Below are 115343 nucleotides of genomic sequence, written 5' to 3'. Positions count from 1 at the left end.
AGTTAATGATGGTGCCAACAATGACATCAAAGATGTACCTGATGATGATGAGGGGCCAGCCAATGGCACTGTTGATAAACTAAACAATGGTAAAGATGATGATGTTAATGGTGTTAAAAGCGAATTGGAAGGACCAGAGGATGGTTGTGAAGGATTTAAAAAACCAGAAGTCGAAGAAGTGACCAATGGCGTTATTGAAGACAATAACGGCTCAACTGACAATGAAGCACTCAAATTAAAAGGCGCCAATGAAGATAATAATGGCGCAAATAGTGGTGCCAAAGAAGCATTAGAAGACATCACAGATGGTACTATCATTGATAGATAAGCAGAAGGTGCCAACGAAACTGTGGCAGGACCCAAACTTAGAGGCCCTGTTAGAGAAAGAGGAACTGAATTCGAAACAGGTGATGCCACAAAATCAGCTGGATTATAAGTAAAATTGGTTTCTCTCTTATTCACATCATCAATCTGATTTGAATATTCAATTTTAGGATCATATCTAGTGTCACTACCTATGCCCAAAGCCAAATCTGCTGCGGCTAATAATAAATTTAAGTACAGAGGATAATAAGTTTGTTGACAAGTCTCTTCATCCTCCACGCATGCTAATTCTTCACTCACCTCCAGTTCAGGTTCAACAGCCTGTGGCACAAATACCGGGTTCTCTTCTATTACCGGTTCACTAGCATGGGCAACCCGATATTGCACTCCATCCGCATTCGTCAAGGAAACAGCACCAAATAATGAGACCAACGATAAAACTAGTTGCTTCTGTCTAATTTTCATATGTTTTCACCCTCTTCTTTAGAATTATATTGAAATCATAAAATTAACTATGTCTTAACTACTTACGTCTTAACTATTGTGATCAATTCTACTATGCGAAATAACGTCCTCAAAGGATACACCCCCAAATATCACCTTAATTATTTTAGTAAATAATCTATAAGAAAGTACCTTTTGTTTCAAGAATCTAGCAATAATCGTTTCCCAATCATTAACCCATATAATAAAAATAACAAGATAATATGTATTAATTAAACAACATTAATAAATTTATTGTAAGAAAAATACTTGGCCTCGACACAATAAAAAAACAGCCCCTTACGGAGCTGTTGATATTCGAGTCTATCAAATTGGTTTAGAATTTACTCCTAATACCTAAAGTACCATTTAGTTGTGTAAACTTACTATTACCATAGTTATAATTCACATTACCATATACCGATACTTCATCATTGATCTTGTACTCAACGCTTGGTGTAATCGATAACCAACCTTTCCTTTCTTTTGCAATACCTTTACCTGAACGATGGAAGTTTTTAGCAAAGTTCTTTAAACGCCCCTCTGCTTCAAACTCTTCATAGTCAAAGTTCTTCGTATATGCTATGTCTAGGTTAGTATTTAACTTCGGCGAACGACTACTAAATTGAACACCTAACGTACCTAATTTATTTGTGCGTTTTTGTTCATTAAATTCCATCGCCGTAGAACTATTACCCTCTTCTTCATATCCCTTAACCTTGAATTTAGTCACACTACCTTCAATGTAAGGGGTGGCATACCAAGTCGTAGAACATTCATCGCAACCTAATTCCGATATTTGCACGTCATATCCCACGGAAGCACCAAACCCTGATACCTTACCCTTCGTTGCGCCTTTCTCCGTTCTAATGTGTTTTAGAAACTGCATCGAACGTTTGATATCAGACATTTGCTCCCAACCCGTATAAACTTGCCCATTTGCCCACAAACCACTCGCATCTTTATATTGCATAAATGCCGTCAATGCTTGTGCACTGTCTTTATACTTCAATTGATTACTTGGATGTTTATCTCCATACATCAACGATAATGAGGCTCCTACATCTAAACCTTCAGAGGCTCTGTACGCAAACCCTGCTCCTATACCTTGGGTCGATAAATTCCTTGAACTTAATGATCGACTGTTCTTATCTATCCCCGTTAATATACTTGCAAACGTTCTAAACTCACCTACTTCTCTTGTATCAAACCTCATATACTTCATCTCATTCTTCATGAAGTTATTACGTACACTCTCGTTTACCTCCGAAACTCTAGATAAACCAGATACATAACCCGGTGCATTGAAGATACTCAACAAGTATTCCGCTATGATTTGATTCATTTGTGGGCTTGGGTGATGCCAGTCAGTATACATATACACTTGTCCATCATCTCCATGATAATAATCATCCCCCGCATCACATATCGTAGACTCTTTACCTAAGCTACATTGTGCTACTAGAATGTTAGTAAAACCATAGGTATATGGATCGTTTTGTACTTCTTCATATAAGCGGTAAATATCAGCATAAACTATATTACCATTCACATCCATTAAACGTTCTTGTAAATCTCTATTCCAACGAAGCACCAAGTTACGTTGTAATTGTGATGGAATCACTATCACCCAACGCCATAACTCTTTCGGAATCAATGGCATAAAGTGGTTATACATCCTTGCATAGTTATCTATAACATATTCATCTGCATTACCAACCGGTGTACCCACCAAATTGTTATTGTTTCGTAAATAACTATCCATTGCACCCAATACCCAATTACCCGGATTTAAGAACTCCAATGGTGTACCATCCATGAACATACCCAACGAACCTACGGTAGCACCAACTATTGCTGCTCCGGAGAATGGTGATAAACCCGGATCCGGTAACCCTAACATAAAGATATTTTTTGCACCTTTATCTGCCAGTAACTGAGCATAACCTCCTAAAACTTTTGGCTTGTTATCTAAATAACCACCTGCCGAAGTTAAGATTTTATCCCAGTTCCATGGCATTGCCGCTTGCATAATATCTCCGGTCATATCATTACCACCTCCCCACAATACAAACACGTCTTTAGAGTTGGCAATTTGTTTATTATCTTGTAGGTAGTATTCTATTTGCTGTGACATCTTAGAACGCATAACCGCTATCGGATCTCCTAATAACTGTAATACACTCGAAGCCCATTTAACCAATGCCCCTGAAACCGCATAATTAGTACCATTTTGACTTCTTGGTGCATTAAACTTTCCAGTCAAGTAAATCCCTAAATAACTATTATAGAAACTAAATGGATTACCATCTGCCATATAAATACCACCACGTCCTGCCGAACCGGTATCTGACAATGAATCACCAAACGTCACTACATTCCTAAATTCAAAGTCTTTCTTAGTCTCAGTAAAGTCATAACCCGGTATGTAGTAACTCGCTCTATTCGCTTTCTTATTACCAACCCCAGAGAACTTAGATGACATTGCAGGGCCTGCTACTATCGCCGATGGTGCACTTGGTAACGCCGAAGACAAATTAGACCAAGAAGATGGATTACTAATACTTGATGGAATCGAAGTACTAAGTGGATTAGATGACAATGACACCGGATTACTAATCGAACTTGATAATGGATTGCTTGAAATACTCAATGGTCCACTTGATGGCCACAGCAATGGATTACTTGAGGAACTGATCGGATTGCTAATTGATGCAGATAATGGGTTACTCAATGGTGCAGATAACGGATTACTCAATGGCAAACTAATTGGATTACTTAACGATGACAGTAATGGGTTAGATAATGGTGCACTACTCGGATTACTGCTTGGATTACTACTTGAAGCCAAAGGATTACTACTTGGTAATTGGCTTGAAGGATTAGTTAATGATGAAATCAATGGATTACTAAACGGCGCTAAACTTGGATTACTAATCGGTGCACTACTTGGATTGCTAAATGGCGCCAAACTTGGATTACTAATCGGTGCACTACTTGGATTACTAGACGGTGCACTGATCGGATTAATGCTTGGATTACTAATCGGTGCACTACTTGGATTACTACTAGGTAATGACCATGTAGATGGTGCGCCACTACTCGGATTACTAATCGGTGCAAGTGAAGGATTACTCAATGGTGCACTCAATGGGTTACTCAATGGCATACTACTTGGATTACTCAATGGTGCCATTGATGGATTAGACAATGGTGCACTACTTGGGTTCAAGCTCGGGTTACTAATTGACGCCGTGCTTGGATTGGTACTCGGTGTCATTAAAGATGGATTCACTGACCCCGATGTCAACGGATTGAATGACGGCGCTAAACTTGGATTACTAGATGGCGCACTACTTGGATTACTCAATGGTGCACTGCTTGGATTACTCAACCATGAAAGTGCAGGATTACTAAACGGTGCACTACTTGGATTCAAGCTTGGATTACTAATTGACGCCGTACTTGGATTACTACTTGGATTCATACTAGATGGATTAGTAGATAATGAGCTTGGCGGTGATACACTAGGTGCGACACTTGGGTTACTAAACCATGATAATAACGGATTAGATATTGGTGCCAAACTTGGATTACTAAATGGTGCCAAACTTGGATTACTAAATGGCGCACTACTTGGATTACTTGAAGGATTAGAGCTAGGTGCAAATGAAGGATTAGAACTTGATGGCGCACCTGATAATGATCCCAAACTAGTAGATGAGATTCCTGACAAATAACTCGGCACACCCAAGCTAATAGGTGCCAATATACTATTAATTGATGCCGAAATTGGATTAGATGAAAACAGTGAACTTATTCCTACTGAAGAAGATGGAATATATGATGGTGAGCTCACAATACTTGATAATGAAGAAGGGATAGTCGAGATCGCTATATTCAATGATGGCAGTAGCAAAGAAAATGTTCCCAATAAAGAAGTCAATGAGCTAGCTAACGCAGGCGTTAAAACTGAAGAAGTACTCGATAAAATAAAAGGCATTGCCAACGAACTTGGAATTGAAGATGCTCCAAATAATAGAGAACTTACTACCCCACTGGATAGTGAGTAAACTAATCCAACTGAAGATAAAGATCCTAATGAAATAGATGATACTACACTAGAACTCATCAACGATAACAATGATGTTATTGAAGGAACTGATGATAACAAACTTACAGGTGCCGATGAAAGCAATAGACTACCAGTGATAAACGATGGGACAAGCAACAATGTTGATGGAATACTTGTATTTAATGAAGCAATAGACGACAACACACCCATTAAACCACTCGATGGGAGTGAAGCTAATGAAGATGAAGGTATCATACCCAATAACACAGATGTTCCAGGCAACAAAGATACAAACCCCAATGATGAGAAGAAAGTTACAATAGCCCCAAGACCAAATGTTGCGGCACTGGCTAAAGTAATACTTGCCGAAGTACCCGGTAATGAAGCCCCTATAACAGACCAAAATGATGGCACAAAAACAGAAAGTGGGCCAAGTGCACCTGAACTAAGGTGACCAAACAACGACCAAGAGGTCCAGAGAGAACCAGAAGACGAACCAACTGATGTAGGAATACCAGATGAAGATAAATTCATACCCATCCATGAAACAGTAAACAAGCCAGTCAATGAAGAAAGCGCTGCCGTACTAGCCACTGCAGAAGGCAAGAAACTAACTGAAGTATTCAAGAATGGAATACTTGAACTTGGTAAACTAGACATTGAGCCAGGCAAAGCTACTGACGAAACAACCGCCATCATGAAACCCGTAAACATCGATGATAGTGAAGGTGGAAATGAACTTACCAGACCTAAACCAGAAGAAATTGGTGCAGAAGCGGCAAATGAAAAAATAGCTGGTACTGTCCCTAAAATACCAGAAGGTATAAATGAGAAGTTATAAAGCAAGATCACACTTAATGCAGATGGAATACCAGTAAATGAGCTAGCAACAGCCCAAGTACTGTCAGTAGCCCACAAACCAACGGATCCTAATGCCAAAGAAAGATATCCAGATGATGCTGGTACAGCACTTGATATCGATAAAGGTATACTAGAAGATACAATAAATGGTAATGAGCTTACCCCGGAAGAAGCCAATGGTAATGATGAAATAACGGTTGAAGCACTAGAAATCAAGCTAGTTCCTAAACCAGAAGTCAAAGAACCATAAATCATAGATGGTGCTGATACTGCAGAAATTTGACTAATGGCAGAAAGCAAAGATACCTCAGATGCGAAAGTACTAGAAGAAATCGGTAGTGAGCTCAACCCCAATAAACTATCAAGAGAAACTACCGATGAAACTGGCAAAGAGGTACTAAGGGCAGTCGATGGCACTAATATCACTGAAGCTATTGACCCTGAAACACTTGCAGGCACTAAACCTGACACAGTTGACGATCCTGACAATGATGATGCTGTAAAATTTGAACTAGATGATATCAATGGAACAAAAGATGATGGTACTGGTGATATCATCTCTGTTACACCAACACTCAAACTACTAGGTACTGCCCACAGAGTACCAAAAGAAGAGCTAACCAAAGATCCTGCTAATCCTACTCCAGATGAAGGACCAACAGCTAAGGATCCAGAACCAGCACTTAGAGCTCCAAGTAAATGAAGTGCTAAAGATGAGATCGGCAAACTAGAAACTGCAATACTTGCCCATACACCTGAAATTAAACTCGATGAGCCTATTGATGAACTTACGGAAATATTAGGTAAGCTAACTAATACTAAACTTGCCGATGGAATAATCGATGATGGGAATGTGGTGGACAATGAACTACCTAAAAATGACATTGGTATAGAAGTTATATTATTACTTGATGACAATGGGATTCCCAAAGGTGCCAGTGATAACAAAACAGCTGATGAAAGATAAGGTGCTACTATTGAACTAGATGCATAAAACGTACTAGGTACTGATGAAAATGAAGCAATACTTGGTATTGAAGTCGATGATATTAAAGATGGGACATTTGACAAAAACATTGTGCTATACAATGGCATTGTCCAAGAAACATAGGATGACCAAATAAACGATGGCGCAATAGTAAATCCCCATAAGAAAGGCCCTAAAACAGGAATGGGCAATGAACTAATAGAAACCGGTACTAATGAAGAAAATACTGGACCACCAAAAATAGCAGCAGATAGCGTAAAGAAACTACCCGATGATAAAAGAGGAGGAGAAACAGCAGAGGAAGAAGGGCCTACCAAAGATAATCCTGGAGATATTACAGAAGAAGGAATACTGCCTGCTAAAAGAGGTACTGAGGCAAAAGCACTCATTAACCCAAAAATAGAAGACAAAGGCCCTATAAATCCAGGAATAAACGCAAAAGAAGCTTCTGGTATAAATGATAGTGATAAACCTGGCCCCATCCAAGCTGATTGTGTTGACCAACCCAGCCATAACATGAAGTATGAACCAAAAAAACTAAGTGCTGGTATTGAAGATGATGACAATGTGGAATAACTAATAACCGTAGAACCAGTTACTTGGCTGGATAAGAAGAATGGGATCACACCATATGAACCACTAAAAATACTCACATAAGTACCCACCAATGAAGTAATACTCAATGGCAAGCCCATAAAACTTAAAAATGAAGGTAAAAATGATACCATAGAAGGTGTTGATAACAGCGATCCCGAACTAGACGAAAATCCAAATAATGTTGTTGATGACAAACTAGCTGGTAACGTCAAGATAACAGAACTTGTCAGAGAAATGCTTTGAGCTGAACCTGCCAATGCTAATCCACCAACAGGGACACTCAAAGCACTCGAAATTGTTCCAGAAGAATATACTGATGATCCAGTAAAAGATGAGGATAATCCCAATGAAGGGCCACCGCTAGAAGCCAATCCTGAAAAAAGAGAAGCTGAAATCATGGGCAAAGATGAAGTAGCAATACTTGAACTTCCAAGAGAGCTATAAGCAGGAAAAGCTGAAAGTGACCCTGATAAAGATGGTAATAAACTTCCTAGTGAAATACTCAATGGCCCCAAACTCGACGCTGGAAATGAACTACCTATTTGACTAGATGGCAATAGTGACGATTGGGATAAAGCTAATGATTTTAAAAGCACTCCAGAAATATAAAAAGGAATACTCGAAGATACAGTTGGTGAAGACAATACTGTCAATGGCAAAGATGATAAACCAGAAGGAAGTGCTGATGAAAGGTATAAAGGAGCTAAAGACAAGGATAAACTACTAGAAAGCAAAGAACCAACCGGTGCAGATAGTGACAATACTAATGGAGAACCTGAAGATACGGTGAAAGGATATGAAGCAGAAGAACTGCTTGCTATGGAAAAATACAAAGGTCCTGATGTTAACGATTTCGATGGATCCATTGATAAGCTAAATGGTGGAATCAATGATGATGGTGCCGACAATACTGCAGAAGGCAATGAGATCAATTCCAATAATGAAGTACCTGAACTTGTTAAAGAAGAACCTAAACTTTGCAAAGACAATAAACTAGGAGCCACTGATGAAGAGTCAGATGGTAATGATGAGGAATAAACAGGTACCAAAGATAATGAACTAGGAATTGAAGTAATTGATTTAGAAGGATCCATTGATAAACTGAATGGTGGAATCGATGACAATGGTGCTAATGATAAATCCACAGGTGCTGAGACAAGACTCAATCCAGAGGTTGTTAAAGCTTGTAAACTCGATCCCAGTGAAAAAGATGGTACCGCCAAAGGAATAGCAGATGAAGACAAGAATGGCAATGATGAGCTTAATAAAGGTAACCCAACAGACGATGATATCGGTGACAAAGAAGATGGGCCTAAACTCGATAAGGAGGATGATGGTAAAATCGATGGTGCTGAAATCGAATACCATAATGGAATTGATGAACTTGCCAATGGCATCCCAGAACTGCTTAAAGGCAAAATCGATGGTAATATTAATGATGAATTCAATGGGGAAGAAGCTGTTAATGAAATATAAAATGGCAAAATCAAAGAGGGGCCAGTACTTGATAAACTACTTGATAATGGCATCAATGGAACTGATGAAGATGTCAATATGAATTTACCCAAAGAACCCAACGATGATAAAGGTAATGCTAAAGACGAACCTAGAGGCGTCAAAAAGGGTGCTGACGAAGATGCTAGACTATTCAAGGGACCTGATAATGGTTGAGAGGAGTTTGACTGACCTGATGTTAATAAAGACAAAGGAATTGTCAATGATGATAATAAAGGTTCAACAGATAACGAAGAACTTAATTCAAAGGGAGCCAATGAAGATAAGACTGGTGATGCCAATGGCACTAGTGATGCATTTGTTGAAGATGCCAAAGGGCCACTAATTGGCAATAACGAACTTGCTGTCGATAAAGTAAACGGTAATTGACTCAATACACTTGGTGTAGTACTCATTGACTGTAACGATAAAGATGCTGATAGCGGTGATGCCGCAGAATCAGCTGGATTATAAGTAAAATTGGTTTCACTCTTATTCACATCATCAATCTGATTTGAATATTCAATTTTAGGATCATATCTAGTGTCACTACCTATGCCCAAAGCCAAATCTGCTGCGGCTAATAATAAATTTAAGTACAGAGGATAATAAGTTTGTTGACAAGTCTCTTCATCCTCCACGCATGCTAATTCTTCACTCACCTCCAGTTCAGGTTCAACAGCCTGTGGCACAAATACCGGGTTCTCTTCTATTACCGGTTCACTAGCATGGGCAACCCGATATTGCACTCCATCCGCATTCGTCAAGGAAACAGCACCAAATAATGAGACCAACGATAAAACTAGTTGCTTCTGTCTAATTTTCATATGTTTTCACCCTCTTCTTTAGAATTATATTGAAATCATAAAATTAACTATATCTTAACTATTACAATCATTTCTTATGAAATAATGTCCTCAATAGAGGGCACTGTAAATAGAAGGTACTATAAATATCAACTTGATTCTGTTAGTAAATACTCTAACTAAAAGTACCATTTGTTTAAAGAAGCTAGTAACAATCGTTTCCCAATCATTAACCCATATAATAAAAATAACAAGATAATATGTATTAATTAAACAACATTAATAAATTTATTGTAAGAAAAATACTTGGCCTCGACACAATAAAAAAACAGCCCCTTACGGAGCTGTTGATATTCGAGTCTATCAAATTGGTTTAGAATTTACTCCTAATACCTAAAGTACCATTTAATTGCATCAACTTACTATTGACATAATCATAATTCACATTACCATATACCGATACTTCATCATTGATCTTGTACTCAACGCTTGGTGTAATCGATAACCAACCTTTCCTTTCTTTTGCAATACCTTTACCTGAACGATGGAAGTTTTTAGCAAAGTTCTTTAAACGCCCCTCTGCTTCAAACTCTTCATAGTCGAAGTTCTTCGTGTATGCTATGTCTAGGTTAGTATTTAACTTCGGCGAACGACTACTAAATTGAACACCTAACGTACCTAATTTATTTGTGCGTTTTTGTTCATTAAATTCCATCGCCGTAGAACTATTACCCTCTTCTTCATATCCCTTAACCTTGAATTTAGTCACACTACCTTCAATGTAAGGGGTGGCATACCAAGTCGTAGAACATTCATCGCAACCTAATTCCGATATTTGCACGTCATATCCCACGGAAGCACCAAACCCTGATACCTTACCCTTCGTTGCGCCTTTCTCCGTTCTAATGTGTTTTAGAAACTGCATCGAACGTTTGATATCAGACATTTGCTCCCAACCCGTATAAACTTGCCCATTTGCCCACAAACCACTCGCATCTTTATATTGCATAAATGCCGTCAATGCTTGTGCACTGTCTTTATACTTCAATTGATTACTTGGATGTTTATCTCCATACATCAACGATAATGAGGCTCCTACATCTAAACCTTCAGAGGCTCTGTACACAAACCCTGCTCCTATACCTTGGGTCGATAAATTCCTTGAACTTAATGATCGACTGTTCTTATCTATCCCCGTTAATATACTTGCAAACGTTCTAAACTCACCTACTTCTCTTGTATCAAACCTCATATACTTCATCTCATTCTTCATGAAGTTATTACGTACACTCTCGTTTACCTCCGAAACTCTAGATAAACCAGATACATAACCCGGTGCATTGAAGATACTCAACAAGTATTCCGCTATGATTTGATTCATTTGTGGGCTTGGGTGATGCCAGTCAGTATACATATACACTTGTCCATCATCTCCATGATAATAATCATCCCCCGCATCACATGATCTAGACTCTTTACCTAAGCCACATTGTGCTACTAGAATGTTAGTAAAACCATAGGTATATGGATCGTTTTGTACTTCTTCATATAAGCGGTAAATATCAGCATAAACTATATTACCATTCACATCCATTAAACGTTCTTGTAAATCTCTATTCCAACGAAGCACCAAGTTACGTTGTAATTGTAATGGAATCACTATCACCCAACGCCATAACTCTTTCGGAATCAATGGCATAAAGTGGTTATACATCCTTGCATAGTTATCTATAAAGTATTCATCTGCATTACCAACCGGTGTACCCACCAAATTGTTATTGTTTCGTAAATAACTATCCATTGCACCCAATAGCCATTCACCCGGTTTTAGGATCCTGTTTAAAAATTTAAAATAATATGGCATACGACTCGTCAACATACCCATTAAAGCCCCTACGCCAGATTCAACCATCCCCGCTCCGGAAAATGGTGATAAACCCAGATCTGGTAAACCTAACACAAAGATATTTTCTGCCCCCTTATCCGCCAGTAACTGAGCATAATCTCCTAAAACTTTTGGCTTGTCATCTAAATAACTACCTGATGAAGTTAAGATTTTATCCCAATTCCATGGCATTGCTGCTTGTATAACATCGCCGGTCATATCATTGCCACCTCCCCACAATACAAACACATCTTTAGGGTCAGCAACTTGCCCATTATCATCTAAATAGTATTCTATTTGCTGTGACATCTTAGAGCGCATAATCGATATAGGATCTAACAATAACTGTAATAGGTTAGAATTCCATTTAACCAATGCGCCTGAAATTGCATAATTAGTACCATTTTGATCTCTTGCTGTATTAAGTTTACCAGTCAAGTACATTGATAAAAAACTATTGTAAAAAAATGATGGATTACCTGTTGCCATATAAACAGAACTACCGGAGAAAGATCCTGTGTATGATAATGAATCACCAAAAGTAACCACATTCCTAAATTCAAAATCTTTATTTTGAGAATTCATATCATAACCAGAAAAATCATAACCTAATCTAACACCTTTCTTGTGTTTTAAATTTCCTGGCATAAATGCTGAAGACAATTTGATTGATTGAGACAAAGCAGTATTCTGAACATTATTTTTTAAGACATATTGCTTAATATCTGGATAGGATAGCTTAGGTTGAAATTTAACATCGTGACTGAACACCAATGATAGCTCAGTTAATGCAAATAATCCGTTTAAAAAAATGACATAATTAGTCATTTCATCACCGCTGCCCTGACACGTAGCACATGTTATCTGACTGGATAAATCTTGATTATTTTTTAATTCTTCAGAATAACTTACTGTACTACTAAAACTAGATAACAAAGTTAATATTAGTAACTTCCTGTCTATCATTTTGACCATACTCTATCCTCCAAAAAAAATTGACAATAATTGTTCCCATTCCTACATTATATTTCTCATATAATCTAAATGAATCACTAATTTTAGCATATACTCTAAAGTTTTTTAGTATGCACTCTAAAATAACTCCCCCTAATTTTTCTATTCATTTCTACTTAAAGAAATTTTCAAAGAATATAAGAAAATATGTTCTGTCATAACGATTGATATATATATAATTTAATTCGAAAATTAAATAAAAAAATTTATTAGCAATTAATCACTTGAAAAAAAAGAATTAACCCTCATCATTCTAAAAAATTAAAATCATAAGAGAGGATAATTATGAAACAAACTTTAAATTTTCAGACTGAAGTTAAAGAATTATTACAATTAATGATTCACTCCTTGTACTCCAATAAAGAAATATTTCTGAGGGAGCTCATCTCCAATGGTGCGGATGCTATTGATAAACTCCGTTTTGAACAGTTAAATAATTCAGATTTATCAAAAAATAATAGTGATTTCAAAATTACAATCACAACTGATCCGGATAAAAAAACTATTATTATCTCAGATAATGGTATTGGCATGACAGAACAAGAAATCATCGATAATATAGGTACAATTGCTAAATCTGGCACAAAAGCATTTTTAGGAAAATTAACAGGTGACCAAAAAAAAGATGCTAATTTAATTGGCCAATTTGGTGTTGGTTTCTATTCAGCTTTTATTGTTGCTGATGAAGTTGTGGTAGAAAGTCGTTCTGCGTATGTGGATCAATCTAAAGGCGTACGTTGGTCCAGTAAGGGAAACGGGGAATTTACTGTTGAACCAATTGAAAAAGAACAAATAGGTACTGACATCACCTTACATTTAAAAAAAGAGGATTTAGATTTGCTGTCAGACTGGACATTACGTCGTATAGTTAATACTTATAGTGATCATATTTCTGTTCCTATCCATATGAAAAAAGCACCAGAATATAACAAAGAAGGTGATGTCATTCCTAGTAATGAGTTAGAAATTGTCAATCAAGCCAAAGCATTATGGACTCGTCCAAAATCAGAAATTACAGAAGAACAATATCAAGATTTTTATCATCATGTGGCACATGATTTTAGTAATGCACTAGCGTGGATCCACTTTAAAGTAGAAGGTCATCAGGACTATACTGGATTACTGTATATCCCTTCTCAAGCGCCATTTAACTTATATGATAGAGAAACTAGCTATGGCATTAAGCTTTATGTTAAGCGTGTTTTTATCATGGATGATGCTAAAAAATTAATTCCAAGTTATTTAAGATTTGTACGAGGTGTAATAGACAGTAATGACTTACCATTAAATGTTTCTCGTGAAATTCTACAGCAAAATAAAGATATTGATACCATTCGTTCTGGTAGTGTAAAAAAAATACTGGATTTAATTAGCTCATTATCAAAAAATGAACCAGAAAAATTCAAAATATTTTGGAATCAATTTGGCGCTGTGTTTAAAGAAGGAATCGGGGAAGACTTTAACAACAAGGAAAGGATTGCTAGTTTAAGTCGTTTTTCAAGTAGCTTAAATAATTCTCCAGAGCAAAATGTATCTTTAGATGAATACATTGCTCGCATGCAACCAGGACAAGATAAAATATATTATATTACTGCTGATTCCTATCAAGCCGCTAAAAATAGCCCCCATTTGGAGATATTTTTAAAGAAAAATATTGAAGTATTACTGCTTACAGATCAGGTTGATGAATGGTTTGTTAATTTATTAAAAGAATATAAAAATAAACCATTAAATAGCATTGTGAAAGGAGAGTTAAACTTAGAGTCACTTGGTGAGCAAACCATAGAGGGTTCTGTCAAAGACGATGAACTCACTAATACAGTGTTAGAAATTTTAAAAACAGCTTTAAAAGATAAGGTTAGTGATGTTCGAACCACTATTCGTTTAACTGAAAGCCCTGCTTGTTTAGTAGTAGAAGAAAATGAAATGAGTCAATATTTGGTCAGAATGTTAGAATCCGCTGGTGCTCAGTCAACTGGTATAGCTCAAGGTAAACTTCCTATATTAGAAGTCAATTCTGAACACGCTTTGTTCAAAATGTTATCAAAAGAGAAAAATACAGAAAAAGCAGTACATCTCGCTGAGATTATTTTTGATCAAGCTTTACTATCTGAGGGTGGGAAACTTAATAATCCATCTGAGTTTATTAAAAGAATGAATCAATTAATCATTGAACAATAGATTCTCATAAACAAAAAAACCTCAATCATATGATTGAGGTTTTTTTATTGACTAAAAAAGCTTATTTACTAGAAGATAAACTACCTTTCTGATAACCATATGCTGTCAAAATACTACCTACCACTGTTGTCACTACCCCCACCGGTATTGTTACCAACAGCAATGGTAAAGTTACAACTGGTGCTGCAGAACTTGGTATACCAGCCCCCAAAGAGGTCACACCTGCTGAAATCGAAGATCCACCTGAAACTGTTTCAGGATTCAAAACTACTTTTGCTTGTGTTGATACTGAAAAAAATAATAATCCACTTGCTAATAACAATGTACTTAACTTTCTCATTCTCATACCTCCATTTAAATTATTAAATCATCCAAAAGAAAAATTAATATATTTTCTTATAAATCAAAAAGTTGAAACTTCAGAAAGGTAATTTAAGCAACCTATCCGAGAACCAAAGATACCATATTAACTTGCGAAGTAAAACAAAAACTATCTTAAAGTCTAGAATCTATATTCAAAATAACACTTTGAAAATACAAAAATTACACCCTAACACTAGTACTTACTAGATTTTAGTTTAATATTCAGAATACAACAGTCATAAGTTTTGGAGACAAAAATCAAAAATATTAAAATATTTTAAATGATAAGATAAAACTATGTTCATAATTGACTTTATGGTTTATACTCTGAGGGTAAGTAACTAATCTTATTTGTGAAGGTAACTCATTTAATAGGTTATTATAAAAATTCAAAATTTAAACTCCCATTACAATAATCGTCTGAATAATTTACCAGTTTCATTAACTAGCATCGCCTTCAACCATATAAATAAACCATTGAACCTCTAAATCAAATAATAACCAACACTCACAAATGTTTCTCCAACAAAAATTGTTTCAATAAAGGAATAGTCACTTTTCTTTTATTTTTGACAGCATAATTATCAACTTCTTGCAAGGTATTTAATAAAAAATCTAATGTTCTAGGAGAATGAGAAATTAAATAATTTAAAACTTCATCAGATATGTTGGTCTGCCTTATTTGAATAAACTTTCTCATTGTTTCTAATTTTTCTTGCTCGGATAAAGGAAATATTTCATAAATTAAACACAATCCTAGTCTGGTTCTCAAATCATGACGCAATTGAGTCAATCTCTGTGGTGGCCCATCTGCACTCACTAGTAAATGACACCCCGAATTAACCAACTCATCAAACAGATGAAGTAGTTTGATCTGTAAATTTTCATCAGACTTATGAATATCATCAATGGCAATATATTGATAAGCATTATTAAGAATTTCATCAAAATTCTGTTGTTGCAACTTCGAAATCATGATGGCTGGTCGCCCCTGAACTAGTCTTTGTTTGACCCATGACTTAAGTAAGTGGCTTTTCCCAATTCCTTCTGCCCCCCACACCAACATAAGCTGAGGCTCATCTGATTTTAATATTGACAATAATTCTTGATTTTGACTGCCTAAAAAAGAATCAAAACCAGGATAACCCTGATCTTCAAAATTAATCACTATTTGCTTCATCTATATTTATATTCCTTACTCTTCTTCTAAGTAAAAATCACTCTTATAGTATTGATCAGAAATAGTATGCATGATTACAACACAAACAGCAGAGATAGGTAGTGCAAGTAACATGCCAGTAAAACCAAATAAGCTACCGAATGCCAACAAAACAAAAATGACTAGAACCGGTGAAAGACCAATTCGATCACCAATTAGTTTAGGCGTAATAACCAATGACTCCACAGTTTGACCAATGCCAAACACAATCCAAACACCAACCAAGTGCCAAATATCTCCATATTGCAAAATCACTGCCAAGGTAGCTAATATAGAACCCACAGTAAAGCCAAAATACGGGATAAAAACTAAAAAACCTGTCATAAAACCTATTGCAAATCCATTTTTTAACCCCACTAAAGTTAGACCTATTCCATAAACTAACCCCATTACTACCATGACCAAGAATTGTGCACGAACAAATTCTGATAGAGCTTTATCTAACTTCCTCATAAATTCAGTAACAACCCTATGATATCTTATTGGGATTAAGCGTCCCAACCTCCCCATCAACTGAGGCCAAATATACAAGAAATAAAATAAGGTCATAGGTAACATAAGCAAATTATAAAGCAATAAAATAATACCACTACCAGTTTGCTTAGCATAAACAGAAATTTTTAAAATAAGTGATTTAAATGTTTGACTATTTTGTTGCCAAATCGATCCCAAGTTCTCAGTACTGAAAAATTCTCTAAAATTAATCTGATTTCCAATAATATCTAACTTATCCCGAAGACTTACAGGTAAATTAATTTTATCTCCATTAGCTTGTATCCAATTTAAGACCACAGGCATCTTATCAATTAATTCATGTAATTGTTGCAATAATACTGGAATAACAAATGCAATAAAAACTAAAATCAAAACTACAGTGCCCATCACTATTATTAAGGAGGCAACCATTCTGGGTATCTTGTGCGATAATCTTGTGGCCAATGGATTGAGGAAATAGGCTAAAATTATACCTACTATAAAAGGGGTCAGAATGTTAGACAGCATATAACACAAGTAAATAATCACCCCAGAAATAAACAGTATTATCAACCATGGTATATACAATTTTTTTTCAGTCTGATACATATCAAATACCTTTACTCCTTCAAATTTTTAGCCATATCCAATACAATTTTCTTAAAAGGTTTTGCTGTTTGAGGATGCTTAATACCAAAAGCCAAATTGGCTTCTAAATAACCTACTTTACTACCACAATCATACCTTTTCCCTACAAAAGGCCAAGCTACTACAGTTTCATACTGTAATAGCCTTGCAATAGCATCTGTTAACTGAATTTCACCACCAGCACCCCGTGGAATCGTTGCTAAAAATTCAAATATCTTTGATGTTAAGATATAGCGACCTACCACTGCTAAATTGGAGGGTGCTACATCTGGATGAGGTTTTTCAATAATACTGTCCACTTTTAAATAATGTTCTTCTTGACTTACTTCTACAATACCATAAGAACCAGTTTCACTGGGATCTACTTCTTCTACCCCCAAAATACAATTTCCGAAACGATTATAAACTTCAATCATTTGAGTTAATGTCCCCGGTTGAGCATCAATTAAATCATCTGCCAAAATAACTGCAAAAGATTCATCGCCTATAAATGGCAATGATTTTAAAATAGCATGCCCTAGCCCCAAAGCTTCTGCCTGACGAATATACAGACAACTCACGTTACTAGGTAAGATATCTTGTACACATTCTAATAACTGATTCTTGTTTTTGAAAGCTAATTCACTTTCTAATTCATAAGCTTTGTCAAAATGGTCTTCAATACTGCGTTTACTTCTTCCCGTAATAAAAACAATTTCTGTACAACCTGCTTCAATAGCTTCTTCAACCGCATATTGAATTAATGGCTTATCTACAACTGGTAACATTTCTTTGGGCATTGCCTTTGTAGCAGGAAGAAATCTTGTCCCCATACCAGCCACAGGTAAAACAACTTTTTTAATTGGTTTCATTCATGTTCCTCAACTAATAATTGATTAAGTTTAATATTAAATTCTTCTTCCGACCAAATATCAATTCCCATGTCTTGTGCTTTTTGAAGTTTACGTCCCACTTTATTACCTACCACAAGTACATCTGTATTTTTGGAAATAAAATTGGTGACCTCTGCTCCATATTTTCTCACCTTGTCGGTTGCTTCATCCCTTGTCAAAGAATTCAAAGTACCTGTAAATACAAAAGTCTTTCCTGTAAAGTAAGGATGCGTCACTTTATCATCATCAATCAAGTCAATTAAAGTACTCTTTTCCAATTTTCTATAAAAATTAATAAGCAAATCTAGTTTTGATTTATTATTGCCTTGAGCTAAAAAATCTGTCCAATAAGCAAATTTGTTTAAATCCAATAAACCTTCTAAGGAATCAATATCTAATAATATTCTTTCAATCTCAGTATGCGATAATCCTGCCGCAAAATTTTTCAACCAGTTTTGGGGTTTAAATATCTCTAATATATCCTTATTTAGACCAACTTCTTTAACCAAAATATTCTCTTTTAATAAAAGTTGAACTTGTTGCAAGTTATAATCACTATTGAAATAATTAATGATCGAATCAGCAACAACTGATCCTATTTCTGGGATACAAAGTAAAAACTCACGTGGTGCTTGTACAATATTATCTAAAGAACCTAAATAATCAGATAATAGTTGAGCTGTTTTTTCACCAACATGCCTAATGCCTAAAGAAAAAATAAATCGGTTTAAAATAGTTTGTTTACTATTTTCTATTGAAATTAAAATATTTTCGGCCCATTTAGTGCTTGTTTTTCCTTCTGGGTAAGACCTCAAATAGACTAATAACTCTTCATATAATTGAATAAAATGATACCAGACATTTTTCTCATCAAAATTGTCCAACTCTTGTACATTAATTATTTTCAAACTATGTAAAAATTGTTCATAAAGCGCTAATATATCAGCCCTATTTTGATGAATTTCAAATAATGTTGAATATACTCTGATGGATTGTTTTATTTCATACCAATTTGTTTCTAAAGAATTATCTAATAAAAATGATTCGACTAATTTATCCAATTTAAATTGAATTAAATCAAATAAGTCTATTTGGTACAAATCAGAAAAATTTAGCAAAAAATTTTTATTTACTAACCCTTCAATGATTCTATTACCCAAATGAGAAATATTCATCGCTCTTTTAGAGGAAAAATGAATCAATGCTTGTACTTTTTGGGCAGGACAAATCAAATGACCCGAACATCTGGCCACTGCCTCAGTTGGCTCTTTAATAATCAGGCTACCACATTCAGGACAATATTTAGGAAATTCAAATCTAGAGTACTTTGGTTCAAGTACACTTTTCTGGTTAATTTGCATTGGCCGTTTTTCGAGTATCGAACGCGTAATCTTAGGAATCACGTCACCCGCACGAGAAATAACTACTGTATCACCCACCCTAATATCTCTCCTACAAATTTCACCTTCATTATGTAAAGTTACATTGGTTATAGTCACTCCGCCTAAAAAAACAGGATCTAATCTCGCTACTGGTGTAATAGCACCAGTTCTGCCTACTTGTACATCAATTGCTTTAACAACTGTTAGAGCCTCCTCTGCAGGAAATTTATGTGCAATAGCAAAACGAGGAGCTCTAGCAATAAACCCTAATTTTTTTTGTTGTTCAAAAGCATTGATTTTCAATACAACACCATCTACTTCAAAAGGAAGTTCTGAACGTCGACGATAAATATACTCATAATGTTGGATAGCCTGTTCTATACCATAACAAATCTTAAATAATTTGTTGTCTGGAACAGGTATACCCAAAGAATGTAACCATTGTATTTCCTCAAAATGAGAACTGTATGACACCACACCATCCACTCTGGCAATACTGTAAGCAAAAAAGTGTAGATGACGTTTAGCTGTTACAGAAGGATCCAGTTGCCTCAATGAACCTGCTGCTGCATTCCTTGGGTTTGCAAAACATTTCTTTCCTTGTTTTTTTTGTAATTCATTAAGTATTCTAAAATCCTGTTTAAACATCAAAACCTCCCCCCTGATCTCCAAAAGAGATGGTATCATAGTTCCCTTTAATTCTAATGGGATGCTTTGTATGGTTTTAATATTGTGAGTGACATCCTCCCCCAGAGTGCCATCTCCTCTCGTTGCTGCTAAGAATAGCTTTCCTTCTATATATAAAATAGTAACCGCCAAACCATCAAATTTAGGCTCACTAACATATTCAATCACTTTAGATGACAATTCCTTTTGTACTCTTTTATCAAAAGTTTTGATTTGATCATAAGAAAAATTGCCACCTTCCTCATCCACAATGGGGAACACATTATTTAACGAGAGCATGGGAGTAGTATGAGTAACTTTTTTAAATGAATCTAAAGGTTTTCCTCCTATGCGTTGAGTTGGGCTATCCAAACGTTTCAAACTGGGATATTTTTCTTCCAAATTTAAGAGTTGATTTAACAAACGATCATACTCTGCATCTGGAACCGATGGATCATCCTCCACATAATATTCCTCTGCATAACGAGAAAGCGTGAGAACCAAATCATCCATCTCACGCTTTATATCTTTTTCTTCTGATATTGTCATAATATTTATATACAAAAATTCCTAAATACACTTATGAAAATAAGCGTTTGGCCAATTCTTCTCCCGGAATAATGCCAACTGACTCCATTTCTTTTTGCCGTTCTAAAACATAATCTCCAATATTTTTTAGCCATTCTGTTGATAGCTCTCCTAGTTGATCATCTACCAAATCAAGCCCTAGTTCATTAGCCAATTTAACAGCCAATCCCATAAATTTATCAAAATTTTTATGGCCTGGAGGGACATGAGTAATGTCAAATAAAACACTAAACCCCTTAAAAGAATTGCCCGCTAATATACTAGGTGTAAAGGGCTTCTCTTCCATATTAACAATTTTGAATAACTCTTCTTCATAACTGGGATAATAAAAAGCACCATCATGAGATAAGTTAAAACCATTGCGCTCCAAAGCTGCTCTTAAATCAACACCATCAATACTATCTCTTGAAACTAAATGCAATCCAATAATCTGATCAACTCGAGCACATAATTCATCCATAGGTCTGGCAATATCATAAAAAGCATCAATATCAGTCAAATGATATCCAGCCTCTAAACTTTTTGCAAAATCCTGTACATTTTTTCCAAATAGATTTAGATCGTTTTTACTTGCTAGCCCCGAGCGACTAATTGCTTGAAGCCCAATAATATAAGCTTTATACTTGACACCCGGTATTGGTTCAGCTAACTGAAACTGATCATCCATATTACAAGCTACTATTTTAAAACGATGCTTACTACTCAAACGAGGTAATACATGTAATTCCTTAGGTTCATCCAAGGTAATGTAAGCCATGTAGTCAAAACATTTACTAAACCAAGGTAAATCTAAATCTTCCAGCTCACGTATCGATATCAATGATCGTATTTTTTTATTTTTCTTAGGGAAAATTTTCTCAATTTTACTCACAATACTTTCTTTGGAGTAGAAAGTGTCTTTAGTATGACAAGATCTCTTTGTATCAATGTCTTCAGGTGTTTCATTCAGAGCCAAACTATCTTGGACTGGAGCTTTAACTTTTACTTCTTTACTATCAAATCCTGGACTCACAGACATTTCTAAAGACAAATCTGAATCTTCCATTTGAATATTATCTATCTGTTTTGTTTTTTTGATTTCATTAATATTCAATCCTATATCGCTTACGTCCTCCCCATCGTAATCGTCCTCTTTAAATATTCCATCTTTAGGGAAACTATCTAAAGTCTCCGGCTCTCCAGAGCCAATCCGACCTGACCTGGCCATAGAAAACTTGTACGAATCCCCCTCACCATCACGCACCTGGGTAACAGGATCATCTAGTAAAGCATCTCTATTGGAATGCCCAAATTGTTTGAAGACTTCCTTGCGGTATTGATTCTCTTGGTACATACCATATAAAACTACCAATATCACAACCACAACACAAAAAACCAATATTCCTAAAAAAATTGTTTCAGCTTGCATACACTCTTCTCTATAAAATATATAAAAACAGAATTAATGATCATTGATAGCTTCGTTAATAATCATTTATAACTATAAATTATAACTAAATTCTCAAGAAAATACAGGATGGTCATCCCTCCATTATAATTTTACATTTTAAAGTTATATGGCGCACCCGACAGGGATCGAACCTGTGACCTCCGGCTTCGGAAACCGACACTCTTCCAACTGAGCTACGAGTGCAAATTAATTATTAGGGGCACATTCTAACATAATTAATACAATACGATATATCATATCACCACTTTTTGCTATGATTAAACATAGTTTAAAAACTAACTATATTATTTGCATTGACTTAATATATAATCGACAACTGTGAAATTTATATGTACTGAAATATTCATTTTTTGCTAAATAATTTAAACGATATTGTGTTTCTTTTATGCATAACCATCAATATACTACTAATGACAATGAAGAACTTTATCTTGGACTGATGTCTGGTACTAGTTTAGATGGCATAGATGCTGTTTGTGCCAGTTATCAAAATGGAAAATTTAAAAGTGTTCTAGGACATCACTGTTTAACGTATAGTCTTCCATTAAAAAAACAGTTATTTAAATTACAAAATATTCAAAATAATGAACTACATAATAGCTGTATACTTGGGATAGAGATAACTAAATTATATGTAAAAGTAGTTAAACAACTTTTAGATAAGTTAAAACTGAAACCTCAAAAAATTACTGCCATAGGTTGTCACGGTCAGACGATTCGGCACTACCCTGAATTCTCATATTCCATACAATTAGCTAATTACGCTCTATTGGCCGAAGAAACAAAAATTAACGTGGTAGGAGATTTTAGAACTAGTGACTTAGTTGCAGGCGGTCAAGGGGCTCCTCTGGTTCCTCTTTTTCATCAAGAATTATTCTCTGACAAGGAACATACTAGAATCATCTTAAATATCGGAGGTATCTCAAATATTACAATTTTAAAACCTCATTCCCCAGCTACAGGCTTTGATACAGGGCCTGGCAACATGTTATTAGATGAATGGTGTAGAGTTCATTTTAAAAAAGAATTTGATACAGATGGGAAATATTCAAAAAAAGGAACAGTCATTCTTGATTTACTCCTGCGCTTCTTAGAAACTGATTTTTTTAAAAAAAAACCACCTAAAAGTACAGGACGAGATTTATTTTCAAAACAATGGCTTGATAGCTTTCTATCTTTTTCTGAAAATTCTTTTGATGTTGCTAGAACACTAGTAGAATTAACTGCAGTCACCATTGTCAATGAAATAAAAAAATACACTGACAATGCCAAAGAGATTTTTGTTTGCGGTGGTGGTATCTATAATAATACACTAATGAATAGACTAAAAGATCTTGCTGACCCTGCCTATGTACTAAGTATCGAACAACTAGGAATTCATCCTATGCATGTTGAAGCAACTGCCTTTAGTTGGCTAGCGATGAAAAGAATACATAAAGAGTACGGTAATTTACCATCTAGCACAGGTGCCAAAGGGAACAGAATTTTAGGTGCTCTTTGGCAGCCATTTAAATAACTGTGAAGAATAATTATGAATTTGAATATCGATCCTCATTCCAAAGAAAACTATAAAAACATCAATGAATTATCATCTATATTCTCAGAATATGACTCTTCTGAATTTGATAATACTAACAAAAGTAACAAGTCCAACACTAAAGTTCCACATTTTTCACAAAACCATCCTTTTCAAATAATTATTGTGGATTTAATCGTGTTGGCAATGGCTTTTATATTGATATTTTTTATTATTTCCTTATTGTCGTTTTCTATGTATGACCCCGCATGGTCTAGAACAACGGTAGAATCTACCGAAATACATAATGTTATGGGAAAAATAGGAGCATACAGTGCTGATGTCCTCTATTATTTTTTTGGTTTGTCTGCATGGTGGATTAACTTCTTTCTAATTTTTACTATTTTTAATCTCGCTTTTTTATATCACTCTTCTAATGCCAAAAATACTTCTTTCTCATTCTCATATAGTCTTATTGGTTTAATTATTTTACTACTGACGGGGTCTATGCTTGAAAAAATATATCTTACAGATATCATCCAAGAATCTTTACCTCTAGGAGCTGGCGGTCTTATCGGAAACACATTAACACCAATTTTTAGTCAGTTTTTAGGCAATGTATTGTCAGGTATATTATTACTTACCCTTTGCATAGGTGGTTTTGTACTAACAATACAAACTTCTTGGCTTTATTTATTCCACAGTATTAGAACTAGTCTCTTAAATATTGCAATGAGCCTATTAAATATTTTTACTCAAAAAAATGAAGATCCCAAAGATGAAAAAGAAAAAACTTTATTAAAAGCTCAGTTTATTACCCAAAAGCCTATAGAAAAACCTAACTTTGCTGTTAGTAGTAGAGAAATAAAATTAAAACAACAAAGTACTCAAGATACAACTAAAGAAAAAATTAGAATCAAAGGATCTTTATCTCCTATAGAGCCTATACAAAAAGAGGAACGACCAATACTCTATCTACTAAAAAAATCGTTCAAAAAACTTGATTTCAACCAAAAGGAAGTTAAACAAATGGCAGTTAAACAATCCGAGGTCATTACTCGAACTTTTAACAAAAATAATATAGCTAACAAACTTATAAAAGTGGACATTGGACCAGTATTTTTTAACTACCACATTAAATTAAATTTACCTATTAATTCACAGGAGGTACAACAATCTTATACTGATTTGAAAAAATCTCTTGATAATAAAAATGTTTTTCTCAAACAAATCAGTCCCACCCGGGCTGACTATGAACTTCTGATTGCTAAGAAAAGAAATGAAACAGTATCATTAATGGAGATTTTTAGTCAGAAAGAATTTTCTAACTCTAATGAAAATTTAGTTATCGCTTTAGGCAAAGACATACATAATAAACCTGTATTAACTTCATTAGAAAATATGCCTAATTTTCTAATAGCAAGTAATGATCATTCAAATAATCTATTAGGAATGCAGGCTGCTATAGCCTCTTTAATCGCTAGAAACACATCACAGAATATGAGAATGATTTTTATGGGAAAAAATGAAACAGATTTTGGTTCATATATCAACCTACCTCATTTAATCGCTCCTGTAATAAAAAAACCTACCTGCGTTTTAAACACCATTAACTGGTGTTTAAATCAAGCACAAAAAAGATTAAAAATTTTACATGACACTCAATCCAAGGACATTAATGAATTAAATAAAAAAATCTATGCCGCCTCTGAAAAAAATATCTTCATTGCAGATCCTTTTAGTGAAGATTTGGATAACCCTTCTCCTTTAAAGCCTTTATCATTTTTGGTCATTTTTATTAGCGAACTTAATTGGTTAAACCCAATGCTCCAACAAATTGATAAGGAATTATTAAGAAAATTAATACAATATTGTAAGGAAATAGGGATTCATCTGGTATCCACCCAGTCCACTCCCTCTATTCAATCTATCACGCCTACTCTCAAATATGCCTTTCCTACTAGGCTTGCATTTAAAGTTAACACTCACATACAAAGTTTATTGATCCTCAATCAAACCGGGGCAGAGCAACTACTTAGTACTGGTGACTGCTTATTACTACTGCCAGATCACTTACAAACTATTCACTTGCAAATTGGTACTTTGAGTAGAAAAGAGTGCTCACAACTCATGAGTAATTTCGATTTAGAACCAATATTTGATGAAGATATTTCTAATTACCAAGCTAAGAAACATAATGAGCCACAAAATCATGATTTATATGATATGGCGGTACAACATATTCTAAATTCACAGAAAACATCTATTTCTTTTTTACAAAGAAAAATGAAAATTGGTTATAACCTAGCCAATCAATTATTGGAGCAAATGCAAGATAATGGTATTTTGTCAAAAGCAGAATTAGGTGGCCGACGAAAGATTTTGATTGATAATAAACAAATATATACTAAGGATAAAAAGTGACGATAGCTGACCTTCACGCAGATAATAAATCATCTAAAAGATATGGTGTTCTAATCATTAACATTGGGGGGCCACAAACCCTATCACATCAGTCTATAAAACACTACCTGAAGCTATTTCTATCTGATAAAAGAGTTTTGGAAATTAACCCAATTTTATGGAAAATCATTTTACATCTGTTTATTCTGCCCATTCGCCCCAGAAAATCTCTCTCCAAATATAAGCTAATATGGAGCAGCGGTAAATATTCTCCTTTAATACAAAACTCTATCAACCTAGTTGACAAACTGCAAAAATCTTTTAACCAAGAAGTCGATAACATCACAATTCGTATGGCAATGAATTACAGTGATCCCTTCGTTGATAATATTATTGCAGATTTTCAACAAGACAGTATATCCAACTTAATAGTCCTACCATTATTCCCTCAATACTCTGCAGCAACCGTTGGCGCTTCATTAGATCAAGTATGGCGCACATTATTGAATCTAAGATTTCAACCTGAAATTTCAAGTATTAATTACTTTTATCAAGACCCTATGTACGTTGAGGCACTAACTCAACATATTGAAGATTACTGGCGAAAAAATGGCCGCTCTCGGTTATTGTTAGTATCTTACCATGGCATTCCTATCAAATGTGTAGAAAAAGGCGATCCATACTACCAACATTGTCTAGAAACCACGCGAATTATTCAACAAAAACTTAAGCTTGAAGATAATGAAATCCTCATGAGTTTCCAGAGTCGTTTTGGAAAATTCAGGTGGCTACAACCTAATACTCAAAAGCTATTGAAAAAATTACCTAAAAATGGTATTTCATCTATCGATGTAATCTCTCCTAGCTTTATTGTAGATTGCTTAGAAACATTAGAAGAACTAGATATTTCTGGGCGTAAACAATTCATTCAGGCAGGTGGGAAGGTTTTCAATTATATTCCCTGCCTAAATGATAACAAGGTATTTGTAGAGGCTCTAAAAAATATTATTCGAGCTAAATTATAAACTTAATCACTTTATCCAGTATTCATCACAACCATAAATTGACAAATCATGATGACTAACAATCAATATTATTTTGTCTTGTGCGTAAGTAACTAAACGTCGGTAAAGTAATTCGATATTATTCTTATCTAAACCTGCAAACGGTTCATCCAGTAAAAGTAAAGACCGATTAGACAATAGTAAACGAGCTAAAGCAATCCTCCTTGCTTGCCCTCCTGAAACTTCTGCTCCGTACTCACCTAAAACCGTCTCTAAACCTTCTCTTGATTGAGCCCAGTCATCCAAACAAACAAATTTTAACACCTGCCACAATTCATCATCACTAGCATCTTGTTTTCCAATTCTCAAATTATCTGCCAGACTAAAATCAAATATGTCAATGTGCTGTTGTAAGTACCCTAAAGTATTTTTTAAGCACCAAGTATCTATCACTTGTTCATTGAGCAAAATATCTCCCTCTACCTGAGTAATTTCTCGTGCAATCAAATCTAAAAGTGTTGTTTTCCCCACTCCTGAAGAGCCACGAATTCCCAGCACATCACCTTTAGCTAATTTAAAAGAAATACATCTAGGACCATTTAAGGCGTTGGGTATTGTACCAGACACATTAATTAACTCTAAACTTTCAATCTGCTCAGGCTCAATCATACTAAATTCTAATTTTTCATTATTATTTTCAATAAGTTCATTGATTCTATCTCTAGAAAAAATACTTAATCCTAATGACATAAAACTACCTGCTAAAGGAGACAAACATTCAACCAAAGCCATAATCCCTAAAATAATACCCAACAGCCAAGGGACTGTTAACATGTGATTGTTGACCAAAACAGTTCCTTTCCAAATACCCGCCATAAGAGCAACTGCTAACGCCATATCCTGCAACATCTTAATGAAGCTAGTAAAATTTTGCTGATGTAATTTTTTTTGCAACCTATCATTATGTAATTGATTTAATTTCCCCTGCTCAAATGACCAAGTTTTCCAAATCAGTAATGGTGTTAACAAAGATAAAGACTGAATGAACTGTTCCTTACAGTATTCGGATAAAGCTACTTCTTCTTTTGCCAGATAAATCCCTTTGAAAAAACTTGAAATAGGAATAACCAACCAAGAAACACACACAGCAGGTAGGATATACACCAATAAAATTGGTGCTATCTGATATATCGCATAGGAAAATACCAATACTATCAGTGTGCTAGAAACCCAAGGGAGAAAAAATCGCAAAGGAAATAAATTTAATCGATCAATGTCTATCACCAATCGATGTGCCATAACAATCGAATTAACACTACTATTATGTAATTTAGATCGATACTTAGAAAGATATTCAAAAGTATTCACTCTTAAATCTTTCAACAAATGTAAAATGGCATTATGTGAAACTAAATCACCTATATATCGAGTCACTGTTCTAGTTAAAGAAAAAACTCGAATTAATCCTGACATGGTAATATAGTTAATTTCAATACCTAATAATCCTGCTATCGCAGCTGCTGTTATAAACCAGCCTGAAGTAGACAATAACCCAATCGAAGAAAATAACATAGAGGTACTTAAAACTATCACTAATAACCAATAAAATTTTCGACTTCCCAATAAATTACTTAATCTTATTTTTGGTATTTTTCTCGTGGTCATCACTCTATCCAAATAGTTCTATCTAACCAATTTAAAAACTCTTCCTGATGACTAATTAACAATACAGTTTTATCTTGAGTAACTTCTTCTAAGAGATTTAATATCATTTTAGAAGTGTCTGGATCTAAATGTTCAGTGGGCTCATCAATTAACCATAACCAGGCATCTTTTAATAAAAGCTGAGCAATACTCAAACGCCCTAACTGCCCCCCTGATAAACCCAATCCCCTCTCACCCAGTAAGGTATCTAACTGTTTAGGTAATTGCAAAACAAAATCCTTCAACCCAACTTTTTCTAAAACTGCCAATAGTTCCTCATCACTTGCATTAGGAGAAGCTAATCTTAAATTAGAAGATATAGTCCCGCTAACAATCCTAGGAGATTGAGATAAATAACTAATCTGTTCATGCCAATCATCTCTACTAATCTCACTAAGTTCCTGTTCATTAATTTTCAATTTTCCTTGATAAGGGATAAAAGCTAAAATAGCTTCAAATAATGAAGTTTTACCAACGCCGCTATCTCCTTTAATCAAAATTCTCTCTTTATTCCTGACATTGAAAGAAATAGTTTTCAGTCTTAATTTCCCAAGATCGTCTTCAATATATAAATCATTAGCAGTCAACATAGGTCCTTCAGATAAGAAAATCTTATTTTTTCCCGGATGAATCCATGCATCATATTTTAAAATTGGAATCAATTCAGCCATCGCACCTTCTGCGTTTGCTTTAGCGTGATAATCACGTCCTAAAATTCGTAATGGAGCATAAAATTCAGGTGCCAAAAGTAAGATAAATAGTGCAGGCTGATAAGGAACCATAATGATATTAGTATAACCTGGGATATTTGCCATTAATCCTAACCCTAAATAAAGCGCAATGCCGGCAATAGAAATGGATGAAAAAAATTCAAGTGTTCCAATAGATAAAAAAGCTAATTTTAAAACACTCATTGTTCCTTTACGGTATTCATCAGAAGTATCATGAATAATTTTTGCAGCATCTCGCACTGCATTAAAATGAGTAATGGTTTTCATGCCTCGAATTAAATCTAAAAAATAACCACTTAATCGATTTAAAGCATCAAATTGAGCTCGACTTCTATCTGCTGCTGAAGCCCCTACTAATATCATAAAAATAATAATTAAAGGTACGGTAATAATAAAAATAATAGTAGCGACCCTACTATAAAAAATAACTACACTAAGAATAATGATAGGTGTAATAACCACTAATAAAACTTGTACATAATATCGACTAATGAAATCATCTAATGCATCAATCTGATCCATTAGTTTAGAACTTAATACCCCTTCAGAACCAAAAACTCTCGATTCAGGACCCAAGTGACTAATAATGGTAATTAACTGATTTTGTATTTTTTGTCTGGCTAAAAAACTTGCTTTTTGGGAAAATCTCTCACGTATATATTGTAGTAACGGCCTAAGAATAAGGCAAAAAGAAATAATTGATAAGTGATACAAAAAAAATTTTTGGTCAAAATCAATTTTTTCTAAATAGACCATGACCAAACTAGAAAACAAATTGGCAAGAAACCAACTTTGTACAATAAACAGTATCAAAGACAAAATCGCAAAAAATAAAGCTACATTTAAAAGACCCTTCACATCTACCAGTATCTGATTAAGATACTGGCGAATAACTTTCTTTTGTGATGCTATACTTTTTACTTGAAATCTTCCCTTCTGTGGTTCCATTACATCTCGTATTTTTCAGTAGCCCAAACAACAATCGCTGTTACAACCACCACTCCCACAACCCAACATATATATAACATACAATATTCCTTATACTATTAACAAACTAATACAACTTATTAGAATTTTTACGAATATACTCAGATGTCACTCTACCACGCATCACATAATAACCCCAAATATTGTATGCCAACACTACAGGTGTCATCACCAATGCAACCAAAGTCATAATACCCAGAGTCCCATAACTAGAAGTGGTATCCCAAATAGTTAAACTATGATTCATTGTTGTTGAAGATGGGATCACAAATGGGAACATAGACACACCAGCTGTAAAAACAACACCCAATATAGCTATAGAGGTACTTACAAAGGTAAAAATACACTTATGTTTTGTACTACCTAAAGCAGCACCCAAAAAACCCAATATACCTAATAAAGGAAATACATACAGCCATGGCATTTGAGCATAATTCCTAAACCAAAATGCACTACCAGATTCCACAATTTTATTGACAGCAGGTGTACTTAATCCATTATCAGCAATAGTAGAAGTTACTTGATAACCATCAATAAAAAAGTATAACAACACACCAGCTACCACAAACAAAAAGCATGCTAATAGTGCTGAAATACATGTTGCCTTTTCACTTCTAGCTCTTATCTGATCAGATGTTTTCAACTGTAAAAAAGCACCACCATGAGCTACTAACATAAAGACTGAGAGTAATCCTGCAATGAGCCCATACCAGTTTAATAAACTAATCAAACCAATAAAACCACTGAAGATACCACCGAGTTCATTTCCGTTAAATCCTCCATGATAAAAAGGCATATTAATGTTGTTAGCCAATTGTGAGTTGGCAGATGTTGCGTTGGGGATAAAATCAAACGGTACCCCCTGTAGTAGATTACCAAATGCGACTCCTATAACCAATGCTGGAACTAAAGAACCTATTACTAAGCCCCAATCCCACAAATTTCTCCATACAGGTGAATCGATCTTAGAACGATATTCAAATCCCATCGGCCTAAAGAACAGAGCCATCAATACCAGCATTAAAGCTAAATAAAATCCACTAAATGCAGTGGCGTAAGCAATTGGCCAAGCAGCAAACATAGCACCACCAGAGGTAACCAACCAAACTTGGTTACCATCCCAATGAGGCGCCACTGAATTGATCATAATACGCCGTTCTTCATCAGTTTTACCAATCACTTTTAGCAGGATACCAACACCAATATCAAAACCATCTGTAATCGCCCACAAAAGCATTAATACACCGATAAGTAACCACCAAATAAACCTCAACTGATCATAGCTAAAAATTCCAGTTAAAAAATCCATTATTTTACACCTCCCTAGAACGAGAATTCTCTAAAGAATAACGACCTGTCTTTAAAGATGAAGGCCCTAATCTGGCATATTTGAACATTAAATACAATTCGGCGATTAAAAATCCAGTGTACAGAGCAATAATTGTAACTAAAGTAAACCATACTTCCGTAACAGTAATACCAGAAACAGCCAAGAAAGTAGGTAAAACACCATCAATTGCCCACGGTTGACGTCCATGTTCAGCTAAGAACCAGCCACATTCAATTGCAACTAAAGGCAAAAGAATAGACCACAATGATAATTTTGAAAGTAATGTACTGCGGCCAACATTTCCTTTTACAACACTTAAAACTGCCCAGGAAAATAATAAAATAAACCACAAGCCTAACCCAACCATTATTCTAAATGTCCAGAATAAAAAAGGCATTCCACTAGGTATCGTTAGTTCAGCAGCCTGTTGTATTTCTTCCTCAGTTGCACTGGCTATACTTCGATCTTTAGGAATCACTGCTTTAACAAGCTGTCCATAACCCCAATCCTGTTTGTATTTGTCAAAATTGATACGGGCTGTTTGCAATGCATTGGCTCGATCTTCAGGATGGGAGAATACCTGCTTACCACTAATAACTTGTAACGCTTCATCCGCAATAATCCCATTTTTTACTCTAACAACATTTTGTTCAACAATTTGCTTAGCACCTAATACTCTTTCCCCTTTAGTTTGTTCCATCTTCGGTTTATAGTAATTGATTAAACTTGTTCCACAAGGAATAGATACCCAACTGTCCTTTTCAGTAAAGTCAGTTGAAGACTTGTAACTAGGCCAAGCAAAAAGTTTAAAATCAACACATCCATCCACGCCATCATAATGAGCTTCCATAGCTGCCATCTTTGCTGGTTGATATTCATTAACATGGCTACCTGACTCATGCCCAAAAAATACAACTGCAAAAGAAGCAAAAAAACCAAAAATAGCTGCAACTGTGAATGACTTCCTAGCAAATTGAATATCTCGACCTCTGAGTAAGTACCAAGAAGAAATACCTAATACAAACATAGCACCAAATACATAACCACCACAAACCGTATGTAAGAATTTGGCCTGAGCCACTGGGTTTAATACTACATCAAAAAAATTAAGTACTTCATGACGTACTGTTTCTGGGTTGAGTGCAGAGCCAACTGGATATTGCATCCAACCATTAGCAACTAAAATCCACATTGCTGATAGATTAGTACCAAGTGCAGTCAACCAAGTAACAGCCAAGTGTTTTTTTCTACTCATTCTATCCCAGCCAAAAAGCATTAATCCAAAGAGCGTAGATTCCAAGAAAAAGGCAACTAACCCCTCGATAGCCAAAGGAGCCCCAAAAATATCACCCACAAAATGTGAATAATAAGACCAGTTAGTACCGAATTGAAACTCCATGGTCAAACCTGTCGCCACACCTATAGCAAAGTTAATACTAAACAATTTACCCCAAAAACGAGCCATATCTTTATAAATTTCTTTCTCAGTTTTGACATAAATTGTTTCCATAATGGCTACTATCACTATAAGCCCCAGAGTCAATGGAACAAAGAAAAAGTGATATAACGCCGTCAATGCGAACTGCCACCGAGACGGGTCAAGAACAGCATTTTCCACCATCAGAATCCTCCTTAATTATTTGCCAGCGATCAATAAAATATTTTCTTCGCACTTATAAATTTATTAATCAAATTAAAACGAATAGCAAAAACAACCACCTACCCACATGCGGCTATTTTTCACATACCACAACGTATCCGTATTATACATTATTTTTACTAAAATATAACTGCACTCCAAATTAAATAGTCTTTGAAAATATAATTTAAAATCCACAAACCCAACTCTTAAAGATAATATCTATTTATTTAAGTTTATTTTCCACTTACTTAAACAATTTCAAAATACTTAATTTGCTAATTATGCTACATGATAAAAAAGAATTTTAGAATGATGAATGCAATCCAAATTTTTAAGGCCAAGCAACGAAACAGACCCCCCCCATTATTTTTTCTATCGATAATTATTGTTGTATTTTTATCAACATTCAATTAATACCCTCTCTCATCTAAAGAATCGGGTTCTAACAACCAAACTGTAAAAATAATCATGCTCGCCGTAAACCACCACTATTCATGGTGGGGGGATATAAGGCGTAACCACGAAATGGTTATTTCGTCTTTTAGTGTCTATGCTATCTTATCGACTATTCATAGTTCATTAGTATAATCAAGACATGCAAATCAAAAAAGCTTTTAATAGAGGCAGGACATGCCCAGTTAGTCTGTGAAGTGAATGATGTAGTAAGGTTATCAGCAACAGGAACCCACCGAAGTGAGTTAGCAACACTGCTAGACACCGTAGGAATCCCTGCCCTTTAGACCGGGGGGAGGATGTCAAAGAAAAATACTTAAAGAAAAGTTTTAATCTTCAAAAGTAAGACAAGTAAAAATTAATATTTATTACTAAACTTAACTCATGTACTCACATGAGAATTGGCTTCATAATACGTATCATTCTAATTTCAAACAATCATCCACCAACAATTTCCATTCTCATAATTTTTCACATATCAATAATGAACGAAATCTAAGATAACTATCAATATCAGCCGGCATATAAGAAATAAACTTAATCAGGGTAATTAAACAGCATAAACAATTTACAAAGACAGAAGAACCACTTGAACTTGAAATAAATTGTCATTACTTACAATTCATTAAGCATGACTGAAACTTAAATTATTAAAATGGATATTTTTTATAAACAAATTATAAAGTTAAAATGGATAAACCGAACGATCAATATTAGACTTAACTAGAGGAAATGGCGGAAGCGGTGAGATTCGAACTCACGAAGGGCTATCAACCCTCGACGGTTTTCAAGACCGTTGCATTCAACCACTCTGCCACGCTTCCGTATTTCAATTGCGAGATTATAACCACTATACACAAACATTTCAAGTGGTAAAATTTATTATGTCACATGAAATATAATCACCCTCTTCATACTATATGAGAATCTACATTATCAATACCGGAAATAATATTATTAAAAAAATAATATTGTTATAAATCAATATATTAAAATTTTTTATCTATAAACGCTTGCAGAATAATCAATTATTTGGTCTAATATACCTCCTTCAGAGGGTGATTAGCTCAGTTGGTAGAGCGTCTGCCTTACAAGCAGAATGTCAGCGGTTCGAATCCGTTATCACCCACCAAAACGCGGTGGTAGCTCAGTTGGTTAGAGTACCGGCCTGTCACGCCGGGGGTCGCGGGTTCGAGCCCCGTCCGCCGCGCCAAATTAGAAAATTTTCAGGTTCATATGTGATTCGTATATCGTATATACAGTCAATTTCGTACATGTAGTAGAAAAACTTCTCTTAGTATTTTTTTTTGGAATTCTCCCTGGTGATTTCCTGTAAAAAACTTAAACGAGAGGCATCTAATTGACCTTGTTCTACCGCCTCTTTAAGTGCGCATCCTGGCTCTTCCTGATGTGTACAGTTATGGAACTTACATGCACCCATGTAAATTTCAAAATCTGGGAAATATCCAATCAAATCAGCTGTGGGTATATAACTTAAACCAAATTTTTGCAATCCAGGTGAATCAATAATAAAACTATTATCATTAATCGTATACATCACTGTGTGAGTAGTCGTGTGTCGTCCTGTATTCAAATTATCTGAAATGGAATTAACCTTAGCTTTATTTTGACCTAGTAATCTATTGATGATAGTAGATTTACCCACTCCAGATTGACCTACCAGTAAACTGGTTTTTCCCTGTAAATAGGGCACTAATTTAGTAATTTTATTCAGAGCAGATAATTCAATTACTTCGTATCCCATTTTTTGGTAATAATCAAGATGATCTCTGACCTTTTCACTACCTACTATATCTACCTTATTTAAAACAATAACAAAATCAATATCCGATGCCCTTGCTGCCAACATAGTTCTTTGCATTAAATTCCGATTTACTGTTGGTTCTACAGCCATAATAAATAAAACTTGATCAACATTAGCCGCTAATATCTTAGATTTGTATAAATCTGCTCGGTATAAAACATTCTCACGTGGTAAACAAGATTCGATAACAGATTGTTTCTCATTTAAAATTGTCACCATTACCCAATCACCACACGCATAATCTACTTTTTTAGCCCGCGTCTTGGTCTGATAAACTCTACCAGACTCATCTTCAATCAAATAAGCCTTACCAAAATCAGCAATAACTCTGGCTCTACCTATCATTTTCTTTCTTAGTTGATTCTAATGCTACAATTCTATCTTCTGCATTAGGGTGACTATCATAGAAAAATGAATAGAACTTATCTGTCACCAAACTAGATGCGTTACTACTATATAATTTTACTAAAGCAGAAATTAAATCATCTGCAGATGTGACTTCAGTCGCAAACCTATCAGCTTCGTATTCATTTTTCCTAGAAGCAACACTCGATAATGGAGATAATATAAAAGTAAACACAGGCAATACTAAAAAGAATAATAGTAAGCCCATGCCATTACTAATATGTTCAAATTCTACCCCCAGTCCTAAATAAAATTTAGGGCTATTAATCAATAAACCTAAGACATACAATACTACCAAGGCCAGTAAAAAAAGACCAGCCATCTGCTTAAGTACGTGCTTTAATTTAAAATGCCCCAATTCATGGGCTAGAATAGCTTCTACCTCTTCTGGATTCATGTCTTTTAATAACGTATCAAAAAAAACAATTCTTTTATTTTTACCAAATCCAGAGAAATATGCATTGGCATGTCCTGAACGCTTAGAACCATCCATAACAAATATTCCATCACTCTGAAAGCCGGTTCTACGTAATAACCCCTCTATTCTTGATTTTAAAACCTCATCTTCCAATGGTTTGAATGTATTAAAAATCGGTGCTATCCATTTAGGATATATCCACAACAAAAACAAGGAGAGTCCTATCCATACCAGCCAAGTATAAAACCACCACATCGAACCTATCCAACGTAAAAGATATAGAACTACAAAAGTTATAGGGATTAAAAAGATCGCTCCTAAAATTAATCCTTTTACTTGATCCCTCAAAAATAACTTGGGTGCCATATTATTAAATCCAAACTGTGTCTCAATTCCAAAAATACTGTAAACAGTCAATGGCAACGTAAGTAGATAGTTAAAGAAGGAAAATAATAAAATAAGTAATATATCCCTTAAAATTCCAGGTTGTTGAACCACAGTAGACGCAAGATAAGCTACTAAATTCAAGCCACCAAAAATAGTAAAAACAAGCATAAGTACCATTTCTACAAAAATGGTATATTTCTGTAAATTGAGTTTAACTAGAGAATAATCTATTGATTTCTGATGAGCCTCTATTTTTATTTTTTGTCGAAAATAGTTAGGCACTTCATTTCGATTTTTTTTCAACACACCCGATTGGCGCCCTACCAAATAAAATTGTAAAACGGCAACCACTACGACCAAACAAACAAAAGAGATCATTATCTGATCTATGGTTATATGATCTATGGTTATAGATATCATATTGCAACTTTCATAAATATTTATTTAGAATCTTTTCGTAAACAATCGGGGCAAACACCATAAATATACAAAGCATGGTCTAAGATCTTATACCCATGTTTAGAAGCAATTTTCTCTTGTAACTCTTCCATTTCAGTATCAAAAAACTCACTGACCTTACCACAGCGTATACAAATTATGTGGTCATGATGATCACCTGTATTTAATTCATACACCGCTTTACCTGTATCAAAATGATGACGAGTCAAGATACCTGCCTCTTCAAATTGAGTTAAAACACGGTAAACAGTCGCAACACCTATATCCATATTTTTTTCTAAAACAATGCGATAGATATCATCTGCACTCATATGCATGTCTGGATGAGTTTCAAATAAATTCAAAATTTTAAGCCTAGGCCCTGTCACTTTCAAACCACTACTTTTTAATTGGGTGGTATAACTCATAACGATCATCCTTGCGCTATAATCAAACAATTAAATACTACTATTATCGTTAATTATAGCTTCTTAATATCAATAAATAAACCAAATTTAAGTATCTTAATCATAAAAATGCTATTATAATACGGACGTATTTTGCAGAACTATTTTTTAATTAGTATTAAGTTTTAGTATTTAAGTTTAAGGATAAGGGATATCAACGTGAACTCAACAATGAAATTTACTACTTTATCGCTATTGGTATGTAGCCTGTGTGCTTGCTCTACTGTTTTTAAAAAAGAGGATAGTATTCCTGGCTATAAAATTACAGTCATCCAAGGTAATGAATTGACTCAAAACCAATTTAGTCAACTTCATATCGGCATGACTAAGGAAGATGTGAAGCAGTTATTAGGGAATCCTCAACTAAAAAATCCTTTTCGAGATGACTCATGGCATTATATTTATACTGTGTTAAAAGCTGATAAGTTTTTTAAGAAAAGCGATTTAGTTCTTCAATTTTCTGGGGATGTTCTAACTAACATATCTGGTAATCCAGAAGAATTTAACTATCTTGATATCTGACCTAAAGGTAAATTTTAGTAAGCTTAATCACAAAATGGATACAAAAATTATTATCTCTGGAAGCAATGGAAGAATGGGGCGTGCCCTTATCCAATCGGTCTGTGCCAATCCAAATACCCGATTGGTAGGTGCTACCAGTCATTCTTCAAGTCCCATTATAGGGCAAGATGCAGGGAATGTGATTGGTATTTCTACTGATATTATGGTATCTAATTCTCTAAATACTGTCCTAAAAAATACTGATGCAGATGTGCTGATCGATTTTACACGACCGGAAGCTACCCTATCTTATCTTCCTCTATGTATCGAAAATAAAATAGCAATGGTGATCGGTACCACCGGATTTTCTACTACTGAGAAAGAGGAAATTAATAAAAGTAGTCAATCTATTCCTATTGTGTTTTCTCCTAACTTTAGTATAGGTGTTAACCTCGTCTTTGCTTTAGTTGGATTGGCTACTCGTACACTTCAATCCAGTTATGATATTGAAATTATTGAAGCTCATCACCGCCATAAAGTAGATGCACCTTCGGGTACTGCCTTAAGAATTGGTGAGGTTATTGCTGAAAATAAAAACGTTAAATTAGAGGATGTCGCTGTATATAGTAGAAAGGGATATACAGGAGAAAGAGATCCTAATGCTATCGGTTTCTCAACTATCAGGGGAGGAGATATTATAGGGGATCATACTACTTTATTTGCTACCGAGGGTGAACGTGTCGAAATCACTCATAAAGCCTCCAGTCGCCTTACTTTTGCCAATGGAGCAGTACACGCTGCTTGCTGGCTAAAAGATAAACCCAAAGGCCTATATAGCATGCAAGATGTATTGAATATTAGCCATTTAGCTCAATAATCAGTCAATACAATTGTATCATATTGACTTTACTTTTTGATAAATATGATATCCCAAATACCATGACCTAATCGTAGCCCTCTTAGCTCAAATTTAGTCACAGGACGATAGTTTGGTCTAGGAGCAAAAGTTTCAAATTTATTGATTAAACTTTTTTCTCGAGACAAAACATCTAGTATTTGGTATGCATAATCTTCCCAATCAGTTGCTAAATGAATATAGCCTCCAGATTTTAGTTTAGGTAGTAATTTCTGAATAAAAGGAGATTGAATTAAACGTCTTTTATGATGTCTTTTTTTATGCCAAGGATCTGGAAAATAAATATGGATACCTGAGAACACTTCGTCTTCCAGCATGAGCTCTACGACCTCTACCACATCATGTCTAATAATTCTGATATTTGTCAATTTTTCTTTCTCAATCAAATGTAATAAGTTACCCACTCCTGGACTGTAAATTTCTACACACAGGTAATCAATATCAGGTGTATTCTTTGCCATTTCAAATGTCGTCTGCCCCATACCAAACCCTATTTCTAATATTTTGGGCTGATGTCTAGAAAAAATACTGTCTAAATCAATTTTCTTATTTTGATATGCTATCCCCCAGATTGGCATTAAACACTCCAATGCTGACTCTTGCAGACAAGTTATATGACCTTGCCTTACAACATAGCTTCGAATACCTCTGATTTGACTTAGTTTCTGATTACTTTTATCATCCATGCAAAATTTCTTTTTTATTAATATCAAAAAAAGCACGTATTTTAACATGAAACAAAATAGTTCATACAATTTGATAGCAGGTGTCGATGAAGCAGGACGAGGCCCTTTAGCCGGTGGTGTGTATGCTGCAGCTGTAATTTTACCAAAACAATATTACTTACCTAATCTGAGAGATTCAAAAAAACTTACAAGCTTACAACGAGAGAAATTAAATCAAGCAATACAAAATCAAGCCATCAGTTTTGCCATTGCTAATGCTAGCGTTGACGAAATAGAATCTTTAAATATTTTACAAGCAACCCTTTTAGCAATGAGCCGAGCAATTTCTCAGCTCCAACCCTGTGCCCATCAAGTGCAAATCGATGGGAATCATATCCCTAAAAATTTAACCATACCTGCCCAATGCATTATTAAAGGTGATAACAAAATTGCCCAAATAAGTGCCGCATCCATTCTTGCCAAAGTTGCCCGAGATCACGAAATGATGATCTTAGATAAACAATACCCAGAGTACGGTTTTGCCAAACACAAAGGATATGGAACAAAAGATCACCTAAACGCCCTGAAAAAGTATGGTTATATTGAATCACATAGAAAAAATTTTGCACCCATCAAATATATGTTAAAAGGCTAGCTTTGAAAAACTTTTGATTTTTCAATAGCTTCTCTTTGTAGCTCAAATAACATATGAATCCCAGGTTTAGCATAACTCATTAGCTCTAGTAATTGATCACTATCAAATCCCGCTCGCTCGGCTGTACCTTGAATTTCAATAATCTTTCCCGAATGATTCATCACAATATTAATATCACTATCACAATGAGAGTCTTCTGTGTAATCTAGGTCTAGTAAAGATACCCCTTCAACCACACCAACCGAAATAGCTGCTATTGGTTCTAATAGTGGATTTTTTGATAAAATATTCCTTTTTAACAATTTTAAAATTGCCAAGTGCAAAGCAACATAAGCTCCGGTAATGCTTGCTGTACGTGTTCCTCCATCTGCCTGAATAACATCACAATCAATCGTTATTTGTCTTTCTCCTAGCAATTCTAGTTCAATAGCTTGTCGTAATGATCGACTTATTAATCGTTGAATTTCTTGGGTGCGACCACTTTGTTTGCCAACTGAAGCTTCGCGCCTCATACGAGTTTCAGTAGATCTAGGCAACATTCCATATTCAGCTGTTACCCAGCCTGTATTTTTCCATTTTAAAAATGGAGGGACTTTCTCTTCATAAGTTGCATTACAAATTACCTTAGTTTGTCCCATTTCGATCAATACCGAACCTTCTGGATATATCAAGTAGTCTGGTGTAATTTTAGCAGAACGGATAGCATTAACTAATCTATCTTTCCTATATAACATATTTTGCCCTTTGTGTTTAACTGAGTAGATTATATCGAAAATTATATTACTTCGCTGATTAACTTTCCTTTCAAAGGTAAATAAGGTATATTAAATACTCCATAAGTTAACTACTAATTTTTCTATGTATAGTATGACTGGCTATGCCAACACCAACGCAAATTATAATAATATAGATGTGAATATTGAACTTAAATCAGTCAATCACCGTTACCTTAATATTTCTCTGAAATTACCAGAAGAAGTAAGATTGTTAGAACAAAAAATCAATGCATTACTGTCAAAACATATTTCACGTGGTAAAGTAGAATGTCGTATTAACATACATCTTAATATGGATAATACCAATATTAGCTTAAATGATAAGTTAACTGATCAACTAATAAAATTAAATAAAAAACTAGTTCGCAAAGCTAGTATTGAGTCATTGACGGTCGCTGATATATTGAAATTTCCTGGTGTACTTTCTAGACAAGAACTTAATTTAAACAATATTGAACAAAAACTTTTAGAACAAGTTGAAGCTACTTGTATTGAATTTAATCAATCCAGAAAACGTGAAGGTAAAAATTTAAAAGAGTACTTACTCATTAGAATCACTAAAATTGAAGAAATTGTTCAGAACATTCTATTGACCTACCCTAAAAGAATTCAGGAATATAGTGCTCGCTTAACCGAAAAATTAAATGAAGTTCTAGGAACTTCAATACAATCCGAACGCCTTAATCAGGAAATTGCACTGTACATACAAAAAATTGATATTGATGAAGAGCTATCTAGACTTCAATCTCACATCAATGAAACTAAACGTTTACTTTTAGAAAATGATAACACCACTCTAGGTAAGAGACTTGACTTTATGATGCAAGAATTTAATCGTGAAAGTAATACACTTGCCAGCAAATCAAATCAAGCAGAATTGACACAATCTGCAATTGAGCTAAAGGTATTAATTGAACAAATGCGGGAACAGATTCAAAATATTGAATAAAATAATCGTTTATTCTACTCTAAATAACTTTTAGAGTGAGTTCTCAAAGTCAACGACTATACACTAATTGAGATATGTCCCAATATACGGCTTACCCATCTCATTCAATATAATTTCCATTTATGGTAACTTCGGAGTTGAGACTCGTGCTTGTTCTTAGTCGCGATAAGAGATGGTTAAATTTTAAACATACCAGAATCATGCCTTGACTCTCTCTTAAGCGTGCCTAAAAGAGAAGGTATCAATTTGTCCGATATAATGAATAAAAAAAGAGATTAATTGCGTTCAATATTAAGTGTTTGGTGGCTCAAGATAGTTATAGTTAATGAATCATTTATAACACTACATCCTTTGGCTTCTGGATTAGGGCTCTTTGCCTCAACACTCAGTGATTAACCAATGCTTTCCAATACCCTCCACTATACGGATAAGTTTTTGCAACCAAACCCTATTTTGCTCGTTGTGGTATTGACCACATAAGACTAATTCCTATCTGCGTGCTACAAACTTATAAGCCACATCCCACCCTCTGATTTAATAAACCCAAATTATTCTTCTAACACATCAACTCCTTTAGGTGGCCTAAAACGGTATACTTCCTTGCCAGAAGGGGTATTGGTCATATTTTTAAAATCAATAATAGATTGATTCCCAAAACTATCTTTAAGATCCATTTGTACTAATTTATTATCTTTAAAACCAATTCTAATATATTGGTAACCGGTATCTTCTTTTTTAGGTTTTGCTAATACATATTCAACACCATCTTTAGTCAAGTCATTTTTTAAAGTATAAGTCTTATCTAATGTACTCCTATCGGCTAAAATAGCGGCAGGAGACTCACCTAAAGCCATATTTTGCCTCTTCTTAACCACTTGTTTCAAATCAATATCATATATCCATATGTACTGGCCATCACCCACAATAATTTGTTGATATGGTTTTGTGTACTCCCACCTAAAATATTGAGGTCTGGTAACAGAAAAATACCCAGAAGTTTTCTTCGAGCTCTTGTGATTTTTAACCACTTGAGTGAAATCCCCTTTTAACTCATCAACATTATCATTAAAATTTTTTAGTTGCGACAAGCCATCTGCTGAAATGACGGTAACAGAGGTCATTAAACTAATTGTAATACAATAAGATAATAAATTTTTCAACACTATCTCCTAGCCCCTATAAATTTTTCTAGAAAGGCTTGGACAAACAAATAATAGGATAATTCCATTCACGACCAAAACTTTTTCTACTTATCTTAGGCCCTAATACACCCTGTTGACGCTTAAATTCACTATTTCTAATTAATCTCATAGTCTTATAAACTGTTTCTTCATCATAACCCTGATGGATAATTTCTTGTGCACTTTTATTTTGTAAAACTAACTGAAGAATTCCATCTAGTATTTCATATTCAGGTAATGAATCTTGGTCTGACTGATTATTTTTCAATTCAGCACTTGGCGTTCTATCAATAATTCCCTGTGGAATAATTTCATCCTGAAAAAATTGATTAATCCAACGAGCCATTTGATATACTTCTGTTTTATACAAATCCTTAATAGGTGCGAAACCACCATTACTATCGCCATATAAAGTACAATATCCTACCGCTTCTTCTGATTTATTACAGGTACACAATAAAATAGCACCTGTTTTATTAGATAATGCCATTAATAGCGTACCTCTAATTCTTGCCTGTAAATTTTCTTCTGTTATATCTTCTGGTATTCCTTTAAATCTATCTGCTAAAACAGCTAAATTCTGATTAAAAATACTAGTAATCGATCTTATCGAATAAGATACTTGTAATTTTTTAACCATTTGTAATGCTAAGTCATTGCTCATATCTGACGTATATTGGCTAGGCATCAAAAATACTTCACAATTATTCGCCCCTACTGCCTGACAAGAAAGTGCCAAGACTAAGGCCGAATCAATTCCTCCAGACAACCCTAAACATATCTTTCTAAAATGGTTTTTCCGAAAATACTCTCGCATACTAAAAATAATAGCATGATATAATAGCTCTATACGTTCCTTATATAAATCCGCTTGATCTCCTATTAAACCTCTATTAGCATCCCATGTTAATAAATAATCCTTGTCTATAAAGTAATCTGCTTGGAACTGACACTCACCTCTTCTATCCAAAGCAAAAGATCCCCCTTCATATATGTATTGATCAGTAGCACCTAAAGAATTCATTACAAGCACTGGTTTTTTAGTAATATCAAGAATTTTTTTTGCTATATCTACTCTTTCGCTTTGGATCGAATCATAAAAAGCTTCAGTAGATTGAAATATAATAATATCTGTATTATCCAAACAAGAAAAATGGTTATTTTTCTGATTAGAATATAACAATGAAAAATTCAACCCATTTAAATTAAATTGATATGATACACCATCATCTTGACCATACTCTAAAGATACTCCTTCCATTGTCATGTGATGCTGATAAATAAATTGTCCATTATAAATAACAGCCTGACAAACACAAACATTACCTTGATAACGTTTTGGATAACTTAGTAAAACGGCTACTTCTCTAATTGTAAAAAGTTTTTCTATCGCCTTATCTATTTCTTCAAATAAAAAATCATGTTCTAACAGATCCAATAAAGGCATACCTGTTAGCGCAAAATAAGGGGTCATTAATAAAAAAACACCTTTACTTTTTGCCGCCTGGCAAGACTCTAAGATTAACTCTAAATTTCTCTCTATATCAGCACAAACAACTGATTTTTGCATCAAAACTATTTTCATTTTACATCACGTCCTAAAAGTTAAAAAGGAACATCAGAATCTATCTCACCTATATCTATATTCTTTTCTTCAAGTAATTGTTTTGTCGGTGCACTAGGTGATACACTAGGTGATATTGGTGTATTGAGCAAAGGTTCAGATGGTGGTGGTGTTATGTTCCCTAATGGAGGAGGTGAATCAAAAGAGGTCGTAGAATTACTGCCCTTAGATCCCAACATAACCATTTGATCACAAATAATATCGTGGCATATTCTTTCTATATTATCTCTACCCATATATTTTCTTGAAGATATTTTACCTTCCAAATATACCTGTTGGCCTTTTTTTAAGTAAGTTGCAGCAATCTCCGCTAATTTTCCAAACATCGTAATATTATGCCATTCAGTTCTTTCCTGTTTCTGACCTGATTTATCCTTCCAATTCTCATTGGTTGCTAACGAAAAATTTACTATCACGTCACCTGAAAGCATAAATCTTTTTTCTGGGTCCTTACCTAAGCGACCTATTAATAATACTTTATTTAAAGACATTTATTCCCCCAAAAATAATTGATTTTAATTTTAATTTTAATCACACAGGCCCATTATATACCCAATTTTGTTGCATTGCTCCTAGTACTGCATTAGGATAGCTGGCCTTCCCTAAACTCCCATTATATCGACCAAGTGCCCGAAATAAATTTCCATTTTCTCTATCCAAATAATACCGTAGTATTGTGCAACCATAACGTAAATTAGTTCTGATATCAAATAAATTATGCTCAGGCTTCCCGATAGCACTAACCCAAAAAGGCATAACTTGCATTAGTCCTCTAGCACCTACTGGGGAAATAGCATAACGCCTAAATCTACTTTCTATTTGTATTAACCCCAAGATTAATTGGGAATCTAAACCTGCTCTACTTGCCTCATATTGCAAATTAATAAGAATTTTATGCCTTTGATATTCATAATCAACATATTGACTCAATCGTTTATTCATATCATTTAACCATAACTGCCCCGCCATATCACTTGAGAAAATTAATCGTGCAGGATTAACGTTATTTAAAGAACGACCCATATTCGAAGCAACACTATCAGCTAAGTACTCTTCCTTTTGTGCTCCTGATAACACAACTTTGGGAAATAAAAATATTGTCCCCCCAAAGACTATACTTTTAAAAAAATTCCTCCTTGATGAATCAATATATTGCTTCTTCATTATTTACCAATCGCCATGCAACCTCTTTACCCGCTAAAAATGGTATGAGCTTTTCTCCATTAACTTCGTAGAATTCTGGTACTTGGTATGGCTCCTTTATCAAAGTTACCTTTTCACTGTTAATAGGTAACCCATAAAAAATAGGGCCATTAATAGAGACAAAGTTTTCTAACTGATCTAATGCATCAACTTTCTCAAAAATTTCAGTATATAATTCTAGTGCAATAGGTGCATTAAAAATACCTGCACAACCACAAGATGATTCCTTTTGATCTTGCCTATGGGGTGCACTATCTGTACCTGCAAAAAATTTATGACCATGCTTCCCTGTTACACCTCGTAACAAAGCTTTTCGATGTGATTCCCGTTTAAGAATTGGTAAACAATAGTAATGAGGTTTAACGCCCCCAACCAACATATCATTTCTACTAAATAGTAAATGGTGTGGTGTGACAGTCGCTGCCAAATAATTATCACTTGCCTCAATAAAAGAGACGGCTTCCGCAGTAGTGATATGCTCAAAAACAATCTTCAATTCAGGTAATTTTTTTCTAATAGGAATTAATACTCTATCAATAAAAACCTTTTCTCTATCAAAAATATCAATCTCTTTATCTGTCACTTCACCATGAACTAACAGTAAAATACCTAATTTTTGCATTTCTTCTAACACAGCTAATAATTTGAAAATATCTGTTACGCCAGACTCAGAATTCGTTGTTGCTCCTTGAGGATATAATTTAAAAGCAACAATACCTGCACGATGTGCTTGTCGCACTATGTCAACATTGGTTCTGTCAGTCAAATATAAAGTCATTAATGCCTCAAATGAATCTTTTTTAGGTACAGATGACATAATTCTTTCTTTGTAAGCTAAAGCTTGCTGGGCATCAACAACAGGAGGAATTAAATTCGGCATTATCACCGCTCTAGCCATTTTTTGGCTGGAAAATGGTATGACTGCCCTCATCATATCACCATCTCTAATATGTAAATGCCAATCATCAGGTCTCACAATAGAAATTCTGTTAATATGCATTAATCTTTTTACCTGTGTTTAATAATAATCTGATAATACCCTAATTCCTTCATACTACATTCTAATAGTTGATGTCCTGTTTGAAAGCAAAATTGTTTAAAATCAGTTGGAGCACTTTCATCAGTTGTTAACACAGATAAAACATCTCCTGATTCCAATCCTGCCAATGCCTTTTTGGCTTTCAAAATTGGTATTGGACACCTTAAACCTTTGACATCTAGAGTTTCCATACTACTATTTCCATCCTTTAATTCTACAGATTAAATCATAAGCCCCAATTACTTCCTGACTTTTTTCCTTGGCTTTATTCACTATTGCCAAAGGAACATCTTTAGAAACAAATTTATCAGGATGATACTCATTAATAAGCATACGATAAGCCTTTTTAACTGTCACATAATCATCATATTCTTTAACACCTAAAACATCAAATTTATTTCGTATGTCATTATCCATGTTAGCTTGATAGTGATAATAATACGATTTATCTTGTTGATACTGATGATTATATGACTTTTCTTTATCATCTTGACACTCAGAACCTCTACCCATACTTTGATGATTAAAACGTTGTTTAAATTGATAACAATCCTCTGCACTCTTAATTTTTTTATTGAATGAATAAGCACTCATTCCAATTTGCTTAGCAATTATGGTCAAAACTTCTAATTCTTTATCCAATAATTGGCCGTCTTTCACAACTGCTGTCAGTTGATAATCAAAAAGATAAGATTTTGCTCGTGGATTATCTTTAAAAAAACTACAAAATTCTACTATCACTTGACTTAAATCATATGTGTTTAATTTCCCTTTATTAAAACTATTAATCAGCAATATTTTCATGGTGTTATCTGATCCCACCTTGAATTCAGTCATCAAGTTTTCTGCATATTGGATATCTTCCTTAGTCACTATCCCCTTTGCTTTAGTGACACATCCTAAGACATAAAAAACAACCATAATGTGGTATTCTAAAAGTGTCAATTCTCCAGGAAAGAATCGAGAACGAATATAGCTCACACTTAAGTTACGCTTTGCTTCCACATTAATAAAGTAAGCAACCAAAACCATCCACAAAGAAAAGCTATATCCTCCCGTCACAACACATAACGCAAGATAAACCAAAACAGTTTTTAAAAATATAAACATATCACCATATCAATGAGTAAAATGACGATGATTGATCAAATGTATGTTCTAACAATTGCCATTAATAATACTATTTTACACCAAAATTATCTCTTAATTTAAGAACATTACTTAAATCGTCACTAACAAAAAATACACCACAAAATTTCTCATAGCTACTAATGTTAATTAATTTTAATTTATACCCGAAATTATTTATCGCCCCTAACTTTACAGATTAAATTATAAGCACTAATAATTTCCTGACTTTTTTGATTTGCCTGTTCTTTTACTGCCTCAGGTACATCCTGTGATACATATTTATCTGGATGATATTGCTTAATCAATTTACGATATGCTCTTTTAACTTTATCGAAATCATCCGTTTCTTTCACACCCAGAATGTCATATGCATCTTGTAATTGAGACTGGCTAGATTGTCTATGATGATCCCTATATCCCTGACCTTGTCCGTATGATCCATAACCACCACTAGAAGCTCGATGACCACTATAATCTGAGGATCTATAACCAGAGGAACTATTCCATCCATGGGATGTATAACCGCTCTGTCCAGAATTTGCTTGTTGATAAAAAGAATAAAAAGATTTGGTTCGATAACTTGCTTTTGCACTTCTAATCTTCTGTTCAAAAGTAGAATTCGCCATACCCATGTGAGCTGCTATTGTTTGTAAAATAGACAACTCCTCAATTTGTAATTTTTCATCTTGCATTGCAGCATTCAGTTGGTATTCGAAAAAATAAGCCAGGCTTTGCCCCCTATTCCTAAAAATCTGGCAAAATTCTGCGATCACTCCGTTAATATTATACGTCCCATCTCGACCTTGATTGAAAACTTTCATTAAAATTTGACGTATTGAAGCGTCTACTTGACATTGCATCATCAAATCCTCAGCATATTTAATATCATTCTGAGTAACTCTTCCTTTAGCCTTAGACATAGCACCTAAAACATAAAAGGTGACCATTAAATAATATTGAACACCACTCAAGTCTCCGAAAAAGAATTCTGATCTTATTCTCACTGGCCGATTAGCTTTTTGAATACGGAAAAAATTTACCAGAATAAAAAATATTGTCAAAATGAAGGTAAATTTAACATTGTAACTGAAGAAAAAAATAATGAAGAATATAGGCATTGATTGCACTATCAGTTGCCATAAGATAGACGCTGACTGTCTCATATATACCCTAACACTCTGAACCCCATAATAAATTTTGTCTTTGTATGCATTCCATTTTTGGTAAATAGATTGATTCTTCTGTTCAAAATCTTCATACATTTTCTTACTCATATGTAAAGTCCTGTTTCATTTTTTTCTTTTTTTGTAGTAAATCTTTCTCTAGGGCTGTGAAATTCCCGTACCATTCCATTTTCCCCAAGTCCCTGGATTTGATCATAATTTTATACTATAAATTATTTGTTACCCACATTAACCTTTTTTCATTAATACATTTTTATATTTGTTTTATACTGTAGACTATACCCATTTTAGTTAAATTAAACTTCTTAAATTTATTTACCTGTCAAATCACAAATTATGTCTGAAAAGCTCTCTATCCATAAATCTAACCAACTTGATTCCTTAATTTCTTTACTCGGAAAATTTTATCTTCTAGATAAGAATCCTTTCCAAACAGAACCTATCGTTGTCTACACACAAGGAATGGAGCAGTATATTAAAAAAAAATTAAGTAAAGATTTAGGTGTTGTTGTTCATCTTTCTTTTGAAAAACCGGGTGCATTCTTTTGGGATATTGCTCAAAGATGCCTACCAGAACTAAAACAAAAGCCCAATTTTTTTCAACCTGAAATTATACTTTGGAAAATTTTATCACTATTTGAATCTCCTACTTTTGAAAATGATTATCCCAATATCTACCATCATACTCATGATTATATTAGTAAACATCATATTGCTTCTTTTGACTTGGCAAAAGAGTTAGCTCAATTGTTTAACCATTATATGATCTATAGACCTAAATGGATTGAATCTTGGTCTAATAATCAATTGATGGAAGGTATTACAGGTAAAGAGCAATCATGGCAGAAAGACTTATGGTTATATTTAGCACAGGAATTAGATAATTATCATCTCGTCACTGTGTGGTCTCACTTAAAAAATATTTTAAAAGCACCGGAGTTACAAAAAGGTATTCAACTTCCTAAAAGGGTTAACCTATTTAGTATTACCTCATTAGCAACATTATACCTTGAACTAATCGATCTATTGTCTAACCACATTCCGGTGCATCTTTTTATTTTAAGTCCTTGCCAAGAAAACTGGACTGACTCCCAGTTAATACACCCCTTATTGGATTCTTTAGGCCATCAAGGTAGAGATTTTTTCCGAATTTTACTTAACTATCCAGCAGTTTTAGAACAGGAATTATATAGTTTAAGATCAAATGAGCAACCTGCCAGTCTACTACAAAAAATTCAGAATGATATTCTATGTTTAAACCATCCTAGTGACCTTTCTGATTTATTCAATAGTTATGAAAAACTCAGTCATGATGATTCCTTAACCATTCAGGCTGCACATAGCCCAGTTAGAGAATTACAAATTCTAAAAAACTACCTAATTCATTATTTAAAAACCCATCCCGAAATAAAACTAGAAGATATTGCTATTCTAAGTCCTAATATCGAACAGTATCTGCCCTATATCAATGGAATCTTCGGATCCTATACACAAGATGAAATACCTCTTACCTATTCTGTCTCTGATGTAAAAGTTAAAAGTGATCAGCCTTACTACACAGCAATTGAAGCAATACTAAAATTCATAGATAGTCGTTTTGAAGTCAATTGTGTTCTAGAGTTATTAAAAAATATACACATTAGGGATCATTTCTCTATTTCTAATTATGAACTTAAGATAATTCACTTTATTCTAGATAAATTAAACATAAGCTGGGGTTTGAACCAAGAACATCGCCAAACTTATAAAGCAAATAACCACCAGTTCACTTGGGATAAAGGAATTAAGAATCTACAAATTATTATCAATGAAAATTATCCCAAGTCTTCATTATTTAATTTTGAAAATCTCTGTTTAGAATTTAATCCCAATCAGGAAGAAATTGCCAATACAAAGTCCAAATTTAAATCAGTAATTAAAGAAAAATTACTTCCTTTCATCAATGTCCTAGAAAATATTTATCAGAAAACACATCATAAGATGCTATCTATGAGTCAATGGATTGAAGAAATAAAAAATATCAGTCTATCACTGATTAAGATCACTCTAGAAAATAAAACCGCTCAAGAAACTTTTTTTAATCAACTAGTCCAACTAAATAAATCTATTGAACTAGCCAAATTTAACAATGATATTAATTACAATACCTTTAGATATATCCTTCAATCATCTATCAATACTATCTCAAATGCAGGATTTTTGAACAAAGGAATTACCTTTGCCAGTTTAATGCCAATGCGTACTATTCCTTTTAAATTTGTGGCATTAATTGGTATGAATGATCAATCTTTTCCTAGAAGGAATATTCATTCATCTTTTGATTTAATTCAGAAAAATAGAGAACCAGGGGATTTATCCCGTCGTGAAGATGATAGATATTTATTCTTAGAGACTCTGATCAGTACCCAACAAGCACTTTATATATCATATATAGGTCGTAGCATAGACAGAAATGAAATATTAAATCCCTCTCCATTGATAAATGAGATCATCAACCTAGTAGAAGATATGACACATATTGACAATAAAATACTTCAAGAAAAGTGGATTACTCAACATCCCTTACAAAACTTTTCCAAGAAATACTTTGAAGCACCAACTACTTTGATTAATTATCAAACAAGCTATTTAAATGCTTATCAAGCAAAAAATAGAGTTATAAAAGATTTTTTAGCTGGTTATCTTATCAAAGAAAAAACAAATCCTTTCTTAGCTTTAACTGAATTCTTAGCATTCTGGAAAAACCCTACTCGTTACTGGTTAAAAAATGAATTATCTATCTATCCACCTTATACTAAACCAGAATCTTCTTTTAATGAACCTTTTTCTTTGTTAAAAACACCTTATGAAAATCGCTATAAAATTAAAAGTACTCAACTAAATGACAAAGGACAATTCATTATTCGATCTTTATTCAATGCAATAGTAAACCAACAAAACATACCTAAACTAAAACAAGAGTTTTATGAGTTTGATTATTTTCCATCTGGGCAATTAGCCAATACCTGGTTTTCTAGTATCGAATCTCAATTAAACGACTTGTTACGTAGTATTCTTCCAAATAAAAATCAACCCATTCACGAGCTACTAAAATTACCACACACACGATTTAATATTGAATTAAATATCGATGGTATTCACCTATCCGGCTCACTAGAGAGCCTTTTTGGTCAAAATTTAGTTGTATTCAATTATGGAAAAATATTCAATAATCAACTTCTAATACAAGCTTATCTTAAACACCTCATTTATGCAGCCAAGGGGAATCTCACTGATAGTTACTTACTAGGATTATATGAATTCATTCATTTTAAACCTATGGACAAAGATAGAGCTACAACGTATTTAAAATCGTGGATTAAATATATGCAAATGGGTATTAAAACACCATTACCTTTTTTCTACAAAACATCTTTTACAATTGGAGAAAAATTAAGTACTAAAAATAAACCTATGTTGGAAAATTACCTGACCACAATACAAAATGAATTCGAACAATCGAATGAATTAAGTTATTTCGAAAATCAATTACTCTTCAAAAATCAAGATTTAATTACAAATCATGAATTATTTTTACCTCTAATTAAAGAACTACTAATCCCTATGTTTGAACAGTTTAAAAAATTTGAGATTTAATTATGAGCACAACACTTTTGACCTTCGACCCCCTGACTATATCACTTAACGGCGTTAGTTCCATAGAAGCATCTGCAGGTACTGGGAAAACCTATGGTATTGCTTCAATTTATGCAAGATTAATCGTATTAGAAAATAAACATGTTGACCAAATACTAGTTGTTACTTTCACAAATGCTGCTGTCGCGGAACTCAAACAACGCTTAAGAGATCGATTAATTCAAATTAAACACTCACTATTAGGAAATAATATAAATATAGAACCATTTATAAAACAGTTAATACATGAACTTGAACAACAAAATAGGGATATTCCCAACATTATTCGACATCTAACTGAACAAATAAACCACTTTGATGAAGCAACTATCTACACTATTCATAGTTTTTGCTTAACTGTACTAAAAGATGAGGCTTTTTTAAGTGGTAGCCCATTTAACCTAAGTTTAGTTAGTAATCACGACGAAGTAGTTCGTACTTTCACAGAAGATTTTTTTAGAGAAAATATAACCCCCTGTAATGAAAATAGTTGGTTTTTCTTTATTAACAACATTACACCTGAATCCCTATATATGGAAAATCGTCAATGGTTACAACGTCCCCTTATTCAAAAAAATTTTCTGAATAATTTACAAAAAAAACAATTCCAAAACAATTTATTAAATATACGACAATTATCAAAAAACCTTCACTCTCAACTCAATGAAGATGATATTCAGGCTTTTTTGACCATACTACGAGAAAAAAATGATTTAAGTGGTACTTATTTTAAACTCGGAACCTATGAGACCTTATTTGATATGTTCCGACAATCTCCTCAAAAAATTTTTTCTACTTTATCTAACAATAAATATTTGGATGCTTGTTTGCGCTTTAAACTTAATAACCAAAATTTTCTAAAAAAAACAGCCAACAAACAAAAAATACAAACACTCTTTAGATCATTCCATTGCATTATTTCTCTTGCTGAACAATATAAAAACTATCAAGACAAGAAAGATGAAATGATTGCACAGTGGTATTTGGAGTATATTGATTACATAGATAAACGTCTAGAAGACTATAAAAAACTAACCATTGAACGTAGTTTTAACGATCTATTAATTGACGTCTTATCCATTGTCAATAGCGATACTTCCCATACGAAACAACTAATTGATAACTTAAATCATCAATATCATTATGTATTAATCGATGAATTTCAAGATACGGATCCTGTTCAATATACTATATTTCAAAAGTTATTTATTAATAATGCTACTCCAATCTTTTTTATAGGTGATCCCAAACAATCTATTTATCAATTTCGTGGTGCCGATGTTACTGCCTACCTAAATGCTAAAAAAGATGCCACTCATTTTTATACCATGAATACAAATTATCGCAGTGTGTCTCCTCTTGTAACCTTTATTAATAAATTATTCAATAGCAATAGTAATCCTTTTAAAAATGAAAATATATCCTATAACAACATAACAGCGTATAGAAAAGATCATAAAATAATACAAAAAAATAATACCTTAGCTACATTAACTATTATTAGACTAAATGAAGAATATCAGAATAAAAATAAATTAAGTCAATTAGCCGCCGACGCTAGTGCTAATTATATTGCCCTGTTACTAAATGAATCACAGCAAAATCTCATTCAATATGACAATCGAGTGTTAGAAGCCAAAGACATTGCTATACTGGTTAACACACATATACAAGCTCAGTTAGTATCTAATGCGTTATTAAATAAAAACATTCGCTCTGTCAAATATGAAAAAGAATCTATTTATGATACAGAAGAGGCGCTGATTTTATTAAGTTTATTAAAATTTTCTCGTAACCTTTCTTACCAAGCTCAATCTTTACAAGAAATTGAAATGAATTATCAAGAATTAAATTACCTACTTAGTAGTCAATTTTGGAATGCTGATGCTAAAGAAATTAATGAAATTCAAAATTCTCAAAAGAAATTAGAATACTATCTGCAACAGTTAAAACATTTCTTTATCGTATGGGATGGAAAAGGAATTTATTCTGCATTTCAATTTTTATTTCAATCTATTGGTGTTGAAACTCGACTCATTCAACAAGAGCAAGAAAGATCACTAACTAATTTTAACCAACTTATTGAAATACTATCAGAAAAAGAAATTTCATTTCAAAATCCCAATACCCTCATTAAATGGTTCGAAGACCAGATCCAAAAAAATAATGTACCTTCAGATGAAAACACCTTACGCCTAGAAAGTGATGAGAATTTGGTTAGAATTATCACTATACATGCCTCTAAAGGCTTACAATATCCCATCGTATTTTGTCCTTTTCTCTGGGACTATGCTGAGAAAAAAAATCAAAAACCATTACTAGAACTGGATACCTCATCTGAACATTCAAGCCCACAGTTAACTTATATTAAAAATATAAACAAAGCACCCCAACATGCTGCTCAGGAGGCGATACGCAGACTATATGTTGCCATTACTCGTGCAGAAGAAAAATTAGTTCTATTTACCAACGATGTAGAGCAAGATAAGCTTAATGCTGATAACCCACTTCAATATCTGATTTCTCCTTACTTAAAAGAATCTGAAACCCTCTGGGATGCTTGGCAAAACTGGTATCGAACCAATCGGGACTTAGAAAATATCATTGATTTTCAAGAGAATTTACCTAATCCAACCTTTTTTCAAAATGTACAACTAAACAAGCCATCCTTTATAACAATTCATAAACCAAATTTTCAATACTCTCTATCAGAAAACACTAGTTATAGTCGCATGATTAAAAATTCTCAGTCACCTGATTTATATTCTTCACAAATAGATACACAAGTACTGAAACAAGATTTGACAAATATAAAACCTACCTTAAATATATTCACTTTCCCTAAGGGTTCTGAAACAGGAAATTTATGGCATGAAATATTGGAATTAATTAATTTTCAAGAACCATTATCTGCATATGAACCATTAATAAGAAAAAGAATTATACAATATGGTTTACATGGGTATTATAGAATTGAAGATTTGACAAAAGTTACTTTAGAAATGATTGAAAACACCTTAAAATCTAAATTAAACAAAGAAATTACACTGACTAATTTCTCACCTGACATCAGTAGCAAAGAACTAGAATTCATGTTCTACCAACCCAATGAGGTTACACTAGAAACTATTAATCAATGGTTTAAAAATAATAATTTGGAAAAATTTATTATTCCAGATACTTCTCATCCTCAGGGAAAAATTTATGAAACTTATCTCAGTGGCTTTATTGACTGGGTGGGTTTATATAATGATGAAGATGTGTACATTATTGACTATAAATCAAACTTTATGGGTAATGATTTACAAGACTATACAACGGATCGCCTACTTTCCGAAGTGTTAAAACATGCTTACCAGTTTCAAGCAACTATTTATGCATTAGCTATGCACCGCTATTTTAAATCAATCCAAAAACCTATTAAACATATTTATATTCGATATTTATTCTTAAGGGCAGTTCAAAAAAATTCAAATAAAGGTATATGGAAATGGGACATTGATTATCAAAAAATTGAAGATCTAGAAACCTCTTTAACAGTAAAAGCAACATGACTTTTTAGGCACATAATGTTATATTACTGGACTCTAGGGGATAGAATTAATTAGTTTATTCATAAGGGAATTCACCATGTTTAAAAAACCTGAAGAAATTATTATTGCTATTTTGGGTATTGTTTGGATTATTCTATGCTACTTCATTAACCGTTGGCTAGTTGTCAGTAACGATATTACAGTTCAAATAATTCTCTACAATATTGTTTGGGTGATTACAACCTTTCTGGTATGGAAGAACGAAAAAATCTACCTTACATGGCCCATTTTCTTAGGTCTTTTTGTCACTGCATGGACACCTCTTTTGACATGGTATGCTCAAAAGAGTGCAGGATATGATATCCAAACAGCTAATTTAATGTGTATTCAAATGCCTTGGTTTGCTACTTGGTATGTTAAATTTGGCCTAGTACTGGCTGTTATGTTTATTGGTTACATTATTCTATTAATTAAAAATAGAAAAAAATAATAACCCATTTTATATTTTATAAGGTTTTTATATATGTCAGATGAAAAAAATAAGGCCTTGGCTTCTGCCTTGGCGCAAATTGAAAAACAATTTGGAAAAGGCTCCATCATGAAAATGGATGGATCTCATACCGATGAAAATTTACAGGTTATTTCAACTGGTTCTCTAAGCTTAGACATTGCTCTAGGTGTTGGTGGATTACCTCGTGGTCGCATCGTAGAAATTTATGGCCCCGAGTCATCTGGTAAAACCACTCTATGTTTAGAGTCTATTGCTCAATGTCAGAAAAATGGAGGTACATGTGCATTTATTGATGCCGAAAACGCATTTGATCCTGTATATGCTGGGAAATTGGGGATCAATGTTGCTGATCTATTAATTTCACAACCTGATACTGGGGAGCAAGCACTCGAAATTTGTGATATGTTGGTTCGTTCTGGGAGTGTTGACTTAGTTGTAATCGATTCAGTAGCTGCTCTTGTACCTAAAGCTGAAATTGAAGGCGATATGGGTGATAGTCATATGGGGTTACAGGCAAGATTAATGAGTCAAGCACTGAGAAAACTAACAGGTAATATTAAAAAAACTAATACTCTCGTTATCTTTATTAATCAAATTCGAATGAAAATTGGTGTCATGTTTGGTAACCCTGAAACAACCACTGGTGGTAATGCCTTAAAATTTTACTCTTCTATACGTTTAGATATTCGTCGCATTGGCAATATCAAAAAAGGAGAAGATATATTAGGAAGCGAAACCAAAGTTAAGGTAGTCAAAAACAAAGTTGCCCCTCCATTTAAACAAGCAGAATTTGATATACTATACGGTGAAGGAATTTCTGTAGAGGGAGAATTAGTTGATATAGGTGTTAAAATGGGAATTGTTGAAAAAGCTGGTGCTTGGTATTCTTACAATGGGACTAAAATAGGCCAAGGTAAAGACAATACACGTATTTGGTTAAAAGAAAATCCAGAAATCGCCTATGAAATTGAAATGCAAATCAGGCAGCAAGCAGATGTACTCAATGGTTTTGAAGTTGTTAGTGATGAAACTAACCCTGCTATTCAAAAAGAATAACTTCGTGCATTATAGTAAAAGACTTTTTTACTTACTACAATGTATTTTTCATTTTTCTGAATGCCTATTTTTGAGGTCTACATAATGAGCCGCAGAGTGGGTAATGCTATCTAGGTCATCCTGATTTAATTTTCTAATTTGCTTGACAGGTGAACCTAAATATAAAAAGCCACTCTCTAAAATTTTACCTGGGGGCACTAGAGAACCCGCCCCTATTAAAACATTATCTTCGATCACTGCACCATCTAATACTACACTACTTATCCCAATAAGAACTTTATTCTTAACAGTACACCCGTGTAGCATGACCTGATGTCCGATAGTTACATCATCTCCTATGAATAAAGGATATCCTTTGGGATTATCTTTCGAAGGGGTAGTGACATGCAAAACACAACCATCTTGAATATTGGTGCGGTTTCCTACCACAATATCATTAACATCAGCACGGATAACAGCACCCGGCCATATCGAAGATTCATCTCCTATCCTAACTCTTCCTATCACACAACTAAATTCATCAATATAGATTTCTTTACCTAAAATCGGCTGTATCCCTTGAAATGTCCTGATTGCCATAAGCTCCCTCATTTCCATAATCATCAACTATTCATTCAGTTCTATAATTAGAGACCAGAAATATCCCTCCAAAATAGATTTTAGAATTTTAGCACAAATTATAAAATATATTTTTTAGTCAGTAGAGAGCTCTCTCCACTTACTTGTTAAATATTTAAGGCGGTAACCCACTACATCTAAGCTGAAGCTCACTCCATATATTCAGCTCAGATAGAGCGGTTTACTATCAACATTTGAAATTGTAACATCCGACCTAAACTTGTAGTTTTTGTGTGTTTGGATTTCATCTAATCTGTTACTGAAGTATTTACAATTTTTATTCCAACAAAAATTCAGACTAAAAGCAAAATTGAGTAACAAGACTTTTCATCGACTAATTAAGTATTTTTATGATAGCGTGAGGTCATAAATAAAGTAACTAGCCCACATTAAAATTCATTAGAGTAACCCATTAAGTTTCATTATTATCTTAGCTTAGACTTAATATATTGATTTTGTTAATTAATTTTTTTAACCAATCAACTATGCTGATAATAAGTTTTGTTATCGCTATTCGCAACACAACGTGAGAACGACATTATTGTAAATATATTGGCACCTCTTTTTGAATGTATTGATATCACTTCTTTACAAATAGGGAGTGTTGTTTTTGTGTCAACTATTCCAATATTTTTTTGCTAGTAACATAATTTCATTTACTAGCAAAAAAATTAATGTGAGAATACCATCTGTGCCTGTTAACAGAAAATTATTTGAAAAACAAAATGATAATGAGATAAAGGGCAAAAATAGCCAAAATATCCTTGAATGACAAGGATATTTAGAGTTCGTTTCATGGAAACAAGTTCTCCTACGGATATAATAAGCTAACTTTTCTACACAATAATCTTTATCTGTTTAGCCATAAAATTCTTATGATCTCAAACAAATAGAATAAATTACTTTTAAAGAATAGAGACAATAATAATGGATAATAAACAATCTTATAAGATATTTAATCTCCTCGTAATTACTTGGTTGTTTTGCTAATAAATAATAATAATTAGTAATAGATTTCACCCTGATATCGATATATCATCAATAATTTCTAATATTACTAATAAATTCGAAACTTTGTTTGTGCCAAAAATAAAATATGATGATAGTAAAATTAATCCTAATTTATTGACTCATCAATTAATAGAACTAGATGAGAAAATGAGGGTTACTTCTGTAGAAAATAAAAATAAGGCATTAAATAATATCAATTTCATTTTAAATAAAATAAATCAAGAATGCACGATGCATAATGATGATGACGATGAAAAAATTAATTATGTGAAATGTGCTAACCAATTGGTGATTCAATATTTTCCACACAAGAAATCTATCTCTGTAACCAATTATGCTTTTCAACAAGCTGATTGCGATTTATATGTATATATCCTAATGGATGCATTGGATATGAAAAATGGACCCCATATATTGTCTATGCACCAAGGCATGCCTTTTTATCTTTTAAAAATAAAAATAATGACTTTGTTTTTTGGGAAACAACAGAAAATATTGAAGTTAATTTCAGTAATCCATCTTATGAGTTAAGTCTAAACAACTCTGACTATACTCCGTTTAAAAGAGATATGGCAAAAGATGTTTATGAGTCAATACTATTAGGTGGCCTAATAGCTATTAAAATTAATTCAAAGAATATCAATATTCAACATAGGCTGAACGATTTAATTAAAAAATATCCCAATATTCCTTTTATAAAAAATAAATATTATTACTTTTTAAATGAAAATAAGGTTCAGTTATCATCTGATGATATTAAAAAAATTAAACATGAGCTCATCACAGACTTCCGATCTGTAATAAAAAAGAAATTGTTAATGAAACATTATATTGCTCATGAACAACTAGATGAAGCAAAAAAGCTACTACACTCTATTCCTAGAAAAGATATTAATAATGATAGTGAGCTTACAGAGATATCAAATCAAATTGATATTTTTTACACCCAAACATAATTTTCTGGATGTGACACTACCAACAGTATTCTATTCAATATTCATAATAATGACATTTGTTTTGTTGTTTATTAGAAGAAAATTATTCAAAAAATTAAGTCTATAGTTTTTGCGTAGAGGGATTTGCTAATGATGAAAATGAGTTCAAAAATCTTATAACTCACGTCGAATATGGGTTTTTCATGGTTTGGCCATAATTAGCATCTGGTGGTGGACAGGATGATTTAGTCACATAACCCAATGATTTTATCTAAAAATTTAAGATCATTCTATCTAATAAAATAGGGTTTAATTTACTATTTAGTGTTTTATTCTCAAATAACTATTTTATTTTCTAACTCATTCTTTTACCTGAGGTGTGTACACGTAATTTCTCGTGTGCCAATAGTCTGTTAAAAGCATATTTATTGTTCACGACATAATTGTATAGAACTTTCCCAGTATTCTTTCTTTTAATGCTAGATCTTGATTGTAATAAGTTTTAAATAATACACAGAATAATCAATATCTCTTATTTTATTAGGATATAAATTCACTTAATATTTGAAAAGAAAGAAATAGAGTTATTGGCAACATGAGAATAGTAAGGGCTGGTGATCAAGCGATGATTTTTCAAAATTGGAAGTATTAAGGATTGATGGTTTGGTTTACCCCTAACTTAGCATACTTTCAACTCTATGTTATAACCAAAAAAGGAGAATATTGTAGCTATGGTTATGTAAAGAGACAGTATCTAATGATCAAAAGAAAGTATTACTCAAATATTAAGCACAAATCATAGAGTGATAGCTTGTGAACCACCTAGTTATTGTGTAGAAGACTTAGGAAGTGCACTTATCTCTATAAATTCAACAATATATACAGCACAACAAGGATCCGCTAGATAACTATTCTTTCTCACTTACACCTTATAACGCTATCCTAAAGATGAGATCTTAGAGTAGATATAAAAGAAAACAATCAGTTAGAACTGAAAGCCATTGATATGTAAATGGTGCCCGGAGCCGGAATCGAACCGGCACGGCCGTTTTAAAAGCCGACGGATTTTAAGTCCGTTGTGTCTACCTATTCCACCACCCGGGCTGACACTATTTTTTATGGAGGCGGGAGCTCGGAATCTAACCGGCCTATACGGCTTTGCACACCGTCGCATAAACACTCTGCCATCCCGCCATACTGAGCAAGTATGGAGGCGAAGGTCGGAATCGAACCGGCGTCCACGGCTTTGCAGGCCGCTGCATAACCACTCTGCCACTTCGCCATATTTGCTTGAGTGCTCTTTGTTAAAGTGGAGCGGGAAACGAGTCTCGAACTCGCGACCTCAACCTTGGCAAGGTTGCGCTCTACCAACTGAGCTATTCCCGCACTGCGGTATATACTGGAGCGGGAAACGAGTCTCGAACTCGCGACCTCAACCTTGGCAAGGTTGCGCTCTACCAACTGAGCTATTCCCGCAAACCACCTCGTTTATCTTCAATCATACACCACCAAACATGAAGGATGACATTATATTATAATGAAATTTCATGTCAAGATCATTTTAAGTACGTACTTAAGTATTTTAGAAGGAATTTATTAAAACATTGTTGTTAAATTTAAAAGAGTTTAATGTTATACTCCTCGCTTATAATTATCCTAAGTTAATGAAAGGAAGCAATGGAATCTTGCCAGTTATCCAACTATGGTTCAGTATTGCCACTTATGGCTTATCGTCTGGAAAAAACCAGAGGGGGGATTATCCATTTATTTCGTTCATGTGGCTACCAACTGAGGCTCTCTACTCTTCTCATAGAATGTACCATTTTTTTATTAACCAATAATTACAAGAACTTAATAAAAAAGGCCGTTCGAGTAACCGATAAATTTCAAGGAAATAACTGAGCATGCGTTCCAACATTACCATGCAGATTACACAAACCAGCTCTCACCTATCATCCAATTGCTCTATCCGTGGTTTTTATTATGCTCATTCTACACTGCATACAACCCAATCATTACTTAACACCAGAGTCCCACTAAAAGTTTGGACTCAAATTCTTAGGCATCAAGGTAGAGATACTGATATCGAAGTATTCAAACTAATGCTAGACTGTGTACAAATTATTCCTAGCCACGGAATTATTCTTTCTTTGGATCATATTGATATTTTCAATTCATTATTAAAAGAAACTAACACTAAATATCAACTATTTTACTTAATTAAGCGACTGACAATAAAAGATAGCCAAACAACAACAAAACAGTTAACTCCTTTTCAATTACCTTTAAATGTTAGACAATCCTTTGTTGTATTTAACTCACCACTTGATGATCACCAGGAAGTTATTGAAAACACTAAAGAAGAATTCATACAAACACCTAGAATTCAAACAACTATTCTGGAGTTAGAGAAAATTAGCATTTTTGTTAAAAACTATTTAATCTATATTGACTTATCGTGGATAAGATCCGATCATTACCACACAAGATTATCGTATAGAGTTTATGTAAACGCATGCTCTAACTTCCTAGAAGAAGATCGCTGTGCCAATCTCGAACACTATTCTAAGAAAGCAAGATCTGCAACAGTACTACATCTTGATTTTAAATATTTTTTAAACACCATCCGAGATGAAAAAATTGATAATAATGATATTAAAATCCCTGTTCGTGATTATGAACCAGCAAAAGAAATGACTGAAGAATTAAAAAATAACCAAAAAACAAGTTATCATTGAAATACTAATAATGAAATTCATTAGAGAATTACATGTGATTATAAAATCGAATTTATTAATAACCAATGGGTAATTTAACCCATGTCATTGAACTCAAATAATTGTGGAAAAAAAATTATGTCGAAGAATGTAGTAGTCATTGGTACCCAATGGGGTGATGAAGGAAAAGGAAAAATAGTTGATTTACTAACACCAGATATTGTTGCTGTTGTTAGATTTCAAGGAGGTCATAATGCAGGACATACACTGATCGTAAATGGTAAGAAAACTGTTTTAAGACTAATTCCCTCTGGTATTTTACACACTCATGTTAAATGTTTGATTGGCTCTGGAGTAGTGGTTTCTCCTAAAGATTTATTTAAAGAAATTGAAGAATTAGAAATCGCAGGTGTTAATGTGCGAGAACGTCTAATGATTGCTCCTACCTGTCCACTTATCTTGCCTTATCACATTGCTCTAGATAATGCTAGAGAATCTGCTAGAGGTTCAAAAAAAATTGGCACAACAGGTCGCGGTATTGGCCCTGCATATGAGGATAAGGTTGCCAGAAGAGCATTAAGAATACTAGATTTATTTCAACCCAAATATTTCGCTGAAAAGTTAGAAAATATTCTTGAATTATACAATACACAACTAAAACACTTATACAATGTTGCAAAAATACAGTTTGAGTCTATTTATGATGAAACAATGAATTATGCTGATAAAATTAAACCCTTGATTGGCGATGTATCTAACACATTACATCAATACAACCAACAAGGTAAAAATATTTTATTTGAAGGTGCTCAAGGTTCCCTATTAGATATTGATTATGGAACTTATCCTTATGTCACCTCCTCTAACTGTTTATCCGGTGCCGCAGCCACTGGTGCTGGGGTACCTCCTCACTCCCTCCAATACGTGTTAGGAATTGTTAAAGCTTATACTACACGAGTTGGCTCTGGTCCGTTTCCTACTGAATTATATGACGAAACAGGTGCCTATTTAGCACATAAAGGAAATGAGTTTGGTTCTGTGACCGGTCGTTCGCGTCGTTGTGGCTGGTTTGATGCTACAACACTTAGACGCACAGTTCAGTTAAATGGAATCACTGGACTTTGTATTACAAAATTAGATGTCATGGATGGCTTAGAAGAAATTAAGATTGCTGTTGGTTATGAACTAGATGGACAAAAAATAGATTTATTTCCTTTTGGAGCTCATGCAGTTGAACGATGTATACCAATTTATGAGACTTGGCCTGGTTGGAAAGAAAATACCCTAGGTGTTAAAGATTATGAAAAACTTCCAAAAAATGCTAAAGCATATCTTGCAAGATTATCGGAGTTATGTGGTGTTCCTATTTCAATTATTTCAACTGGGCCTGATAGAGAAGAGACGATTATTCTAAAACACCCTCTAAAGTAAACTACAGGAGTAAACGATTATTGAATCATAAGGAGACATGTATGAAGAAGTCATTATTATTGAGTACTATTATAGTTTTGTCCACTTTTAACAGTATTGCAGAGCCTATCAATGAAGCCGAGTTTTCGGAAACACTCAAATCTCAACAACAGGCTATTGCGCAGAATTGTAAAATGGAACTTACTAAATCGAATTCCAAAGTAGATGCTGCCACTAAAAAAATTATTGATAGTTACTGTACTTGTGTGGCTGAAAATACAAGTTTGAATAAAACTTACGTTAAAAAAATGTTTAATATCGCTAAAAATGCTAGAAGTGAGCAAGAGTATATAAAAAACATAGAGGCCGTTGGGAGTGAAATTAGTCAATTCTGTGAAAAAAAAATATTAAAAACTAATTAATTATATTCCATTGCATAAAAAAACCACGACTTAATCGCGGTTTTTTGTTATGCAATCATATCGCTTTCATTTTAACATTCAATTCGATACATATCTTTTGATATCATTCCTCCAGTTTTGTACATCATATATCATCTTGATAAGGATTTATTCTAAATTATATTCTTCTCTACAACGCTCCATCCGATATTATCACACTTTTTTGCAAGATCTTAAAACGACAATCCCATCAGCTAATCAATAAGTTATATTAATCTGAATGATTAAAAGACAATAAATCCAAAAGCTGGGATGATGCCACTACCCACAAAGAATATACAATGGCTATTTTTATATTCTGTAAAAACCAATCGAAAAAACTTAAACTTCTCTTAGCAATTCGTTGATACCTACTTTAGATAAAGTCTTAGCATCTACTTTTTTAACAATCACAGCACAATATAAGCTATACATTCCATCTGTACTTGGCAAATTACCAGCAACAACAACTGAACCCGCCGGGATCCGTCCATAAGTAATTTCTTTAGTTTCACGATCATATATCTTAGTGGACTGTCCAATATATACCCCCATAGAAATTACGCTACCTTCTTCTACGATCACACCTTCCACAATTTCAGAACGAGCCCCAATAAAACAATTATCTTCAATAATAGTTGGTGATGCTTGCAATGGCTCCAATACTCCTCCAATACCTACACCTCCTGATAAATGTACATTTTTACCAATTTGAGCACAAGAACCTACCGTTGCCCATGTATCCACCATTGTACCTTCATCTACATAAGCACCAATATTTACATAAGAGGGCATCAAAACCACATTTTTACCAATGTATGAGCCTTTTCTTACAACTGCATTAGGGACTACTCTAAATCCTCCTTGGGAAAAACATTTTTTATCCCATTGTGAAAATTTGGTATCCACCTTGTCAAAATAGTGATTCACACCATCCGAACTAACTTCATTATCACGAATTCTGAATGACAATAAGACAGCTTTTTTAACCCATTCATTAACAACCCATTTCTGATCAAGTTTTTCTGCTGTTCTCAACTTACCTTTATCTAATAACTCAATCACTTCAAGAACTGCCTCCTTTAGTTCTGGTTTGACATCATCAGGAGAAATCTCCGATCTATTTTCAAATCCTAGTTCAATAATATTTTGAAGTGACATGCTTATCCTTTCCTACACTAATCTTTTTAACTGAAAATTACTCTAGAATATAACATAAAAACTAGATTCATACTTACTATATCTCACACTAATTTCTGCCTTAAAGAAAACGAGTCTTACAGCAGAACCTGATAAAACAATTATCACAAATATAACTAACTGGAAAAGATTAGTGTCTTACACTTCATCTATCTAGTTCGTGATCGACTACAAGTTTCAGAACGAGAAGTAAAATGATTAATTTTGGTCACACTTCCCCCTCATTCTTTATATTATAGATGAGATAGACTTTTATTTCTTTGTAGTCAGTGCTTCGAACTAACTACTATCCATATTCCATCTAAGTTATTGCTCTGAATACAGGCTTACAGAACGTTTTGTTAAAAAACTAAGGGGATTCATGACCGAACACAACACAATCACTAAATGTAGAATCAGACATGGTGAAAAAAAATAAAATTTTTTTAAAATACAATATAATGAATAAAGTCCTAAAACATTTAAAATATTGAACCCAATAACATTAAATACTTCTGTTTGAAACAAAGTTAACACTAACTTAATTACCTTAATATAATCTACAAATAGAGTCAGAAACACAATGAAATACAGTCAGTTGTAAAGTATTGCAACAACAAGATAAAAAATAAAAAAAACTGACTAACACAGCAACAAGCACGCAATAAAGTTCATGAAAAACAAACTTATACCATACAACTAAAGTGACTAACACAATACAATCAGTAAAGTATATTTCTATGAATGCCTATATACAAAACCAAGTTTATCTAATAACTTTCTTAATAGTTGCGTCACACACTTGAGCCTCTGAGTTGGCTTGACATTGCCCAACCGCCTCACCTAATTTCTGAGCTTGCTCTGGCGTCAACGATTTCATTACTTTAACGATCCCATCCAAATCCATCTTACCAACATCACGAATTTTCAAGTTCTTTTCCCCAGAACATGAGGTAAAAGCAACTAATAACAACCCTAACACTACTTTTTTTTTCATGAATATTCCAATCAACAATTTTATTGCAAATAAAGCTTAAAAAAATTACACACAGACATCACTTAGATATATTATTCCTATTCCTTTGTCACAACCCTAATTCTAGAATTGATTCGATAACTACCCATAATCAACTTTAAAAACTATGATAATATCAGCGACTTCTACCTACTGTAAAGTGATCCTACATCCAATAATCATATATTATTTTGTTCATCAAAGCACATCGTCATGTCATACAAACAGTTTCAGTCCCATCCAAAAGGATGTGAATAACTGGTGTATTTAATTCCACTAGCTCACTTTAGATAATTCCTGTTACTAAACCGTTACTGATAATCCCATTATTATGGTTGTTTCACAGCTGATCAAATTTGCGAATACACTATTACATAACACAATAAAGAACACCAAGATTGATAATTATCCTTATATCTCCAGCCTACACAATCTGAATACTTAAAACGAAACTAAATAAGGTTAAAATAATATATTATTCAATCTCAATTCATCCCGTCACAAGGTCAATCAAACCATCCCAAACTAGCACACAAACCACCCCCTAAGCCACCCCAGCCGAATAAATAACCCCGTACACAGCGAACCATCCCCCTTCAAACACAGTTCATTGAAAACACATGAACAACTATTTAAGGTAACACGTCATGTACAATATTAATACGTATTTATTTAATAACTTCTTTGATTTTTTTATTACAAACCTCAGCTACGGCATCAGCCTGACAATCAGCAATCGCTTGTGTCACTTTCCTAGCTTGTTCCGGCGTCAAAGACTTAGTTACTGTTTCAATTTCACCAAGCTCCATTTTACTTATATCGCCAATTTTTGTATTTTTTCCACCAGAACATGCAGCTAAAGAAATAGTCACCAAAGTTAAAAATAATACTTTTTTCATTGCCAAATCTCCCTTAGGTAATAAAATACTTATAAAATTTACACATCGCTCCCTCATTCTAGCATTTTAATATTATTATTAAAATATTGAATACAAACCTAATACATAAATTTTACTGTTTTTGTGCTATTTGTTACCACATTCTATTTTTTTCTCACACCTTTTCATGTACAAAATCAAGTATTGTCTTCACAATTTTCATTGACATTTTTTTAAATATTAATGATAATTGATATCATTAATATTTATTTAAGATAATTATGGTAATCTGTTTATGTAGCCAAATTACTGATCACCAGTTAAAAGAAAGTATCAAAAATGGGATCACTACTATAAATGGCTTGCAACAAGAGTTGAGTATAGGTCAAAACTGTGGGTGTTGCGTTGCAACTGCTAGAAAATACATCGACGAATATACAATAAAAAAATCGTAACAACCGTCAATTTGAATAATTGGCTTTCGTTTTTATTTACGTTCTGAAAACTTAGCTAACTCCTCGTTGTTCTACTGATTTTTTCCTATCTTTGTGTCTATATCCTTATTTTTTGAACACTAATCACTTGTAATTATTGTTAAATATAGTAACATGATCAATTTTCTGCGTATATAATTTCATGAACCAACACTTATTTGATCAGTTACATTTATGGCATCCATATAGTTCAATCATACATCCAATTCCTACTTATATGGTTAAAAAGGCATATGGTTGTATTATAGAACTTGAGTCTGGAAAGCAATTAATTGATGGTATGTCTTCATGGTGGTGTGCTATACATGGTTATAATCACCCCAATCTTAATCAAGCTGCTATAGAACAACTAAAAAAAATGTCCCATATTATGTTTGGTGGATTAACCCACGAGGCTGGCATTAAACTAGGAAAGTTATTACTCCAAATTACACCACCCTCTCTTGACATTATTTTTTATGCCGACTCTGGTTCAGTGGCTGTTGAAATTGCACTTAAAATGGCTATTCAATATTGGAGAGGAAAGCAAAATCTAACGAAAAATAATTTTGCCACCATTAAAAGTGGATATCATGGAGACACTTGGAATGCAATGTCCGTATGTGACCCTAACACTGGAATGCATTCACTTTTTAATGATTTCTTACCTCAACGCTATTTTCTACCTCAACCTCAATCAAAATTCAACCATACATGGGATGCTGAAGATATTAAACCTGTACAATCTTTTTTTGAAAAATACCATCATCACTTAGCTGGGTTTATCATAGAGCCCATTGTGCAAGGTGCTGGTGGAATGTATTTTTATCATCCCCAATATTTAAAAGAGTTAAGAAAACTATGTAATGAATATCATATTTTACTAATATTTGATGAAATTGCTACTGGTTTTGCAAGAACAGGTCAATTATTCGCATGGGAACATGCAAAGGTAGAACCAGACATTATGTGCATAGGCAAAGGCTTAACGGGTGGTTATATAACTCTTTCTGCCACCTTAACTACACGAGAAATTGCAGAAAATATTTGTAATAGTGAGGCTGGTGCTCTAATGCATGGCCCTACATTTATGGCTAATCCTTTAGCCTGTCACGTTGCTTATACTTCAACCCAATTACTCCTTTCACAAAATTGGCAAAACAATATTCAACGTATTGAGAAAATATTGAATAAAGAACTAGCTCCTGCTCTTAATTTACCTTTTGTTAAAGAAGTAAGAATTTTAGGTGCGATTGGTGTTATAGAATTAGAATATCCAGTTAACCTCATTCACTTACAAGAAAAAATTATTAATGCTAATATTTGGATACGACCTTTTAGGAATTTAATATATACAATGCCTCCTTACATTATCACTGATGAAGAACTAACTTTTTTAGCTAAAAATATACTTAATATTATTAAGCAAATAACCACAAAAGATTTAATTATTCAAGAGTAATAGAAAATGCAACATGGAATTTATTTTATCACTGGCATTGATACGAACATAGGAAAAACAATTGCAACTGGATTAATTGCCAAAAATCTTTTGTTTTCGGGTCAAAACGTTATTACACAAAAATTGGTACAAACGGGTAATCAAAAGTTTTCTGAAGATGTCCTAACACACCGAAAATTAATGAACATTCCACTACAGCCAGTTGATCTGTCAAAAACCACGATGCCGGAAATATATAGTTATCCTGCCTCTCCTCATTTAGCTGCAAAAATAGACAAACGCCCTATTAATTTTGAAAAATTAAACTCAGCCACTAAAAAGCTCAAACAAGAATACGATATTGTATTAATAGAAGGTGCTGGGGGAATAATGGTTCCTTTCACCGAAGATTATTTAACTTTAGATTACATCAAAAAAAATCAATATCCTATTATTTTGGTTACCAATGGAAAATTAGGTAGTCTTAATCATACTCTTCTAAACTTACATTTATTTCAAACAGAAAACATCAGTCTATATGCCATAGCCTACAACCACCACTCATCTAATACTAATAGTGTCATCGAGAATGACACCATACAATACTTGCAAAGATATTTAAGTAAGTATTTTCCCAATACCACATGGATTGATATTCCCAATTACGAAAGTATTAACATCTAGAGAAAATAAATATAATTTCTCACTAACCCTTACAAGATATTCAGTAATTGATAAATATTCTGCTCGGTTACGTTCGTATTTAGGGAAATTCTTAATCTTTCTGTTCCTTTTGGTACTGTCGGAAAGCGTATTGGCAAAACATAAAAACCAGATCTTACAAGTGTTTCAGATTTTTCTAGTACTTTATAATTATTGCCAATAATTACAGGCACAATATGAGAATCGGACACTTGTGGATAACCTTTTTTTTCTAGTCCATCTCTAAGCAATTGAGCAATATAACTTAAGTATTCTCTTTCTTTGTCTAATTTAGGTATTTTTTCAAGAATAAAATGACTCCAAGCAATATTAATAGGAGGTAAAGCCGTGGTAAAAATAAAAGATCTCATATGGTTGATTAAATAATCTTTAACAATTGACTGGCAAATTAAATAACCACCAACAGAATAAAGTGCCTTTCCAAAAGTTCCTACCAAAAAATCAATATTATCAATGCATTCATATTCTTCTGCACATCCTAAACCATTTTTTCCACGTACACCTATTGCATGCGCTTCATCAACATAAAGAATGACTTTAGGGTATCGCTTTTTAATTGCTGTTAATTCTTTTAAGTTACACTCATCACCATCCATACTGAAAATACTTTCTGTCACAACCAATACAGTTGAAAAATCACACTGATACTGTTCAATCAACTGTTCTAGTTGTACAAGATCATTGTGCTTGTACTTGATTAACTTTCCTTTTCTAGATAAACGAATACCATCAATAATACTGGCATGATTGAATTCATCAGAAAATATAATAGTATCCATATCACTGATGGCAGGAATAATACCAGTATTCATATGAAACCCACTACTAAATACTAAGGCTGAAGGTGCCCTGAATAACTCACATAGATAGGACTCCAACTCTAAAAACCATGTATTATTACCAGTTAATAACCGAGATGAACTACTAGAATATAAAGGGATTCGACAGTCTAATGTACTAATAAATTCCTCCTGCAGCTCAAAAGAATTAGCAAGCCCTAAATAATCATTCCCAGATAAATTAATCAATGAGTTATTAGTTTCATTGTCTTGACAAATATTCAATAATCGTCTTTTATTGCCAGATAACTCTAATATTTCCAATTTATCTGCTAAACCCTGGTAGAATGCCATATACCGTCCTTATAGAATAGAATTCTGTCTAATAAAATGATAAAATGCTAAGCCGTCATAACGATTAACACAAGATAATTTTAATAGCCTTAAAAAGAAAAAATACTACAGCGGAGATATTCTTCCTATTAACTAGAAATAAAAATTGATTGATTCTAAAACATCACAAAAAGATAATCATAGCCCTTGATGATTGCCATTGTCTTTATTTCACCGAAAATGAACACACAAAAAATTTATTAATAACCTAAACAGTAAGGTAGAAATTTGATATACTTGAATAAATTTGATTGCAATAAGAAATAACAAGTACTTACAAATGATAAATAGTTAAGAGTATTTTACGAATTTATAGACCACAACACTCTATCGTTAATTGATTTTGATTACCCCACTGGATATGGTTATCTTTTGTAGAAAATTCTGTAAAAACAATACAACTAGTTAAAAAATTACTAAAAATTAATACTATCAAAAACCCACTAATGAATAGTACTTTTATCTATATAATTTTCTGTAAATAATTTTGTAACCCAAGATCTTTCAAAAGATTAATTTCTGTTGTTAAATCATCAATATATTCTTCACTTTTATCTAAATGCCCAACCAGTATCTTCCTAGAAACAAAATCTTGTTCTTTTTCACATAATAATATTGTTTCTTGCAAAGTAGAACGTATTTCCTCTTCCAGTTTCAAATCACACTGTAAAATTTCTTCGACACTTTGACCTATGAATAACTTGCCTAACTTTTGTAAATTTGGTAATCCTTCTAATAAAAATATTCTTTGTATTAAATCATCAGACATTTTCATTACTGTAATAGAACGATGATACACCTTAGAACCTAATGACTCATAACCCAAATGTTTCAGCATTCTTGCATGTAAAAAGTATTGATTGATTGCAACTAAATCAACCCCAACATTGGCATTTAAAGCAGTTAATATTTCCCTTGAAATTTTCATTTAACCCCCTATTTGATATTGCTTTGTAAATAATTTTTTAAGCCCATTTCATCAATCAATCTTAATTGTTGTTCTAACCAGTAAGCATGATCTTCTTCTGTATCTAGTAATTGTTGAACTAAAATTTCTCTGGTAATAAAATCGTTCTCTTGCTCACAAAGTGTAATACCTTTTTTGAGATTCTCTCTAACCTTTAACTCAATATCCAAATCTGCTCTTAACATACTAGGTACATCATGTCCAATATGCAAAGCTTCCGGTACCACTTTAGGCGTTCCTTGCAATAAGAGAATACGGGCAATAAACTGGCGAGCATGTTCTGCTTCATCGCTCATTTCATGGTGAATTTTAGTATAAAGTTTTTCATAACCCCAGTCCCTATACATCTCAGAATGTATAAAATACTGATCTCTTGCCATTAATTCCCCTGCTAACAATTTATTTAAGCAATCTACTACTTTTTGATTTCCTTTCACTGATATCCTCCTATCAAATAATTATTCCTTGTTTCCCCATCTAGAAGACTTTTTCATCTTTTTATCCAATACTTCACTCTTAAAGTAACAATTAATTACTGTGGATAAGGATATCCCAATATATACCATTAATCAATTTATTTTTTATATTAAATACTTGATTTAATTAAATTTTATTGAATGATAACAATTATCATATTTTTTAAAATAGAAATCTAATTAAAATAAAGTATTTATCAAATAAAAAGAGACGCCTATCGGCGTCTCTTTTTATTCACCAAAATTTAATTCTATTTTTTATCATCTACTTCTTCAAAATCAGCATCGACCACATTGTCATCACCACTAGAAGAATTTGAACCAGAAGATGATTGAGAATTATTAGCACTTGCGTTACTAGCAGCAGCACTTTCCTGCTGTGCTTTAGCATACATAATTTCACCTAATTTTTGACTAACACGCGCTAATTCTTCTTTTGCACTATCAATACGTGCTTTATCTTCTGATTTGACCGCTTCTTCTGCAGCATTAATAGCTGTTTGAATTTTTTCTACTTCTGCAGTATCCACTTCACTACCATAATCAGCTAAAGATTTTTTAACTGAATAAATTAATGCCTCTGCCTGATTACGTGATTGAATAACTTCTGTTAATTTTCTGTCTTCTTCAGCATTGGCTTGTGCATCCTTAATCATACGATCAATTTCTTCATCGGATAACCCACTAGAAGCTTGAATAGTAATTTTATTTTCTTTACCTGTTCCTTTATCCTTGGCAGAAACATGCAAAATACCATTCGCATCAATATCAAAAGTTACTTCAATTTGAGGCATACCACGAGGAGCAGGTGGAATATCAGTTAAGTTAAACTGACCTAAACTCTTGTTAGCAGAAGCTCTTTCTCTTTCACCTTGTAATACGTGAATAGTAACTGCATTTTGATTATCTTCAGCTGTCGAGAAAACTTGAGAGTGCTTAGTTGGAATAGTAGTATTCTTCTCAATTAACTTAGTCATGACACCACCCAACGTTTCAATTCCCAATGACAGAGGTGTTACATCCAATAATAACACGTCTGTCCTATCACCTGACAACACTGCACCTTGAATAGCAGCACCAGCTGCCACCGCCTCATCAGGATTAACGTCTTTACGTGGCTCTTTACCAAAGAAATCTTTCACTGTTTCTTGAACTTTTGGCATACGTGTCTGACCACCAACCAAAATGACATCATCAATATCACTTAAACTCAGATTTGCATCTTTCAATGCAATTTTACATGGTTCAATTGTTCTTTGAATCAAATCATCAACCAAACTCTCAAATTTAGCACGCGTAATATTCATCTCTAAGTGTTTAGGTCCACTCGCATCGGATGTGATATAAGGCAGACTAATACTTGTTTGTTGTGCACTGGACAACTCAATCTTAGCTTTTTCTGCTGCTTCTTTTAGTCTCTGCAAAGCCATAACATCCTGCTTTAAGTCGATACCAGTATCTTTTCTATACTCAGAACTAATATAGTCTATCAAACGTTGATCAAAATCTTCACCTCCCAAGAATGTATCCCCGTTAGTAGCTAAAACCTCAAATTGTTTTTCACCATCTACATCTGCAATTTCAATAATGGAAACATCAAATGTACCACCACCTAAATCATATACAGCAATCTTAGAATCACCAGTACCACTCTTATCCATACCAAAAGCTAAAGCTGCCGCAGTTGGTTCATTAATAATACGTTTAACTTCTAATCCTGCAATTTTACCTGCATCTTTGGTTGCCTGACGTTGACTGTCATTAAAATAAGCTGGAACAGTAATAACTGCTTCAGTTACTGGATGCCCAAAATAATCCTCTGCTGATTTTTTCAATTTTCTTAAAATTTCAGCTGATACTTGAGGAGGGGACAATTCTTTACCTTGTGCTTTTACCCAAGCATCTGTATTGCTTGCCTTGATAATTTCATAAGGCACAGATTCGATATCCCTTTGTACTTCTTTATCATCAAATTTACGACCAATCAAACGTTTAACTGCATAAATTGTGTTTTTAGCATTGGTCACAGCTTGTCTTTTTGCTGGTGCTCCAACTAAAATTTCACCACCATCTACATAACCGATTATAGAAGGGGTGGTTCTCGCACCTTCAGCATTCTCAATAATTTTTGTTTGTCCATTTTCAGAAACTGCCAAACATGAGTTGGTTGTTCCCAAGTCAATACCTATTACTTTAGCCATAATTCACTCCCAAAATTTAAATTTAAAATATTTTTATTTGTACTTGTTACTAAGGTTTGGTCTAAGGTGATTTTTTTCAATAGTCAATCGAAAAATTATTCTGCAGAAGCAACAATCACCATGGCAGGTCTTAGAACTCTATCATTCATTTCATAACCTTTTTGTAAAACTTTAATAACTGTATTAGGTTCCTCTTCAGATTTCTCTGTACCCACAGCATTATGTTTATTAGGATCAAATACCTCACCCAATGAATTAATTTCTTTAATAAAAACAGATTCAAAAGCTGAATCTAACTGTTTTAAGGTTAACTCAACCCCTTTTTGAAGAGTTTCAAAATGATTGCTTTCATCCATCAAAGCCATCTCTAAATAATCTTTAATAGGTAACATCTCTTTTGCAAACCTAGTTGATGCATATTTATAAGCATCATCTAACTCATTCTTATGCCTGCGTTGCAAATTCTGAATATTTGCCAAAGATCTTATTTCCTCATCTTTTATTTGTTGTTGCAAATCTAAAATCTGTTCATTGAGTTTAATGATTTGACTATTTAATTCGTTAATCTGTTGCTGTGGCTCTTCTTCCTCATCTATAAAAGAGTGAGTCACTTGCTCTTGGTTATTTTTTAAACTTTCATTATTGCTTTCTACATCTAGCTCATTAGCCTCAAGACCTGCTCTTTCCCAATCTACATCTTGTTTATTTTCTTTACTCATAAATAATTTCCCTTAATAAAAATACAACTCTGTAACTCGATCAAGATATAAGGTCTATTTTTTTATTTTCAAGTTCTGCCCTTTCGTTTATTTATTTTTGATACAATCAATCATCACTAGAATTACTGTTAATTTCAAAAGATCATTCAAATACTATGTCATATCTAGGCACACAACAGGCACAAGCTATCGCTGATACTATTTTATCCGGCTTTAATCGCCACTATACTCTTTTTAGGTCAATAAGTGCCAAGGCTAAGGAACTTTTTGAAGCAGGAGAATGGTTAGAAATCCAAAAATTAGTTGCAAATAGAATACGCATGTATGATGATAGGGTTTTAGAGTGTGTTGCTAAATTAAAAAAAGATTTTGCAGCAAACGTTTTGAATGAAAAGATGTGGAAAGGTACTAAACTTGCCTACATAGTGCTACTAATCAATCATAAACAGCCTGAGCTGGCCGAAACTTTTTTTAACTCCGTTTCTAATAAAATACTCGGTAAAAACTATTTTAATAATAAGCTTATCTTTCTAAAACCTGCCATTTCTACTGAATACATTGAATCTGAAACAGGTACTTTTAATACTTTTTATCCTAAAAATGAATTAAGACAAATATTAGCAGATGTACTGAACTATTTTGATTGGAAAATTCCATTTGCAGATATAGAGCAGGATATTGAAAATGTACTTGGAGCCGCTAAAAATTTTCTCAAAGATAAATGGCCACTAGATGAACTAAACCTTCACTTCAAAATACTACACTCCCCTTTTTATCGTAACAAGTGTGCTTATATATTTGGTCAAATCATTAATGGACACACAAGATATCCTTTCTCAGTTGCAGTTATCCATAATTCTAAAGGTGAATTGGTAATTGACACTGTACTCTTCGAGCCCAAACAAATTGCAGGACTCTTCTCTTTTTCTCGTGCCTATTTTCTAGTGGATATGGATGTTCCTTCTGGTTATGTAAATTTCCTTAAAAGCATGTTACCTATGCGAGATAAAACCGACTTTTATACTATGCTTGGCTTACAAAAACAAAGTAAGAATATTTTTTTCAGAGATTTTGCAGAACATCTAAGATATTCATCAGATGATTTCATTTTAGCTCCTGGAATCAAAGGTTTGGTCATGATCGTATTTACATTACCTTCATTCCCTTATGTTTTCAAAATCATTAAAGATTATTTCGGTCCGAATAAAAATTTTGACCGAACGTATGTAAAAAATAAATACGAACTTGTTAAAAAACATGATCGTGTAGGACGTCTAGCAGATACTTTAGAGTATACTAATGTTGCCATTCCACTAAGTAGATGTAGTGAAGAGTTGCTGACTGAGTTAAAAGAATTAGCACCCTCCCAAATAAAAATTTGTAAAGACTTGCTGATTATTAAGCACGTCTATATAGAACGTAGATTAAAACCTTTAAATATACAAATGAAAAAAGCACCCCAAGAAGAAAAGGAAAATCTAGTTATAGAATACGGCAATACCTTAAAAGATCTGGCTACTGCCAATATTTTCCCTGGCGATATGTTATACAAAAATTTTGGCCTTACTAGTTATGGAAAACTAATATTTTATGATTATGATGAAATTGAATACATGACAAATTGTAATTTTAAAAAAATACCGCCACCCCCTAATCCCGAATATGAACTATCGGATGAAGTTTGGTATCCTGTACAACCCGGTGATGTATTTCCTGAAGAGTTTGCCCCTTTTTTATTGGGGGATCCTGAGGTAAGAAAAGTTTTTTTGAAACATCACAAAGATCTATTAACGCCAGAGTTTTGGCAAAAGAAAAAAGATAACATCTTAGCTGGTGTGGTAGAAGATTTTTTTCCCTACCCAGAAAGCTTGAGATTTAAATTAAATGCCAGACAACTAGGTTTAGAAAGTAAAAAATCAGAAAATCATGAATAATCACAATACTAATACTACTATATCTTCTCTCTCTAAAAACCCCATTGGTGTATTCGATTCCGGTATTGGTGGGCTAACTGTTATCAAAGCACTAATGGAAAGAATGCCACATGAAAGTATCATCTATTTTGGTGATACTGCACGGGTTCCTTATGGGATGAAATCGAAAAAAACTATACAATTATTCACACAACAAATAATAGACTTTCTTTTACAAAAAGATGTGAAGGCATTAGTCGTTGCATGTAATACTATTTCAGCAGTTGCACTTAATACAGTAAAGGAAATAGCGTGTGATATTCCAGTTATTGATGTCATATCTGCTGGCGCCAATGCTGCACTTAAAGTTACCAGTAACAACCAAATAGGCGTTATTGCGACTTCTACAACAGTCAACAGCAATGCCTATGCACGAGCTATTGCAAATTATAATCCTAATACAAGAGTCATTTCAAAAGCATGTTCCTTATTAGTTCCCTTAGTCGAAGAAGGATGGTTAAACAATGACATTACTCGTTTAACCATAAGAGAATACCTAAGACCTATTTTGGCTGAAAATGTTGATACCCTAATATTAGGATGTACACACTATCCCCTTTTAAAACCAATAATTCAACTCGAAGTAGGTCCTCAAATTACGCTCATTGACTCAGCAACTACTGTGGCCAAAACCATTGCTTCTGAACTAGAGCGGAAAAATTTACTAAACCATAATAATACCCTACCTAATTATCAATTTTATGTTTCTGATATTCCATTAAAATTCCAAACTATTGGAGAGCAATTCCTAGGTCGAACTTTAGAACATATAGAACGCCATATTTTAGATTAATTCTGCTTTATATTGTTTTTCTGGCCTGTTTTGTATAAGTCCTTGTCAAATTATATTTTCATTAACATCCTCCTTGTCCTAAAGGATGGTAAGAATGGGACTACAATTGTACCTATTCAATATAGGCCAAAATCTATAGCACAAGCTTTGGGTAATAAGTAATCAAGTATCATATTAGAGTCCAATGAAGTTAACGATGGGTCACTACTACCAGCTGTCAGTAATACTACCCAAACAGTAATGCCAGAGTCTACTGCAGTGAAATCTGTAAAAAAGTTATCAACAACAATTGTAAGTGATAATACTCAAGTGGTAGTATCAGAATCCGATAAAGTCAAAGATGAATATACCTCACTATTACTTTGTTTAAGTGATAATAATCAAACAGTATTATCAGGGCCAAATAAATGAAGAGTAAATAAGAATTGCCACTGGTGAATCCAAGCGATAAGAATAAACAAGTAGTATTAGAGTCCAGTACCAAGAATAATTCACCAATGCTAACTATAAACGATCTGAAAACCATAGATCCATATGGACTATTGACTAAAAAATATTTAGCAGTTAAGGGGCAATGCGAGTGAGGGGGATATTCAAAAATTGAATATTGTCTTGAATACCCGTTATTTTGAGAAATGACTGAGTAACACCCTTTTGATAAAGAGTACTTTTACCTCTTTATCAAGAGTAATTTGCACCAGTCCCCAATGACTCAATTCAAATATGTTGAAGTGCAATATTCATACTAAAATAACAAATCATAAATTTTTTGATAACGCTTTTGTGTTTGTTCAACGATTTCCTTGGGTAGTTGAGGTGTCGGTGGTTTCTTGTTCCAATCAATTGATTCTAACCAATTACGAATATATTGCTTATCGAATGACAATGGCTCTTGCCCAACTCGATAAGTATTAATATCCCAAAAACGGCTTGAGTCTGGTGTCAAAACCTCATCCATCAATGTCAACACACCATTTTCATCTATACCAAATTCAAATTTAGTGTCAGCAATGATAATACCTTTAGTCTTAGCATATTCAGAAGCTTTTTGATACAATTGCACTGACCTTGTGCTAATTTCTTTGGCTAAATCAACCCCAATCAGATTACTCATAGTCTGAAAATCAATACTTTCATCATGATCCCCTACCTCTGCTTTAGTGGAAGGAGTAAATATAACTTCAGGCAATTCTTGTGCTAACTTTAATCCCTTAGACAAATGAATACCTGAAATCATTCCTGTTTGTTGATACTCTTTCCAACCACCTCCTGCAATGTATCCTCTTACAACAGCTTCTACTTTAACAGGTGTTAATTTTTTAATCACTACTGCTCTTTTTTCAAATAATTTAGCTTGTTCTTCGGATAGGATATTGTATACACTCTCTCCGGTAAAATGATTAGGTATATCTTCCTGGAAAAAACTGAACCATGAATTAGACATTTGTGTCAATATTTCCCCTTTCCCCGGAATCATATCATCAAAAACTACATCAAATGCAGACAATCTATCTGTAGCAACCATCAATAATCTTTTTTCATCAATTTGATATAAATCTCTCACTTTCCCTGAATAAACTTTTTCTAATTCAATATTCATCTTTTCTCTTTCCACTTACTATTTTAAGATAGTTGATCTGATTTTCTCGTTAAGGCAACCAACCCAATATGTCTAGTGTCTAGTAGTTTATTTCCTACTGGATTTGTTATAAACTTTGATACCTTTTTCTTTGCAACCAAAGCATAAATACTAGATAAATTGGGCCACCATCTATTTCCTACTTTTTCTAAAAAGTCAATCCGCCCACTATTAAAACAACTTCCAAACAATGGGGTATAAAACATAAATTGCCCTTCAATAACTTGCATAGAGTTATTTTCGATTTCCTCTCTTAACTGACGTATACTCATACAATTTCTCTTGTAAAAAATCGTATCCCCTTCCCATTTTGGATTGATAAGCCATAATCTATGTGGGTTAAATGAACAAACGACAAGATTACCTCCAGGCTTCAAAATACGGCTAATGTCTCTAATTAATAAATCTTTTGCCTGAGAAAATTCTAATACATGATGACAAATTAATATATCAACACTATTTTCATCAAAAGGAAGATATGTATAAGAAGAAACAACATCACATGGCATACTTTCAGAGACATAGATACCTGTATGTAAGGAATATAAATTAATATATTGAAATATATTAACAGGCCCTAATCCCAACAAGAAATGATCATTCCCTGATAAACGATTCACAATCTTTTGTAGGAATTCACATTCTTGGGCAAATAGATCTCGCCCTATAGAATCTTTTGTCAGCCAATACTCTATCTTATTCATAACCTATGCTCACGCTTAATCATAAATTAACCGATTTACTATTCTATCTTAATTATTCTGCAGCCATTGGTTTTTTTTGCCAAAAAGGTTTATACTTTCTCACTGGTTCGACCAGAATCCTGTCTGATAAAAGAATTTTTATGGCACCCTGTCTATCTGTTCTGTAGACCGGTATATTTTTGTTTTCTAAAATTTTCATGACCCTCGGATGAGGATGATTAAAACGATTCCTATAACCGGAAGATACAATTGCAAATTTAGGTTCAACTGTATCTAATAATAATTCGCTGTTCGACGTTTCACTTCCATGATGACCTAAAACCAATACGCTAGAATATAAATTATCTCCATATTGACTGATAAGTGCTTTTTCTCCTTTATATGTTAAATCAGCAGTAATTAATATTGCTTGATTATTAGTAACAACTCTTAGCACACAACTCCTATCATTTTTTGATACTTTATCCTGTTGTGTATATGGTGTTAAAAACTCAAAATGTACTCCATCCCAATCCCATGCGTAAGATGCCTTACAAAAAGCTATTTGTGCTACACCAGAATCTCTATAATTTTCAGGTTGACCTGCAAAAATGGATTTTATCAACAAAGAGTGACTCAAATCTCGCCAAGCACCATCATGATCACTATCATGATGAGATAATATTAAAAAATCTAGTTTATTGATACTCTTAGCATACAAGTTACGCACCAAATCTTGGTACATATATCGTTCACCGGTATCGTATAGTAGTTGATGTTCACGTGTTTGTATTAGTAAAGATAACCCTTGTCCTACATCAAATACCGTAATTTCTACCTCATTGGGTAAAATTTTTCTGGGTTGAAATGTAAAAATTCCTAATAATATAATACATGCCCACAGCCTTAAATTTAACCCCCTAGGAATAATTAATAGGAATATTGCAATTGAACCTAATATTATCAAAGCAATAGGTAATTTGGGTATCGTTATCACACTCATATAAGCAGATAAAAAATGTAATAACTGCATCGTGTATTCTGATAAAGTTATTGTCATCTGTAAAAAAAATTCAAAAGGCAATAAAATACTTACTAGAGACAAAGGTGTTAATACAAATGAAAACCATGGAATAGCTACCAAATTAATTAAAAAACTGTAAATTGGCACAGTATTAAAAAATACCATGACTGGAATGATAGATGCCATAGTTGTTGCATATTCTGCTTTTAAGAAATGCCTGAGATAAGTTTGATATTTCTTAGTGTAAGAACTGTAAGAAACCAATAATAAGCTAGCTACCAATAGAAAAGATAACCAAAATCCGATTGATAGTACACTCATCGGATCGAAAAATAAAACAGCCGTTAGTGCCAACCACCAAATTTGCCAAGCAGAAAAATATCTTCGTGAAACAATACAATAGGCGATTATTCCAAGCATAGTAATACTTCTTTGAGCTGACACTGAAAAACCTGACAACAAGGCATAAAAAAATGCCCCAAAAAAACTCAATACAGTAATCCACCGTAATGGATTTGAAGGTAAAAAATGGTAATTTCTTGAAAAAATTAATAATCTGATTATCAACAATATCAATAAACTACATAAAAAAGCAACAATCCCTACATGTAAACCTGAAATGCTAATTAAATGAGAAAGTCCTAAAGATTTAAAATCATCCCAATTATCATCTGATAAATAGTTTCGATACCCTAACGATAAAGAAGCAACTAAAGCACTACCATTGGGGTATTGAGGATAATAATTTTCTATTCTCTTAAGTCCTATGAGCCTGATTCTATTAACCCCATGTTGTAGCCATGCATTATCAAAAAAAGGATCAGGTAATTTTTCTTTAACCTTTTGAATATTTGCATAACCATCTATGCCATTGGCTAATGACCATACCTCATTATTAAAACCAACTAAATTCACTCGACCAATGGAAGAATGGATTTTTGCTTCAATATGCCAACGACTGCCTAGTGGCCAATCTTGTCGTGTAAAGTCCTTAACTAGTAACTTATCATATGGTTTATCTTGATCTAAAACTTTGGCATAGAACTGACGATAATTGGTATTTTTTTCAGGAATACTGATTACTTCAATGGACAGAGGCACACCTACTAGTAAACTATCCCCATCATTTACTCTTGATTGTAGATTAACCTCAATACGAAACAAAGCATAAAAAAACCCCAGTAGTATAAATAACAACCATCTAAATGATTGATAAAAAAATGATAAAATTATCAATAAAATCAATATAAAAACTAAAAACAGTTTAAATGATATAAGATATTCAGGTATAAAAAACGCCCCTATTATACCCAGGCATAATAAAGGCAAATATTGCATAATGTTATAATGTTTTCAAAAAAATTTTTGATTGCCGTTTAGAGGAATGATACTCTAACCATCGTACTTCTGGTAGTTCCTTGGAAGAAACCTCCACAAATCCTCGTTCTTTAAACCAATCACCTGCTTGCGTGGTCAAAGCAAATAATTTAGTCTTATATTTGATTTTAGCTTCTTCTTGTACTCTGGCCAATAGTTTCTCACCATAACCTTGATCTCGGGCTGATTCGAGTACAGACAAACAAGCTAACTCTGCACTATGTCCCTCATATGATCTGAACTGTACACAGCCATAAATCACTTCATCATACTCAATCACAAAAAACTCATTAATATGTGCCTCAAAATAACTTCTGGATCTGGGTAATAAATATCCTCTCTTTACTAAAGGATTAATAATCTGTAAAAGTGTAGGAATATCTGTACTATTTGCTGACCTAATATTGGTAAAAGATGAATATGACATTGAAGTTCCTACACCATCTCTAGTAAATAATTCTGATAACAAACTGCCTTGCTCCAAACCGGAGATTAATTGAACTCTCTTTACCTGATTAGAAGATAATGCTCTATTAATAGAATGTGATATTTTAATAATATCAGTATGTTGCTTTGTCTCTTGCATTACTCTTTGTGCTTCATTTAAAGTTAAATTATTCAAAATCTCCCCTTGCACATTAACAATACCATTTGCCCTTGTAATGAAAACTAACTTTTCTGCTTGTAGAGAAATAGCTATCTCAGTTGCCATTTCACTCATTGGAATATAATAACTCATTCCGCTAACTGAGTATCCTAACGGATTGACTAAAATAATATTTCTTTGTTCCAAATGGTCTTTCATTAATCCAAGATTAATTTTTCTAACTTCTCCTAAATGTTCACTATCTTGACCACCAATAACACCTTTGGATTTAGCTGAAATATAGTTGGCACCTAGTACATTGACCTCACTTCTCGATACAGATAGATTGCCATAACCAATACTTAAATACGACTCAATATCGATCCGTACCCGACCAACTAACTCCTTAATAGTTTGCATTTGTTCTTTATTAATAGAACTACCTATATCAGGTTGATATTCTTCCTCTATCTGCTTATATACACCAAAGACAATAACCAGTCTCATTCCTAAGCTGTTTAATAAGTTAATATCCTGGAGCAGACTTATTAAATAATACTCCTCAACAACATAACTATTAATACCAATAACTACAGTTTTACCCTTCAAATTATTAATATAAGGACCGGCTTCTCTAAAAACCTTTACAAAATCCTGGCCAAAAAATTCAGATACAGTCATTGTGATCTCAGCTGTCGTATTTTGACTATGAAAATAGCATAAATTAGTCAATTTATCATTAAAAAATCAATTTACAAATGAAAGTTTTCAACAAAATTAATAGGCCGTTTTACTTCTTTACCCCCACCAAACAAATCCAGCCTTCCTTTTCTTGATACACGCCAATGTCAAACCACTCTTGATAAATTTGTATAATTTCTTCCTGTTGTGACTTTAAAATACCAGACAATACAAGCCTACCTCCTAAATGAACATAATTAGCTAACATACTCGCTAATAATCGCAAAGGATTGGCTAAAATATTGGCAACAACTACATCAAAGGTTTGTTCTTGTTTAAAATCTTTAGGTAAAAAAAAGTCTATTTTAACGCCATTCTTTTTTGCATTTTCATTACTGGCCAAAATAGCCTGTGCATCAATATCAACCCCAACCACAAGTTCTGCACCTAATTTTTTTGCAACAATAGCTAAAATACCAGAACCACACCCATAGTCTAAAACCGATTGATTTTTAGACAAATTTTTATCTAACCATGACAAACATAAATAGGTTGTAGGGTGAGATCCTGTACCAAAAGCCAAGCCAGGATCTAGATGAATCACACATTCAGCCGAATCTACCTTCTCTATCCAAGAAGGAACAATCCACAACCGCTCAGATACAGGGATAGCGTCAAATTGAGACTGGTTTAATCTTACCCAATCTTGGTCTTCTATTGTCCTTATTTGCATCATTTTTTCGGAAATACGTAGCTCCTGTAATAATTCTGTAGCCAGTATTTCTACCGATACACTATCCTCAAATAAAGATAACACTAAGCTATTATCCCAGAGTTGGATTGTCTGCCCTGGTATCATTTCTCCCGGTTCATCAAACAAGGCTTGTTCTTCATTCGTGTTAGCATAAGCATCTTCAATACCAACACTTAAAGCACCTCTTTGTAAAAGTGCATCTGCTAATTCCTCCGCCTTTTCTGAACCTAAGATTATTTTTAATTCTTGTAGAGACATTAAGATTCCTTACGTTCAGCCAACCATCTTTCCAAATAATGAATAGACTGCTGACCTTGTACAAATTTTGAGTTAGATAGTAAATCCCTATGCAAAGGTATATTAGTATTAATTCCTTCTATCATAAATTCAGATAGCGCAACATTCATACGGGCAATAGCAATAGCCCTATCATCACCTACACTACACAATTTAGCAATTAAACTATCATAATGTGAAGGAATTCTATAGCCTTGATATAAATGCGTATCTACCCTCACCCCAGGGCCACCTGGAACATTATAACTTTCTATTAAACCTGGACTTGGTCTAAAATTGTAAGGGTTCTCTGCATTAATACGACATTCTATGGCATGGCCTCGAAAAATGATATCGTCTTGCTGATAAGATAATTTTTCTCCTGCTGCAATCAAGATCTGTTCTTTAACAATATCAATCCCAGTAATTAATTCAGTTACAGGATGTTCTACTTGAACTCGAGTATTCATCTCGATAAAGAAAAACTCACCATTCTCATATAAAAATTCGAAAGTACCTAAACCTCTGTAACCTATCTTGTTACAAGCTTCTACACATGTTGCACCTATTTTATCTCTTTGTTTTTTAGTAATACCTGGTGCTGGTGCTTCCTCAATAATTTTTTGATGGCGCCTCTGCATAGAACAATCACGCTCTCCCAAATGAATAGTATTACCATACTGATCAGAGATCACTTGAATTTCTATATGTCTAGGATTTTCTAGATATCTTTCCATATAAACTTCTGGATTCCCAAAAGCAATCATCGCTTCTGTTTTGGTCATTTCAACACTCTTCAATAAATCTTCTTCCCCCCTAACAACGCGCATTCCACGTCCACCACCACCACCAGATGCTTTAATAATAACAGGATAACCAACTTCTTTACCTATTCTAATAATTTCATCAGGATCATTGGGTAACACCCCATCAGAACCTGGAACACAAGGCACACCAACATCCAACATTGCTTTTTTGGCAGAAACCTTATCTCCCATCAAGCGAATAGTATCTGCATCTGGGCCAATAAAAGTAAACCCAGATTTTTCTACCTGTTCACAAAAATCTGCATTTTCAGATAAAAATCCATATCCTGGATGAATGGCATCCGAACTAGTCACTTCTGCTGCCGCGATAATACCAGGAATGTTTAAATAACTTTTAGAGGATGGTGAAGGTCCTATACATACCGACTCATGAGCTAATTTAACGTAGATAGCATCACTATCTGCCTCAGAATGAACCATTACAGAATGAATACCCAACAATCGACAGGCTCTTAAGACACGCAAAGCGATTTCGCCTCGATTCGCAACTAATATTTTATTAAACATAACCTAACTCAATTCATTAAGAGATGATAAATAACGGTTCACCATATTCTACAGGCTCCCCGTTTTGAACTAAAACTTTAGTGACCACCCCTGATTTTTCAGCTTCAATTTCATTCATCAATTTCATTGCTTCTATAATACAAAGGATATCACCTTGGTTTACTCTTTGTCCTACCTCTACAAATGGTTTTGAATTAGGACTTGGTGCAACATAAAAAACACCTACCATAGGTGATTTAAAGATATCCTCTTCCTTATATTCTGGTAATTTAGTATCATCTTGCAAATCACTATCAACAAAAGTATCTATATTAGCAACAACAGGCGTTTGAGCAGGTGCCTGGTATTGCACAGGGGGTTGAGAATTCACATAAGTAACTTGCTGTCTTGATATTCTCACACTCTCCTCACCCTCTGTGATTTCAATTTCAGCAATACCTGATTTTTCTACTAAATCAATTAATTTTTTAATTTTACGCAAATCCATTTTTGTCCTTTGCTACAACTTTAATCTTTTGTAATCATTTTTATCGCATAGTCCAAGGCATACCTGTAACCATCCTGACCTAATCCAGAAATCACCCCTAATGCAACATCCGAAAGATAAGAATGTTTTCTAAAAGATTCTCGCCTATAGATATTTGATAAATGTACCTCAATAAAAGGAATACTTACCCCCAATAAAGCATCTCGAATAGCGATACTTGTATGAGTAAAAGCGCCTGGGTTAATAATAATAAATTGTTGCTTACCTTGAGCCGCATGAATTTGATTTATAATCTCATGCTCAGCATTACTTTGAAAAAAAGTTAAATCTACTGACAAGTTAACTACTAAATCAGATAATTTTTGGTTAATTGAATCTAAAGTATCTGATCCATACACTTCTGGTTCACGGGAACCTAATAAATTTAAATTAGGGCCATTGATGATTAAAATTTTTTTCATCTTTAACAATAAATTTAACTAAATAACGCCATTTTCGCTTAAAATAACCCTAAATGTCTAGTAAAATATTAAGCTCACTAAAATAATATGAACATATTTGAATGTAAAACCTGATGATCACATAACTTGTAATCCTTATTAAATCTACAAAAACATTTTTATAATTTCTGTTTTCTAATCCCTATGAATATTGATGAATTTGACTTTACCTTACCGCAGGAGCTGATTGCTCAATATCCCCCTCAAAAAAGAGGATCTAGTAAATTACTCATCCATCAAAACTCATCTATTATTAACAGTCAGTTCGATCAAATTATGCATTATTTTAAAAAAGATGATGTATTGGTAATCAATAACACTAAAGTGATTAAAGCTCGTTTAAAAGGTAAAAAAAAGTCTGGGGGGCGCATTGAAGTATTGGTGGAACGTGTTATTAATATTCATGAGGCTTATTGTCTAATTAAAGCATCTAATAGTCCCCACATAGGTCAACAACTAAATTTTGACAATGACATAACAGCTAATGTTATTAACCGCTATGATAATTTATTTCACCTAAGATTTGATCCTCAAAATACCCTTTGGGATATTTTAGAAGATATAGGCGACCTTCCCTTACCACCATATATCGCAAGAAAAGCCAATCTAGAAGATGAAAATCGTTATCAAACTGTTTTTGCTAAAAATATAGGTGCTGTTGCTGCACCAACTGCTGGTTTACATTTCACTGAACACATCTTAAAAAAACTAAAAGATCAAGGCGTTAAAATAGTCGAGATTACATTACATGTAGGTGCAGGTACTTTTCAACCTGTACGAGTACAAGATATTAATAAGCATCATATGCACTCAGAATGGTTTTCAATTCCCAAAGAATCACAAACAATACTCAATGAAGCAATAGACAATCAACAATCTATTTGTGCTGTTGGCACAACATCCTTAAGAGCCTTGGAAAGTAGTGGTCAATCTGGAAAAATCGAAATACTCCAAGGCGATACTGATATTTTTATTAAACCTGGTTATCAATTTAAAATTGTTGATCGCCTCTTTACTAATTTTCATTTACCAAAATCAACCCTTCTAATATTAGTCAGTGCCTTTTCTGGACTTAATGAAATAAGAACCATTTATCAACATGCTATTTCACATCAATATCGTTTTTTTAGTTATGGTGACTGTATGCTACTCGCTCGAAAAAAGTAATAATATTAAAGAAATTAAAATAATTGCTTAATTTAACCCCAAATCTTGCCATATTTCATCAATTTTTTTAACCACTTGTGGATCTTTTTGTATCATACGCCCCCACTCTCTATTGGTCTCCCCTAACCATTTATTCGTTGCATCCAACCCCATCTTCCCCCCTAAACCACTAACTGGGCTAGCAAAATCCAAATAATCAATCGGCGTATTTTCTATTAGTGTGGTATCCCGTACCGGATCCATCCGTGTAGTAATGGCCCAAATAACTTCTTTCCAGTCTCTCACATTAATATCATGATCAACTACTACGATATATTTAGTATACATAAATTGGCGTAAATAACTCCAACATCCCATCATCACTCGCTTAGCATGACCGATATATTGTTTTTTAATACTCACTAGTGCCATACGATAAGAACATCCTTCCGATGGTAAATAGAAATCTACTATTTCAGGAAATTGTTTTTGTAACAAGGGAACAAAAACTTCATTAAGTGCCACAGCTAAAATAGCCGGCTCATCGGGTGGTTTGCCCGTATAAGTACTATGATAAATCGCATTTTTTCGCTGAGTCATTCTTTGTACGGTAAACACAGGAAAGTAATCTTGTTCATTATAGTATCCTGTATGATCTCCATAAGGCCCTTCTAATGCTATTTCATCTGGATAAATTACACCTTCTAAAACAATTTCAGCTCTTGCAGGTACTTGTAAATCATTACCAATACACTGTACTAATTCCGTCCTTTTGCCCCTTAATAAGCCAGCAAATTGATACTCAGACAGACTATCTGGCACTGGTGTTACAGCACCCAATATGGTCGCTGGATCGCAACCTAATACTACAGATACTGGATAAGGCTTTCCCGGATTAAGCTTTTGATAAGCTTGATAATCCAGTGCACCCCCCCGATGTGCTAACCAACGCATAATTAATTTATTTTTTCCTAATAATTGCTGACGATAAATCCCCAAATTCTGTCTTTTTTGATGAGGGCCTCTGGTAACAGTTAATCCCCAGGTAATCAAAGGTGCTACATCTTCTGGCCAACAATATTGTATAGGCAAACACATTAAATCAACTTCATCACCTTCATACACAACCTCTTGACAAGGTGCTTTTTTAATAAGATGTGGTGTCATACTCCAGATTTCTTTAACCAGAGGCAACATAGAAAACGCATCTTTTAATCCCTTAGGGGGATTGGGCTCACGTAGTTCAGATAATATTCGACCTACTTCTCTTAATTGGGTGATATCATCCTCACCCATTCCCATAGCTACCCGTTCGACAGTACCAAATAGATTAGTCAAAACGGGATAAGCATACCCTTTTTGGTCTTTACCTACCGGGTTTTCAAAGTATAATGCAGGCCCGCCCTTTCTGAGCACTCGATCGGAAATTTCAGTCATTTCTAAATAAGTTGAAATAGGTTTTGAAATTCTTTTTAATTTATTTTGATCTTCAAGTCTTATAATAAACTCTCTTAAATCTTGATATTTCATGAGATACATCCATTTCATGTACTAATTTAGATTCACTATGCATCAATAGTGCATACAAAAAAAATTATCTGCTATAGAACTAAATTTTTATCTAATCCTGATACTGATTCATGCTAAAGCCAAAACTAAAATAGCTTGCAATAATAATTGGGATTAGTGATAAATATTATGAAAAAACTGATCCCAGACAATAGCTAGTTTTTACTAATTCAACTTCTGCTACCTAACCATAATCATAAAATACTACTTACTTAACTTATGTTCACCAATACAAATATGGTGCTTAAATTTTCATTAATTTACTAGTAGAATTTATCACTCTTTACCAGTCATATATTCCTAACAGGCACATACCAAAAGTGTAAAATCCCCCCCCAAATATCTATACTGTATACTTTATAAACTTAAATAAATTCTAAAAACTATCTGGGTAACACGCCCTTCATACTCTTAGCCATACGCATTATTTTACCCACGCCACCTTTTCCGAACTGCTTCATCATTTTCTGCATTTGATCAAATTGCTTTAATAATTTATTGACTTCTTGTACGCTTGTACCTGAACCTTGGGCGATTCTACGTTTACGGCTAGCTTTTAAAATCAGAGGATTAGCTCTTTCTTTAGGTGTCATAGAGTTAATAATCGCCTCTGTTTGTGACATAGCTTTTTCTGCCATACCCTCTGGTATTTTTTGGGCAATATCACCCATACCACCTAATTTTGAAAGAATGGCTTCTACACCGCCCATATTTTTCATTTGTTTCAATTGAACTTGGAAATCATTTAAGTCAAAACCTTGCCCTTTACGCAACTTTTTAACCATTTTTTCTGTTTCAGCCTGATCGATGCTTTGTTGCACATCTTCAATCAAGCTCAACACATCACCCATCCCCAAAATTCTATCGGCTAACCTATCAGGATGGAAGGCCTCTAATCCATTAATCTTTTCACCCACCCCTATAAATTTAATTGGCTTTCCGATAACGTGTCTAACTGACAAAGCGGCACCACCTCGGGTATCACCATCCATTTTGGTTAAAATAACCCCAGTTAATTCTAAGACCTCATCAAAAGATTTTGCTGTATTAACCGCATCTTGCCCCAACATAGAATCCACAACAAATAGTGTTTCAACTGGATGCAATATTTGATGCAACTTTTTAATTTCAGACATCATCTCTTCATCAATAGCTAAACGACCTGCTGTATCTACCATCAAAATATCATAGAAATGTTTTTTAGCATAATCCAAAGCTTGTGCCACAATTTCTTCAGGCGATTGTAATGGATCTGATGGATAAGAATCTACGCCCACTTGATCGGCTAATAACTTTAACTGCTCTATTGCAGCTGGTCGATAAACGTCGGCAGATACAACTAAAATTTTATATTTACTCTTATTTTTATTTTTTAATAAATTAGCCAATTTACCAACTGTAGTAGTTTTGCCAGCTCCCTGCAATCCAGCCATCAAAATAACCGCTGGTGGGACTGCGGATAGATTCAAAGAACTATTCTCTTGCCCCATAATTTCAGTTAAGACATCACTTACTACTCCAATAAAAGCTTGACTTGGCGTTAAACTCCCAACCACCTCCTTACCTAAGGCTCTTTCTTTCACATTATTCATAAACTGTTTAACCACAGGCAAAGCAACATCTGCCTCGAGCAAAGCAATTCTTACTTCTCTCAACGCATCTGTAATGTTATCTTCAGTTAACCTTGCATTGCCACGAATGGTTTTAACAATATTGCCTAAACGATCTGATAAATTCTTTAACATAATTCTCTATTTTCCTTTATCCTATAGACCAGAGGCTCCTGCTTGAATATCGGCGTGATAACTGGAACGCACCATGGCACCAATAGCTGCATGCTTAAATCCTAGTTGATAAGCAATCGTTTCAAATTCTTTAAATTGTGCTGGTGGTACATAACGCAACACAGGTAAATGACTTACGGAAGGCTGTAGGTACTGACCGATAGTAATCATATCCACATCATGTGCACGTAAGTCATGCATCACTTGAATCACTTCTTCATCTGTCTCACCCAAACCGACCATAATACCCGATTTAGTTAAAATATTAGGATTCTTACGTTTATATTCTTTCAGTAGATTTAAAGAATGATAATAATCTGCTCCTGGTCTTGCCTGCTTATACAAACGAGGTGCAGTTTCCAAATTATGGTTCATTACATCAGGTGGTGTTACAGATAAAACATCTAACGCTTTATCCAGTCTGCCTCTAAAATCAGGTACTAAAATTTCAATCTTTGTTTCTGGCCGTGCTTGTCGAATCTCGGTAATACAATCAACAAAATGCTGAGCACCTCCATCTCGCAAATCATCTCTATCTACTGAAGTAATCACAACGTAATTTAATTTCATGACTTCAACAGAATGGGCTAAATGTTTGGGTTCCTCTGGATCAAGTGGATTAGGTCTACCATGCCCAACATCACAAAAAGGACAACGTCTAGTACAAATATCACCCATAATCATAAAGGTAGCTGTGCCTTTACTAAAACATTCTCCAATATTGGGACAACTAGCTTCTTCACAGACTGTAAAAAGCTTTTGTTCTCTTAGAATATTTTTAATTTCTATATACTTTTTTCCCGTAGGAAATTTAGCACGAATCCATTCAGGTTTTTCTAATTTTTCCTCAAGAGGAACAATCTTAATAGGGATTCTAGCAACTTTATCAGCTCCCTTTAATTTAATACCCCTCTTATCTGAATTCATTGTTTCCCTTCCAACTATAAAATAATTTGTAAATATTGTACTAACTTTTTAGCTACTTCACCCATCGGTGGGCAAGTCACTAATAAATCTTTTATTTGTGTCATCTTTAACCCGTTATAACCACAAGGATTAATGTAGTCAAATGGATTCAAATCCATATCAACATTCAAGCTCAAACCATGATAAGTGCCATTATTTCTTATCCTCAATCCTAAAGATGCTATTTTTTGCTCACCAACATACACACCGGGTCTTGCATCATCCTTATTGGCAACAATAGCATAGTTTTGCAAGGTTTTCACAACAGACATCTCTATACGGTTAATTAATTCATGAACTGAAATAGCTTTACGCATAAAATCAATCATCGTATAGACAACTAATTGCCCCGGACCATGATAGGTAATTTGTCCGCCTCTATCTGTTCTTACCACAGGAATATCAGTTTCACGCAATAAATGTTCCATCTTTCCTGCTTTTCCCAGCGTAAAAACTGGAAAATGCTCTAATACCCAAAGCTCATCCTCAGTATCAGAGGTTCTACTATCTGTAAAATCACACATCGCCCGGTAAACGGGCTCATATTTTTGCCGCCCCAGATATTTAATTTTCATTAAATAACCACTTTCACCAAAGGATGTCCTGTTAGGGATAGATAGATAGCATCTAGTTGTGCTTTACTTTCAGCATTCACAGTCACTGTTGCACCCAAATAATTTCCTTTCCTACTCTCTCTAACCTTAACATCTACCAAAGTCAATTTAGGATCATGCAGTTGAATAATTTCTAATAACTGATTGGAAAAATCCTCATGCCTAATACCTATGACCTTAATAGGAAAGCGACAAGGAAACTCTATTAGAGATTCCTCCTGTGAGGCCATTTTTAACTCTGATTCACTTTCTTCTACAGTAATCTCTTCTGTCCTATCACTCATATACTTCGTCCTACTATAATACTACTATAATACTTAAAAAACATCACATTCATCCATATCTTTGTTCCCTGTCCCTTGGGAAACACAAAGTGCGATGTTTTTATTTTCATCCATTTTAAGATAACTACTTCGCTTATTTTGAGATTGCTCATCCGGTATTGCGTATATTATATAGGATTGTGTTTGACAACTTACTGGTGCTGAAGTGCTAAATGCAATGTTAAACCCAGGTATTTTAGTTTTAGGTAAGACTGGCCATAAACAAGTACTACCAGATTCTGCTCGATTATTATAACGATAGTACTTACTATAAAAATTTTCCAGATAATTAGCATTCTCCAACATTGCACTTTTTGCTGCCATCAGTTTCGCTCGTTGGGTATACTTTTGAAAGGAGGCAATCCCCCATGTTGCAATAACAGCTAATACAATCAATACGACTATTATTTCTATCAGTGTGAATCCTCTATTATTAACATTTTTTATCATAAAATTAGCCTTGTTTATAACATAAATTATTCTCGTTTCACACTAATCACCTGTGGTATCTTTTCGATTGATTTAATCACATTACTTAATACCGGTAGTCCTTCTTGAATTTCTAATCTGAAAACAAATTTAATATGACCATCGTAGACACCTTCCTCAGAAGATGGCATGTCTATAAACTCAATATTAACTTGACTCGAAGAAATACAATTAACAATTTGAGCCAATAACCCTTGCGCCTCTCTTGCTTTAATTCCTATTTTAACCTTAAATTTTTTAGTAGTAGATAAATCTTCCCAAATAGCATCTAGTTGATTTTCAGTAGGATATTTTTGTAAATTAGAACATTCTTTCCTATGAACAATCAGTCCTTCATTTCTAACTAAAACTGCTTTCATATCATCCCCTGGGATTGGATAACAACAATTAGCAAAACTAACCTTTCGTGAAGAAATTCCTGCAATAGTAATGGGACTAAGTTTAACTTCCTGACCCTTACAACGTCCCACTAATTCTGCTATGTCCATAGCTACCTTAATGGGCAAAGTTTTCCCCATCCCCACTTCATATAATATATCTGCAAATGCCATATTTTTACCACGTAGATATTCAATATATTTATCCTTCAGGCATTCTGAAAAAATAACATCTTCTGGTAAAATATCCACCAAAACTTTTTGTAATAATTTCTCACCCAGGCTAATTGCATCTTCACGATTCATATTTTTCAATTTACTACGAATAGCACTCCTTGCCCGCCCACTGACTACAAAACTTAACCATAATGGATTAGGGCTACCCTTTGGATTAGTTTTAATATCAACAATATCACCAGATTGTAATTGATAACGTAAAGGAACTGAAATACCATTAACTTTTGCCCCTGTGCAATGATGACCAATATCAGTATGTATGGCATAAGCAAAATCTACCAGCGTAGATTTCTTAGGTAAAACAATTATCTTTCCTTTAGGTGTAAAAACATATAATTCATCAGGAAATAAATCTTTCTTGACATCTTCATAAAATTCTACTGCGCTATCACTTTCTTCTTGAAAATCTTTAATTGTTTCAAACCATTGCTTAGTTCTAATATCTGCTGAATTCTCGCTGGTTGTTTTCCTCAATCTAAATAATTTAACATTTGAACGCCCAGTCTCAGACAATTTATCCATCTCATAGGTTCTTATTTGTACTTCAATAGGTAACCCAAAAGGACTGATTAATGTAGTCTGTAGACTCTGAAAACCATTATTCTTGGGAATTGCTATATAGTCTTTAAAAGAACCAGGTTTAGGTTTATACAAATTGTGTAAGGCACCTAAAGTTCGATAACTATCAGAAACACCGTTGACTAAAACTACAAAACCATACATATCCATCACTTGAGAAAAAGCTAAATTTTGCTCGCGCATTTTTTTAAAAATCCCATACAGATTTTTTTCATTGCCTTTAACTGTAGCCTCAACATTATACGCAACTAATTGTAAACAAAAATCACGTATTACTTTTTCTATCATTTCTCCTCGTTCGTGACGCCATCCCGTTAAAGCTCGGTTAATCACATCATAACGACGAGGATGTAAATACTTAAATGATAAATCTTGTAGTTCTTGATAAACAGGGTTCATCCCGATCCTATTAGCTAACTCAGCATAAATTTCTAAAGTTTCTTTGGCTATCCTTTTTTGCTTTTCTGGCCTCATCACATCCAAAGTTCGCATATTATGTAACCTGTCGGCTAACTTCACAACTAACACACGCAAGTCTTTAACCACCGCTAAAAGCATTTTTCTAAAACTTTCAGCCTGAAGTTCCATGAAGTCTTTGCCTGCTAATTTCTCCAATTTAGAGACACCATCAACTACTTGTGCTACCTCTACGCCAAAGAAAGATTCCAATTCGGAAAATGATGTATCTGTATCTTCTATTACATCATGCAACACTGCCGCCATTAAGGTAGTAACATCCTCTCCCCAGGTAGCAATTTCTGTAGCAACAGTAATTGGGTGGGTAATATAAGGTTCTCCACTTTTTCTATATTGACCATGATGTGCTTGATGAGCAAAAGCACACGCCTCCCCCAAACGATTCTTTTCTTCATCGTTTAAATAAGAAACCTCATTAAAAAGAATATTAAGACTTTTTAAAGTAACTTCATCATAATCAGCTAATAACGCAGGCATACCTGACATGGTTATTTTTTCTTCAGTATACTTGCAGTTATTTCACCTGATGCAATTTCACGCAAAGCTGTTACAGTTGGCTTATTCTTAACATCCTGCACTAACGGTGTTGCACCATTAGCCAACTGCCTGGCACGACAAGCTGCCACTAAAGTTAATTCAAAATGATTAGGAATGCGTACAACACAATCTTCTATGGTAATTCTTGCCATTATTATAATCCTTTTAAGTTAATATAAAATATCGTTTAATATATCCTGATTTCTATAAACCGCCAACTCTTCTGCTCTAAAAATACACTGTAAATCAGACTTTGCCATTTCAAAATTATCGTTTATAACTAAATAATCAAAATTAACAGACTGTTCTAATTCTACTCTTGCATTTTTAATTCTCAATTCAATTACTTCTTGGCTATCAGTTTTCCTATTTTCTAAGCGTTCTCTCAAGACTGCTAATGAAGGTGGAAGGATAAAAATCAATACAGCCTCATGGTGTTTCCTTTTAATTTGCTCTGCACCTTGAACATCTATTTCCAAGATAACATGCTTTCCTTGTTTTAATTTATTTTCCACTTCTGCTTTACTCGTTCCGTAATAATTTTCATGAACCAAAGCATATTCAAGAAAGCTGTCTTCTTCGATTAAATTTTCAAATTCAGCTTTTGAAGTAAAATAATAACTACTTCCATTAACTTCACCCTCTCTAGGAAGTCTTGATGTTTGTGAAACTGCTACACTTAAACCAGGATCTTCTTCTAAAATACTTTTTAAAAGTGAAGTTTTACCTGCACCTGAAGGTGCTGAAACCACAAATAATAAGCCCTTTTTTCTTAATATCATAACCTGCCTATCTGCTCATTTCTTATCATCATATTTGTATTCAATCAGGTAATTGTATAATAAAAAACTATTTTTTAACTATTTTCTTTCATAATCCAATATTAACTTTGCAAATATGAACCGGATTCACAAGAATTCACTCAAAAAAGTGATGTCATTAAAAAATAACACAATTACACTGGTTGATGATCTTTGCCACTGGACAAACTATGTTATACAGCATTAAGATGGCGCAAGAATCTGGTGAATATAATTGAAGTGTGTCAAATCTCTAAGTATATGGATATAGAATACTGGATATAGTTTATTTTCACCTGGCCAAAATCATGACAGTATCAAACAACATAATTATGAATATACTAGTTATCGGACCCTCATGGGTAGGCGACATGATGATATCAAATAGCCTCCTGCAAAATTTAAAAAATATGTATCCTGACAGTAACATTGATGTATTGGCTCCCGCTTGGTGTCAGGATATTTTGACCAAAATGCCTCAAATCAATAAAATCATCCATATGCCATTAACACATGGACAACTTTGTATTACAGCTCGTAAAAAAATAGCTTCTGACTTAAATTCAAAATATGAGCAAGCGATTATTTTACCAAACTCCTTTAAATCCGCTTTAATCCCTTTTTTTGCCAAAATACCAATCCGAACTGGCTGGAGGGGCGAATTTCGTTATGGTTTACTCAATGACTTACGCATCCTAGATAAAGAAAGATATCCTATGATGGTCATGCGTTATAATGCTTTAGCATTCCCTAAAAAAAAACAACCACAAACAGAACAATTAAAAATACCTTATCCTCGTTTATCAGTCTCTGACACAGATATCGAAAAAACCACTAAAAAACTAAATTCAACTTATGGTTTTTCTAGTGATCTGCCTTTTATCGCCATATGTCCCGGTGCTGAATATGGGCCAGCTAAATGTTGGCCTCATTACCACTACGCTAATCTGAGTAATTTACTCATACAAGATGGTTATAGAATTTGTATTTTAGGAAGTCATAGAGATAGGCCGATTGCTAACAAAATAAAAACCCAAATCAATAAAAAATCTCAATGCATTAACTTAGCAGGAAATACAAAATTAAATGAAGTTGCTGATATTATGTCTTTGAGCCAGGGTATTGTTTCTAATGACTCAGGCTTGATGCATATTGCTGCAGCCGTGAACAAACCACTAGTTGCACTCTACGGTCCCACAAGCCCTAAGTTCACGCCACCTCTTTCCAATAGTGCAAAAATAATCAGATTAATTGATGGCTATATCCCAATTAGGCATGCAAATGATAGCCCAGAAGGCTACCATCATAGTCTTATTGATATCCAACCACAACATGTTCATCAAGAATTAATAAAAATAATATTGTCTAATGGCTAGTTTAGTCAACATAGGTTAACCAATGTTGATATTTCTCATTTTTCCCTGCTACCACATCGAAAAAAGCTTCCTGTAATTGCTGGGTGATAGAACCACGTTTGCCATTACCAACAGTAATACCGTCCAACTGACTCACAGGCGTAATTTCTGCAGCAGTACCAGTAAAAAAAATCTCATCAGCAAGGTATAGCTCATCTCGAGTAATATCTTTTTCAATCAGCTCAAGTCCCAAGTCTTGTATTAAACGAATCACTGTGTTCCTCGTAATACCATCCAAAGCAGATACTAACGAAGGTGTGTAAAGCTTACCATTACTAACTAAGAATATATTTTCCCCAGAACCTTCGGCTATATAGCCTTGAGGATCCAATAAAATTGCCTCATCATAACCTTCTCTAACTGCCTCCTTCTTAGCATAAATAGAATTCAGATAGTTTCCGGTTGCTTTGGCTTTACACATCATAGAATTGACATGCATACGACAAAAGCTAGAAATTTTAGCAGTAATCCCGTTTTCTAAAGCTTCATCTCCCAGATACGCACCCCACTCCCATGCAGAAACAATAACTTGAACAGAACTCTCATCTGGTAAAATACCAAGCCTAGAAGCACCATAAAACGCTAATGGCCTAAAATAGCAAGAACTATATTTGTTTGCTTTAACTACATCTTTATGTGCTTGATTAATTTCTTCTCGGGAGTAACCTATATTCATTCTAGTAATTTTTGCAGAATTAAATAGACGATTAGTATGATCGTCTAATCTAAAAATGGCAGCACCTTTATCTGTTTGATACGCTCTCACCCCCTCAAACACTCCCATACCATAATGCAAAGAATGTGTTAGAACATGTGTTTGAGCTGACCTCCATTCCACCAACTCCCCGTTATACCAAATATAGCCGTTTCGATCTTCCATAGACATAATTGTACTCCAATTCATCAAATACTTTAAAAATTTAAAGTTAATCTAGGTTTAGATATGATTTTTCTAAATTTTGAATTAAAATAATAGACATATTTTAATTTGTTCATAATACAATTTATCACTTAAAAAAACCAGTCACTTAATAAGGAAAGATTAATGAAAATAATCAAATTCACAGTACTATTCGCTTTATTTATAGTATTGTTTATCATTTCATACGCCAATACTCAAACTGTCAATTTTCAAGTTCCATTTAACCACTCCTATGAGTTACCTTTAATTTTATTGTTATTCATTTGTTTTGTTATTGGTGCCTTCTTAGGAGTTCTATCAATCTTATCCAGAATTTTATATCTAAGGAAACAATTAACTGGTCTTAAAAAAGAGTTAAAAAATTCTCGAGAGATCGTTTCAAAATTGATGGATACACAACCAACAACAGTAGTGGTAAAAGAAAATATAATACTAGAAGAAAATAACTAATAATTTATGGACATAATAGAAAATAATACTTTTATCTGGCTCATACCGATCATTTTATTGCCTATATTTTTCAGTATGGGCTGGCTAGCTGCTCGTATTGATATGAGAGCTGTATTAAAACAAGCTAAATCTATCCCTATGAAATTTTATAAAAGCTTGGATGCTATTATTGATAATAAAACTAATATTGCAGCGGAAACACTACAAAGTATTATCGACGAACAACATGAAAAAGGTCAACAAATCCGTTCTTACGAACTGGGCTTAACTTTAGGAAAACTCTTTCGTAAAAGAGGGGAAAACGACAAAGCCATCGCTTTGCATCAAAAACTTCTCTCTCTACCTAATATCCCTGAAACAAAATTACAGAAAATTCAATTTGAATTAGGTCAAGATTATCAAGCCGCGGGTTTAGTCAATCGTGCGGAAAAACAATTTGAAGACTTATTAAACAGTACTTTTAAACAACAAGCTAGTCAAATATTACTCGATATATACCAACAAGACAGAGATTGGGAAAAAGCCATTGAAATGGTATCTAAATTCCCCCAAGATGGAATTTCACAACAATTTGATTTAGCTCAATTTTACTGTGAATTAGCTCAAAAAGCACTGATTGAATCTCATCTGGATCAAGCACACACTTATGCTAAAAAAGCATTAGATATCAATAAAAAATGCACCCGAACTAATATTATTCTAGGTGATATAGAATTTAAACGAGGTAATTACGCTAATGCTATAGAAGCCTATACCGCTATTGAAAATCAAAATTATGCTTACCTTACCATGGTGGGAGAAAAAATTTATGATGCTTATGATGCCATGCATAAAGCAGAAGAAGGATTAAATTTATTAATTGGTTACATGAATACATTTCCCCAACTTAATTTAACCAATCTGATTTATGAGAAAGCATTACTCATATGGAACTTAAAAAAAGCGAATGAAATTACTGCCAACCTTATTCGAATTAATCCCAATCTAGAGAAAATATATCTTCTCACCGATATTGCTATGTTTGAGGGCGATCCTACCCTAAAAAAAGATGCTAATATTATAAAAAAAATACTTTCAAATCAGATTAGCAAATCTTTTATGTATCAATGCAAGCAATGCCATTTTAAATCACAAGTATTTTTTTGGCGTTGTCCTGCTTGTGGCAAATGGGAAACTTTTACGCCCAATAGAATAGAGGTGTAGTTACATGGACTATTTACAATTTCATAACTTGAAAGCTGAATTTGATTCCCCTATTATTGTCGCTCTGGACTTCCCTAGTGAGAAACATGCCACCCCCTTTATCCAACAACTTAATCCTAACGCTTGTAAAATAAAAATTGGAAATGAACTATTTACCACAACTGGTAGAAAATTTGTTGAATCACTTGTTACTCAGGGTTTTAAAGTTTTTCTGGATCTAAAATACCATGATATTCCTAATACAGTTCAACGTGCATGCCAGGTTGCAGCCGACATGGGTATATGGATGGTTAATGTACACACCAGTGGGGGAACAAAGATGATGGAAGCTGCCGCCAATGGTCTAGCCAATTTACAACATAAACCTTTATTAATAGGTGTCACTATCCTAACCAGTATGGACGAATCAGATTTAAAAGAATTAGGTACTCATCAACCGATCAATGAAAAAATATTACATTTGGCATCACTAGCTCAAAAATCTGGGTTAGATGGTGTTGTGTGCTCTGCTCATGAAGTTAAGCAAATAAAAAATCAACTAGGGGGGGCTTTTGTGACTGTAACACCTGGCATTCGTCTAATAAACTCAAATAAGTATGATCAAAAAAGAATTATGACCCCAAAAGAAGCAATTCAAGTTGGAACTGATTATATGGTTATTGGCCGTTCTATTACCCAAGCGAAAAATCCTCTTGATATCATCTATGATATCAATTTAACCTACCAAATAATCAAACAACAATCTCCGATTGGTAATAATATAGTAAAAATATGAATACACAATTAACCCAACCAGGAACTACCAACTGGAAACAATTAGTACAAAAATTCACGGATGTTAAAGTCCTGATTGTGGGTGATGTCATGTTGGACAAATACTGGTTTGGCGATACAAGTAGAATTTCACCAGAAGCCCCTGTGCCAATTGCCAAGATAGAAATGACAGATTTAAGGGCAGGTGGTGCTGCCAACGTCGCAAGAAATATAGCTAGTTTAAATGGTCAAGCATCTTTGCTTGCGATCACAGGAAATGACTACACTGCCAGTGAATTAGAATCTATCTTAAGAACAGAAAATATAAACACATCATTTGTCAAAGATCCTTCTATTGATACTACAATCAAGTTACGTGTCATCGCTAGAAATCAACAGTTAATTAGAATTGATTTCGAAAATAGCCCGAATATAAATAGCGTATTACAATTAAAAAGTCGATTTGAACAATCCATTAAAGAATATGATATTGTCATTCTATCAGACTATGATAAGGGTTCATTACAACACGTTGCTGAACTTATCCAGATTGCTAACGCCCATAATATACCGATATTAGTCGATCCGAAAGGTAGCGATTACACAAAATACCAATACGCGAATATGTTAACACCAAATCGTCAAGAATTACGTGCAGTAGTGGGCATGTGGGATAATGAAAATGAATTAACTGAAAAAGCACAAAAAATTAGAAAATATTTGAATATTGATTCTCTATTATTAACACGTAGTGAGGAAGGATTAAGTCTTTATCAAGAAGATCGGGTTGTCCACCAATCTACTGTTGCTAAAGAAGTATTTGACGTTTCAGGCGCTGGCGATACAGTTATTGCAGTTGCAGCATTATCTTTAAGTTCAAATCTAGATAATCAACAATTAATGAAAATAGCTAATACAGCTGCAGGAATTGTCGTTGCCAAAGTAGGTACTGCAACATGTAGTTCACAGGAACTAATTGAAAAACTCACATAATTAATCAGGATAATTAGTTTATGAAAATATTAATTTTAGGTGGTGGAACTGTTGGTGAAACAGTTGCTTATAATTTAGCCAATTATTCTAATTATGAAATTACAGTCATTGATAAAAATGAAGCTTCACTTCAAAAATTAAGTCAAAGTCTGGATATTCAAACCATCCTAGGGAGTGTTTCTTCTCCAACAGTTTTGAAGAACGCAGGGGCTCAAGATACCGAACTTCTGATCGCTGTCACAGGAGAGGATGACACCAATTTAGTTTCTAGTAAAATGGCCAAAGAAATTTTTAATATCCCTAACATTATCGCACGCATTCGCCAAAGTGAAATTGTAGAATATCATTTTAAATCAGTACTTAATGGGAATGAAACCCAAATGACACCATTGGATTTGTTTGGCGTTAATGAATCTATTTGCCCTGAACAAATTGTAACTGACCAACTATTTCAACTACTATTAATTCCAGGTGCACTGCAAGTTATTAATTTTGCCGAAGGTCTAGGAGAAAATCTAGAAGTTCAAATGATTGTTACTAAAGTAGAAAATAGTTGCCCATTAGTCGGTAAACAATTTTCAGACTTTGTTGATATTATTTCTCAAGAAATTAATTTTAAAATTTGTGCTATTTATCGGAATGAAGCATTAATTATTCCTACCCCAAAAACAAAAATTATTTCAGGAGACGAAGTCTATTTCATCACACTTAAAGAATATGTAAAAGATTTAATGAAAATTTTCAGACCAGATGAAACTGAAAATAAAAAAGTAATGATTGCTGGTGGTGGTAATATTGGCTATCGACTAGCCCAAACGACAGAACCTTATTTTCAAACCAAAATCATTGAAAAGAATGAATCTAGAGCAGAATTTCTAGCAGAAAACTTAGATACCTCACTTGTATTTCGCGGTTCTGTAACTGATGAAAACATATTAATCGATGAAAATGTTAAAGAAATTGATATGTTTTTTGCATTGACTAATGATGACGAAGACAACATTATGTCTAGCCTTATTGCTAAAAAATTAGGTGCTAAACGAGTCGCTACCATTATTAATCGTTCTATTTATGTCGATATTTTAGTTGGCCATACAATTGATATTGTTATATCACCTCACTTAACTACTATTGGCTCTATATTATCTCATATCCGCAGAGGAGATGTTGTTACTGTTCATCCAATGCGTCGCGGCGAAGCAGAAATACTAGAAGTTATTATTCATGGGGATAAAAAGAATTCTAAGATTATTGGTCGTAAACCGTCACAAATTAGCTGGCCTTATGGTATTGATGTAGCTGCGATTATCAGTAACGGCGAATTTATTACAGATCACAAACATGACTTAAAAGAAAGTGACCATATTATATTTTTTGTATTTAGAAGGCAGGCTGTACCAGAATTAGAGAAACTCCTGCAAGTCAAATGGAAGTTTTTCTAAAAAAAAAAGCCTAGTATAAAGACTAGGCTTTCAAAAATATTATATTAATTAAGCACCTAACATCATTAATCCACAAACACGTACAATGTTACCATTTAAACCTGAGGATGCAGGATTAGCATACCACGCAATTGTTTCTGCCACATCTATAGGTAGTCCACCTTGACTCATTGCATTTAAACGACGTCCAGTCTCACGAATAACAAATGGAATTTTCGCAGTCATATCAGTCTCTATAAATCCTGGTGCCACGGCATTGATTGTGATGCCATCAGTTAACAAGTGTTTTGCTGTATACTCTACCATTCCAATAACACCTGCCTTAGAAGTAGCATAATTTGTTTGTCCTGCATTACCTGCAATCCCCGCAATGGAAGATACACAAATAATTCGACCATTTGGATTGATGGCCTTTTCTTTCAATAACAGGGCATTAATTCTTTGCTGTGATGTTAAATTCACATGGATAACCTGATTCCATATTTCAGCTGTCATATTGACAAACATCTTATCTTTTGTAATTCCCGCATTATGCACTATAATGTCCCATCCCCCATGTTCCTTACCAAAATCAGATAATACTTGTGGGGCATTGTCTGCTGTAATATCAAGGGTAATACATAGACCATCTAACTTCTTCGCCAACTCTTCCAATGCAGTTCTTTGTGAGTCAATGTCCAATAATACAACCTTAGCACCATCTCTTGCTAAAACCTCGGCGATAGATTTACCAATTCCCCGACTCGCACCGGTCACAAGAGCTAACTTATTCAGTAAAGGTTTATTTCTGTCTACTTGAACGACTTGTGCTTTGTGTACTTTTATCACTTGCCCTGAAACATAAGCTGATTTATAAGAAAGTAAAAATTCGATTGTACTTTGTAAATTGTTCACACTGTCCGGAGTAACATACACAATTTGTACAGCAATACCACGACGAACCTCTTTACCCAATGACTTAATAAATCCAACCAATGAACGGTTAGACATAGCAGATTCAATATCTTGGCACATATCAGGGTTATGTGCTAGTACAATAATACGTCCACACTCATTGATTTTCCTAAAAAATGGATTAAAAAAATCACGTACCGATTGTAAATCCTGTGTATTCTGTATGCCACTTGCATCAAAAATCAAACTGTGAAATTTCATCTTATCATCATGAATGGGCATATTCCCACCTAAGCCCTTACGATAAACTTGGTTATTTTCTAAAACAAAAGTATTAATGGGCAAATCTGAAACAATTTTATGCAATGTTTCTAAAACAGGTGTATTTTTAAATCCGCCCACCAACACATTCAACCCCACATTAACTTTTTCTGGAGCATAATGCTTTAATTTAACAGGCTGAGGTAACCCTAATTTTTTAGCGATTTTCTTTCCTGTTCCTGAACTTACCCAATTTACATATTTATCTACCATATAATCTCATTCCTTTCCAATATATAATTATTGTTTTATTGAAAAACCATCGTTCATATTCACCGAAACTATTCTTGATACCCCCTTCTCTTGCATGGTAACCCCTATAAGTTGCTCTGCCATCTCCATTGTTAATGGGTTATGTGAAATAAATAAAAATTGCACTGTTTTTGACATTTCTTTCACTAAGGCACTAAATTTTTGAATATTTACATCATCCAAAGGGGCGTCTACTTCATCTAACAAACAGAATGGTGCTGGATTTAGACTAAATAATGAAAATACTAAACTCAAAGCTGTTAAGGCTTTCTCACCTCCTGAAAGCAAATGAATAGTAAGATTTTTCTTACCTATTGGCCTTACCATTAAACGTAAACCTGTATCCAATAGATTATCAGAAGTCAAATCTAATCGAGCCTCTCCTCCTCCTAAAAGCTTAGGAAAAAAATCACTCATATAAGCATTAACTTTCTCTAAAGTTTCTTTAAACAAAACTTCAGTTTCAGCATCAATCTTTTTAATTGCTTCTTGCAAAAGGGTTACTGAAGATGCGACATCTTCGTATTGATCACGATACAAATGATAACGCTCTTCTAATTCTGTTAGCTCACCTACAGCCCTTAAATTAACTGTACCAAGTGCTTTTAACTGCTCCGTTAGTAAAGAGACCTTATCGGATAACTCCTGCACATTATAATCATTTTGATCATCTAATGCCACTAACTCAGATACATTCAGTTTTTTTGCCTGCAAGGTCTCCATGTATTGATTTTTATAAATTGTTTGTTGTTGAATTTTTAACTCATAGGCATGTATATCACGTTCCATAACACTTTTCATGATTTCTTTTTGCGCCAAAGATGATTGCATTGCATTCTTTTGAGTACGTAACATTTGGAGCTCTTCTTCTAGAGAAGCCAATATTACATCGATCCTTTGTTTATTATCAGATAATTGTATAATTCTTTTTTGATAATCATCAATGGATAAAGTATCCTCGACCTGCAATTGTTCATTTTTTTGGGTAAGAGCAATGGTTTTTTGTCTGGCCGAATTTAAATTTTTACTAACATTTCCAATACAATTTTTTAGGTTCGTCAATTCTAACTCTAGCTGATTTTTGTTTTTTTCGCATATTAACAAATCTTGTTGCCCATCCTTAATAGACTTTTTTAAATATAAATAGTCTTTTTCAATCTGGATAATTCTGATATTATCTTGATTTAAAATGCTTTCAACATGACTTACTTCTGATTCTAATTCCTTTTGTCTGGCTTGTAATAATTCTTTTTGTTTTTTTAAATTGTGTATTTCAGCTTGTACATCCTTTAGAAACTGCTGTTGTAATTCATTTTTAGCTTTACTTTCTACGATCACTTGTTTGGTTTTAGTCAGTTGATCTTGAATGTATTCTTTTTGATATTGGACTTGATTTTTCTCTGCTAATAAAGACTCTTGTTTCTTTTTGAGTTCAAACAATTGTTGCTTATAACGAGTAATGACCTGTACTAATTTCTCTTTTTTAGGATTCAATACACTTAAGTGATTCTGCAAATTTAAAACTAAGTCTTCTTGATTTTCACCTTCTAAATATACAGCATACTTATCAACTACGATTCCATCGGGTGTTAAAAATAATTCGCCCTCTCGTAGTAAAGACTGTTTTCGTAATCCTTCTTCTAATGAGTTAACACATCTAACCTTTCCTAACCACAACTTGATCAATGGCATTATTTCATCATTACAAGCAACATATTGTATTATCGAGTCTTCTGTAACCGAGGTGGACATTTCAGGTGGTAATTGATTAATCCAAACAGCAGGGTTTTTTATTTCAGTTGGGATAAAGGGAATTATTACACATACTCGAGCAAGTAATCGTTCACCTAAATAAATACTCAAAGCCTTTTCCCATTTATCCCTTATTGTCAAAAGTTCACACAACGGTGATGATGGTAATTCGGGAAATTGATTCCAAAAACCATTATGTTTTTCTTTAATCCTTTGCAGACGTTGGTTCAAAATATTTAATTCCACGTCCAAAGCAATTAATTCATCATTATGTTTATGAATCTGCTCATTATTTTCTTTTATACTGACTTGTAAATTCAAGTATTCTTTGTCTAGACGATCTATATGTTCTGTCTTTTCTGTCAAAGATTCTAATAATATTTTCAACTTAGTTTCATATTCAGTTAAATCCAATAATACTTTCTCTTGTGTTTTTTGCTCTTGGCGTTGTAATTGTTCTGTTAGTTTTTGTATTTCAAGAAAATTTCTTTGAAGAGACTCATTCCTTGCCTGTAAAGTATGTTTATTATGACGAATTTCTGATTTTACCCCATTATATAGAATCTCTTGTTGCTCGAAATGTTGTTCAATCTTGCTCAAATGGGTGTATAATTGACTTAATTCACTGACCAAGTTTTCAAATATTAACTCTTTTTCTTCTAAGAGAATATTGAATTGGGATAAACTAGACTCGTTGTCTTGTATGGTTTTGTTTAATTCTTGCAACTCCAAATGAATATTTTTTTTCTCTGTTTGAATACGAAATAATTCTTTTTCTTTAAATTTTAATGCTGTCTGTAAACCAATAACCTCTTCATTTATTTTTGATATTTTCTGATGTATATCATCTATTTTTGATTGTATATCATACTCTTGTAACTGAATCTGATAATTATCTTCTTTTATTGATTTAATGGATTGCTCTATTTTGAGTAGTTTTTCCTTTTCTTGATTCTGTTTCTGTTGATAACCTTCTAACTTTCCCAAAGTAATACGTAACTGAGAGGCTACTAACATATTTTGAATATATTTTAATTCAGATTCAATCCTCTGATATTTTTGAGCTTTTTTAGCTTGAGTACCAAGTTTTTGACATTGGTTCCATAGCTCCTGCTTTAAATCACTAATTCTTCCTAAATTTTCTTGAGTTAATTTTAAACGATTCTCTGTTTCTTTTCTTTGTTCTTTATATTTTGAAATGCCTGCTACTTCATCAATATAAGCTCTTAAAGACTCTGGTTTTGCCTCAATAATTTCGGAAATCATTCCTTGCTCAATCACTGCATATCCCCTAGCCCCCAACCCCGTTCCTAAGAATAAATCAGTAATATCTTTTTTTCGAACTTTATGATTATTAATCCAGTAGCTAGAATCCCCTTGTCTAGTAAGAATGCGCTTAACTGAAATTTCTGTATACTGACCCCATGCCCCCTTTAAAGAATATTTGGAATTATCAAACACTAATTCCACAGAAGATCTAGACACCATTTTTCTATTATTGGTACCATTGAAAAGCACATCCTGCATATTTTCACCACGTAAATGTTTGGCAGAAGATTCACCCAACACCCAACGAACAGCGTCAATTAAATTACTTTTCCCACAACCATTAGGGCCTACCACTGCCACAATATTACCCTGTACAGAAATATTAATATTGTCAGGGAAAGATTTAAATCCAGAAAGCTTAATTTGACTAAGGCGCATACACTTATCTTGAAGTTTTAAAGTTTTTCATTTTAACAAATTTCTACTTATCGAAAACACTTTTGGAACCTATCGTACCGGAAACTGGATAAAAAATTGCATTCCAGATACCCGTATTCATTTTCATCAAATATAATTATCAGCCAATTTGATTAACAATCTTTATTCATCAACCTGTTATTTTTTTACAATATTATTCATTTAATTAATCAGGTTTTTCTAAGGTGTTTAATACATGGTTAAGTGCCTTATTTAATTCTTTGTCATGTTGCAACAATTCAACCATCAGTAGTTACAGTTCTTTTAAATGATCACCATTACTATAATTACTATTAAAAAAATCAATTCCTTTATCAATATGCTTATTTTGTTAAGAAAAATTAGCAGTATCTGATGACTTAATTGCTCCTTCAATCATATGTATATCATGAAGGTTGGGATAAAAATTACCAAGTACAGCTAAATTCAAACAACTGATTATATGTAAGCTCAAAGTGAGAGCATACAGGACAAAGGTTATAAATCAACAGCGATTAATCTTGAAATGTTAAGATAAAAAAAAGAAGGGTATGTTCCATATTTAGATAGAATAATCTGTGACTTAGGAGAGTAAACAATCCTAAGAAATTAAAAATTCAAACTAATAATATGAACCAAAATTTTAGTAAGTCATCTCATGGGTAAAAAGTTTTAAGTTTTAAAGCAGCACCACGCAAACACATAAAGAGGATAATAAATTAAGTTATTTTATTGAATTATAAAAAAAGAGTGAAACTCATACAGTTTGAAAGATTGAGCTAAGAGACGCTGTAAATAATTCTTATCTCAAAGTTGACGATATCATTTGACAAAAAATCTACCAAATTATGTGTCAACAGTTCTGGGTTACCTATCCCCTTAACCAGCCCTACATCTATATGATACATCCTTCCGATATCCCTATTAAGTCATTAATCTGTTTACTTAAATTTTTATCATTTATCAACATACATAGCCATACCATACTTCAGTAAACCAAATAGTTTTCTTTCAATCAACTCTTTTTGTAGACATTTTCCTAGATTTAATTCTTAATATGGTATCAGTTAGATATCCCACACTTTCAGGATTCTTATTCCGTTTCCTGTGACAATTTATATTCTGACAAAATTATTATTAATAACGAGACTACTTCCCCGCAGAAGCAATCACATGATTGTTAAGCTTGATTTCATTTTACCTTGCTGTAAATTGCACATATAGCCTCATTTATTTACAACTAGTTGCAATCTACTAAGTATAATTTAATTACCCTTTATTACTTCTTTAATTAAAAAGTAGGCTTGGTAACATTCTAAGTAACTACCACTACATTACCCCCCCCTTTTCTAGGTAAAGGAGGATACCAACGTTTTGATTAGATTACAATTCTATTTGAGCCCTAACTTTTTAAATAAAATATCATTTCTCTTTTTTGCATCCTCTAATAGCTTGTCATAAGAAATAACTTCAATATAAGTGTTAATGTTATCGATGTATCTGTAGTAACCACCATTATCTGTCATCTTCTTATAGTCAATCTTTAAAATATACTCTAAAGATGGCGTAATATCTGCAATCAAAAAGGCATAAAACCTAAGATTGTCCATTTTAATTGGCCTTCCATCTATACTTACCTCCTTGCCATCCCTAATTTGCAATATGTATTGAACAAGTTGAAGACACGGATTCCTTGAGGAATCTTGATGTTTATAATCATCACGACCTGGTCTTTTGAATTCTATAATAACAATAGATCCACTCTGATTAGTACCGCTTTCAGATACTTCAGAAAGCCCTACTCGGGAATCATAAAAATTAATCAATATATCAGGCGCCTTATCAGATGCACTGTTCAAACCTTCTATAGTTTTCAATTTTTTATTGGAAGTTAAAATAGAATGAAAACTTAAACGTTCATCTATCATCCATAGATTTTGTTGTTCCAAGAAGATATCCCTAGAAGTTTTCCCCATAGGAAATATCATATTATGCAATACGCTTTCCAATTGGTAGGAATCCCCGTCCTTATTCCCCGACTTTCTTATTTTAAGATTTTTTTCAAATAAATCAATAATTATTTTTCTATGAACCACATACCTTGCTAAATCAGCTTTACCTATATCATTAATATTTTCAATATATTCATCGAGCTCCTTTTTGTATTCTTCATAAGCGACTGTATCCATTTTAGCTTCAATATTTTTTCCTTTTTCTCGAACCGTATCTTCAATAGATCTTCTAATGTGTAGCAACTGTATCTCTAATTTTGTATTATCTGCATAGGGCGATGTTTCATTTTCTAGCCGTGTTCTATATTTTTCATGTAAAAGAAATATATATTCAGGAGCTTCATTTTTGACAAATTCTTGAATTCTTTTTATTTTAGACTCATTGATATCTTTTAATTGTTCTTGAAATTCATTTAAGAGCTCCATCCTTAATTTATTCTCAAAATCATCTCTATTAATGCAAGTGGTATCATTATCATCAGCTGCTTTAAATAATATATCTATTCTCTCTCTCTCAACTCGATCATCAAAATATTTCCCCGAAATATAAATTTTTACGTAATAATCAGCTCCTTGATTATCAGTAAATTTTTCAGGGAAATAAGGTAACAATGATTTTAGTTCATGTTTTTCTACTTCACGGCCACTGGCACAAAAAGTATATTCTTGCTTTGTATATTTTTGTTGTTTGTGAATCAATATTGAAAAAGAATAATTATCAAAGTCAAAATTTCTTTCACTAGTTTGAAACAATAAATTTTCCTTGAATTCTTCTGTTAATTCTATTGATCCACCTTTAAAATGCTTAAGGAATATTTTTGGATATTTATTAAAAATGAATCTTATAAAAAAGTGTTGAATAATTTCTTCAGCAAACACTGCTAATTCTTTCTGCCAATAGTTTCGATACTCATCCTTAATTCTATTAATAGTAATAGTAGTTTTTCTTGTATTAATCTTGCAATTATAATCCAAAGGTTCTCGACTAATTCCTTGCCTGTTAAACTTAAATTTTCTAAGTAAATATTGATTATCTTCCTTGTAGTAGCTTTCGACTTCAACTTTATCAAATACTTTCAAATACATGAATCGACCAACACCTTTGCCTCCTAGGTCAATTTTCCTCCTTGTATAGGCCTCATTAAAAGCTTGATAGTTTTTTGCATTTAACCCCATACCTGTATCTGATACAGAAAAACCATCAATTATAGAAAAACGATTATTTTCACTCGGCGTAGTGATTAGATCATTATTTGCTAAAAAATTAATTATAATTTGGTGATTCTCACATCCATCCTCGCATTCATCAATAGCATCCAAACTGTTTGCAATAGCTTCAAATAACGGGATTAACGCTTTGTTTTTTGGCAGTTTTAAGTCATTAAGCAATCCTTCTAAATTCGTTTCCATGTTTTTTTCTCACGAGATCAAAATATCTCTGAGTATAACCTATAAATTTAGTTCACAGATACTTCTCTTGTTATTACCCTATCCACTTCTTACTCTGACTAAAAGATAGTGATTGAAGTTTTTCTAAATATTGTATTGATTGTTATTGCTCTTCACTAAAATAAGTGACATGTATTATAAAGAAGTCACTTTTTACCCACTGAATTTTCTAAAACACTCTTAAAAGTCTATCAGATAAACATCCCAAGTTCTAACTTTTATAATTTATAACCATGGCTGATCTCTTAAATTAATCAACCTTACGAATATGTATTGTATTTAACCCATGTGACTAAAGTTTTATGACTGATCATAATACATTCTACTGATTCATTTTTTGAGATATAAATAGACATAAATTTAGAGAAAATTTTAGAATTCTTTATTAACACACCTACAACAATAAACGATATTCAACGCATTAATATTCAAACATACTTAAATTAAAGAAAATAAACCAACAAAATAAGAGCCAACAGAAAACAAGACAATCCTATAATAAAGTTTGAGAGTAGGTTAGACAGATAAAGAAATTCTTGTCGCCCAGTTACAGGTTTTAAAAAACTGGACGTGATGTTCCTATGACAGATAAAAGTTTCTGAAAATTTTATGAATAAGCTAAAAAACTAATTCGAAATAATGTTACCTGATATTGAAAATGGTGAATTATGGGCGAAATAGAATAAAACAGGGACAACAAA

The 115343-nt window shown here is 33.6% G+C and carries 87 protein-coding genes and 9 tRNA genes (1 of these 96 running past the window's edge); 32 read left to right on the top strand and 64 right to left on the bottom strand.

Annotated elements, in window-relative coordinates; all coding sequences use genetic code 11:
- From GKC53_06435 to GKC53_06425, 3 genes are all read right to left on the bottom strand, one after another.
- Positions 1 to 789: the start of an autotransporter domain-containing protein gene (locus GKC53_06435; GenBank protein ID QRN41722.1), read on the bottom strand. The gene continues 7653 nt to the left of window position 1, outside the view; only the first 789 of its 8442 coding nucleotides appear in the window; the start codon lies at positions 787 to 789; its stop codon lies off the left edge, out of view.
- Between the two features lie 355 nt (positions 790 to 1144).
- Entirely contained in the window at positions 1145 to 9649 is an 8505-nt protein-coding gene (locus GKC53_06430; GenBank protein QRN41721.1) for an autotransporter domain-containing protein, read from the bottom strand.
- Between the two features lie 352 nt (positions 9650 to 10001).
- A complete protein-coding gene (locus GKC53_06425) occupies positions 10002 to 12488 on the bottom strand; it encodes an autotransporter domain-containing protein (GenBank protein QRN41720.1) in 2487 nt (828 codons plus the stop codon).
- A gap of 324 nt (positions 12489 to 12812) precedes the next feature.
- Between GKC53_06425 and htpG the strand changes: the two genes are divergently transcribed.
- The gene (gene htpG, locus GKC53_06420; protein QRN41719.1) at positions 12813 to 14708 is read left to right on the top strand and encodes a molecular chaperone HtpG; all 1896 of its coding nucleotides are present in this window, start codon (positions 12813 to 12815) and stop codon (positions 14706 to 14708) included.
- Positions 14709 to 14769: 61 nt separating this feature from the next.
- On the opposite strand, the gene GKC53_06415 is transcribed toward htpG, so the two are convergent.
- The 7 genes from GKC53_06415 to GKC53_06385 form a co-directional block, all read right to left on the bottom strand.
- On the bottom strand, positions 14770 to 15048 hold the full coding sequence (locus tag GKC53_06415) for a hypothetical protein (GenBank protein QRN41718.1): 279 nt from the start codon (positions 15046 to 15048) through the stop codon (positions 14770 to 14772).
- A gap of 531 nt (positions 15049 to 15579) precedes the next feature.
- On the bottom strand, positions 15580 to 16251 hold the full coding sequence (locus GKC53_06410) for a DnaA regulatory inactivator Hda (protein ID QRN41717.1): 672 nt from the start codon (positions 16249 to 16251) through the stop codon (positions 15580 to 15582).
- 15 nt (positions 16252 to 16266) lie between these two features.
- On the bottom strand, positions 16267 to 17373 hold the full coding sequence (locus tag GKC53_06405) for an AI-2E family transporter (protein ID QRN41716.1): 1107 nt from the start codon (positions 17371 to 17373) through the stop codon (positions 16267 to 16269).
- 11 nt (positions 17374 to 17384) lie between these two features.
- Complete coding sequence (galU, locus tag GKC53_06400; GenBank protein QRN41715.1) at positions 17385 to 18263, bottom strand: UTP--glucose-1-phosphate uridylyltransferase GalU; 879 nt, start codon at positions 18261 to 18263, stop codon at positions 17385 to 17387.
- Positions 18260 to 20881 carry an NAD-dependent DNA ligase LigA gene (gene ligA, locus GKC53_06395; GenBank protein QRN41714.1) on the bottom strand — a complete coding sequence of 874 codons (2622 nt, stop codon included), beginning with the start codon at positions 20879 to 20881 and terminating at the stop codon, positions 18260 to 18262. The genes galU and ligA overlap by 4 nt, the downstream gene beginning before the upstream one ends.
- 31 nt (positions 20882 to 20912) lie before the next feature.
- Positions 20913 to 22328 carry a cell division protein ZipA gene (locus tag GKC53_06390; GenBank protein ID QRN41713.1) on the bottom strand — a complete coding sequence of 472 codons (1416 nt, stop codon included), beginning with the start codon at positions 22326 to 22328 and terminating at the stop codon, positions 20913 to 20915.
- A 149-nt stretch (positions 22329 to 22477) separates the two neighbouring features.
- Positions 22478 to 22553: transfer RNA gene (locus GKC53_06385), tRNA-Arg, on the bottom strand.
- Between the two features lie 202 nt (positions 22554 to 22755).
- Between GKC53_06385 and GKC53_06380 the strand changes: the two genes are divergently transcribed.
- The 3 genes from GKC53_06380 to GKC53_06370 are packed head-to-tail and all read left to right on the top strand — an operon-like array spanning position 22756 to position 27314.
- A complete protein-coding gene (locus GKC53_06380) occupies positions 22756 to 23886 on the top strand; it encodes an anhydro-N-acetylmuramic acid kinase (protein QRN41712.1) in 1131 nt (376 codons plus the stop codon).
- Between the two features lie 15 nt (positions 23887 to 23901).
- Positions 23902 to 26310 carry a hypothetical protein gene (locus GKC53_06375; protein QRN41711.1) on the top strand — a complete coding sequence of 803 codons (2409 nt, stop codon included), beginning with the start codon at positions 23902 to 23904 and terminating at the stop codon, positions 26308 to 26310.
- Positions 26307 to 27314, top strand: a complete 1008-nt coding sequence (locus GKC53_06370; protein QRN41710.1) for a ferrochelatase — start codon at positions 26307 to 26309, stop codon at positions 27312 to 27314. Before GKC53_06375 ends, GKC53_06370 begins: the two co-directional genes overlap by 4 nt.
- 6 nt (positions 27315 to 27320) lie before the next feature.
- On the opposite strand, the gene GKC53_06365 is transcribed toward GKC53_06370, so the two are convergent.
- The 6 genes from GKC53_06365 to GKC53_06340 form a co-directional block, all read right to left on the bottom strand.
- Positions 27321 to 28958, bottom strand: a complete 1638-nt coding sequence (locus tag GKC53_06365; GenBank protein QRN41709.1) for an ATP-binding cassette domain-containing protein — start codon at positions 28956 to 28958, stop codon at positions 27321 to 27323.
- Positions 28958 to 30676 carry a thiol reductant ABC exporter subunit CydD gene (gene cydD / locus GKC53_06360; protein QRN41708.1) on the bottom strand — a complete coding sequence of 573 codons (1719 nt, stop codon included), beginning with the start codon at positions 30674 to 30676 and terminating at the stop codon, positions 28958 to 28960. The genes GKC53_06365 and cydD overlap by 1 nt, the downstream gene beginning before the upstream one ends.
- 106 nt (positions 30677 to 30782) lie before the next feature.
- The gene (gene cydB / locus GKC53_06355) at positions 30783 to 32006 is read right to left on the bottom strand and encodes a cytochrome d ubiquinol oxidase subunit II (GenBank protein ID QRN41864.1); all 1224 of its coding nucleotides are present in this window, start codon (positions 32004 to 32006) and stop codon (positions 30783 to 30785) included.
- Between the two features lie 22 nt (positions 32007 to 32028).
- Positions 32029 to 33666, bottom strand: a complete 1638-nt coding sequence (locus tag GKC53_06350; GenBank protein QRN41707.1) for a cytochrome bd-I ubiquinol oxidase subunit CydA — start codon at positions 33664 to 33666, stop codon at positions 32029 to 32031.
- Positions 33667 to 34252: 586 nt separating this feature from the next.
- Entirely contained in the window at positions 34253 to 34405 is a 153-nt protein-coding gene (locus GKC53_06345) for a hypothetical protein (GenBank protein QRN41706.1), read from the bottom strand.
- 468 nt (positions 34406 to 34873) lie between these two features.
- Positions 34874 to 34964: transfer RNA gene (locus tag GKC53_06340), tRNA-Ser, on the bottom strand.
- Between the two features lie 232 nt (positions 34965 to 35196).
- Between GKC53_06340 and GKC53_06335 the strand changes: the two genes are divergently transcribed.
- Together GKC53_06335 and GKC53_06330 are read left to right on the top strand one after the other, a co-directional pair.
- Positions 35197 to 35272 (top strand) — tRNA-Val (locus GKC53_06335).
- A gap of 4 nt (positions 35273 to 35276) precedes the next feature.
- Positions 35277 to 35353, top strand: a tRNA-Asp gene (locus tag GKC53_06330).
- Positions 35354 to 35434: 81 nt separating this feature from the next.
- Here GKC53_06330 and rsgA read toward each other — a convergent pair.
- The 3 genes from rsgA to fur form a co-directional block, all read right to left on the bottom strand.
- Entirely contained in the window at positions 35435 to 36307 is an 873-nt protein-coding gene (gene rsgA, locus GKC53_06325) for a ribosome small subunit-dependent GTPase A (GenBank protein QRN41863.1), read from the bottom strand.
- Complete coding sequence (locus tag GKC53_06320; GenBank protein QRN41705.1) at positions 36300 to 37553, bottom strand: M48 family metalloprotease; 1254 nt, start codon at positions 37551 to 37553, stop codon at positions 36300 to 36302. The genes rsgA and GKC53_06320 overlap by 8 nt, the downstream gene beginning before the upstream one ends.
- 62 nt (positions 37554 to 37615) lie before the next feature.
- Positions 37616 to 38050 carry a ferric iron uptake transcriptional regulator gene (gene fur, locus GKC53_06315; GenBank protein QRN41862.1) on the bottom strand — a complete coding sequence of 145 codons (435 nt, stop codon included), beginning with the start codon at positions 38048 to 38050 and terminating at the stop codon, positions 37616 to 37618.
- A gap of 201 nt (positions 38051 to 38251) precedes the next feature.
- On the opposite strand from fur, the gene bamE reads away from it, so the two are divergent.
- On the top strand, positions 38252 to 38602 hold the full coding sequence (bamE, locus tag GKC53_06310) for an outer membrane protein assembly factor BamE (protein ID QRN41861.1): 351 nt from the start codon (positions 38252 to 38254) through the stop codon (positions 38600 to 38602).
- Positions 38603 to 38636: 34 nt separating this feature from the next.
- The gene (gene dapB, locus GKC53_06305; protein ID QRN41704.1) at positions 38637 to 39458 is read left to right on the top strand and encodes a 4-hydroxy-tetrahydrodipicolinate reductase; all 822 of its coding nucleotides are present in this window, start codon (positions 38637 to 38639) and stop codon (positions 39456 to 39458) included.
- Positions 39459 to 39487: 29 nt separating this feature from the next.
- Here the strand turns inward: dapB and trmB are convergent, their stop codons facing one another.
- Positions 39488 to 40183: a tRNA (guanosine(46)-N7)-methyltransferase TrmB gene (gene trmB, locus GKC53_06300; GenBank protein ID QRN41703.1), complete on the bottom strand. Its 696-nt coding sequence runs from the start codon at positions 40181 to 40183 to the stop codon at positions 39488 to 39490.
- On the opposite strand from trmB, the gene rnhB reads away from it, so the two are divergent.
- Positions 40182 to 40817, top strand: coding sequence for a ribonuclease HII (gene rnhB, locus GKC53_06295; GenBank protein QRN41702.1), 636 nt, complete (start codon positions 40182 to 40184; stop codon positions 40815 to 40817). The two genes, trmB and rnhB, sit on opposite strands and share 2 nt — an antisense overlap.
- Here the strand turns inward: rnhB and GKC53_06290 are convergent.
- Positions 40814 to 41551, bottom strand: a complete 738-nt coding sequence (locus tag GKC53_06290) for a ribonuclease PH (GenBank protein ID QRN41701.1) — start codon at positions 41549 to 41551, stop codon at positions 40814 to 40816. The two genes, rnhB and GKC53_06290, sit on opposite strands and share 4 nt — an antisense overlap.
- 124 nt (positions 41552 to 41675) lie before the next feature.
- Here GKC53_06290 and GKC53_06285 point away from each other — a divergent pair, with 124 nt between their 5' ends.
- Positions 41676 to 42542, top strand: a complete 867-nt coding sequence (locus tag GKC53_06285) for a YicC family protein (GenBank protein ID QRN41700.1) — start codon at positions 41676 to 41678, stop codon at positions 42540 to 42542.
- A 548-nt stretch (positions 42543 to 43090) separates the two neighbouring features.
- Here the strand turns inward: GKC53_06285 and lolA are convergent.
- From lolA to djlA (GKC53_06245), 8 genes are all read right to left on the bottom strand, one after another.
- Positions 43091 to 43663, bottom strand: coding sequence for an outer membrane lipoprotein chaperone LolA (gene lolA, locus GKC53_06280; protein QRN41860.1), 573 nt, complete (start codon positions 43661 to 43663; stop codon positions 43091 to 43093).
- Between the two features lie 67 nt (positions 43664 to 43730).
- Positions 43731 to 45308 carry an NAD+ synthase gene (locus GKC53_06275; GenBank protein ID QRN41699.1) on the bottom strand — a complete coding sequence of 526 codons (1578 nt, stop codon included), beginning with the start codon at positions 45306 to 45308 and terminating at the stop codon, positions 43731 to 43733.
- 20 nt (positions 45309 to 45328) lie between these two features.
- Positions 45329 to 45838, bottom strand: coding sequence for a single-stranded DNA-binding protein (ssb, locus tag GKC53_06270; GenBank protein ID QRN41698.1), 510 nt, complete (start codon positions 45836 to 45838; stop codon positions 45329 to 45331).
- A gap of 40 nt (positions 45839 to 45878) precedes the next feature.
- Positions 45879 to 46511 carry a transglycosylase SLT domain-containing protein gene (locus GKC53_06265; protein ID QRN41697.1) on the bottom strand — a complete coding sequence of 211 codons (633 nt, stop codon included), beginning with the start codon at positions 46509 to 46511 and terminating at the stop codon, positions 45879 to 45881.
- Positions 46492 to 47544: a dihydroorotase gene (pyrC, locus tag GKC53_06260; GenBank protein QRN41859.1), complete on the bottom strand. Its 1053-nt coding sequence runs from the start codon at positions 47542 to 47544 to the stop codon at positions 46492 to 46494. Before pyrC ends, GKC53_06265 begins: the two co-directional genes overlap by 20 nt.
- A 14-nt stretch (positions 47545 to 47558) precedes the next feature.
- Positions 47559 to 47780: a hypothetical protein gene (locus GKC53_06255; protein QRN41696.1), complete on the bottom strand. Its 222-nt coding sequence runs from the start codon at positions 47778 to 47780 to the stop codon at positions 47559 to 47561.
- 4 nt (positions 47781 to 47784) lie between these two features.
- Positions 47785 to 48699, bottom strand: coding sequence for a co-chaperone DjlA (gene djlA / locus GKC53_06250; GenBank protein QRN41695.1), 915 nt, complete (start codon positions 48697 to 48699; stop codon positions 47785 to 47787).
- A 191-nt stretch (positions 48700 to 48890) separates the two neighbouring features.
- Positions 48891 to 49994: a co-chaperone DjlA gene (djlA, locus tag GKC53_06245; protein QRN41694.1), complete on the bottom strand. Its 1104-nt coding sequence runs from the start codon at positions 49992 to 49994 to the stop codon at positions 48891 to 48893.
- A gap of 246 nt (positions 49995 to 50240) precedes the next feature.
- Between djlA (GKC53_06245) and GKC53_06240 the strand changes: the two genes are divergently transcribed.
- The 4 genes from GKC53_06240 (at position 50241) to recA (ending at position 58679) form a co-directional block, all read left to right on the top strand.
- On the top strand, positions 50241 to 53540 hold the full coding sequence (locus GKC53_06240) for a hypothetical protein (protein ID QRN41693.1): 3300 nt from the start codon (positions 50241 to 50243) through the stop codon (positions 53538 to 53540).
- A gap of 2 nt (positions 53541 to 53542) precedes the next feature.
- Positions 53543 to 57133 (top strand): exodeoxyribonuclease V subunit beta, encoded by a 3591-nt coding sequence (recB, locus tag GKC53_06235; GenBank protein ID QRN41692.1) that lies wholly within the window; start codon positions 53543 to 53545, stop codon positions 57131 to 57133.
- A 76-nt stretch (positions 57134 to 57209) separates the two neighbouring features.
- Positions 57210 to 57602, top strand: a complete 393-nt coding sequence (locus GKC53_06230) for a hypothetical protein (GenBank protein ID QRN41691.1) — start codon at positions 57210 to 57212, stop codon at positions 57600 to 57602.
- A 33-nt stretch (positions 57603 to 57635) separates the two neighbouring features.
- Positions 57636 to 58679 carry a recombinase RecA gene (gene recA / locus GKC53_06225; GenBank protein ID QRN41690.1) on the top strand — a complete coding sequence of 348 codons (1044 nt, stop codon included), beginning with the start codon at positions 57636 to 57638 and terminating at the stop codon, positions 58677 to 58679.
- Positions 58680 to 58727: 48 nt separating this feature from the next.
- Here recA and GKC53_06220 read toward each other — a convergent pair whose 3' ends face one another.
- Positions 58728 to 59258: a gamma carbonic anhydrase family protein gene (locus GKC53_06220; protein QRN41689.1), complete on the bottom strand. Its 531-nt coding sequence runs from the start codon at positions 59256 to 59258 to the stop codon at positions 58728 to 58730.
- A 1119-nt stretch (positions 59259 to 60377) separates the two neighbouring features.
- On the opposite strand from GKC53_06220, the gene GKC53_06215 reads away from it, so the two are divergent.
- Both GKC53_06215 and GKC53_06210 read left to right on the top strand, forming a co-directional pair.
- A complete protein-coding gene (locus GKC53_06215; GenBank protein ID QRN41688.1) occupies positions 60378 to 60839 on the top strand; it encodes a hypothetical protein in 462 nt (153 codons plus the stop codon).
- Positions 60840 to 60877: 38 nt separating this feature from the next.
- Positions 60878 to 61264 carry a hypothetical protein gene (locus GKC53_06210; GenBank protein ID QRN41687.1) on the top strand — a complete coding sequence of 129 codons (387 nt, stop codon included), beginning with the start codon at positions 60878 to 60880 and terminating at the stop codon, positions 61262 to 61264.
- Positions 61265 to 62256: 992 nt separating this feature from the next.
- Here GKC53_06210 and GKC53_06205 read toward each other — a convergent pair.
- The 5 genes from GKC53_06205 to GKC53_06185 form a co-directional block, all read right to left on the bottom strand.
- Positions 62257 to 62347: transfer RNA gene (locus tag GKC53_06205), tRNA-Leu, on the bottom strand.
- A 15-nt stretch (positions 62348 to 62362) separates the two neighbouring features.
- Positions 62363 to 62437, bottom strand: a tRNA-Cys gene (locus tag GKC53_06200).
- A 14-nt stretch (positions 62438 to 62451) separates the two neighbouring features.
- Positions 62452 to 62525 (bottom strand) — tRNA-Cys (locus GKC53_06195).
- 28 nt (positions 62526 to 62553) lie between these two features.
- Positions 62554 to 62629: transfer RNA gene (locus GKC53_06190), tRNA-Gly, on the bottom strand.
- A 14-nt stretch (positions 62630 to 62643) separates the two neighbouring features.
- Positions 62644 to 62719 (bottom strand) — tRNA-Gly (locus GKC53_06185).
- Between the two features lie 428 nt (positions 62720 to 63147).
- On the opposite strand from GKC53_06185, the gene GKC53_06180 reads away from it, so the two are divergent.
- The 3 genes from GKC53_06180 to GKC53_06170 all read left to right on the top strand — a co-directional run bounded on the left by GKC53_06180 (position 63148) and on the right by GKC53_06170 (position 65792).
- Entirely contained in the window at positions 63148 to 63981 is an 834-nt protein-coding gene (locus GKC53_06180) for a hypothetical protein (GenBank protein QRN41686.1), read from the top strand.
- 117 nt (positions 63982 to 64098) lie between these two features.
- A complete protein-coding gene (locus GKC53_06175; GenBank protein ID QRN41685.1) occupies positions 64099 to 65391 on the top strand; it encodes an adenylosuccinate synthase in 1293 nt (430 codons plus the stop codon).
- 41 nt (positions 65392 to 65432) lie between these two features.
- A complete protein-coding gene (locus tag GKC53_06170; protein ID QRN41684.1) occupies positions 65433 to 65792 on the top strand; it encodes a hypothetical protein in 360 nt (119 codons plus the stop codon).
- Between the two features lie 360 nt (positions 65793 to 66152).
- On the opposite strand, the gene dapD is transcribed toward GKC53_06170, so the two are convergent.
- From dapD to GKC53_06155, 3 genes are all read right to left on the bottom strand, one after another.
- Entirely contained in the window at positions 66153 to 66971 is an 819-nt protein-coding gene (gene dapD / locus GKC53_06165; protein QRN41683.1) for a 2,3,4,5-tetrahydropyridine-2,6-dicarboxylate N-succinyltransferase, read from the bottom strand.
- Positions 66972 to 67755: 784 nt separating this feature from the next.
- The gene (locus tag GKC53_06160; protein QRN41682.1) at positions 67756 to 67986 is read right to left on the bottom strand and encodes a hypothetical protein; all 231 of its coding nucleotides are present in this window, start codon (positions 67984 to 67986) and stop codon (positions 67756 to 67758) included.
- Positions 67987 to 68672: 686 nt separating this feature from the next.
- Positions 68673 to 68903: a hypothetical protein gene (locus tag GKC53_06155; protein QRN41681.1), complete on the bottom strand. Its 231-nt coding sequence runs from the start codon at positions 68901 to 68903 to the stop codon at positions 68673 to 68675.
- A gap of 260 nt (positions 68904 to 69163) precedes the next feature.
- Between GKC53_06155 and GKC53_06150 the strand changes: the two genes are divergently transcribed.
- The 3 genes from GKC53_06150 (at position 69164) to bioD (ending at position 71480) form a co-directional block, all read left to right on the top strand.
- The gene (locus GKC53_06150; GenBank protein ID QRN41680.1) at positions 69164 to 69337 is read left to right on the top strand and encodes a hypothetical protein; all 174 of its coding nucleotides are present in this window, start codon (positions 69164 to 69166) and stop codon (positions 69335 to 69337) included.
- Between the two features lie 181 nt (positions 69338 to 69518).
- A complete protein-coding gene (gene bioA, locus GKC53_06145; protein QRN41679.1) occupies positions 69519 to 70817 on the top strand; it encodes an adenosylmethionine--8-amino-7-oxononanoate transaminase in 1299 nt (432 codons plus the stop codon).
- 6 nt (positions 70818 to 70823) lie between these two features.
- Positions 70824 to 71480 carry an ATP-dependent dethiobiotin synthetase BioD gene (gene bioD / locus GKC53_06140; GenBank protein QRN41678.1) on the top strand — a complete coding sequence of 219 codons (657 nt, stop codon included), beginning with the start codon at positions 70824 to 70826 and terminating at the stop codon, positions 71478 to 71480.
- 29 nt (positions 71481 to 71509) lie between these two features.
- Here bioD and GKC53_06135 read toward each other — a convergent pair whose 3' ends face one another.
- The 5 genes from GKC53_06135 to grpE form a co-directional block, all read right to left on the bottom strand.
- Complete coding sequence (locus tag GKC53_06135) at positions 71510 to 72652, bottom strand: aminotransferase class I/II-fold pyridoxal phosphate-dependent enzyme (protein QRN41677.1); 1143 nt, start codon at positions 72650 to 72652, stop codon at positions 71510 to 71512.
- Positions 72653 to 73154: 502 nt separating this feature from the next.
- The gene (bfr, locus tag GKC53_06130) at positions 73155 to 73619 is read right to left on the bottom strand and encodes a bacterioferritin (protein QRN41676.1); all 465 of its coding nucleotides are present in this window, start codon (positions 73617 to 73619) and stop codon (positions 73155 to 73157) included.
- An 8-nt stretch (positions 73620 to 73627) separates the two neighbouring features.
- Positions 73628 to 74095 (bottom strand): bacterioferritin, encoded by a 468-nt coding sequence (gene bfr / locus GKC53_06125; protein QRN41675.1) that lies wholly within the window; start codon positions 74093 to 74095, stop codon positions 73628 to 73630.
- A 290-nt stretch (positions 74096 to 74385) separates the two neighbouring features.
- Positions 74386 to 76335, bottom strand: a complete 1950-nt coding sequence (gene dnaK, locus GKC53_06120) for a molecular chaperone DnaK (protein QRN41674.1) — start codon at positions 76333 to 76335, stop codon at positions 74386 to 74388.
- 95 nt (positions 76336 to 76430) lie between these two features.
- Complete coding sequence (gene grpE / locus GKC53_06115; protein QRN41673.1) at positions 76431 to 77054, bottom strand: nucleotide exchange factor GrpE; 624 nt, start codon at positions 77052 to 77054, stop codon at positions 76431 to 76433.
- A gap of 155 nt (positions 77055 to 77209) precedes the next feature.
- Here grpE and aceK point away from each other — a divergent pair, with 155 nt between their 5' ends.
- From aceK to GKC53_06100, 3 genes are all read left to right on the top strand, one after another.
- The gene (gene aceK / locus GKC53_06110; GenBank protein QRN41672.1) at positions 77210 to 78988 is read left to right on the top strand and encodes a bifunctional isocitrate dehydrogenase kinase/phosphatase; all 1779 of its coding nucleotides are present in this window, start codon (positions 77210 to 77212) and stop codon (positions 78986 to 78988) included.
- Positions 78989 to 79007: 19 nt separating this feature from the next.
- The gene (locus tag GKC53_06105) at positions 79008 to 79820 is read left to right on the top strand and encodes a glutamate racemase (GenBank protein QRN41858.1); all 813 of its coding nucleotides are present in this window, start codon (positions 79008 to 79010) and stop codon (positions 79818 to 79820) included.
- Between the two features lie 240 nt (positions 79821 to 80060).
- On the top strand, positions 80061 to 80231 hold the full coding sequence (locus tag GKC53_06100) for a hypothetical protein (GenBank protein QRN41671.1): 171 nt from the start codon (positions 80061 to 80063) through the stop codon (positions 80229 to 80231).
- A gap of 334 nt (positions 80232 to 80565) precedes the next feature.
- Here GKC53_06100 and GKC53_06095 read toward each other — a convergent pair whose 3' ends face one another.
- The 8 genes from GKC53_06095 to aroQ form a co-directional block, all read right to left on the bottom strand.
- Entirely contained in the window at positions 80566 to 81420 is an 855-nt protein-coding gene (locus tag GKC53_06095; protein QRN41670.1) for a phosphoribosylaminoimidazolesuccinocarboxamide synthase, read from the bottom strand.
- A gap of 23 nt (positions 81421 to 81443) precedes the next feature.
- Positions 81444 to 82163: a methyltransferase domain-containing protein gene (locus tag GKC53_06090; protein QRN41669.1), complete on the bottom strand. Its 720-nt coding sequence runs from the start codon at positions 82161 to 82163 to the stop codon at positions 81444 to 81446.
- A gap of 52 nt (positions 82164 to 82215) precedes the next feature.
- Positions 82216 to 84504, bottom strand: a complete 2289-nt coding sequence (locus GKC53_06085; protein ID QRN41668.1) for a DNA internalization-related competence protein ComEC/Rec2 — start codon at positions 84502 to 84504, stop codon at positions 82216 to 82218.
- 4 nt (positions 84505 to 84508) lie between these two features.
- The gene (locus tag GKC53_06080; GenBank protein QRN41667.1) at positions 84509 to 85810 is read right to left on the bottom strand and encodes an amino-acid N-acetyltransferase; all 1302 of its coding nucleotides are present in this window, start codon (positions 85808 to 85810) and stop codon (positions 84509 to 84511) included.
- A gap of 109 nt (positions 85811 to 85919) precedes the next feature.
- A complete protein-coding gene (gene prmA, locus GKC53_06075) occupies positions 85920 to 86822 on the bottom strand; it encodes a 50S ribosomal protein L11 methyltransferase (protein ID QRN41666.1) in 903 nt (300 codons plus the stop codon).
- Positions 86822 to 88174, bottom strand: a complete 1353-nt coding sequence (accC, locus tag GKC53_06070) for an acetyl-CoA carboxylase biotin carboxylase subunit (protein QRN41665.1) — start codon at positions 88172 to 88174, stop codon at positions 86822 to 86824. Before accC ends, prmA begins: the two co-directional genes overlap by 1 nt.
- A gap of 16 nt (positions 88175 to 88190) precedes the next feature.
- Positions 88191 to 88661 (bottom strand): acetyl-CoA carboxylase biotin carboxyl carrier protein, encoded by a 471-nt coding sequence (locus GKC53_06065; protein QRN41664.1) that lies wholly within the window; start codon positions 88659 to 88661, stop codon positions 88191 to 88193.
- Between the two features lie 20 nt (positions 88662 to 88681).
- Positions 88682 to 89122 (bottom strand): type II 3-dehydroquinate dehydratase, encoded by a 441-nt coding sequence (aroQ, locus tag GKC53_06060; GenBank protein QRN41663.1) that lies wholly within the window; start codon positions 89120 to 89122, stop codon positions 88682 to 88684.
- Positions 89123 to 89305: 183 nt separating this feature from the next.
- Here aroQ and queA point away from each other — a divergent pair, with 183 nt between their 5' ends.
- Entirely contained in the window at positions 89306 to 90328 is a 1023-nt protein-coding gene (queA, locus tag GKC53_06055; protein QRN41662.1) for a tRNA preQ1(34) S-adenosylmethionine ribosyltransferase-isomerase QueA, read from the top strand.
- 27 nt (positions 90329 to 90355) lie between these two features.
- Here queA and ubiD read toward each other — a convergent pair whose 3' ends face one another.
- From ubiD to GKC53_06010, 9 genes are all read right to left on the bottom strand, one after another.
- Positions 90356 to 91837 (bottom strand): 4-hydroxy-3-polyprenylbenzoate decarboxylase, encoded by a 1482-nt coding sequence (gene ubiD, locus GKC53_06050; protein ID QRN41661.1) that lies wholly within the window; start codon positions 91835 to 91837, stop codon positions 90356 to 90358.
- 422 nt (positions 91838 to 92259) lie between these two features.
- Positions 92260 to 93621 carry a signal recognition particle protein gene (locus GKC53_06045; protein QRN41660.1) on the bottom strand — a complete coding sequence of 454 codons (1362 nt, stop codon included), beginning with the start codon at positions 93619 to 93621 and terminating at the stop codon, positions 92260 to 92262.
- A 21-nt stretch (positions 93622 to 93642) separates the two neighbouring features.
- Positions 93643 to 94587, bottom strand: coding sequence for a lipoyl synthase (gene lipA, locus GKC53_06040; protein ID QRN41659.1), 945 nt, complete (start codon positions 94585 to 94587; stop codon positions 93643 to 93645).
- A gap of 14 nt (positions 94588 to 94601) precedes the next feature.
- The gene (gene lipB, locus GKC53_06035; GenBank protein ID QRN41658.1) at positions 94602 to 95201 is read right to left on the bottom strand and encodes a lipoyl(octanoyl) transferase LipB; all 600 of its coding nucleotides are present in this window, start codon (positions 95199 to 95201) and stop codon (positions 94602 to 94604) included.
- On the bottom strand, positions 95201 to 95470 hold the full coding sequence (locus tag GKC53_06030) for a DUF493 family protein (GenBank protein ID QRN41857.1): 270 nt from the start codon (positions 95468 to 95470) through the stop codon (positions 95201 to 95203). Before GKC53_06030 ends, lipB begins: the two co-directional genes overlap by 1 nt.
- Positions 95471 to 95557: 87 nt before the next feature.
- Entirely contained in the window at positions 95558 to 96013 is a 456-nt protein-coding gene (locus tag GKC53_06025) for a prepilin-type N-terminal cleavage/methylation domain-containing protein (protein ID QRN41856.1), read from the bottom strand.
- A 26-nt stretch (positions 96014 to 96039) separates the two neighbouring features.
- Positions 96040 to 98199 carry a RelA/SpoT family protein gene (locus GKC53_06020; GenBank protein QRN41855.1) on the bottom strand — a complete coding sequence of 720 codons (2160 nt, stop codon included), beginning with the start codon at positions 98197 to 98199 and terminating at the stop codon, positions 96040 to 96042.
- Positions 98200 to 98210: 11 nt separating this feature from the next.
- Positions 98211 to 98411: a DNA-directed RNA polymerase subunit omega gene (locus GKC53_06015; GenBank protein ID QRN41657.1), complete on the bottom strand. Its 201-nt coding sequence runs from the start codon at positions 98409 to 98411 to the stop codon at positions 98211 to 98213.
- Between the two features lie 18 nt (positions 98412 to 98429).
- Positions 98430 to 99041 carry a guanylate kinase gene (locus GKC53_06010; protein QRN41656.1) on the bottom strand — a complete coding sequence of 204 codons (612 nt, stop codon included), beginning with the start codon at positions 99039 to 99041 and terminating at the stop codon, positions 98430 to 98432.
- A gap of 350 nt (positions 99042 to 99391) precedes the next feature.
- Between GKC53_06010 and waaF the strand changes: the two genes are divergently transcribed.
- The gene (gene waaF / locus GKC53_06005) at positions 99392 to 100435 is read left to right on the top strand and encodes a lipopolysaccharide heptosyltransferase II (protein QRN41655.1); all 1044 of its coding nucleotides are present in this window, start codon (positions 99392 to 99394) and stop codon (positions 100433 to 100435) included.
- A 1-nt stretch (position 100436) separates the two neighbouring features.
- On the opposite strand, the gene GKC53_06000 is transcribed toward waaF, so the two are convergent.
- Complete coding sequence (locus tag GKC53_06000) at positions 100437 to 101360, bottom strand: branched-chain amino acid transaminase (GenBank protein QRN41654.1); 924 nt, start codon at positions 101358 to 101360, stop codon at positions 100437 to 100439.
- A gap of 159 nt (positions 101361 to 101519) precedes the next feature.
- Between GKC53_06000 and GKC53_05995 the strand changes: the two genes are divergently transcribed.
- From GKC53_05995 to trkA, 5 genes are read left to right on the top strand one after another with little or no spacing between them, the layout of a single operon-like run.
- A complete protein-coding gene (locus GKC53_05995) occupies positions 101520 to 101846 on the top strand; it encodes a DUF1049 domain-containing protein (GenBank protein QRN41653.1) in 327 nt (108 codons plus the stop codon).
- 15 nt (positions 101847 to 101861) lie between these two features.
- Positions 101862 to 103049, top strand: a complete 1188-nt coding sequence (locus GKC53_05990; protein ID QRN41854.1) for a tetratricopeptide repeat protein — start codon at positions 101862 to 101864, stop codon at positions 103047 to 103049.
- 4 nt (positions 103050 to 103053) lie between these two features.
- Complete coding sequence (gene pyrF, locus GKC53_05985) at positions 103054 to 103824, top strand: orotidine-5'-phosphate decarboxylase (GenBank protein QRN41652.1); 771 nt, start codon at positions 103054 to 103056, stop codon at positions 103822 to 103824.
- Positions 103821 to 104795 carry a D-glycero-beta-D-manno-heptose-7-phosphate kinase gene (gene rfaE1 / locus GKC53_05980; protein QRN41651.1) on the top strand — a complete coding sequence of 325 codons (975 nt, stop codon included), beginning with the start codon at positions 103821 to 103823 and terminating at the stop codon, positions 104793 to 104795. Before pyrF ends, rfaE1 begins: the two co-directional genes overlap by 4 nt.
- 20 nt (positions 104796 to 104815) lie before the next feature.
- Entirely contained in the window at positions 104816 to 106237 is a 1422-nt protein-coding gene (gene trkA / locus GKC53_05975) for a Trk system potassium transporter TrkA (GenBank protein ID QRN41650.1), read from the top strand.
- A gap of 48 nt (positions 106238 to 106285) precedes the next feature.
- Here trkA and GKC53_05970 read toward each other — a convergent pair whose 3' ends face one another.
- The 3 genes from GKC53_05970 to GKC53_05960 all read right to left on the bottom strand — a co-directional run bounded on the left by GKC53_05970 (position 106286) and on the right by GKC53_05960 (position 114603).
- Entirely contained in the window at positions 106286 to 107665 is a 1380-nt protein-coding gene (locus tag GKC53_05970; GenBank protein QRN41649.1) for a 3-oxoacyl-ACP reductase, read from the bottom strand.
- 27 nt (positions 107666 to 107692) lie between these two features.
- Positions 107693 to 111163, bottom strand: a complete 3471-nt coding sequence (smc, locus tag GKC53_05965) for a chromosome segregation protein SMC (protein QRN41648.1) — start codon at positions 111161 to 111163, stop codon at positions 107693 to 107695.
- A gap of 1409 nt (positions 111164 to 112572) precedes the next feature.
- Complete coding sequence (locus tag GKC53_05960) at positions 112573 to 114603, bottom strand: ATP-binding protein (GenBank protein ID QRN41647.1); 2031 nt, start codon at positions 114601 to 114603, stop codon at positions 112573 to 112575.
- Positions 114604 to 115343: the final 740 nt, after the last annotated feature.

The sequence above is a fragment of the Neisseriaceae bacterium genome (genome assembly GCA_016864895.1).
Classification (GTDB): Bacteria; Pseudomonadota; Gammaproteobacteria; order Burkholderiales; family Neisseriaceae; genus QFNR01.
This window is presented reverse-complemented; position numbering and strand designations above follow the sequence as displayed.

Coding starts and splice junctions, on each gene's coding strand:
- GKC53_06430 (QRN41721.1), bottom strand. CDS start 9,649: ATGAAAATTAGACAGAAGCAACTAGTTTTATCGTTGGTCTCATTATTT.
- GKC53_06425 (QRN41720.1), bottom strand. CDS start 12,488: ATGGTCAAAATGATAGACAGGAAGTTACTAATATTAACTTTGTTATCT.
- htpG (QRN41719.1), top strand. CDS start 12,813: ATGAAACAAACTTTAAATTTTCAGACTGAAGTTAAAGAATTATTACAA.
- GKC53_06415 (QRN41718.1), bottom strand. CDS start 15,048: ATGAGAAAGTTAAGTACATTGTTATTAGCAAGTGGATTATTATTTTTT.
- GKC53_06410 (QRN41717.1), bottom strand. CDS start 16,251: ATGAAGCAAATAGTGATTAATTTTGAAGATCAGGGTTATCCTGGTTTT.
- GKC53_06405 (QRN41716.1), bottom strand. CDS start 17,373: ATGTATCAGACTGAAAAAAAATTGTATATACCATGGTTGATAATACTG.
- galU (QRN41715.1), bottom strand. CDS start 18,263: ATGAAACCAATTAAAAAAGTTGTTTTACCTGTGGCTGGTATGGGGACA.
- ligA (QRN41714.1), bottom strand. CDS start 20,881: ATGACAATATCAGAAGAAAAAGATATAAAGCGTGAGATGGATGATTTG.
- GKC53_06390 (QRN41713.1), bottom strand. CDS start 22,328: ATGCAAGCTGAAACAATTTTTTTAGGAATATTGGTTTTTTGTGTTGTG.
- GKC53_06380 (QRN41712.1), top strand. CDS start 22,756: ATGCATAACCATCAATATACTACTAATGACAATGAAGAACTTTATCTT.
- GKC53_06375 (QRN41711.1), top strand. CDS start 23,902: ATGAATTTGAATATCGATCCTCATTCCAAAGAAAACTATAAAAACATC.
- GKC53_06365 (QRN41709.1), bottom strand. CDS start 28,958: ATGACCACGAGAAAAATACCAAAAATAAGATTAAGTAATTTATTGGGA.
- cydD (QRN41708.1), bottom strand. CDS start 30,676: ATGGAACCACAGAAGGGAAGATTTCAAGTAAAAAGTATAGCATCACAA.
- GKC53_06350 (QRN41707.1), bottom strand. CDS start 33,666: ATGGTGGAAAATGCTGTTCTTGACCCGTCTCGGTGGCAGTTCGCATTG.
- GKC53_06320 (QRN41705.1), bottom strand. CDS start 37,553: ATGATCTCTTTTGTTTGTTTGGTCGTAGTGGTTGCCGTTTTACAATTT.
- fur (QRN41862.1), bottom strand. CDS start 38,050: ATGATCGTTATGAGTTATACCACCCAATTAAAAAGTAGTGGTTTGAAA.
- bamE (QRN41861.1), top strand. CDS start 38,252: ATGAAATTTACTACTTTATCGCTATTGGTATGTAGCCTGTGTGCTTGC.
- dapB (QRN41704.1), top strand. CDS start 38,637: ATGGATACAAAAATTATTATCTCTGGAAGCAATGGAAGAATGGGGCGT.
- rnhB (QRN41702.1), top strand. CDS start 40,182: ATGCAAAATTTCTTTTTTATTAATATCAAAAAAAGCACGTATTTTAAC.
- trmB (QRN41703.1), bottom strand. CDS start 40,183: ATGGATGATAAAAGTAATCAGAAACTAAGTCAAATCAGAGGTATTCGA.
- GKC53_06290 (QRN41701.1), bottom strand. CDS start 41,551: ATGTTATATAGGAAAGATAGATTAGTTAATGCTATCCGTTCTGCTAAA.
- GKC53_06285 (QRN41700.1), top strand. CDS start 41,676: ATGTATAGTATGACTGGCTATGCCAACACCAACGCAAATTATAATAAT.
- lolA (QRN41860.1), bottom strand. CDS start 43,663: ATGACCTCTGTTACCGTCATTTCAGCAGATGGCTTGTCGCAACTAAAA.
- GKC53_06275 (QRN41699.1), bottom strand. CDS start 45,308: ATGAAAATAGTTTTGATGCAAAAATCAGTTGTTTGTGCTGATATAGAG.
- ssb (QRN41698.1), bottom strand. CDS start 45,838: ATGTCTTTAAATAAAGTATTATTAATAGGTCGCTTAGGTAAGGACCCA.
- GKC53_06265 (QRN41697.1), bottom strand. CDS start 46,511: ATGAAGAAGCAATATATTGATTCATCAAGGAGGAATTTTTTTAAAAGT.
- GKC53_06255 (QRN41696.1), bottom strand. CDS start 47,780: ATGGAAACTCTAGATGTCAAAGGTTTAAGGTGTCCAATACCAATTTTG.
- djlA (QRN41695.1), bottom strand. CDS start 48,699: ATGTTTATATTTTTAAAAACTGTTTTGGTTTATCTTGCGTTATGTGTT.
- djlA (QRN41694.1), bottom strand. CDS start 49,994: ATGAGTAAGAAAATGTATGAAGATTTTGAACAGAAGAATCAATCTATT.
- GKC53_06240 (QRN41693.1), top strand. CDS start 50,241: ATGTCTGAAAAGCTCTCTATCCATAAATCTAACCAACTTGATTCCTTA.
- recB (QRN41692.1), top strand. CDS start 53,543: ATGAGCACAACACTTTTGACCTTCGACCCCCTGACTATATCACTTAAC.
- GKC53_06230 (QRN41691.1), top strand. CDS start 57,210: ATGTTTAAAAAACCTGAAGAAATTATTATTGCTATTTTGGGTATTGTT.
- recA (QRN41690.1), top strand. CDS start 57,636: ATGTCAGATGAAAAAAATAAGGCCTTGGCTTCTGCCTTGGCGCAAATT.
- GKC53_06220 (QRN41689.1), bottom strand. CDS start 59,258: ATGGCAATCAGGACATTTCAAGGGATACAGCCGATTTTAGGTAAAGAA.
- GKC53_06210 (QRN41687.1), top strand. CDS start 60,878: ATGGCAAAAGATGTTTATGAGTCAATACTATTAGGTGGCCTAATAGCT.
- GKC53_06180 (QRN41686.1), top strand. CDS start 63,148: ATGCGTTCCAACATTACCATGCAGATTACACAAACCAGCTCTCACCTA.
- GKC53_06175 (QRN41685.1), top strand. CDS start 64,099: ATGTCGAAGAATGTAGTAGTCATTGGTACCCAATGGGGTGATGAAGGA.
- GKC53_06170 (QRN41684.1), top strand. CDS start 65,433: ATGAAGAAGTCATTATTATTGAGTACTATTATAGTTTTGTCCACTTTT.
- dapD (QRN41683.1), bottom strand. CDS start 66,971: ATGTCACTTCAAAATATTATTGAACTAGGATTTGAAAATAGATCGGAG.
- GKC53_06160 (QRN41682.1), bottom strand. CDS start 67,986: ATGAAAAAAAAAGTAGTGTTAGGGTTGTTATTAGTTGCTTTTACCTCA.
- GKC53_06155 (QRN41681.1), bottom strand. CDS start 68,903: ATGAAAAAAGTATTATTTTTAACTTTGGTGACTATTTCTTTAGCTGCA.
- GKC53_06150 (QRN41680.1), top strand. CDS start 69,164: ATGGTAATCTGTTTATGTAGCCAAATTACTGATCACCAGTTAAAAGAA.
- bioA (QRN41679.1), top strand. CDS start 69,519: ATGAACCAACACTTATTTGATCAGTTACATTTATGGCATCCATATAGT.
- bioD (QRN41678.1), top strand. CDS start 70,824: ATGCAACATGGAATTTATTTTATCACTGGCATTGATACGAACATAGGA.
- GKC53_06135 (QRN41677.1), bottom strand. CDS start 72,652: ATGGCATTCTACCAGGGTTTAGCAGATAAATTGGAAATATTAGAGTTA.
- bfr (QRN41676.1), bottom strand. CDS start 73,619: ATGAAAATTTCAAGGGAAATATTAACTGCTTTAAATGCCAATGTTGGG.
- dnaK (QRN41674.1), bottom strand. CDS start 76,335: ATGGCTAAAGTAATAGGTATTGACTTGGGAACAACCAACTCATGTTTG.
- grpE (QRN41673.1), bottom strand. CDS start 77,054: ATGAGTAAAGAAAATAAACAAGATGTAGATTGGGAAAGAGCAGGTCTT.
- aceK (QRN41672.1), top strand. CDS start 77,210: ATGTCATATCTAGGCACACAACAGGCACAAGCTATCGCTGATACTATT.
- GKC53_06100 (QRN41671.1), top strand. CDS start 80,061: ATGCCAGAGTCTACTGCAGTGAAATCTGTAAAAAAGTTATCAACAACA.
- GKC53_06095 (QRN41670.1), bottom strand. CDS start 81,420: ATGAATATTGAATTAGAAAAAGTTTATTCAGGGAAAGTGAGAGATTTA.
- GKC53_06090 (QRN41669.1), bottom strand. CDS start 82,163: ATGAATAAGATAGAGTATTGGCTGACAAAAGATTCTATAGGGCGAGAT.
- GKC53_06085 (QRN41668.1), bottom strand. CDS start 84,504: ATGCAATATTTGCCTTTATTATGCCTGGGTATAATAGGGGCGTTTTTT.
- GKC53_06080 (QRN41667.1), bottom strand. CDS start 85,810: ATGACTGTATCTGAATTTTTTGGCCAGGATTTTGTAAAGGTTTTTAGA.
- prmA (QRN41666.1), bottom strand. CDS start 86,822: ATGTCTCTACAAGAATTAAAAATAATCTTAGGTTCAGAAAAGGCGGAG.
- accC (QRN41665.1), bottom strand. CDS start 88,174: ATGTTTAATAAAATATTAGTTGCGAATCGAGGCGAAATCGCTTTGCGT.
- GKC53_06065 (QRN41664.1), bottom strand. CDS start 88,661: ATGGATTTGCGTAAAATTAAAAAATTAATTGATTTAGTAGAAAAATCA.
- aroQ (QRN41663.1), bottom strand. CDS start 89,122: ATGAAAAAAATTTTAATCATCAATGGCCCTAATTTAAATTTATTAGGT.
- queA (QRN41662.1), top strand. CDS start 89,306: ATGAATATTGATGAATTTGACTTTACCTTACCGCAGGAGCTGATTGCT.
- ubiD (QRN41661.1), bottom strand. CDS start 91,837: ATGAAATATCAAGATTTAAGAGAGTTTATTATAAGACTTGAAGATCAA.
- GKC53_06045 (QRN41660.1), bottom strand. CDS start 93,621: ATGTTAAAGAATTTATCAGATCGTTTAGGCAATATTGTTAAAACCATT.
- lipA (QRN41659.1), bottom strand. CDS start 94,587: ATGAATTCAGATAAGAGGGGTATTAAATTAAAGGGAGCTGATAAAGTT.
- lipB (QRN41658.1), bottom strand. CDS start 95,201: ATGAAAATTAAATATCTGGGGCGGCAAAAATATGAGCCCGTTTACCGG.
- GKC53_06030 (QRN41857.1), bottom strand. CDS start 95,470: ATGGCCTCACAGGAGGAATCTCTAATAGAGTTTCCTTGTCGCTTTCCT.
- GKC53_06025 (QRN41856.1), bottom strand. CDS start 96,013: ATGATAAAAAATGTTAATAATAGAGGATTCACACTGATAGAAATAATA.
- GKC53_06020 (QRN41855.1), bottom strand. CDS start 98,199: ATGCCTGCGTTATTAGCTGATTATGATGAAGTTACTTTAAAAAGTCTT.
- GKC53_06015 (QRN41657.1), bottom strand. CDS start 98,411: ATGGCAAGAATTACCATAGAAGATTGTGTTGTACGCATTCCTAATCAT.
- GKC53_06010 (QRN41656.1), bottom strand. CDS start 99,041: ATGATATTAAGAAAAAAGGGCTTATTATTTGTGGTTTCAGCACCTTCA.
- waaF (QRN41655.1), top strand. CDS start 99,392: ATGAATATACTAGTTATCGGACCCTCATGGGTAGGCGACATGATGATA.
- GKC53_06000 (QRN41654.1), bottom strand. CDS start 101,360: ATGTCTATGGAAGATCGAAACGGCTATATTTGGTATAACGGGGAGTTG.
- GKC53_05995 (QRN41653.1), top strand. CDS start 101,520: ATGAAAATAATCAAATTCACAGTACTATTCGCTTTATTTATAGTATTG.
- pyrF (QRN41652.1), top strand. CDS start 103,054: ATGGACTATTTACAATTTCATAACTTGAAAGCTGAATTTGATTCCCCT.
- rfaE1 (QRN41651.1), top strand. CDS start 103,821: ATGAATACACAATTAACCCAACCAGGAACTACCAACTGGAAACAATTA.
- trkA (QRN41650.1), top strand. CDS start 104,816: ATGAAAATATTAATTTTAGGTGGTGGAACTGTTGGTGAAACAGTTGCT.
- GKC53_05970 (QRN41649.1), bottom strand. CDS start 107,665: ATGGTAGATAAATATGTAAATTGGGTAAGTTCAGGAACAGGAAAGAAA.
- smc (QRN41648.1), bottom strand. CDS start 111,163: ATGCGCCTTAGTCAAATTAAGCTTTCTGGATTTAAATCTTTCCCTGAC.
- GKC53_05960 (QRN41647.1), bottom strand. CDS start 114,603: ATGGAAACGAATTTAGAAGGATTGCTTAATGACTTAAAACTGCCAAAA.